This is a genomic window from Kitasatospora sp. NPDC051914 (assembly GCF_040680995.1).
GTDB lineage: Bacteria > Actinomycetota > Actinomycetes > Streptomycetales > Streptomycetaceae > Kitasatospora.
The window spans coordinates 1-110,507 of sequence record NZ_JBFAXX010000004.1 but is presented as its reverse complement, the minus strand read 5'-3'; the positions used below and the strand labels follow the sequence as shown (position 1 = coordinate 110,507).

Below are 110,507 nucleotides of genomic sequence, written 5' to 3'. Positions count from 1 at the left end.
AGAGGCCGACTTCGAGGCGCTCTGGTCGCTGCTCCTGGAGGGCCTGCGCGGCCGCTGACGGCGCCCGGCACCGCGTACCGCGGCCCGCCGCCCGCGGAAATCCGCTCGCCCGCCCGGCCCTCCGGCCGCGAGAATGCCGATCACGGTCATTCTCACCCGGAGGGCAACATGCGCGCACCGGCCCCCGCCCTGGACAGCCTGCAGGGCCTCGCCCTCGGCGACGCCTTCGGCGACCGCTGGTTCTCCCCGCGCGTCGACGAGGCCGCCGCCGAGCAGGCCGCCCGCATCCCCCGCCCCGGGCCGTGGAAGTGGACGGACGACACCGCCATGGCCCTGGTCCTCCTCCGGCACCTCGGCCGCCACGGCGGGGTCCACCAGGACGGGCTCGCCCGCGAGTTCGCCGCCGCCTACACCGCCGCGCCGCACCGCAAGTACGGGCCGTCGATGCACCAGGTGATGCGGGCCGTCCAGGCGGGCGCCGACTGGCGGTCCGTCACCACCGCGATGTTCGGCGGCCAGGGCTCGCACGGGAACGGCGCCGCGATGCGGGTCGCCCCGCTCGGCGCCTGGTTCGCGGCGGACCTCGCCGCCGTCGCCGAGCAGGCCGGGCTCTCGGCGCGGACCACCCACAGCCACCCGGAGGCGGAGGCCGGCGCGGTCGCGGTGGCGATCGCCGCCGCCCTCGCCGCCCGCAGCCGGGGCTCGGCCGCACCCGGCCGGGCCGAGTTCCTCCAGGAGGTCGCCGGGCACCTGCCGGAGAGCGACGTCCGGTCCGGCCTGCGCACGGCCGCCCGCTTCCCGGCCGGCACCACCGTCCGGCACGCGGCCGTCGTACTCGGCTCCGGCGCCGGGCTCTCCGCCCAGGACACCGTGCCGTTCGCCCTCTGGTCGGCCGCCGGCGCGCTCGACTCCCTCCCCGACGCCATCTGGGAGACCCTCGGCGGCTGGGGCGACATGGACACCACCTGCGCCATTGCCGCCGGCGTGGTCGCCGCCCGCACCGGCCTCGCCGACGTCCCCGCCACCTGGCTGGAGGCCCGCGAGGACCTCCCGGCCTGGGCAGCGCCGCAGCCCTGACGGCGGGTCGGCGGTCATGGCACCTGCCGGGCTGTGCCGGCGGGGCCAGGGCTTGTCTGCTGGCGGGCCCGAAGCGTCCGACCCATCGTGTCCGGCGGGCAGGTGATAGAGACCGGCGCCCAGAAAGGGGATAATCGGGCCATGGACTTCGCTTCGCCGATGGAGAGCCGACGGACGCAGCTGGCCGCCCGCCTTCCGGACGCGCTGGACGATCTGACCGGACCGGTAGCCGGTGAGGTCGAGCTGCCGCTGCACCTGGCCTGGTCCGGGTTGCGGCGGTTCGATCTGGGGCGGCCACGGCTGCGGATGGGCATGTACCGGATCGTGATCACGGAGGGCATGCAGGAGGACCTCGTCCGGTTCCTCAACGCCCAGGTGCTGGTCGAGCTGTGGCCGGTGCTGCGCACCCTGGTGGGTCCGGCGGTCCGGCAGGTCTGGGAGGCTTCCTTCCCCGACCTGGCAGTTGCCGCCGCACGATCCTCCGCCGCGTGAGGCTCACGCCACTGCACCGCCGACTGCTGACGGATGTCTTCGCGGTCGGCGCCCCGTATGCGCTGGTGCTCACGGGCGGGTACGCGGTGCAGGCGCACGGACTGGCGGACCGGCTCAGCCAAGATCTGGACGTGGCCACCGAGCACCCTGCCGACATGATTGAGATCGCCACCGCGCTGTCCGAGGGGCTCGTGGCACGCGGCTGGTTGGTGCGTGCGGTCGAAGTGGTCCCGCTGTCCGCCCGGTTGGTGGTGACGGACCCCTCGACCGGAGAGGCCTGCGAGGTCGACGTCCTCAAGGAAGTCCTGTGGCGGCCCGCCGTCCAGCTCGAACCAGGCCCGGTCCTGGCCATTGAGGACGTCGTCGGGACCAAGGTCCGGGCGCTTGCCGATCGCGGCTACGCCCGCGACCTCATCGACGTCCGGGCTGCAGCCCACCGGTTCGAACGCGACCAACTGGAGGCATTCGGCCGGCGGCACGCGCGCGACCACTTCGACCTCACCGAACTGCACTTCCGGTTGTCCGGCGCCGATTGGATCGACGACGAGGAGTTCTTGGCCTACGGCCTGGACGAGAACGACATCGCTGAGCTTCGGGAATGGGCGAAGGCGTGGGCCGACGACCTGGACCGCCGGCTGTCCGCACCGGACGACGACTCCGCCGACTGAGCCCGGCGTTCCTGTCCGGCCCCTTCCTGCCAGGGTGTCGGCGGCGGTGCATAGCCTGCCGGCATGGCAGACGACGACCGCATCCTCCCCGCCGCCCTCGCCGAGGTGGCCGGTATCGGCTTCGACTTCGACGAGGGCGAGGGGGTGGACTTCGAGCCCTACGACGCCTTCCTGGGTGCCGACGAAACCACGGACTGGTTGCGCGCCTGGACGGGCAACCCCGAGGTGGACGGGGACGCCTTCCGGGTCTTCGGGCAGGACGGCACCGGCGGCTACGGTGCGGTCTGGCTGGCGCACCCGGGCCGGCCGCTGGCCGAGCAGCCGGTGGTGTTCCTCGGTTCGGAGGGCGAGACCGGGGTGGTCGCCTGCGACCTGGCCTCGTACCTGTGGCTGCTCGCGAACGGCTCCGGCCCGCGCGAGGCGGTCGAGTACCCGGGGCTGGAGGCCCGCCCGAACGCGGAGTTGGCCGCCGTCGCGGAGCGCTGGGCGCCGGGCGCCCGCCGTCCGGCCGCCGAGGTGGTCGCGGAGGCCGCCCGGCGGCACCCGGACTTCGAGGAGACGGTCTTCGAGCTCTGCCGCTGAGCGGCTCCCGACGAACGGAAGCCGCCGACCGCTGTGGGGAAGCGGTCGGCGGCCGTCGGGTGCGGCGTGCTGCGGTGTCAGGCGACGGTGCAGGTGGAGCCGTTCAGGGTGAAGGCGGTCGGGGACGGGTTGGCGGAGCCGTAGGTGGCCTGGAAACCGAAGGCGGTGGAGGCGCCGGCGGCCAGCGAACCGTTGTAGCCGAGGTCGGTGGCGGTGACCGCGGTGCCGGTCTGCGTCACCTTGGCGTTCCAGGCGCTGGTGACCTTCTGGTCGCCGGAGAAGGTCCACTTGAGCGCCCAGCCGCCGATCGCGGCGGTGCCGGTGTTCTTGACCGACACGTCGGCCGTGAAGCCGCCCGTCCAGGAGTTGGCCCGGTAGGTGACCGCGCAGGAGGCCGTACCGGTCGGCGGCTGCGAGGTCGGGGGCTGCGACGTGGGCGGCTGGGAGGTCGGCGGGGTGCTCGGGTCGGCGGCGTTCTGCGCCAGCTGGTAGGCGATGTCGGGCACGAAGGTGCCGGCGGCGGCCGCGCAGCCGTCGGCCTCGCCCGGCGGCTTCACCCACAGGAAGGCGTCGATGGCGGCGTCGCCGGTGGCGGCCGTCGGGTAGTTGCCGATCTTCCGGCCGGAGGGGTCGCACCAGACTCCGCCCGCGGGCCCGTTGCCGTTGCGGCTGGTGTCGATCACGGCGTGCAGGTTGGCCGGGTTGCCGAGTGCGGAGAGCACGGACTTGGCGTAACCGACCTCGCCCGAGGTGGTGTTGAAGTTCGAGACGTTGGTGAAGAAGCCGTCCGCGTTGGCGATGCCGGCGCTGCGCAGCCGGTTGGCCTGCTCGGAGGCGCTGTTCCAGGTGGAGTGGCCGCCGTCGAGGTAGACCTTGGCGTTGGGCGCGGCCGCGTGGATGGCGGCGCCGGCCCGGGAGAGCGAGGCGAAGCGGTCGGCCTGCTGCTGGGCGGAGAGGCAGGTGGTCAGGGCGATCGAGTCGGGCTCCAGGACGACCACCGAGCGCCCGCTGCCCAGTCCGGCCGCGAACTTGGTGACCCAGGCGTCGTACGCGGCCAGGTCGGGCGCGCCGCCGGCGGAGGCGCCGCCGCAGTCGCGGTTGGGGATCTCGTAGACCACGAGCACCGGCACCTGGCCGGCCGAGGCGGCGGCGGAGGTGATCGCGCGGACGTCCGAGGTCACGGTGTCCGGCTTGTAGTCGGCGAACCAGATGCCCTGCGACTGACTGGCGATCCGCTTGGAGATCACCTGTGTCCGGGAGTCGTTGGGGTTGGCGGCGACCCACTTGACGACCTGGGAGGCCGGGTCCTTCCAGAACCGGGTGTCCGCCGGGAGGCTGCCCTGCACGGCGGCGCCTGCTCCGGTCTGGGTGCCGGCCAGGACGGCGGTGGCGACGGCGCCCGCGGCCAGGGCGAGGGCGGCGGCCCGTCGGTCACCGTGGGGGGTGCGCACTGTTGGTCCTCCGCGTGCTCTCGGGTGGGAGAGGATGGGACGGCCGACGGGTATGGGAGCGCTCCCGCACGGCCGCGGCCGATCGTAGCCGCGCGGGCGGCTGAGGGAAATCCCTTGTGCAGAAGGAAGTTTCGACACTGTTCGACGATTGCTACCAAGCCCATGGTGGGAGCGCTCCCGAAGCGAAGGAGAAGACTCCGGAATCGGCGGGCCCGGGGTCGGGCCCGCCGCGCGGCCGGTCAGTCCCGCGAGTTGCCGAACAGGAGGCGGTACGCGATCAGCAGCACCAGGGCGCCGCCGATCGCCGACACCCAGGTGGCCAGGTCGAAGAACTCCTTGGCCACCGGGCGGTGCAGCACGGTCGACGAGATCCAGCCGCCGACGAACGAGCCGGCTATGCCGATCAGTGTGGTCACGACGAGGCCGCCCGGGTCGCGCCCGGGCAGCAGGAACTTGGCGATGGCCCCGGCGATCAGGCCGAGGACGATCCAGCTGATGAAACCCATACCTGTCTCCTTGCCCTCCGGGGTCCAACGCCGAACCGCGGTGATCCGAGGGACGCCACGGGCGGCACCGCCGGTTCCCGTCCGCGCACCCCGCCCGGCCCGGCCGGCCGCCCGGCGCCCCACCGTGACCCGGCCCGCCGCGGTGTGGGAGAGTCGGCGGCCCGGGGCTCGCCGGGCCCGACCCGAGGAGGCGCCGATGACCGCAGGCCCGCAGGCCGGCCGGGTGCTGGTGGTGGACGACGACGCGGCGATCCGGCGCTCCCTGCAGCGGGGCCTGCGGCTGAGCGGCTTCACCGTGGCCGTCGCCGAGGACGGCGAGTCGGCCCTCCGACTGGCCTCCGCCGAACCCCCCGACGTGCTGGTCCTCGACGTGTCGATGCCCGGCCTCAGCGGCACCGACGTGTGCCGGGCGCTGCGCGCCCGCGGCGACGACACCCCCGTGCTGATGCTCTCCGCGATGGACGAACTCGCCGACCGCGTCGCCGGACTGCAGGCCGGCGCGGACGACTACCTGGTGAAGCCCTTCGCCCTGGAGGAGCTGGTGCTGCGGCTGCACGCCCTGCTCCGCCGCCGGCCCGCCCCGCCCTCCGACGTGCTGCGCGCCGGGCCGCTGACGGTCAGCCCCGCCACCCGCCAGGTGCACTGGGAGGGCGCCGAAGTCCAGCTCACCCGGCGCGAGTTCGAGCTCCTCGCGCAGCTCGTCCGGAACGCCGGCCTGGTGCTCACCCGGGACCAGCTCCTCGACCGGGTCTGGGGCTACGACTTCGACGTCCGCAGCGACGCCGTCGACACCTTCGTCAGCTACCTGCGCCGCAAGCTGGAGGACGGCGGGCGGCCGCGGCTGATCCACACCGTGCGCGGGGTCGGCTTCGTCCTGCGCGCACCGGCCGACGGGAGCGCCCGGTGAAGCTCTCCACCCGGATCGCGCTGTCGGTGACCGTGCTGGTGCCGCTGCTGGTGCTGGCGGCCGGGCTGCTGCTGCTCGGCCTCGTCCACCGCGACCTGCTGCGCCAGCAGGACGACCTGCTGCGGGCCCGGGCGGCGGCCGTCCTGCCCAGCGCCCGGACCCTGCTGGCCGCGGACGCGCGCAACCGGCCGAAGGCCGAACAGAACCAGCAGCGCAAGGTCCTCGACGGCGCACTGGACTCCGGTGTCCGGCTGACCGGCGCCGACGGCGCGGTACGGCTGGCGGTGGGCCCGCAGCCCGCCGAGTCGGTGCCGCTGCCGGCGGCCGGCGGCGGCCCGGCCACCGTCCGGGACGCCGGGCGGGCCTGGCGGGTGCTGGCCGTCCCGGTGAACGGCGCGAACCGGGGCACGCTGTGGCTGGTGGAACCGTCCACGGCGGTCGACCCGCAGGTGAAGGCCGTCCGCCGACGGGTGCTGCTGGTGGCCCTGCTGGCCGCCCCGGTCGCCGGGCTGCTGGCCTTCGGACTGGCCGGGCGGGCCACCGGCTCGCTGCGCCGGCTCAGCGGCAGGGCGGCCGCTCTCGACCCGCGCACCGGCGCCGGCTCGCTGGAGCACCACCGCAGCGGCGTCACCGAGGTCGACGAACTCGCCGCGGCCCTCTCGCTGCTGCTCGCCCGCTACGACGAACAGGCCGCCCGCACCGCCCAGGCGCTGGACACCGCGCGGTCGTTCTCCTCGGCCGCCTCGCACGAACTGCGCACCCCGCTGACCGCGATGCGCACCAACCTCGACGTGCTGGCCGCCCACCCCGGCCTGGACGCCGCCGAACGGGCCGAGATCGTCTCCGAACTGGCCGCCGACCACGCCCGGCTGGAGGACGTGCTGAGCGCCCTGCGGTCCCTCGCCGTCGGCGACCTGGTGGAGCTCTCCGCCTTCGCCGCCCTCGACCTGGGCGACCTGGTGGAGGCGGCCGCAGCGGAGGCCGTCCGGCGCCACCCGGAGGCCGCCGTCGAGGTCGAAGCCGCCTCCGGGGTCAGGGTGTTCGGCTGGGAGGCCGGGCTGCGCATCCTGCTGGCCAACCTCCTCGGCAATGCCGCGGTGCACGGCCGGACGGGCGGCGGACCGGCCCGGATCGCCGTCCGGCTGCGGGCCGGGCGCAGCGGCTCGGCGGTGCTCACCGTGGACGACTCCGGGCCGGGCGTGCCGCCGGCCGAGCGGACGGCGGTCTTCCAGCGCTTCCACCGCCGCCCGGGCAGCCCGGGCTCCGGCCTGGGGCTGACCCTGGTGGCGCAGCAGGTGGCGCTGCACCGCGGCACGGTGGCCGTCACCGAGGGCCCGGGCGGCGCCGGCAGCCGCTTCGAGGTGCGGCTGCCGCTGCTGCGCCCGGAGGCGCCGACCCTGGTGCTGCCGGCCCGCCGCGACTGGATCAGCGGCTGACCCGGACGGCGCCGCGGGGGCACCGGAGCGTCCCCGGACATGGGGATCCTGCGGTCACAGGGTTTCCACAAGAAGGCGTCCTACGCTCGCCGGCGTCCGATCCCACAGGTATCCGGAGGAGAGACCGCCATGCCCCTGAACCGCAAGGCCGCCGCGCTCGGGGCCCTCGCCCTGGCAGGTTCCGTGCTTGCGGGCGCCACCCCCGCGCAGGCCGCCGCCACGCCGAAGGGCGACGGCGCCAAGGTGATCTGCAAGCGCCTGCCGGCCGCCCAGGCCCGTATCGACAAAGCGCTGAAGCGGCTGAACGGCGACGCCACGGTCGCCGGCTCCGTGGCACGGCTGGAGAAGCGGGTGGCCGAGGCCAAGGCCGCCGGCCACACGGAGGTGTACACGTTCCTCAACGACCGTCTGGACTTCCGCAAGACCCTGGTGCCGACCCTGGTGCTGCGGCAGAACGACCTGAAGGCGGTCGCCGACTGGTGCGCCAAGCAGCCGTCGTCCTCGGCGGGGTCGAAGTGAGCCGCCGGGCCGGTGCCGCCGTCGCGGCGCTCGCCGCGGCCGCCGCCCTGCTGCTGACGGGCTGCGGGCCGCACGGGGACGGTGCCGGCAAGGCCGTGCAGTCCCAGCAGGACGACGGCACGCAGCAGATGCAGCAGAAGCTGGACGCCGCGGAGAGCGCCGCCGCCCAGGCCGACACGGATGCCACGCAGAACAACTGACGACGAGTCGTGGAAGCGGCCCGTCCCGGACGATCCCGGGGCGGGCCGCTCCCGTGTGCCCGCCGATCGGGGCACCCCTGCCTCCCGTCTGCCGGACGCGGCTTGACGCGGCCCGCTCGCGTCGTGAACGATCGGCGCATGAAGCCCGGCACCTCCCTGGTCTGCCGCCTGCACGTCGATCTGCGACGCCAGGCGAGCGACATGTGTGCCTGCTGACGGTTCCGTTCCGCCCCGTGCCGTTCTCCGGGGCGGGTGCCTGATCCGTTCGGCACCCGCCGGGACCGTCCGCTCCTGAAGCCCTCCATCCTTCGGCCTGTGCACCGCTGTGCCCGTGTGCGCCGGCCGCCCCTCCGGTCATCCGAGGACGTTCCATGAGCCTGGACTTCGCCGCACCCGCAGCCGTACCCGCAACCCCGACCGCACCCGCAGGCGATCCCGCCGGCGGGGTGTCCCGTCCGCTGTCGCCGAACGCCCTGCGGGCGATCGTCCGCGATCTCGCCGAGCAGCCCGACCGGTGGATCCACCGGGTGCGGCTCGCCACCGGGGAGCGCTGGTACGAGCGCCTGGAGAGCGCCGAGGACCACGAGGTCTGGCTGATCAGCTGGCTGCCCGGGCAGTCCACCGGGTTCCACGACCACGGCGGTTCGCGCGGTGCGTTCGCCGTGGCCCTGGGCGAGGTGGAGGAGCTGTCGCTGGGCGGCCCGCAGGACGGGCTGCTGATCCGCCGGGTGGCCTCGGGGGCGGTCCGGGCGTTCGGCGCGGAGTACCTGCACGACGTCCGCAACACCTCGTCCGGGCCGGCCGTGACGATCCATGCGTACTCGCCGCCGCTGAGCGGGATGACGCGCTACGAACTGCGGGCCGGCGGCCTGGTCCGCACCGCAGAGGAAGGGCCGGAGCAGTGGTGACGACGATCGAGGACCTGGTGGCCCGCTCCCGCGCCGGGGTGCACCGGCCCGGCCCGGCGGAGGCGTACGCGGCGGTGGCCGGGGGCGCGCTGCTGGTGGACATCCGGCCGGTGGCGCAGCGGGCCCGCGAGGGCGGCATCCCCGGTGCGCTGGTGATCGAGCGGAACGTGCTGGAGTGGCGGCTCGATCCGGCGGGCAGCCACCGCATCCCGGAGGCGTCGGACCACGGGGTGCACTGGATCGTGGTCTGCTCCGAGGGGTACGCCTCCAGCCTGGCGGCCGCGAGCCTGCGTGAACTCGGACTTCACCGGGCGACCGACCTGGACGGCGGCTTCGTCGCCTGGGCCGCCGCCGGCCTGCCCACCCTTTCGGCCGACGGGGGTTTGACCTGACGTTTCCCCGGGGACCCGATCAGGTGTTCGTTTGTCACATCCGCATCACCCGTTTCCACCTCACTACTCGTCAGGCTGCAGAGAACCACACGTGATCACATTCGAGGGCGCCGGCAAGCGCCATCCGGACGGCACCGTGGCCGTCGAGGGCCTGGACCTCGACGTCCCGGCCGGCCGAATAACCGTCCTGGTCGGCCCGTCCGGCTGCGGCAAGACCACCATCCTGCGGATGGTCAACCGGATGGTCGAGCCGACCGCCGGCCGGGTTCTGCTGGACGGCGCCGACGTGGCCGGGCTGAACGCCGCCCGGCTGCGCCGCGGCATCGGCTACGTCATCCAGCAGGCCGGGCTGTTCCCGCACCGCCGGGTGCTGGACAACATCGCCACCGTGCCCCGGCTGCTCGGCTGGGACCGCAGGAAGGCCCGGGCCCGCGCCGCCGAACTCCTGGAACTGGTGGGCCTGCCCCCGGAGACCGCCCGCCGCTACCCCTTCCAGCTCTCCGGCGGCCAGCAGCAGCGGGTCGGCGTCGCACGGGCGCTCGCCGCCGACCCGCCGGTGCTGCTGATGGACGAGCCGTTCAGCGCGGTCGACCCGGTCGTCCGGGCCGGGTTGCAGGAGGAACTGCTCAGGCTGCAGTCCGAGTTGAACAAGACCGTGCTCTTCGTGACGCACGACATCGAGGAGGCCGTCCGGCTCGGCGACCGGGTGGTGGTGCTCCGCGAGCACGGCCGGATCGCCCAGCACGCGGACCCGCACACCCTGCTGACCGCACCCGCGGACGACGGCGTGGCCGCCTTCCTCGGCCGGGACCGCGGCCTGCGCGGCCTCGGCCTGCGCCCGGCCGCCGGCGTGGCCCTGCTGCCCGCAGGCGGCGAACAGCACGGCTGGCGGCTCGCCCTGGACGGCCACGGCCGGCCGGAGGCCTGGGTGCGCGGGGGCGAACGGCGGCCCGCCCCGGTGTTCGCCCCCGCCACCGACAGCCTGCGCGCCGCACTGGACGCCGCCGTGCTCTCCCCCGCCGGCGCCGCCGTCGCGGTGGACGCCGCCGGCCGGGCCACCGGCCTGGCCACCCGGGCCGCCGTCCTCGCCGCTCTCGGCCCCCACAGCGAGGAGCCGTCCGGTGGACGGTGAACCGCTCGTCCGCAGGCAGTGGATCCTCGACCACCTCGGCTACCTGCGCGACCTGACGCTGGACCACGCGGTGATCTCGCTCGTCCCGGTGCTGATCGCGCTGGCCGCCGCCGTCCCGCTCGGCCTCGCCTGCGCCCGGCTGCCCAGGCTCTACCAGCCGCTCGCCGCGGTCTTCAACGTGGTCTACGCGCTGCCCGCGCTCGCCGTCTTCGTGGTGCTCATCCCGTACACCGGGCTGGCCACCCGGGCCACCGTCATGGTGCCGCTGACCTGCTACGCCCTGGCCGTCCTGCTGCCGGCCACGGTGGACGGGCTGCGGGCCGTACCGGAGGACGTCCGGCAGGCGGCCACCGCGCTCGGCTACGGACCGTGGCGCCGACTGGCCGCGGTCGAACTGCCCGCCGCCGTGCCGTACCTGGTGGCCGGCGTCCGGGTGGCCGCGGTCTCCTCCATCTCGCTGGCCGCGGTCGGTGCCCTGATCGGCCGCGGCGGCCTCGGCTACCTCTTCGTCGACGGCTTCCAGCGGACCTTCCCGACCCCGATCGTCGCCGGAATCGCCCTCGTCGCCCTGCTCGCGCTCGCCACCGACCTGCTGCTCGTGCTCGCCCGCAGGCTGCTCGCCCCCTGGGCCGCCGGAGGTGCCCGGTGAACTGGCTCGGCTGGCTCCAGACCTTCTTCACCGCCCCCGCCCGGCAGAGCGGCCCGGACGCGATCGGCCACCGGATCGCCGAACACCTGGTGTTCTGCGGGGAGGCCCTGCTGTGGGCCGCCGTGCTCGCCGTCCCGCTCGGGCTGCTGATCGGGTACACCGGCCGCGGGGCCTTCGTGGTCACCGCGCTCACCGGCACCGCCCGCGCCCTGCCCACCCTCGGCCTGGTGACGCTGGCCGTGCTGCTCGCCGGGGTCGGCGACACCGCCGTGCTCGTCCCGCTGGTGGCACTGGCCGCGCCGCCGCTGCTGGTGGCCGCCGCCGAGGGCGTCCGCGGCACCGACCCGACCGTCCGCGACGCCGCGCTCGGCATCGGGCTGACCCACCGCCAGGTGCTGTGGCAGGTCTGCCTGCCCGCCGCCCTCCCCACCCTGCTCGCCGGGCTGCGCACCGCCGCCGTGCAGACCATCGCCACCGCCACCGTCGCCGCCTACGTGGGCCTCGGCGGCCTCGGCCGGTACGTGGTCGACGGGCTGGCAACCCGTGACTACCCGGCCACCGTCGGCGGCGCCCTGCTGGTCGTCCTGCTGGCCGTCGCCGCGCAGCTGCTCTTCGCCCCGCTGATCCGCCGCTCGCTCCCGCCGGGGGCGCGCACCCGCCGTACCGTCCGACCGAAGGAAACCCCATGACGACCCGCCTGGTCCGAACCCTCGCCGCAGCCGCCCTCGTGCTGGGTGCGGCGGCCTGCTCCTCCTCCGGCGGCGACCCGCTCGCCGCGGACGGCGGCGCATCCAAGCCCGCCGGCTCGAAGACCGTGGTCGTCGGCTCCGCCAACTTCCCGGAGAACGTGCTGCTCGCCTCGATCTACTCGCAGGCCCTCAAGGCCAAGGGCGTCAAGGTCGAGGAGAAGTTCAACATCGGCAGCCGCGAGGTGCTGTACGGGCAGCTGAAGAGCGGCAGCCTGACCGTGCTGCCCGAGTACAACGGCGCCCTGCTCGGCTACCTCGATCCCAAGAGCACCGCCGCCGGCACCGAGGCCGTCGACGCCGAGCTGCAGCAGAAGCTGCCCGCCGAACTCGCCCTGCTGGACCCGGCCTCCGCCGAGGACAAGGACTCGCTGACGGTCAGCAAGGAGACCGCCGAGCGGCTGAAGCTCACCTCCGTGGCGGACCTGGCCGGCAAGGCCGGCGAGCTGGTGATCGGCGGACCGCCGGAGTTCAAGTCCCGCCGCGAGCAGCAGTTCAAGGACGTGTACGGGCTGACCTTCAAGGAGTGGAAGCCGACCGGCGACACCACCGCCAACGCGCTCAAGGACGGCACCGTGCAGGTCGGCAACGTCTTCACCACCGACCCGCGGATCGTCCAGCTCGGGCTCGTCCCGCTCGCAGACCCGAAGAACGTGTTCAGCGTGCAGAACGTCGTCCCGCTGGTGAACAAGGCCGGGGTGGACGCCACCGCCACGGCCGCCCTCAACGCCGTCTCCGCCAAGCTGGACACCGCCGGGCTCACCGCCCTGATGAAGCGCGTGGCCGTCGACAAGGAGGATCCGTCCGCCGTGGCCAAGGACTGGCTGAAGTCCAACGGTCTGGGCTGACCGCCCGCACCGCCGCCGCCGGAAATCCCGGTGACCGGCGCCCGGGCGGACGATCATGATGTTCGGCATGACCGACGACACCGTGACCGTCCGCCCGGAGATCCTCGACTACTACAACCGCGGCGCCGAGCAGGGCCGGCTGCGACGCGCCCACAACCGGCTGGAGTTCTGGCGCACCCAGGACGTGCTGCGCCGCCTGCTCGGACCGGCCCCGCAGCGGGTGCTGGACGTCGGCGGCGGCGCCGGCGTGCACGCCCAGTGGCTCGCCGCCGACGGCCACCGGGTCGACCTCGTCGACCCGGTACCGCTGCACGTCGAACAGGCCTCCGCGCTGCCCGGTGTCCGGGCCGCCCTGGGCGACGCCCGCGCGCTCGGGGCCGCCGACGGCTCGTACGACACCGTGCTGCTGCTCGGGCCGCTCTACCACCTCACCGAGCGGGCCGACCGGCTGCGGGCGCTCGCCGAGGCACGGCGGGTGTGCCGGCCCGGCGGCCTGGTGGTCGCCGCCACCATCAACCGGTTCGCCGGCCTGCACGACCAGCTGCGGGTGGAACGCTACTTCGAGCCCGGCCCGCGCGCCGCGACCGACGCCTGCGCGGCCACCGGCCTGCTCGCCTCCACCCCGGACGACCCGCTGTTCACCACCGCCTGGTTCCACCACCCGACCGACGTCCTCGACGAGTTCGCCGCCGCCGGCCTGGCGGGCGCGCGACAGTACGGGCTGGAGGGCGCCGTCTGGCTGATGGGCGGGGTCAACGACTGGCTGGACGACCCGGAGCGCCGCGCCACCGTGCTCGCCGCGCTGCGCACCACCGAGTCGGAGCCCTCGCTGCTCGGCGTCAGCGGCCACCTGCTGACCGCGGCGACCGTCCCGAGCTGACGGGTTGCACCGGTAGGACCGTCAGCTCATAGGATCGCGCGCATGACTGACGGGCGGGGCACGGTGCGGGAATGGGGCGGGCCGACGGGTGCGGGCGAGCCTGACTGGGCGGCCATGGCCGCCCAGCACGAACGGGAGGTCAAGCGCCGCAAGCAGCTGCAGATCATCGGCGGCATGGTCGCCGCCACCCTGGTGGTCGGCGGGATCACGGCCACCGCGGTCGGGCTCGCCGGCGACTCCGACAAGGGCGGTGCACCGGCCACCGCAGCCTCCGGCACCCCGTCCACCGGCGGCCCCGCAGCGGAACCGGTGGAGGTCCTGACGAGCAGCTCCACCGCACCCTCCCCGTCGCCGTCCGCCTCGGCCTCCGCCTCTGGCGGCGCCTCCGCCCGACCGAGCGGCAGCGCCGGTGGCCGCACCTCGGCAAGCGCATCCGCCCCGGCCGACCCGCTGACGCTCATCTCCTCGGCCGCCACCGACACCGCCCCGCTCGACCCGGCCAAGCTCTTCCCCGCGACCGCCACCGTCGACGGCCGCACCTGGACCAGGCTGGCCACCGCCGTCACCGACCCCTGCTGGAAGGCCACCACCGGCGGCCTCGGCGACGTCCTCGCCGCCCACGGCTGCCGCAGCATCCTCCGCGCCACCTACACCTCCGGCAGCAGCGCGGTGACCGTCGGCATCGCCGTCCACGACAGCAAGGCCGACGCCGACGCCGTGGCCGGCTCCCACCGCGGCCAGGTGCAGGGCCTCGTCCCGGCCGGCAACACCTCGTACTGCACCAGCGCGGGCTGCGCCAACACCCATGCGGCAGTGGGCCGGTACGGCATCTACACGGTGGCCGGCACGGTGAAGCCCGGCGGCAACGCCCAGGACGCGGTGGCAACCGCCGCCCAGCCCGACTTCGCAGCCCGCACCCGCACCACCCTCCTGGCCCGCGGCCGCCGCTGACGCCCCGGTCCGATTCAGGGCCAGGCAAACCCATAGGGCCAGCCCATAGGGGCGCGGGGAACTGCGCAATGTGAGTGCGGTCAACATGTCGAACAAGGGCACCACTGGTCAGCCCTGATCGCAACGTTGGCCACATCCCGATTGCGCAGTTCCCCGCACCCCTATGGGCTGGCCCTATGCAGTCGCTCCTGAAGGCTGGTCCCAGGGCCGGCAGAGCAGCACGAACGCCCCCAGCGACAGCACCGCGCAGGCCAGCACCACGCTGCCCAGCAGCACCGCGGAGGGCTGTCCGCCGGCACTGCTCAGCGGGGCCACCACTGCCCCGCAGAGGAAGCTGCCGAGGCCCAGCATCGCCGAGGCGGAGCCGGCCGCGTGCGGGGCCATGGTGAGGGCCTGCGCGGCCGAGTTGGGCCCGACCATGCCCATCGAGGCCATCAGCAGGCACATCGCCGGGCAGACCGCGGCCAGCCCGAGGTCCCACACCCCGGCGAAGAGGGTCAGGGCGAGGCCGGCCGTGACGGCGGCGAGCAGTCCGAGCAGCATCAGCGAGGTCGGCCGCAGCCGGGTGACCAGTACCCGGCCGTTGAGCTGGGTGGAGGCCATCAGGGCGATCGAGTTCACCGCGAACAGCAGGCTGTAGGTCTGCGGCGAGACCCGGTAGACCTCCTGCAGGACGGTGGAGGAGCCGCTGACGTAGGCGAAGAGGGCGCCGAAGGCGAAGGTGCTGGTGAGGACGTAGCCGAGGAAGCGGCGCTCGCGCAGCAGGCCGCCGATGGCGCGCAGCGTGGTGGCGAGGCCGCCGCGGTGGCGCCGTTCCGGGGGCAGCGACTCGTGCAGGACGGCGGCCGCGAGCAGGGTGAGCACGGCGCCGAGGCCGGCGAGCACGGCGAAGGTGCCGCGCCAGTCGGTGACGTGCAGCAGTTGGGCGCCGAGGACGGGTGCGACGATCGGGGCGAGGCCGGAGATCATCGCCAGCGAGGCCATGAAGCGGATCATCGCGACGCCCTCGTACCGGTCGCGGGCGATCGCGCGGGCGATCACCAGGCCGGCCGCCCCGGCCGCGCCCTGGGCGAAGCGAGCGGCCACCAGCACCGACACGCTGGGGGCGAGCGCGCAGACCAGGGTGGCCAGCGCGTACACCGCCATGCCGGCGAGCAGCGGGCGGCGGCGGCCGTGCCGGTCGCTCAGCGGACCGAACACCAGCTGGCCCGCGGCCATGCCGAACATCGATCCGGTGAGCGTGAGTTGGACGGCCGGCGCGGTGGAGTGCAGGTCCGCGGTGAGGGCGGGCAGGGCCGGCAGGTAGAGGTCGGTGGTGAAGGGCCCGAGCGCGACCAGGCCGCCCAGTGCGGCGACGGTGGCCCGGCCGGGCGGCGCGGCGGCGGCTGCGGTGCCGGCGGCAGCGGTGGTGGACCGCTCGCCGCCGGCGTCGACGCTCGGGCCTGCCATGGAGCTCCTCGGGGTCGTCGGACGCGGTCGGCCGCGGGTGCCGGGACTCGTACCGTAACCCGCGGTGCGGGGCTCAGGCTCGGGCACCGTCCGGCCGGTCGGCGGCACCGAAGGTGCGGACCACCTCGATGGTGCCGACGATGTGACGGTTGAACTCCTCCAGTTCCTCGGCGGGCACCCAGAGTTCGAGGATGGTCTCGCCACCGGCCTGCCGGACGGGGAAGCGCTCCAGGTAGGCGGTGTCGACCTCGAACCGGGTGACGTAGCCGGCGCCCGAGGCGGGCACGTTCCAGTCCCGTGCGATGCGGATCGCGTAGTCCTCGTTGAGCACGGGGTAGAAGATCGGCTGCTCGGGCAGCCGGGGCGGCCAGGCACGCCGTCCCGAGGCCTCGACGAGCGCGAGTTCCTCGGGCCCGGTCGGGCGCCAGAGGGTGGTGGTCGTTCGCATGGCGCACCACCCTAGGCGGGACGGCGCGGCGGCGGCGACGCCTTTTCGGCCGTCCGAAAGCGGGCTGCCCAGGGCGGGAACGGCGGACGGCCGGTGCCGGGGTGTCCCCGCGGCACCGGCCGTCCGGTTCGAGGTACGTCCTCGCGACTACGCCTGCGAGCGGCGGCGGGCCGCCAGCAGCGCGGCGCCGCCGAGCGGCGCCTCGGTGCCGGTCGACGCGAGCCGGTGGGTGGTCGAGCCGGTGCCGCCCGCGGTGGTGCCGTTCCCGGTGTCGGAGACGGGGGTGACGGTGGTACCGCCGGTGCCGGTCTGCGTCCCGCCGGTGCCGCCCTGGCCGGCCGCGGCCTTGTCCTTGGCCTCGGCCTCGGCCAGGCCCTTGGTCAGGAACTCGATGAGCGCCTCGTGGGTGCCGGCCGCCAGTGCGGCGAGGGCGGCCTTCTTCACCTCGGGGCCGCCGGACTCGGCCAGCTGGGAGACCTTGAGCCGGTCGTCGGCGTACCGGATCGAGGGCAGCTTGGCGAGGAACTCCTCGATGTCCGCGTCGCTGCCGTTCAGCGCCTTGAGGGCGGCCTCGCGCAGGTACTGGCTGTTCTTCGGGGCGGAGATCAGCTGGACGAGCTTGACCCGGTTGTCCTGCGCCCGAAGCCTGGGGAAGTCCACGGTGAGGAAGTGCCGGCGGTCCTCCGGGGTGCCGGCGAGGGCCTTGGTGGCGGCCTCGCGGACACCGCGGCCGGTGTTCGGGCCGGCCGGCAGGCCCTCGGCCATCGCCGGCGCGGCGCCGAATGCGGCGGGCGCGGACACCGCGGCCACGAAAACGGCAGCGGCCAGCGAACGACGGATGCTCACGAATACCGCCGGGGAGACGGTCTGACGTCGTGCCATCACTGCGGATCTTCACACGGTGAGGCGCGAGTGATCGTATAGCGATCATCCTGGGCGTTGGCGAACCGATTCTTCACAGCGGACCGGGCGGACCGCGGCGCGGCGGCGCCCTTTTCCGTCTTCAACTTCCCTTAAGGCACGCCCTCTTGATGTGCACACGGTCGCCTGCTTTGCTGGGCGCCCGCGGTTAGGAAACTTTCCTGATGATCTGCGGCATCCCGCCACGAACGGAGGACCATGCCCTCGCACGCCCTGAAGCGCGGCCCCGCCCGCCCCCTGCTCGCGCTCGCCACCGCCACCGCCCTGACCGCCGGGGCGTTCGCCCTGGCGCCGGCGGGCCAGGCGGCCGTCGCCGACCCGGTCGGCCTCAACGCCCCGTACGAGTACCTGGGTTGGGGCAGCCCGCAGAAGCCGACCGACGTCATGGCGGCCACCGGGGTCAAGCAGTTCACGCTGGCCTTCATGCTCAGCGACGGCGGCTGCAACCCCAAGTGGGACGGCACCCGCCCGCTCACCGGCGGCAGCGACCAGAGCGCGATCAACGCGATCCGGGCGGCCGGCGGCGACGTGGTGGTCTCGTTCGGCGGCTGGAGCGGCGCCAAGCTCGGCGAGAAGTGCAGCTCGGCGAGCGCCCTGGCCGCCGCGTACCAGAAGGTGATCGACGCCTACAAGCTGAAGGCGATCGACGTCGACATAGAGAACACCGAGGTCGCCAGTGCCGCCGTCCGACAGCGGGTGGTCTCGGCGCTGAAGACCGTCGAGAGCAGGAACCCGGGCATCCGCACCTACCTGACCTTCGGCACCACGCCGACCGGGCCGGACGCCAACGGCCTGGACCTGATCAAGCGGGGCGCCGCGAGCGGGCTGGCCCTGGACGGCTGGACGATCATGCCGTTCGACTTCGGCGGCCACAGCGGCTCGATGGGCAGCGTCTCCACCAAGGCCGCCGACGGCCTGCAGAAGGCGGTGGCGTCCGCGTACGGCTACGACAGCGCGACCGCGTACCGACACATCGGCATCTCCTCGATGAACGGGAAGACCGACGAGGCCGGCGAGACCGTCTCCACCGGCGACTTCACCACCATGCTGAACTACGCCAAGGCACACCACCTGGCACGGTTCACCTTCTGGGCCGTCAACCGGGACCGCCCCTGCCCGTCCGGCACCCCGGCGGGCGACTCGTGCAGCGGGATCGGCCAGTCCGCCTACGCCTTCACGAAGATCGTCGCCGGCTACCACGGCTGAGCCGGGCCGACCGGCCGCGGCGGCTCAGCGCGGTGCGATCAGGGCCGCCTCGGCGAAGTTGTCCCAGTGGGCGGCCGCACCGAGCGGGATGCAGGCCCAGTCCTTCATCGGCCGGCCGCCCACCGGGTCGAAGATGTGGGCGCCCGGGAGCCGCAGCGCCTCGGCGAGGGCGGGCGTGTCGCGGCCCAGCCGGCAGACCAGTTCGCTCTCGTGCAGGCCGGCGAAGGCCTTGCCCGCGGAGTCCCTGAGGCAGGGCATGCCGAACATCTTCGCCTGCACGGCGCCGCGCGGAGCGAGCTCGTCGGCGATCTCCGCGTACCGCGCGGCCGGGTCCGGTCGGTCCGTCATGGCGCCATGGTGGCACCGGGCCCGGTGCCCGGACGCGCGCCACGCGGACCGGTCCCGGCCCGGCGGGGCCTTGAGGTCGACACCCTCGCCATGTAAGGATTGTAGCCCGTGAGTACCCCTGTACACGCGCTTCCCGCTTCCCCGCTCCGCGTCGCCGTCGCACAGGCCCCCGTCGCCCCGCTGGACGTCGTCGCGAACACCGCCACCGCCGCCGGACTGGTCCGCCGGGCCGCCGCACGGGACGCCCGGCTGCTGCTGCTCTCCGAGCTGTTCCTGACCGGCTACGAGACCACCGGGATCGCCGCCGACCCGGACGCCCTCACCCTCGCCCCCGACGACCCCCGGCTCGCCCCGCTGGCCGCCGCCTGCGCCGAGACCGGCACCGCGGTGGTGGTCGGCGCCCCGGTGCGCGACGAAACGACCGGCGCGCTGCACATCGCGGCCCTCGCCCTGGACGGCACGGGCCGGCTCGCCGCCGTCTACCGCAAGCAGTTCGCCACCCCCAACGAGCGGGCCGCCGGCTTCTCCGCCGGCGACGGCGGCTGCACCCTGGAACTGGACGGCTGGCGGCTCGGCCTCGGCGTCTGCTGGGACTCCGGGTTCCCCGAGCACGCCCGCGCCGCCGCCCTGGACGGCGCGCACGCCTACCTGGTCGGCGCGCTCTTCGGCCACGGCCCCGGCGCCCACCAGCGCCGCACGGTCTTCCCCGCCCGGGCGCTCGACAACACCCTGTACGTGCTGCTGGCCAACCACGTCGGCCGCTCCGGCCCGTACACCGGCTGCGGCGGCAGCGCCGTCTGGGGCCCGGACGGACGCCTGCTCGCGGAGGCCCCCGAGGACGCCCCCGAACTGCTGACCGTGCTGCTCGACCCGCAGGAGCTGGCCCGCGCCCGCACGGAGGACCCGGTCCTCCTCCAGCCCGGCCTCACCACCACCCCGACCCGCACCACCGCCGCCCTTTCCTGAGCCCCTGAATCGCCGATCCGAGCGTCCCGGTGCGGAATTCCGCGGGCCGCGGCGCGTTGTGCTGTGCAGGAGGTGTCCCACCATGGGTGACGAGGAGCAGTTCCGCATCGAGCACGACTCGATGGGCGAGGTCCGGGTGCCGGCCGAGGCCAAGTGGCAGGCGCAGACGCAGCGGGCGGTGCAGAACTTCCCGGTGTCCGGCCAGCGGCTGGAGCGGGCGCACATCGCGGCGCTGGCCCGGATCAAGGCGGCCGCGGCGAAGGTCAATGCGGAGCTGGGGGTGCTGGACGGCGACGTCGCGGAGGCCGTCCGGCAGGCCGCCGAGGAGGTGGCGGAGGGCCGCTGGGACGACCAGTTCCCGGTGGACGTCTTCCAGACCGGCTCCGGCACCTCGTCCAACATGAACACCAACGAGGTGATCGCCACCCTGGCCTCGGAGCGGCTCGGCCGGCCGGTGCACCCCAACGACCACGTGAACGCCAGCCAGTCCTCCAACGACGTGTTCCCCTCGTCGATCCACATCGCGGCGACCGCCGCCGTGACCGGCGAGCTGGTGCCGGCGCTGGAGCACCTGGCGGCCGCGCTGGAGGGGAAGGCCGAGCAGTTCGCCGAGGTGGTCAAGTCCGGGCGCACGCACCTGATGGACGCCACCCCGGTCACCCTCGGCCAGGAGTTCGGCGGGTATGCGGCGCAGGTGCGGTACGGCGTGGAGCGGCTGCGCGCCGCGCTCCCCCGGGTGGCCGAACTCCCGCTCGGCGGCACCGCGGTGGGCACCGGCATCAACACCCCGAAGGGGTTCTCCACCGCGGTGATCGCCGAGGTCGCCCGGGCCACCGGGCTGCCGCTGACGGAGGCCCGCGACCACTTCGAGGCCCAGGGCGCCAGGGACGGACTGGTCGAGCTGAGCGGTCAGTTGCGCACGGTCGCGGTCGGCTTCACGAAGATCGCCAACGATCTGCGGTGGATGGGCTCGGGCCCGCGCACCGGCCTCGGCGAGCTCAACCTGCCGGACCTGCAGCCCGGTTCGTCGATCATGCCGGGCAAGGTGAACCCGGTGATCCCCGAGGTGGTCCTGATGGTGGCGGCCCAGGTGGTGGGCAACGACACCACCGTCACGGTGGCGGGCGCGAGCGGCAACTTCGAGCTGAACGTGATGCTTCCGGTGATCGCCCGGAACGTCCTGGAGTCGGTCCGGCTGCTGGCGGCCGCCGCCCGGCTGCTGGCCGACCGCACGGTGGACGGGCTGACCGCCAACGTCGAACGGGCCCGGGAGTACGCGGAGTCCTCGCCCTCGGTAGTCACCCCGCTGAACCGCTGGATCGGCTACGAGGAGGCGGCCAAGGTCGCCAAGCAGTCGCTGGCCGAGCGCAAGACGATCCGCCAGGTGGTGCTGGAGCGCGGCTACGTGGAGCGCGGGCTGCTGACGGAGGAGCAGTTGGACGAGGCGCTGGACGTGCTGCGGATGACCCGGCCCTGAGCCGGGCGCAGGCCGGCGCTCCGCGGGCACGGGTGCGGGTGCGGGCAACGGCGACGGGTGCGGACCGCGTGGTCCGCACCCGTCGGATCGTCCGTGTCGGTATCCGTCATCCGCGGCTCCTGCCCATCCTCGAGGACATGCCGGTCAGCGCCATGGCGATGGCCGCGCCCGCCAGGCAGGTCATCACACCGCCGGTCACGACGTTGGTCCAGATCGTCCGGTAGAAGGCCTGGTCTCCGACGGTCGCCCACGGGGCGATGATCGTCCAGACGCCGATCGCCAGCCCGGCGTAGGCGCGCGCGTGGGTGCGCTCGAAGGCGGTGGCGTAGCCGCCCATCAGGAAGGCGAAGGCGAGGCCGCAGATCAGGTTGCTCAGGGTCACGCCCTGGATGCCACCCGCGGCGGGGAAGAGGGCGAAGCCGACCACCCAGGGAGAGATCGCCAGGAAGAGTCCGGCGACGACGCAGAGCGCCTCCACGCCCTGCGCGAGCATCGTCGATGTGACGCGCTCGTAGTGTTCACGCATTGCAAGGATGTCCGGATGGCGCTCCATACCCGGAAGCTGGGTCGACACCGGGAACCACCTCCAAGGTCCGTGACAAGGCAGGCGACTGCCCTTTACCCGCTGTGTCCCTTATCTAACCTTTACGCCTGATTATCACCCTTTTGTCATCATCCGGCAGGTCGCTCGATCCTCAGCCCCGCGTCGGCCTGCAGGAACGCCGCCACCGCCGCGGCCTCCTCCGCGAGACCCTCCCGAACCGCCCCCGGCAACCGCTCGAAGGGCTCCACCACCAGCTCGCCCTTCTCCCTGCGCCAGGAGCCGAGCACCCGCCCGTCGACCACCAGCGCCGGCCGGACGATCCCGCCGCCCGCATTGATCCGCCGGGCGAACTCCGGCCGCAGCACGGCGTCCCGGTCCCGGTAGCCGAGCACGTAGTTGTCGAACGCGCCGAGCAGCCGCACCACCGGCGGCCCGGCCGGCAACTCCTCCGCACCGGCGGCGGCGAACAGGCCGGGCCGGACCTCCACCGCTCCGGACGCCGCCACGGCCTCCCTGGCCGTCCGCACCGGCAGGCCCGACCAGGCCGCGAAGTCGGCGGGCCCGGCCGGGCCGAAGGCCGCCAGGTAGCGGGCGGCGAGCTCGGCGGCCGGGTCGGCCGGGGCCGGGCCGCCCGCGGGCAGCGGCACGTGGCCCGGCTGCCGCGGGGCCACGTCGGCGCCCCGGCAGAGCACCCCGTGCGCCGTGGCGAAGCCGATCAGATGGGCCGGGGCCTGGCCCTCCGGGTCGATCCCGAGGCCCTGTTCGTTGAGCAGGCGGACCAGTTCGGCCCGGCTGCGCGGCACGTCCAGCAGGGCGGGCAGCAGTTCCAGCGCGCGTTCGCAGACCTCCTCGGTCAGGCCGAGTTCGCGCCGCCGCCGGGCGCCGGCGGCCAGGTTCCGCTCGGCGAACAGGCCGAGCAGCCAGCGCGCGTCCGCGGCCGGCACCAGGTGCAGGGTGCCACGCATCAGCGCCAGCACCACCGTCTCCCCCGCGGCGAGCGCCCGCCCCGGCTCGTCCGGGTCCGCCACCCCGCGCGCCCGCAGCGCCAGCCGGGCCGCCCCGGCGTCCTGGGCCTGCACGCCCCCCGACTCCCGGGCCACCGCCGCGGCCCGCCCGGCCGGCCGGCCGAACTGCGCCTGCATCCGCCGCCGCAGCAGCTCCTCCTCGTCCATCCGGCCATTCTCCCGCCGGGCCTCGGGGCAGCACGGGAAAATTCGCTGGTACCGCGGGTGCCACTGCTGCCGGCCTGGGCCGCAGGTTCGGATCCTGTCCCCGCGCCCATGAGCCCCTTCCCCTCCCGTGCCGGCGACGCCTGTCCGCGTGAGCTGTGTCTCACCCCGGCGCGCCCGCATTGCCTATGCAACTCGTTGCATAGCAGGATGCGGGCATGGCACTGGAGCACGCGATCCTCGTCTCCCTCCTGGAGCAGCCCGGGTCGGGCTACGAGCTGGCCCGCCGCTTCGACCGCTCCATCGGGCGCTTCTGGACCGCCACCCACCAGCAGATCTACCGGGTGCTGCGGCGGATGGAGGCGGACGGCTGGGTCGCCGCGGAGGAGGTCGCCCAGGACGGGCGGCCGGACAAGAAGGTGTACTCGGCCACCGCGGAGGGCCGCGGCGTCCTGGTCGGCTGGCTGCGCGAGCCGGTCGAACCGGAGACCGTCCGGCACGAGTTGGCGGTGAAGATCCGGGCTGCGGCCTTCGACGACCCGGCCGCGCTCGTCCCCGAGGTCGAGCGGCACCGCACCGAGCACGCCGCCCTGCTCGCCCGCTACCTCTCCGGCGAGCAGCGGGACTTCCCCGATCCGGACGCCCTCGACGCCCAGCAGCGCCTCCAGCACGTGGTGCTGCGCGGCGGCATCGAGTACGAGCGGATGATCCTCGCCTGGCTGGACGACGTGCTCGCCACCCTGCACCGCCTGCAAGCCCCGCCACCCTCGACCCCTGGGACCTGATGATGCAGCTGTTCAACCCGCGCACCTACGACCCCGCGCAGTTCGACGACACCACCCGCCGGCTGCTGCGCGCGACCGTCGACTGGTTCGAGTCGCGCGGCAAGAAGGCGCTGATCGACACCTACATCGACCGCACCTGGTACGCGGACTTCCTGGAGTTCGCCGCCAAGGAGGGCCTGTTCGCGGAGTTCCTGACGCCGTCCTCGGCCGACCCGGCGAAGCGCTGGGACACCGCCCGGATCGCCGAGCTCAACGAGATCCTCGGCTTCTACGGCCTCGGCTACTGGTACACCTGGCAGGTCACCATCCTCGGCCTCGGCCCGGTCTGGCAGAGCGAGAACGAGGCGGTCCGCGCCCGCGCGGCGCAGCTGCTCTCCGAGGGCCACGTGATGGCGTTCGGCCTGTCCGAGCGCAGCCACGGCGCGGACATCTACTCCACCGACATGGTGCTCACCCCGGACGGCGAGGGCGGCTTCACCGCCACCGGCTCCAAGTACTACATCGGCAACGGCAACGTGGCCGGCCTGGTGTCGGTCTTCGGCCGCCGCTCCGACGTGGAGGGCCCGGAGGGCTACGTCTTCTTCGCCGCCGACAGCCGGCACGAGGCGTACCACCTGGTCAAGAACGTGGTGAACGCGCAGATGTACGTCAGCGAGTTCCGCCTGGAGGAGTACCCGGTGCGCGCCGAGGACGTGCTGCACACCGGCAAGGCCGCCTTCGACGCCGCGCTGAACACCGTCAACGTCGGCAAGTTCAACCTGTGCACCGCCTCGATCGGCATCTGCGAGCACGCGATGTACGAGGCCGTGACGCACGCCCACAACCGGGTGCTGTACGGCAAGCGGGTCACCGAGTTCGCCCACGTGAAGCGCGAGCTGACCGACGCGTACGCCCGTCTGGTCGCGATGAAGCTGTTCAGCTCGCGGTCGGTGGACTACTTCCGCACCGCCTCCCCGGAGGACCGCCGCTACCTGCTCTTCAACCCGATGACCAAGATGAAGGTCACCACCGAGGGCGAGAAGGTCATCGACCTGATGTGGGACGTCATCGCGGCCAAGGGCTTCGAGGCGGACACCTACTTCGACAAGGCCGCCAAGGACATCCGCGGCCTGCCGAAGCTGGAGGGCACCGTCCACGTCAACCTGGCGCTGATCCTCAAGTTCATGGGCAACTACCTGTTCAACCCGGCCGAGTTCGCGCCGGTGCCGAGCCGGGTGGACACCGCGGACGACGAGTTCCTGTTCCGCCAGGGCCCGGCCCGGGGCCTGGGGGCGATCCGCTTCCACGACTGGCGCACCGCGTACGACGCGCACGCCGCCGTGCCGAACGTGGCCCGCTTCCGCGAGCAGGCGGACGGCCTGTGCGCGCTGCTGCTGGCCCACGCGCCGAGCGCCGAGCAGCAGCAGGACCTGGACTTCCTGCTGGAGATCGGCCAGCTCTTCGCGCTGGTCGTCTACGGCCAGCTGGTGCTGGAGCAGGCGGAGCTGACCGGCGTGGACGGCGACGTCCTGGACCAGATCTTCGACGCCCTGGTGCGGGACTTCTCCGCGCACGCCACCGAGCTGCACGGCAAGTCCTCCACCACCGAGGAGCAGGCCGCCTGGGCGCTGGCACACGTCCGCCGCCCGGTGGCCGACGCGGAGCGCGCCGCCCGGGTCTGGGCGCAGGTCGAGGCGCTGTCCGGCGCCTACGAGATGCAGCCGTAAACGCGAGGGAGGGGGTGCCGCCTCTCCGGCACCCCCTCCGCCCTTCCCGTCAGAAGGTCAGCTTCCAGCTGTCGATCTTGCCGGTGTCCTGCGCGGCCACGTCCTGCACCTTCAACTTCCAGGTGCCGTTGGCGACTTCGCTGGAGGCATTGACGGTGTAGGTGGTGATCACGTTGTCGGCCGAGTCGTTGGAGCTGGAGTTCTTCAGCCGGTAGGTGCTGCCGTCCGGCGCGACCAGGTCGACCACCAGGTCGCCGCGCCAGGTGTGCTTGATGTCCACGCCCACCTGCAGGGCGGCCGGGGCGTTGCCGGACACGCCGGAGACGGTGATCGAGGAGGTCACCGCCGCGCCCGCGTCCGGGATCGCCACGTCGGCGGTGTTCTCGAAGACCGTGCCGGGCGGCGGGGCGGTCTCGGTGCCGAGCGTCCAGATCGCGTGCGCGATGGCGTCGCTCATCCGGTCCAGCGCGGTGTCGTTGATGTTCGCGGCGGTGTCGCAGGACGAGTGGTAGCAGCGGTCGAAGGCCTGGCCCGCGGTGCCGCCCCACTTGCTCGCCTGGGCGCTGGTCTTGGTGTAGTCGGCGCCGCTGAACAGGCCGCCGACGGGGATGCCCGCGTTCTTGAACGGCGCGTGGTCGGAGCGGCCGTCGCCCTCGGTCTCGGGCTCGGTGGCCACCCCCAGACCGGAGAAGTACGTCTTGAACAGGTTGTCCAGCTTGGTGTCGTCGTCGTAGACGAAGTAGCCCGGGTTCGGCGAGCCGATCATGTCGAAGTTGAGGTACGCCTCGATGCTCGAACGATCGGCGCTGGACAGGCTGTTGACGTAGTTCTTGGAGCCGATCATGCCGTACTCCTCGGCGCCCCACCAACCGAACCGCAGGTGCTTGGTCGGCTGCAGGCCGGCCCGCGAGACGGCCAGGGCGACCTCGAGGATGCCGGCCGAGCCGGAGCCGTTGTCGTTGATGCCGGGGCCCCCGGTGACGGAGTCCAGGTGGGCGCCGGCCATCACCGTGTGCGCGGTGTCGCCGCCCGGCCAGTCGGCGATCAGGTTGTAGCCGGTGGCACCGTTGTAGCTGAAGGTCTTCAGCGACGTGGTGTAGCCGGCGGCGTCCAGCTTGGCCTTCACGTAGTCGATCGAGGCCTTGTAGCCGGCCCGGCCGTGCGCCCGGTTGCCGCCGTTGGCGGTGGCTATGGACTGCAGCTGGGCGAGGTGCGCCTTGACGTTGGCGACCGGGATGTCGGGGGCCGCGGCGACGGTCGGCGCAGCAGCGGGCCTGGCCATGGCGTTGGGCGCGAGGAGGGTGGCGGCCACGCTGGCGGCGGCCACGGCGAGGAGTGCGGCGGGAGGGCGCAGGCGGGATCGCCGCTGCGCACGCCGGTGGGCATGCAGGGACACGTAGGACTCCGAGTTCCGGTGGGGCAGAAACGGGACCTGACGGCACGCCGAACGGTGGGGTGGGGCGGTCGGCGCGCAATTGACGCGCTCATGATGATCGGGGTTCGGTAAAGCTACCGTCAAGGGGCGCGCCGGTAAAGGCTGTTCGCCTGACAAGCGGTCACCGCGGGCCCCGGACGGAGCAGCAGCGCGGGCCGCGACCACCCGATCCCGGCACAGTGGCCAGGAGTGCCCCCACAGTGAAAGGCCCGCCGGCATGCCGCCGAACCTCCGCCCGCCCCTCCTCCGCCACCTGCCCCTCCTCCGCCGCCTGCTGGCCGCCGCCGCGCTGGCCGCCGCCCTGCTCCCCGCCGCCCCGGCCACCGCCGCGTCCCAGGTGCGCACCGCCTACGGCCGCCCCGTCCCGTTCGGCGACGGCGCCGCACACACCTACGTCCGGCTGCGCGGGAACGAGCCCGTCGAGATCGGCGTCGCCCTCACCCGGGGCTCACTGGACGATCTGCCCACCGAACCCAACGACGGCCGGCACTGCTTCGACCGCAACGCCGACGGCACCGTCGACCCCGTGCACGAGTGCGCCGGCGGCCACGAGTACGAGCTCGCGCTGCCCCGGGCCCTGCGGGACGTCCCCGGGGTGCCGCTGACCTTCGCCATGCTCGACTGGGACCCGGCCGGCCACGGCCCGCCGCACGTCTACGACCGCCCCCACCTGGACGTCCACTTCTACCTGCAGTCCGACAGCGAGCGGCAGGCGATCCGCCCCGGCCCGTGCGGCGCCCTGGTGGACTGCACCGACTACGCCACCGCCACCCGGCCGCTGCCGCCCGAGTACCTGCCCGCCGACTACGTGGACAAGGGCATCGTCCAGGTCGCCATGGGCAACCACCTCACCGACCCCACGAGCGACGAGTGGCACGGGCACACGTTCACGCGCACCTTCGTCTACGGCACCTACGACGCCCGGATCACCTTCCTGGAGCCGATGATCACCCTCGACGCGCTGAAGGCCGCCGAGGGCGCCGACCCGGCGGACGCCTGCCGCCCGATCAAGCAGCCGCAGGCCTGGCAGGTGCCCGGCTGGTACCCGCAGGCCTACTGCCTGCGCCACTCCCCCCTCAGCGGCGAGTACACGGTGTCGCTGGAGGACTTCGCCCGGCACTCCTGAGCACGGCCGTCCCACCCGATCACACCTGGAGGTCCCCATGCCGCCCGTCGGACTGCTCGCCCGCATCGAGGCCAAGCCGGAGCACGCCGAGGAGGTCGCCGAACTGCTGATGGACGCCCTCCCGATGGCCGTCGAGGAGGTGGACACCCGGACCTGGTTCGCCTTCCGCGAGAGCGAGACGGTCTTCGGCATCTTCGACACCTTCGACGACGCCCAGGGCCGCGAGTACCACCTCCAGGGCCGGATCGCCGCCGCCCTGATGGAGGCCGCCCCCCGGCTGCTCACCGCCCCGCCCGACATCCGCTACGTCGACGTCCTGGCGGCGGCCCTGCCGTAGCCCTGGGGTGTGCCCCGCCTGCGGACGTACGGTGGACGTGGAGAGGCTCAGCCATGATCTACACCGACCGCGAGGAAGCGGGCCGCCGGCTGGCGGCCGAACTGCAGCGGTGGCGCAGGGCCGACCCGGTCGTGGTGGCCCTGCCCCGGGGCGGCGTCCCGGTGGCCGCACCGGTGGCCCGGGCGCTCCGCGCACCGCTCGACATCTGCGTGATCCGCAAGCTCGGCGTGCCCTTCCAGCCGGAGCTCGGCATGGGCGCGATCGGCGAGGGCGGTGCCCGGGTGGTCAACGAGGCGGTGGTGCGCGGCGCCCGGGTCAGCCACGAACAGCTCGCCGAGGTCGAGCGGCGCGAACGCGCCGAGCTGGAGCGCCGGGCCGAGCGCTACCGGCGGGGCCGCCCGCCGGTGCCGCTGGAGGGCCGGACCGTGATCGTGGTGGACGACGGCGTGGCGACCGGCTCGACCGCGCTGGCCGCCTGCCGGATCGTCCGTGCCAGGGGCGCGGCCCGGGTCGTCCTGGCGGTGCCGGTAGCGCCGCAGGACTGGGCGGCCAGGCTCGGCAAGGACGTGGACGAGCTGGTGTGCCCGCACACGCCGTCCAGGTTCTGGGCGATCGGCGAGTTCTACACGGACTTCTCGCAGACCTCCGACGCCGAGGTGATCGCCCTGCTGGACGAGGCGGCGGCGGACCGGCTCCGGCCGGAGGAGGCGCCGGAGATCGCGCTGGAGGTGGGCGGGGTGGAGCTGCAGGGCGTGCTGACGCTGCCGCAGGACGCCCTGGGGGTGGTGCTGTTCGCGCACGGCAGCGGCAGCAGCCGGCGCAGCCCGCGGAACCGGTACGTGGCCGGCGAGCTCAACCGGGCCGGTCTGGGCACCCTGCTGTTCGACCTGCTGACGCCGGCCGAGGAGATCGACCGGGCGAAGGTCTTCGACACCGGGCTGCTGGGGGCCCGGCTGGCCGCGGTGACCCGCGAGGTCACCGCCCGGCCGGACTGCGCCGGGCTGCCGGTCGGCTACTTCGGCGCCAGTACGGGTGCCGCGGCGGCGCTGTGGGCGGCCGCCGAGCCGGACCTGCGGGTGGCCGCGGTGGTCTCCCGCGGCGGCCGGCCCGACCTGGCCGGGCCCCGGCTGGCGGAGGTCGGCTCCCCCACCCTGCTGATCGTCGGCGGTGCCGACCGCACCGTGCTGGAACTGAACCGGAGGGCGAAGGAGCAGCTGCACTGCGAGAGTGCACTGGCGGTGGTGCCCGACGCCACCCACCTGTTCGAGGAGCCCGGGGCGCTGGAGGCGGTGGCCTCCCTCGCCGCGGAGTGGTTCGCGGAGCACCTTGCGCCGATACCCCGATGACTGGGCAATCCGTACAGCCCGGGCTGCCCCGACCTGCTCACCTTGTACACATTGATCAGTGGAATCTGCAGCTGTTGCCCAACCCTCCGGCCGGAGGCAAGCTCTGCGCAACCGCCACCGCCCGATCCTTCGCGGTGCGGAGAACCTCAACGTGGAGGAGCACCGATGACCGCCAACGCCGTGGAACTCACCCCCGCCGAGCTGGAGGCCGGCCTCGACGCCGAGCAGCTCCGCATGCTCGTCGGCCTGGTCGAGCACGACCCCGCGGGCGACCCGTTCCCGGTCACCGCGCAGGACGCGGTGGTCTTCGTCGTGGGCAACGCCACCCAGACGGCGCAGTTCTACCAGGCCGTTTTCGGCATGGAGCTGGTCGCCTACTCCGGCCCGGAGACCGGCCGCCGCGACCGCAAGGCGTTCGTGCTGCGCTCCGGCTCCTGCCGCTTCGTGATCAAGGGCGGTGTCTCCCCGGACAGCCCGCTGCTGGACCACCACCGCCGGCACGGCGACGGCGTGGTCGACCTGGCGCTGGAGGTGCCGGACGTCGACAAGTGCATCGCGCACGCCCGCGCCCAGGGCGCCACCGTCCTGGAGGAGCCGAACGACGTCTCCGACGAGAACGGCACCGTGCGCCGCGCCGCGATCGCCACCTACGGCGAGACCCGGCACACCCTGATCGACCGCTCCCGCTACAACGGCCCGTACCTGCCCGGCTACGTCGCCGCCGAGGGCAAGGTGCAGCGGCCCGAGGGCGCGCCGAAGCGGCTGTTCCAGGCGCTGGACCACGCGGTCGGCAACGTGGAGCTCGGCAAGATGGACGAGTGGGTCTCGTTCTACAACCGGGTCATGGGCTTCGTGAACATGGCCGAGTTCGTCGGCGACGACATCGCCACCGAGTACTCCGCGCTGATGTCCAAGGTCGTCGCCAGCGGCAACCACCGGGTGAAGTTCCCGCTGAACGAGCCGGCGATCGCCAAGAAGAAGTCGCAGATCGACGAGTACCTGGAGTTCTACACCGGCGCCGGCTGCCAGCACATGGCCCTCGCCACCAACGACATCCTCACCACCGTCGACGTGCTGCGTTCGCGCGGCGTGGAGTTCCTCAACACCCCGGACTCCTACTACGACGACCCGGCGCTGCGCGAGCGCATCGGCAAGGTCCGCGTGCCGATCGAGGAGCTGAAGAAGCGCGGCATCCTGGTCGACCGCGACGAGGACGGCTACCTGCTGCAGATCTTCACCAAGCCGATCGGCGACCGCCCGACCGTCTTCTACGAGTTCATCGAGCGGCACGGTTCGCTGGGCTTCGGCAAGGGCAACTTCAAGGCGCTCTTCGAGGCCATCGAGCGCGAGCAGGAGATGCGCGGAAACCTCTGACCGACCCCCTGACGAGGAGACCGGGACATGGCGCACTACCGGCAGCTGGGCGACATCCCGCCCAAGCGGCACACCCAGCACCGCACGCCCGAGGGCGGGCTGTACTACGAGGAGTTGATGGGCGAGGAGGGCTTCAGCTCGGACTCCTCGCTGCTCTACCACCGGGGCATCCCCTCGGCGATCGTGGACGCCCGGCCCTGGGAGCTGCCGAGCCAGGCCACCACGCCCAACCTTCCGCTGATCCCCCGCCACCTGAAGCTGCACCAGCTCTTCGGCGAGGAGTGGAAGGGCACCGACGTGGTGGCCGGGCGCCGCCTCGTCCTCGGCAACTCCGACGTGCGGATCTCGTACGTGGTCGCCGGGGCGCCCAGCGAGCTGTACCGCAACGGGCTCGGCGACGAGTGCGTGTACGTGGAGGACGGCGAGGCCACCGTCGAGACCGTCTTCGGCTCGCTGGAGGTCGGCCGCGGCGACTACGTGATCATCCCGCGGGCCACCACGCACCGCTGGGTGCCCACCGGCGACGGCCCGCTGCGCGCGTACTGCATCGAGGCCAACAGCCACATCACCCCGCCCAAGCGGTACCTGTCCCGGTTCGGTCAACTGCTGGAGCACGCGCCGTACTGCGAGCGGGACCTGCGCGGGCCGGTCGGGCCGCTGCTGGTCGAGGGCACCGACGTCGACGTGCTGGTCAAGCACCGCGGCGCGACCGGCGTGGTCGGCACCCGCTACACCGTGCCGCACCACCCGTTCGACGTGGTCGGCTGGGACGGCTGCCTGTACCCGTACGTCTTCAACATCGAGGACTACGAGCCGATCACCGGCCGGATCCACCAGCCGCCGCCGGTGCACCAGGTGTTCGAGGGCAACAACTTCGTCATCTGCAACTTCGTGCCGCGCAAGGTGGACTACCACCCGCTGTCGATCCCGGTGCCGTACTACCACTCCAACGTGGACAGCGACGAGGTCATGTTCTACTGCGGCGGCGACTACGAGGCCCGCAAGGGCTCCGGCATCGGCCAGGGCTCGATCTCGCTGCACCCCGGCGGCCACACCCACGGCCCGCAGCCGGGCGCGTACGAGCGCTCCATCGGCGTCGAGTTCTTCGACGAACTCGCCGTCATGGTCGACACCTTCAGGCCGCTGGAGCTCGGCGAGGGCGGCACCGCCGGCGAGGACCCGGGCTACGCCTGGACGTGGTCCGGGGGACGGGGGCCGGCCCGGTGAAGCCGCTCTTCGCAGGACTCTTCGACGACGCCGCGCTGTTCCCGCCCGGCGACCTGCCGCTGGCCGAGGCGGTGCCCGCCCACCGCGGGCACCGCACCGCCTGGTACGCCGGGGCGGTCGGCCCGTTCCTGTGCGGGTCCGGCCGGCTGGCCGAGCTGGTGCGCACCGCCGGCCCCGGCCCGCTGCCGGTCGGGCTGCTGCTACCGGGGGGCGGCGCGGGCCCGGCCGCGGCCCTCAAGGAGGCCGCCGGACTGGACGTGGTGAGCATCGAGATCGCCACCGCCGACGTCCCCGCCACCGTGGCGCAGCTGGCCGCCGAACTGCCCACCGGGGTCGCCGCGGCCGTCGAACTGCCGCGCGACGGCCGGACGGAGGACTCGCTGGACGCCCTGGCCGGCACCCCGTACCGGGCCAAGTACCGCACCGGCGGGCTGACGGCCGACGCCTTCCCGCCGGTCGGCGAGCTGGCGGCCTTCCTGGTCGGCTGCGCCGAGCGGGCCGTCCCGTACAAGTGCACCGCCGGGCTGCACCACGCCGTCCGGCACACCGACCCGGAGACCGGCTTCGAGCACCACGGCTTCCTCAACGTGCTGCTGGCCGCCGCCGCGGGCGACCGGGCGGGTGCCGTGGAGGCGCTGGGCGAGCGCTCGGCCGCCGTCCTCGTCTCCGCGCTCGACACCCTGACGGACGATCAGGTTTCCGCCGCGCGGCGTTCGTTCACCTCCTTCGGCACCTGCAGCATCGCCGAACCCCTCGCCGACCTGGCCGACCTCGGCCTGCTCCGCCCACCCACGCTGGAGGACCGTTGACCTGGCTCGACATCCCGCAGGACTCCCCCTACGGCATCCACAACCTGCCGTACGGCGTGTTCAGCGCGAACGACCAGCCCGGCCGCCGCCGGATCGGCGTCCGGATCGGCGACCACGTGCTGGACGCGGGCGCGGCCGCCCACGGCGTCGGCGCACCGTCGGTGCTGCTCGACGCCGACTCGCTCAACCCGCTGATGGCGGCCGGGCACCGCACCTGGCGCGAGGTGCGCGGCGCCCTCACCGAGTGGCTGACCGACGAGACCCACCGCCCGGCGGTCGGGCCCTGCCTGCTGCCGCTCGCCGAGGTCGAACTGCACCTGCCGTTCGAGGTCGCCGACTACGTCGACTTCTACGCCTCCGAGCACCACGCCACCAACCTGGGCCGCCTCTTCCGCCCCGGCTCGGAGCCGCTCACCCCCAACTGGAAGCACCTGCCGATCGGCTACCACGGCCGGGCCGGCACGGTGGTGGTCTCCGGCACCCCGGTCGTCCGCCCGAGCGGCCAGCGCAAGGCGCCCGCCGACGCGGCGCCGACCTTCGGCCCGTCCCGCCGGCTCGACATCGAGGCCGAGGTCGCCTTCGTGGTCGGCACCCCGAGCGAGCTCGGCACCGCCGTGCCGATGTCGGCCTTCCGCGAGCACGTCTTCGGCGTCTGCCTGCTCAACGACTGGTCCGCGCGCGACATCCAGGCCTGGGAGTACGTGCCGCTCGGCCCGTTCCTCGGCAAGTCCTTCGCCACCTCCGTCTCGCCGTGGGTCGTCCCGCTGGACGCCCTGGAGCACGCCCGGGTCGCCCCGCCGGCCCGCGACGTGGAGCCGCTCGGCTACCTGGACGACCGCGGCGGCGAGCCCTGGGGCCTGGACATCGCCCTGGAGGTCACGCTCAACGGCCACCAGGTCTCCCGGCCGCCGTTCGCCGCCATGTACTGGACGGCCGCCCAGCAGCTCGCCCACATGACGGTCAACGGCGCCTCGCTGCGCACCGGCGACCTGTACGCCTCCGGCACCGTCAGCGGCCCGGAGCCGGACACCCGCGGCGCGCTGATCGAGCTCACCTGGAACGGCGAGCACCCGATCAAGCTCCCCGACGGCACCACCCGCACCTTCCTGGAGGACGGCGACGAGGTGACCATCACCGCCACCGCACCCGGCGCCGAGGGCAGCCGGATCGGCTTCGGCGAGGTCACCGGCCGGATCCTGCCCTGACGGGCGGCCGCCGTTCCGCCCGGTCCGCCGCTCAGGTGTGGACCGGGCAGAACGGCGGCCGGAACGGCCGCTTCGGCCCGTTCACCGGCCGCAGGTCGGCGTGCCACCGGCCGTCGATCGTGCCTCTGCGCAGCTCCACCAGCCGGTTGACGCCCCCGACGACCTGACTCCGGTAGGCGGCGACCACCGGGGCCTCCGGTCCGACCAGCGCGTCCACCGTCTCCTCCACGAAGCAGAGCGGGCAGCCGTAGGTCAGCACCACGGCGCCGGGCCGGACGCCCTGGAGCATGACGGCTCCGGTCGGCGCGACCGCCAGCACCATCTGCTCCGGCGCCGCCGACTCCCGGCCCGCCAGGCCGAGGACCTCCGCGCGCAGCTCCTCCGGGTCGGCGGGCCGGATCCGACGGCCCACCGCGAAGGCCAGCGCCAGCTGCCCGACCGTCACCAGCAGCGCGACCACGGCCAGCGCCACCAGCCAGCCCGGCCCGGCACCCAGCCCCCGCCACAGGCCGAGCCCGGCCGCCGCCAGGCCGGCCAGCAGGCCGAGCGGCGTCGTCCCCCGCCCGGCCAGGCCCCGCAGCACCAGTCCCACCAGGACCACCGTCACAACGACGTCCAGCACCGTCCCCACCGCTCCCCCTCCGGGCCTCGACCGGCCCGCCACCGGTCACCCGTATCGTTTCCAGCGGCGCGGCATTCGAGACACGGGAGAAGAGCGCATGAGTGTGGAGTTCCGGCGGGACGGCACGGCCGGGCGGATCGTCCTGGACCGGCCGAAGGCGCTCAACGCGCTCACCCACGGGATGCTCCTGGAGATCAGGGACGTTCTGCTGGCCTGGGCCGACGACGAAGCCGTCCGCACCGTGGTGCTCACCGGCGCCGGGGAGCGCGGGTTGTGCGCGGGCGCCGACATCCGGGCGCTGCACGACGAGGCACGGGCCGGCGGGGCCGGCGCCCGCGTCTTCTTCGCCGACGAGTACCGGCTGAACCACCTCATCTCCCGCTACCCCAAGCCGTACGTCGCCGTGATGGACGGCATCACCATGGGCGGCGGTGTCGGCCTCTCCGCGCACGGCTCCGTCCGGGTCGTCACCGAGCGGTCGAACGTCGCCATGCCGGAGACCAGGATCGGCCTGGTGCCCGACGTCGGCGGCAGCCGGCTGCTCGCCCTCGCCCCCGGCGAACTCGGCACCCACCTGGCGCTCACCTCCGGCTCGATGGGCCCCGGCGACGCCCTGCTCTGCGGCTTCGCCGACCACTTCGTGCCCGGCACCGCCCTGGACTCCTTCACCGCGGCCCTCGCCGACACCTCCCCCGAGGAGGCGCTCGCCGCCCACACCGCCGAACCGCCCGCCGCCGCCCTCGCCGGCCGACGGGAGTGGATCGACCGCTGCTACGCCGCCGACACCGTCGAGGAGATCCTCGACCGGCTCGACACCGCCGGCGAGGCGGAGGCCGCGGCCGCCGCCGCGGAGATCCGCGGCAAGTCGCCGACCGCCCTCAAGGCCACCCTCGCCGCACTGCGCCGCGCCCGCGGCCACCGCAGCCTCGGCGAGACCCTGGAGCAGGAGTACCTGGTCTCCTGCGCCGCCCTGGACTCGCACGACCTGGTCGAGGGCATCCGCGCCCGGGTGGTGGACAAGGACCGCAACCCGCAGTGGAAGCCGGCCGCGCTCGCCGACGTCACGGAGGAGGACGTGGCACGCTACTTCGCGCCGGCCGGCGACCCGCTCGGCCTGGGGTGACGACCGTCTCGCCTGGCGAGACTGGCGCACCGACCGGCCGGTCGGAGATCGTATCCACCGTCAGGGTGCGCGCCGAGCCGCGGCGCCGCGAAGGGAGTCAACGACGATGACCGAGTACGAGACGATCCTGGTGGACCGCAAGGACCGCGTCGGGATCATCACGCTCAACCGGCCGAAGGCGCTCAACGCGCTGAACACCCAGGTGATGAACGAGGTCGTGGCAGCCGCCACCGCCTTCGACCGCGACCCGGGGATCGGCTGTCTGATCATCACCGGCTCGGAGAAGGCCTTCGCGGCCGGCGCCGACATCAAGGAGATGCAGGACAACCGCTTCCCCGACGTCTACCTGGACGACTGGCTGGGCCCCTGGGACCGCCTGGGCGACCTGCGCAAGCCGGTCGTGGCCGCCGTCGCCGGCTACGCCCTGGGCGGCGGCTGCGAGCTGGCGATGCTCTGCGACATCCTGCTCGCCGCCGACACCGCGAAGTTCGGCCAGCCCGAGATCAAGCTCGGCGTCATCCCCGGCATCGGCGGCTCCCAGCGCCTGACCCGCGCCGTCGGCAAGGCCAAGGCCATGGAGCTGTGCCTGACCGGCCGCATGATGGACGCCGAGGAGGCCGAGCGGGCCGGCCTGGTCTCCCGCATCGTCCCCGCCGCCGACCTGATGTCGGAGGCGATGGCCGTCGCCGAGACCGTCGCCGCCATGTCGACCCCGGCCGCCGTGATGATGAAGGAGAGCGTCAACCGCGCCTTCGAGACCACCCTCGCCGAGGGCGTCCGCTTCGAGCGCCGCATGTTCCACGCCGCCTTCGCCACCGCCGACCAGAAGGAAGGCATGGCCGCCTTCGCCGAGAAGCGCAAGCCGGACTTCCAGAACCGCTGACACCCCGCGGCCCGGCCCCGGAGCGCAGTCGTTGCGCCCGGGGCCGCTGCCTGCGACGATCGCACCCCGTACGAGACCAGGGGGGTCCGAGCATGTGGATGTTCTTCCGGCGGCGCAGGAACGACAAGGCGGCCCCGGCCGCGGCCCCCACGACTCCGGCGCCGACCTCGTCCGGGACGTCCGTCCGCGCGGGCACCGGGGCCGGACCGGCCATCAGCCTGACCGAGCTTCAGGCCACCGCCCCCGCCCTGGTCTCCCTCTACAAGACCGCCGGCGTCTCCCTGCGCAAGCAGGGCCTGGACGGCCGCCGGGCCGCCGTCTACCTGGTGCTCGACCACTCCGCCTCGATGAGCGGCCTCTACCGGGACGGCTCCGTGCAGCGCCTCGCCGAACAGTCGCTGGCGCTCTCCGCCAACCTCGACGACGACGGCACGGTGCCCGTGGTGCTCTTCAACGACCGCGCGTACGAGCCGCAGGAGGTCGTGATCGGCCGCCACGAGGGCGCGGTGCAGCAGGTCCGGACGGCGGTCGGGGCGAAGTTCGGCGGCACCCGCTACGCACCGGCCATGCGGGCCGTCCTCGCGCACTACCGCGCGTGCGGGGCCACCGACCCGGCCTTCGTCGTCTTCCAGACGGACGGCGCGGCCTTCGACAAGAAGGACGTCGCCGCGCTGCTCCGGGAGAGTTCCGAGCTGCCCGTCTTCTGGCAGTTCCTGGGCTTCGGCGAGTACGACGCCAAGCACTTCGCCTTCCTCCGCTCACTGGCCGCCCTGGACGGCCGGGCCACCCCGAACGCCGGGTTCTGCGCCACCGGCAAGAAGCCCCGCTCGCTGGCCGACGACGCCCTGTACGGGCGGCTGCTGGCCGCCTACCCGGCCTGGCTGGAGGCCGCGCGGGCGGCCGGCATCACGGGCTGAGCTGTTCCTCCGCGGGCGGTTCCGGCTGCCGCGGCAGACCGTTCTGGCCGCTCGGGCCGCTCGGGCCGTTCCGGCCGGGCGGACCCGGCGCGGGCTCGGGCGCCGACGGCGGGCCGAGGCGGGCCAAGCCGCTGCGGGTGGCGGCCACCACGATCCGGTCCCCGGCCTCCAGCCGCCGGCCCCGGTCGGCGAAGTTCCACTGCAGGTCGCCGGGGCGGCGGGCGAGGCGGAGGGCGATCACCCGCACGCCGTCCGGTGCCTCGATGCTCCGCAGGTCCCGGCCGACCAGCCCGGAGGCGTCGTCCGCGACCAGTTCGGCGATCAGCAGCACATGGCGGTAGACCGACAGCGTGCCCAGCACCTCCCGGCCCATCAGCGCCGCCGCGAAGGCCGGTGCGGAGAGGTAGGACACCGAGCGGGAGGCGACGTTGCCGAGCGTCGCGTACACGTGGTGGGCGAAGTCGTCGTCGAAGAGCCGGACGACGATCCGCACGTCCGGACGGACGGCCCGGGCCTCCAGTGCCGCCTCCAGGTTGGCCGCGTCGTCGCTGGTGACCGCCGCCAGGGCGCGGGCCCGGTGGATGCGGGCGCGGCGCAGCTGGCTCTCCAGCGGGGCGTCGCCGACCAGCACCGGGATGCCCAGGGCGCGGACGGCCGCGATGCCGCGGGCCTGCGGGTCGCTCTCCACGCAGACCACCGGCACCCCCGTCTCGTGCACCAGTGCGGCCACCCGGATGCCCACGCTGCCGAGGCCGACCACGACGACGTGCCCGCGGACACCGGCCCCCGGGGCGCGCGGCACCCCGCGCCGTCCGCTGGCCAGCGCCTCGACCACGATCGCGGTGGCCACCGGCATGAAGGTGATGCCGCAGAAGGTGATCACCACCTGCGCCAGCCTGGTCCACGGCCCGCCCTGCCCGGGGTCGTCCGGCTGGGCGGCCCCCGCGAGGTCGAGCAGGGCGAGGTAGAGCGTCCAGCCGAGGTCGCGGTGGGCCAGGTAGAGCACGGCGGTGCTCAGCAGGACGGCGGCCAGCGCGGTGCTCAGGACGAGCCGCATCCGGGCGCCGGTGACGTACCGCAGGGCGTCGAGCAGGGTCCAGCGCAGCCGGGAGGTCCAGGGGATGCGCAGCGGGGGTTCGGAGGCCAGCGCCTGCAGGGCGGCGAGGCCGCCCTGCTCCCCGGCCGGCGGGGGCGGGGCCGAGGGGTCCGCGCCGGGCGGGCCGTTGTCGCCGAACCTCCGGGCCAGCGCGATGAATTCGGCCGCCCGGCCGGCGGTCTCGGGCAGCAGGCGGAGCCGCGAGAGGTCCTGCCGGTCGATCCGGTCGGCGACCAGGCAGAGCCGCCCCTCGCCGATGTCCTCGTCGTACGCCACGTACAGGTAGCGCCCGCCGACGGGCACCGAGTTGGGGCGGCCGAGGACGCCGTTGGCGAAGGCGGGGGCGGCGGTCGCGGAGCCGGAGAGCGCCGCGCAGTTGGGCAGCAGCCGTTCGATGTGCTCGCCGAGCCGCTGGTTGAACATCCGCAGCACGATCCGGATGCCCGGGTTGGCACCCTGCGCGGTGAGCGCGGCATGGATGTTCTGCTGGTCGTCGCCGTCCACCAGCGCGATGCCGAGCGCCCCGGCCACCCCGGCGGCCCGCAGCGCCTCCTCGGTCACCGACCCGTGCTCCAGCACCGCCGCCACCCCGGGCAGCCGCCCGATCCGCGGCCCGTGGTCCCGCGCCAGGTCCGGCACCACCGCGACCACCGGCACCTCGTAGTGCTCGGCCAGCTCCAGCACCAGCCGGTGCGCCAGCGCATTCCCCCCGCACACGATGTAGTGCCCGCGGTGTCCGTCACCTGTCATACCGATGAAGCGTATGCGCCCCACCCGTCCACCGGGCGGCGGAAAGGTGTCTGACGCGTGATCAGTTGTGGCTCGCGCCAAGGGATGCCACGGGCACCCGGCCGTCGGACGCGCTCAGGCGGTGGCGGTGATGCCGGAGACCAGGAGAAGGAGGAGGGCGGAGACGGCGGTCATGCGGCGGGCGGCGGCGGGGGTGGAGCCGAGGGAGGTGCGGGCGCGGCCGGCGGCGAGGGCGACGGCGGTGTAGACGGCGGCGCAGGTGAGGACGTTGAGGGCGCCGAGGGCGAGGACCTGGCCGGCGACGGGGAGGGCGGCGTCGGGCTCGACGAACTGCGGGACGAGGGAGAGGTAGAGCAGCAGGCCCTTGGGGTTGAGCAGGGCGGTGAGCACGCTCTGCCGCAGGACGGCGCGGGCGGGCTGGGGCCGGGCCTCGGGGAGGCGGCCGCCGTCGCGGCGCAGCGAGATGAGCATGGTGACGGCGAGGACGGCGAGGTAGGCGGCGCCGGCCCAGCGGAGGGTGGGGAGGGCGGCGGGGACGGCGCGCAGGGCGGCGGCGAGGCCGGCGGCGGAGAGCAGGGTGTGGACGGCGTAGCCGGCGCAGACGCCGGCCACGGCGAGCAGGGCCGTGCGGCGGCCCTGGCCGAGCCCGCGGGCGGCGATGAGCAGCCAGTCGGGCCCGGGGGTGCAGACCAGGAGGAGGTCGACCCCCAGGAAGAGCAGCAGGGCGTGTGCGTCCATGGGTTTCGGTGTCTCCGCGGTGCCTGGGGTGGGAATGTCGCTGTCGCTGACGACGCTAGCGGCGGAGGCGAGGCAGCCGATGACCTGTTTGTGCAGTTCAGCGGGGTCCTTTGGCAGAATATTGCGCTATGGACCGCACTGACCGCAGAATCCTCCACGAGCTCCAGCAGGACGGCCGGCTGACCAATGCCGAGCTGGCCGGGCGGGTGGGCCTGACGCCGTCCCCGTGCCTGCGCCGGGTGCGGCAGCTGGAGCAGGACGGGGTGATCCGCGGCTACCGGGCGCTGCTGGACGGCGCGGCGGTCGGCCGGGGCTTCCAGCCGTTCGTGACGGTGGTGATGCGGCACGAGGACCGGGCGACGGTGGCGGAGTTCGAGGAGCGGGTCGCCGCGCTGCCGGAGGTGGTGGAGGCGCACCGGCTGTTCGGCGAGCCGGACTACCTGCTGCGGATCGCGGTCGCCGACATCGCCGCGTACGAGCGCTTCATCACCGACGTGCTGTCCGGTCTGCCGGGGATCGCGCAGGTCAACTCGCTGATGACGATGAAGCGGGTGAAGGGCGACGCGGGCCTGCCGGTGCTGCCCTCCGCACCGGGCCGCCCCTGACGCGCCGCCGTTCGGCAGCTCCCCGATTGCCGCCTCCGCGGACCGGCCGGACACTCGGAGAGCCCCGGGAACACGGACGACGGAACGAGGTGGAGATCATGGCGGTCTGCGTGGTGTGCAAGAACGACTACTGGCTGTCCTTCGAGATCAAGACGGTCAGCGGCGACACGTACACCTTCGACAGCTTCGAGTGCGCGATGGAGAAGCTGGCCCCGCGCTGCGAGCACTGCAGTGTGCGGATCGTCGGCCACGGTGTCGAGGTGGCCGGCATGTTCTTCTGCTGCGGCAACTGTGCGCGGGCCAACGGCGGGCTGGGCGACCAGATCCGCGACGCGGTCGGCGCCCACCCCGGCAGCTGAATCGCCGGACCCGGCCGCCGGCCGGCCAGTGCCGCGTCGGGCAACCTTCGCCCCGTCGCGACCCGATGCTCCCCCGGCCCCACGAGGGCCGGGAGGTGCCCCCATCGCCTGGACGCACCGCCGAAGCACCCGAGTACGTCCAGTACGAGGCTGCTCCGGCGGCACGCCCAGCCGGGCGCCTCGGGTCGCTCCTTGACGGGCGAAGGTTGCCTGACGCGGCACTGGGCCGCGGCGGCCGGGGTCAGGGCTCGACCCGGCGGTCAGACCCGGGCGTGCGAGCCGATGTCGGCCGTGAACTCCTCGCTCATCGCGGGGGTGACCGTCGGCCGGCACTGGGCGATCGCGGCGAGGTAGTCCTCCGTCCCCGCACCGGCCTGCCCGGGCCCCGTTGCTCCCCCGTCCTCGCCGAGATCACGTTCGAACGCCGTCTGGGCCGCGATCCGGGCGGCGTGTTCGATGTCTGCGGGCGTGAACAGTTCGCTGGCCGCGACGAGCGCGGCGAGGTCGACCCCGGGCCGGTGGGCCGCGTACCGGGACCAGATCGCGGTGCGGGCGGCGGCGTCCGGGGTGCCGATCGGGATGAGGTAGTCGAAGCGGCCGTGCCGCAGGAACGCCGGGTCGAGCGAGCGGATCGAGTTGGTGGCGCACACCAGCAGCCGTTCCTCGCCCTCGCGGAAGCCGGGGATCAGCTTCAGCAGCTCGTTGGTGACCCCGTGCATGCCGCCGGTCGCGCCCTCCCTGCGCACCGGCGCGATCTCCTCGACCTCGTCGACGAAGACCAGCACCCGCTCCAGCTCGGCGATCCGGGCGAAGGCGGTGCGCAGCGCGGCGGCGAGGTTCCCCTCGTCGGCGAGCCGGGAGGGCAGCAGTTCGACGAACGGCCAGCCCAGCCGGGAGGCGACGGCCCGGGCGAAGGTGGTCTTGCCGGTGCCGGGCGGGCCGAACAGGGCGACGGCCCGCGGCGGGCGGACGCCGTGCCGGGCGGCCCGCTCCGGTTCGGCGAGCGGCAGCACCACCCGCCGTTCGATCAGCGACTTCTCGGCCTCCATCCCGGCCACCTTCTGCCACAGGTCACCGGGCAGCACCCGCCCGCCGAGCTCCTCCAGCAGGCCGGCGGACGGCCCGTGCTGCGGTTCGGACTTCTCGAAGTACGCGACGGCCGGGCGGCGGCCGTACCCGGCGTTCTGCAGCCCCTCGCCGAGCTGCTCCTCCTCCGGCAGGACGTAGGCGATGCGGCGGACCCGCCGTTCCACCAGGCGGCGTTCGAGTTCGCGCAGCAGGGCGCTGGCCAGGCCGCGGCCGCGCCAGCCGGGGGCGATGGCGAGCCGCATCACCCAGGCCCGCTCCCCCGCGACGTGGGCGAGCGCGGCGCCGATCGGTGTGCCGCGGCTGACCGCGACGACCGCGGGCTGGCGGGAGGTCAGTGCGGTGATGCACTCGGCGATGGAGAACACCGACTCCTGGCCGAGCCCGGCGGTGGTGTCGATGAGGTGGACGACCGCCGCCAGGTCGTCCTCGCGGTAGTCGTGGATCAGCCAGTCGGTGGTGGAATGCTGCACGGTGCGCGCCTCTCGTCCGTCCCTGGTGGTGCCTGGACGGTAGGGGGCGGCCGCGGGCGGCGGCGTCCGCCGCGGCGGACAACCGGCGGGGCACGAACCGTACGGACTGCGGGTGGCGCGGGCGCCGGGAACGGGCGGGTCAGAACGTGAAGCGCAGCGAACGGACCCGGTGGTCGAAGCTGGACGGGATCAGCGCGGGCGCACCGGTCGAGCGCAGCTCGGGCAGGCGGGTGAACAGCTCGCGGTAGAGCACCTTCATCTCCTGCCGGGCGAGGTGGGCACCGAGGCAGAAGTGCGGGCCGCCGCCGCCGAACCCCAGGTGCGGATTGGGCGAGCGGGTGATGTCGAAGGCGTCCGGCTCGGTGAAGACGGCCTCGTCGCGGTTGGCGGAGGCGAAGAACAGCACCACCTTCTCGCCCTGGACGAGACGGGTGCCGCCCAGGTCGTGATCGGCGGCCACGGTGCGGCGGAACTGGATGATCGGCGTGGAGTGCCGGACGATCTCCTCCACCGCGCCGCCGATCCGTGCGTCGAAGTCGCCCATCAGCAGGGCGCGCTGGTCGGGGTGCCGGGTGAGCAGGTGCAGGCCGTGGGCGAGCGCGTTGCGGGTGGTCTCGACGCCGGCGACCAGCAGCAGCGAGAAGAAGGCGCCCAGCTCACGGGAGTTGAGGTGCCGGCCGTCGATGTCCGCGGTGACCAGGGCGGAGATCAGGTCGTCGGTCGGCCGGCGACGGCGCTCCCGGCCGAGGGCGGCGATCACCAACTGCATCCGGGCGAGCGCCCGCAGGCCGCGGCCGGGCACGCGGAGGCGGCTGCGGGCCACGCCGGTGTGCTCGGAGGCGTGGTTGACCTGGGCCAGGATCTGCCGGCGCTGCCGCTCGGGGACGCCCATCATGTTGCAGATCACCTGGTACGGCAGCTCCGCCGCGACCGCGGCGACGAAGTCCTCCGGCCGGCGGTCGACCACCTCGTCGACGATCCGCACGGCCACCCGGCGGATGTCCTGCTCGACCCGGGAGATCAGCCGCGGTGTGAAGGCGCGGGAGACGATCCGCCGCAGGTCGGCGTGGTGCGGGTCGTCCAGGTTGACCATCGAGTCGCCGAACAGCGTCCTCACCCAGCGGGCCGGTTCGGGCGTGGTGACGCCGGGGCCGCTGATGAACACCTCGGGGGTGCGGCTGGCGGCGACGACGTCGGTGTGCCGGACGAGCGCGAGGAAGCTGCGGCCGGTGGCCCGGTGGGTGAAGCGCACCGGGCCGTCCAGGCGGCGGAGTTCGGCGAAGGCGGCGGCACGGTCGGCCTCCGGCAGCCGCCAGAAGCCGGGGTCGCCGAGGTCGACGCCGGCCGGGGCCGGCGGGGTCGCGGTGGCCTGGGTGCCTGCCGGTGCGCTCATGACGGCTTTTATCTTCCACCCGGTGGCGGAAAGTCAAATCGCCGTCACTCCTTGTGGTTTCACTTGCCGAAGTCGATGGCGTGATCCGATCGGTACCCGGCCGCGGCGGCGTCCTCGGCGGCGTCGTCCTCGGCGTCCTCGTCGTCCTCCGCCTCGGCAGCAGGCTCCGTCGGGGCGAGGTCCCGGCCCAGCAGGGTCGCGCCGGCCACCGCGCCCGGCATGGCCAGCACCGTCACGAACGGCACCAGGAACAGCAGGACGAGCGGTGCGCCGAAGCCGAGCGCCAGACCGAGGCGGGAGCGCAGCAGGCGCAGCCGCTCCTTCTGCGGGATGCCGCGCCGCTGCAACGCGACGGCGGACAGCTCGACCGTGAGGAAGTATCCGGACACGCAGATGCCGATCGCCGGGACGACCGTCTGGCCGACCACCGGCAGGAACCCGCACAGGAACAGCACCAGGCCGATCGCGGCCACCCGCACCAGCACGTACAGGCTGTCCCGGGCGGAGATCCACAGTTCGCGCCAGAGCGGGACGTCGGGGCCGGCGGGTGCGCCGCCCTCGGTCTCGTCGACCTTCTCGCACAGCGACTCGTAGAACGGCTGGCCGACGAGCAGCGTCGCTGCGGTGAAGGTGATCACCGAGAGCAGGCCGCCGACGGCGACGGCGGCGACCGCCAGCGCACCGCGGAGCAGCCCCTGCCACGGGGAGCTCCAGTCGTCGGCGAACGGGGTCGCCCAGTCGGCGATGTCGCCGGACCAGACGATCAGTGCGGCCATCACCGCGACGTACCCGACCAGGGCGATGAGCGCCGGGATCATCCCGAAGAGCCACCAGCGCCCGTGCCGCGCCACCCAGCGCTGGCCCTTGAGGAGGTATCCGATCCCCGCCGCAAAATCTCGCATGGGCCAAGCCTACGGGTCGGCCCCGCACCATGATCGGCGCATGTGTTGTCGCCCGCTCGCCTCCGGGCCCTCTGAACCCGGCGCCGACGGTCCCTTCGGCTCGGGCGGGGAAACTGTGCGAGGCGCAGGGTGCGGCGCCCTTTCTATCGATTCGCGCGGTTCCACACGTCCCTATCGGATGTCCGACTGCCTCTGACGAGACATCTGTGCCGGTCCGCGCGGGGTGGTGCGGGGGGCCTGCAGCAGGCGGTGGGCGCAGGTGGCGATGAGCAGTTCGGCCTGGAGTTCGGGGTCCGCGACCTCGATGCCGAGCAGCCGCTCGATCCGTTCCAGCCGCTGGTAGAGCGACTGCCGGCCGATGTGCAGCAGGGCGGCGGTGCGGGTGGGCGAGCAGCCGTGCCGCAGGTGCACCTCCAGGGTGCGCACCAGGTCGCTGGCATGCCGGGACTCCCACTCCAGCACCGGGCCGAGCGCGTCCTCGGCCAGCCGGGTCCACCGTTCGCGGCCCCCGGAGCGGCTCAGCTCCCGTTCCAGGGTGAAGGCCCGCGCGGTGGCCACGTACGGCTGCGGCGGGCCGGGCCGGCGGGGCTCGGCGGGCGGCACGGTGGCGGCGAGTTCCAGGGTGGCGGCGGCCTCGCGCAGGCTCTCGCCGTACCGCTCCCAGCCGGCCTCGGCGGGCACGGCGGGCCCGAGCCCGACCAGCGCGGCCGCCGGGGCGGTCTCCTGCAGCACCGCCCGGACGGCGCGCACCGGGTCCGGGGCCGCCGGGACGGCCAGCAGGGCGAGGATCCCGCCGCGCATCGCGGCCGCCAGGGCGGTGCCGCTGAGCCGGCCGAGCAGCGGGGCGGTCATCCGGGCCGGCAGCGCCTCGGGCAGGCCGCGGGCCGCCAGGCCCAGCAGCCGGTGCCCCGGCGGGACCCGGAACCCGGCCGCCTCCGCGCGGGTGGCGGCCGCGGCGCGGCCCGTCCTCGCCCCGTCGCCCGTGCTGACGCCGTCCAGCAGGTCGCCGAGCAGCGCCCGGCCGTGGCCGGCGGGGTCGGACGGGGTCCGCGGGGCGTCCCGGGGTTCGCGGGCCGTCCGTCCGGCCGGTGCGAGGGAGGAGTTCGCGGCGTTCACCGCCTCGGCGACCCGCGCGAACGGCACGACCCGGCGCAGCACCACCAGCGGCAGGCCGAGCCGTTCGGCCTCGGCCGTCACGGCGGCCGGCATCCGCGGCAGTGCCCGGCCGACCTGCGCGAAGAGCGCGGCCGCGCCCCGGCCGGCGAGCTCCCGGACGAACGCCCGCTGCCGCTCCGGCGTGGAGCGGGCCAGGCCGCGGCCGTCGGTGAGCAGCAGCTCGCCGCCGTTCAGGAAGGACCAGCCGTCGTGCACCTCGCCGGCGTGCACCCGCCGGACGGGCCGGTCCAGCGCACCGCGGCCGGCCAGCAGCAGCGGGGCGGCGGGCCCCAGGACGTCGAGGGAGAGGACCTCGCGGACGGTGAGAGCGGGCACGGCGGCCTCCCGGCGGAGTCTGTACGGGGTGGGTCTCTGTGGTGGGCGCGGCTCGCTGCGGGTCGGGCGCGCGGCGGCGGGCGGGATGCCGCCGGGCGGGGAATCGGGCGGGCCGATCGGTCGGACAGGGCGCCAGGGAGGGTACGCACCCTTCGTTGCCACGGTGTTTCGGAAACGGGAGGTGGAGCCGGTGGATCTGCAGCGGATGCTCGCGGTCGCGGTCGAGGAGGCCAGGGCCGGGCTGGCGGAGGGAGGCATCCCGATCGGTGCGGCGCTCTTCGACGAACACGGCGAACTGCTCGGACGCGGCCGCAACCGCCGCGTCCAGGACGGCGATCCGTCCATGCACGCCGAGACCGCCGCCTTCCGGGCGGCGGGACGGATGCGCGGCTACGGCCGCACCACGATGGTCACCACGCTGTCGCCCTGCTGGTACTGCTCCGGCCTGGTACGCCAGTTCGGGATCGGCCGGGTGATCGTCGGCGAGGCCCGGACGTTCAGCGGAGGCCATGACTGGCTGGCCGAACACGGCGTCGGCATCACGGTGCTGGACGACCCCGAGTGCGTCCGGCTGATGACGGACTTCATCGCGGCCCGGCCCGAGCTGTGGTTCGAGGACATCGGCGAATGACGCGGACAGGAGCGAACGGCGTGGCAGAGGTACGGATTCCCACGGTCGACCTCGGTGCGTGGACCGGCGGCACGGCGGAGGAACGGGCCCGGATCGCCCGCAGCGTCGACGAGGCGCTCGGCCGGGCGGGCTTCCTGCTGCTCACCGGCCACGGGGTGACCGAACGGGAGCGGGCCGAGGTGCGGGCCGCCGCCCGCGGGTTCTTCGCCCTGCCGGAGGAGGTGAAGCAGCGGTACGCGGTGAAGGTCGGCGGCCGCGGCTGGCTCGGCCCCGGCGCCGAGGCCAACGGCTACGCGGAGGGCACCGAGACCCCGCCCGACCTCAAGGAGTCGTGGTCGGTCGGCGCCGACCGGGCCACCGGGGACCCCGGGTTGGACGACTTCTGGTTCCGGCCCAACGTCTGGCCGACCGCCGAGGCACCGCGCCTGCAGGGGCTGGTGGAGGCGTACATGGCGCGGATGCGCACCGCCGCCGACGAGACCCTGCGGCTGCTCGCGGCGGCCCTCGGACAGCCCGAGGACTTCTTCACCCGGCACACCGGGGCGCCCACCTACACCTGCAACATCAACTGGTACCCGTCCGTCGACACGGCCGGCCCGCCGCTGCCCGGCCAGTACCGGATCGGCCCGCACACCGACTTCGGCACCGTCACCCTGCTCGACCGGCAGCAGGGCCGCGGCGGACTCCAGGTGTGGACGGAGGAACAGGGCTGGGCGGACGCCCCCTGGGACCCGGCCGCGCTCACCGTCAACATCGGCGACCTGATGGCCCGCTGGACCGGCGACCGCTGGCGGTCCGGGCGGCACCGGGTTCTGCCGCCCTCCCCCGAGGCCCCCGACGAGGAACTCATGTCGCTGGTCTACTTCTACGAGTGCGACCCGCACACCACCGTCAGCCCGCTCCCGGCCCCCGTCGGGCGGGTGGCGCACCCACCGGTCGACTCCACCGCCTACCTGCGGGCCAAGCTGGACGCCATCACCGTCGGCTGACCGCCCCCGGACACACCCGTGCCCGCAGGCCCCGGACGGGGACCTGCGGGCACGGGCCCTGATCGGCGGGGCCGGGTCAGCCGCGGACCTCGGCCACGGCGGCGCCCAGCGCCTCCTTGATGCGCGGGCCGAGGCGGGTGAAGCCCAGCTCCTTCATGGCGGCGCGCAGCAGCTCGTCGTCGCTGCGCTCGGTGCCGTCCCCGTCCAGCCAGCCCACCAGGGCCGCCAGCTCGGCCGGGGTGTAGGCCGTGACGGCCTTGCCCGCGACGATCTCCGGCTTCTCCGGACGGCCGGCCGCAGCCGCAACGGGCTCCGGCTCGGGCTCGGCCACGGGCTCCTCCACCGCGACAGGCTCGGGCTCGACCTCGGCCACCGGCTCAACCTCGACGACGGGCTCGGGCTCCGCCTCGACGACCGACTCGACCTCGGCCACCGGCTCAACCTCGACGACAGGCTCGGGCTCGACCTCGGCGACCGGCTCCTCGACGGCGATGGGCTCGGGCTCGGGCTCAGCCTCGACAACCGGCTCGGCCTCGGCCACCGGCTCAACCTCGGCCACCGGCTCAGGCTCGACCTCAGCGACCGGCTCCTCGACGGCGACGGGCTCGGGCTCGGGCTCAGCCTCGACAACCGGCTCGGCCTCGGCCACCGGCTCAACCTCGGCAACGGGCTCAGCCTCGGCAACGGGCTCCGGCTCCTCGACGACAGCCTCGGGCTCGGCAGCCTCGACAACCGCAACGGGCTCCTCGGCAACCGGCTCCGCCTCGGCTTCCGCCACGACCTCGGCCTCGACCTCAGCCTCGACGTCCGTCTCGACGGGCTCCTCAGCAACCGCCTCGGTCTCCACCTCGGCCGCAACCTCGACCACGGCCTCCGCCGCGGGCTCGGCCTCAATCTCAGTCTCGGCCTCAGCCTCAGGCTCCGCCTCGACGGCAACCTCGGCCTCGGTCTCGACCTCGGCCACCACAGCGACCTCGACCGCGGCCTCGGCGGCCTCGGCCGCCTGCTCGCCGCCGTCCCGCGGACCGCCCGCCAGCGCCTGGCGGGCGGCCTCCTCCGCGTCGGTGCCGTCCTCGGCGGTGGAGGCGGTGTGCCGGTCGTACGCGGCGAGGGCGGCCTCGCGATCGGCCTGACGCTCGGCCAGTTCGGCGAGCAGTTCGTCCAGGCCCTGCGCGGCGAGAGCGGTGCGCAGGGAGGCGAGGACGGGCAGGCGGAAGAGGGTGCCCTCGTCGGCGGCCAGGCGGTCGACCAGGTCGGCGAGTTCGCCGAGCGGGAGGGACTCCGGGTCCTGGCCGGGCAGCAGGCGGCCGAGCGCGCGGACGGCGGTGCCGAGCGAGTCGATGGCCTGGGCGGTCTCGGCGAGGAGGGCGCCGTCGACCGGGACGGCGGGGGCGGCGCCGCCGGTGGCGAGCGCGGACCAGTCGGTGCGGGCGGTGGCGGCCGCGGCGAGGGCGGCGTGCAGGTCGGCGCGGCCGATCTTCTTGCCGCCGGTCAGACCGCGGGCCTGCGAGCGCAGCGCCCAGCGGCGGCCGAACGACAGCTTGACGTTCTGCTCCGTGCGCCAGGCCCGGGTGCCGGTGGCGGCCGCGAGGGCGTCGAGGTCGGCGGAGAAGGCGTCGGTGCTCAGCGTGGCGGTTGCGGACTGCACGCGCTGCAGGACGTCGAGGAGGGTGCCGAGGCCGAGCAGGGTGTCGGGGACGTCGAGTCCGGCCTTGGCGGCGATGCCGGTGACGGCGCCGCCGATGTCGCGGATGTTGAGGCTGCGCAGCTCCGCGAGGACGGTGGAGGCGGCGCGCGCCTCCTCGCCCTCGGTGACGGTGTCTGCCGCGGCCAGCCAGGGGTTGGCGTCGGGGGTCAGGGTGAAGCCGCCCTGTTCGGCGTAGCGGCCGAGTTCCTCGCGGGTGTCCGGCCCGGCTTCGCCGTCCGGAGTGGCAGCCGGGGCCGGCACCGAGGCGTCGGCGTCGTTCAGGTAGCGCACTGTCATGTGGAAGTCCGGTTCGTGGCGGGGTGACGGGAGGGGGTTGGCGGAGAAGGGCGCCGAGGTGCGGCTCGGCGGGTACGGCGCGAGGGCCAGAATACGGGTGCTCGTTCGACGGGTGCACCCACCTGGCGGGTTGTTGCGGGACTGTGCCGTGTCATGGCCCGGTCCGGGGTGCGAGGTGCCGGACGTCGCTGAGCGTGACGGGCGGCAGGAAGTCGCGCAGGGGTTCGCGGTGCCACCACTCGCCGGTCGTCCTGAGTCTGCGCCAACTGCTGTACCGGTAGCGGTAGAGACGCGCGCGGACGAAGGTGGGCGGGCTGTCCGGGAAGGGGTTGTGGCGCAGCAGCCGGAGGGTGTCGGGGTCGTTGACGAGCAGCCGCGCGACGAGCGGGGCGAACCAGGGCCTGGCGTAGGAGGGCGAGATGGCGGCGAACCACATCAGCCAGTCCAGCCGGAGGTGATAGGGGGCGATCTGTCGTGGCATTCGCCGGAGTTCGCCCGGTTTGCCCCGGAATCCATAGGCCTGCCAGCGGGTCCCGGGGCCGGGGAGTTCGGCGTCGGTGCCCTCCAGGACGATCTCGTGCCGGATGCGGGTGACGGAACCGAAGGCGCCGTAGGTGTTCACCAGGTGCAGTCGGTCGAAGGAGCGGTTCATCACCTGGTGGCGGGAGAGCAGGTTGCGGGCGGGCCGGTAGCTGAGGACGAGGACGCCGGCGGTGAGGGCGAGCACGAGGACCTCGTACCAGACGGGCGGGCCCGGGTAGTGCGGTGCGGCGGGCAGCGGGAGCAGCCGGTCGGCGGTGCCGGCGTCGACGACGGAGAGGGCGAGGGCGATGGTGATCCAGTTCAGCCAGGCGAAGTTGCCGGAGAGCACCAGCCAGAGCTGGGTGACGGTCATCAGGGCGGCGGCGGTGCTGGCGATCGGCTGCGGCAGGAAGAGTGCGAACGGTACGGCGAGTTGCACGAAGTGGTTGGCGCCCGCCTCGATCCGGTGCAGCGGGCGGGGCAGGTGGTGGAAGAACCAGCTGAGCGGGCCCGGCATCGGCTGGGTCTCGTGGTGGTAGTAGAGGCAGGTCAGGTCGCGCCAGCAGGCGTCGCCGCGCCACTTGATCAGGCCGGCGCCGAACTCGACGCGGAAGAGCAGCCAGCGCAGCAGCCACATCACGGTGACCGGCGGCGCGACGTCGCCGTTGCCGAGGAAGACGGCGAGCACGCCGGCCTCCAGCAGCAGCGACTCCCAGCCGAAGGCGTACCAGGTCTGGCCGACGTTGACGATGGAGAGGTAGAGCACCCAGAGCAGCGCCCACCAGAGCATGGCCGCCCAGAGCGGGACGAGGTCCCCGGCGCCGGCGGCGAGGGCGGCGGCGAGCGCGGCGCCCGTCCAGGCGGTCGCGGCGAAGGCCCGGTCGCTGTAGTGGAGGTGGAAGAGGCTGGGCGAGCGCCGCATCGGGACGCGGGCGGTGAACTGCGGGACGGGGAGGATGCCGCGCTCGCCGATCAGGGCCCGGAACTGGTTGGCGGCGGCGACGAATCCGACCGTGTAGAGCAGGGCGAGCAGCCGCTGGAAGACCTGGCGGGCGAACCAGTAGTCGGGTGCCGCGAACCACTCCACCTCGTGCGCTCTCCTCGGTCGTCCGCGCTCGGACCGTCCCATGCCTACCACTCCCGAGGGGGATCCGCTCGCGGGGCCGTCCGTCCGGGCCGCCGACTTCATCCGGAAGGCGCACCGGGCGCGGAGGCGGCGCGGGGGTGCGGCGCGACCGCGGGGTGGGACGGGTCTCCCGCGGGGCGGCCGGACTGTGATCTCATACCAGGTGTTCAGCACCGAAACCGGGAGACACCCATGACATCGGCTTCGCCGCAGCCTGCCGCCGACCCGTCCTGTCCAGATCCGTCCCGATCCGCCCCCGCCGACCGCATCGCGCCCCTCGATGCGGTCGACATCTCCGACGCCACCCCCGGGGCCGAAACCACCGGCCGGCGCGGCATCTCCGGTGCGGTGTGGGGTGCGCTCGGCATCGTCTACGTGGTGTGGGGTTCGACCTACCTGGCGATCCGGGTGGTGGTGGAGACCATGCCGCCGTTCCTGTCCGGATCGATGCGCTTCGTCGCGGCCGGCCTGGTGCTGGCGGCGCTGATCGCGGTACGGCAGGGGCCGGCCGCACTGCTGGTGCGGCCGCGCGAACTGGCCTCGGCGGCGGTGGTCGGCGTGCTGCTGCTGGTCGGCGGCAACGGTCTGGTGGTGCTGGCGGAGCAGTCGGTGCCGTCCGGGCTGACCGCGCTGATGGTGGCGAGCGTGCCGCTGTGGGTGGTGGTGCTGCGCCGGCTGACCGGCCACCGGACCCCGCTCTCCACCCTGGGCGGCGTACTGGTCGGCCTGCTCGGGCTGGCGGTGCTGAGCGCGCCCGGACTGACCGGCGAGGTGCGGCTGCTGGGCCTGGTCGCAGTGCTGGTCGCCGCGCTGCTGTGGGCCTGCGGCTCGGTGCTGGCCGGCCGGCTGCCGATGCCGGCCAACCCGCTGACGGCCAGCGTGTACGAGATGCTCGCGGGCGGCGTCGGCGCGCTGGTGCTGGCCTTCGTCCGGCACGAGCCGCAGGGGTTCCACCCGGCCTCGGTGTCGACCGCGTCCTGGGCCGGGCTGGCGTACCTGGTGGTCTTCGGCTCGCTGGTCGCGTTCAGCGCGTACGCCTGGCTGCTGCAGCGCGCGCCGCTGCCACTGGTGGCGACCTACGCGTACGTGAACCCGGTGGTGGCCGTGCTGCTCGGGTGGCTGGTGCTCTCCGAGGCGCTGACCTGGCCGATCGTCCTCGGCGGCGCCGTGGTGGTCGCCGGGGTGTGCCTGGTGGTGCGCACCGAGCGCCGATAGGACCTGCGCGGAGCATCGGGCGCCGGGGCGGCGTACATGAGTTGAGAAGTTGTCGGCTTTTCCGGCCCGCAAGCCCATCTGCGAGGATCATGTATTCAACAAGATAACAATGTGGTCGAGAAATCTTAGCGAACGTTTTACTTGTTGACGGGCCGCGGGGACGGCGGATTGACTGCCTCGTCGCCGCACTCCGCGGCGCTGTCAGGGAGGCACCACCCACCATGAACGCATTGACGCGTCGCATCCTCGCCGGCACGGCCGCTGTGTCGGCGGCGTTGTCGCTGGCCGCATGTGGCTCGGGTTCCGACGCGGGCTCCTCCTCCGGGACGAAGACCATCGGTCTGCTGCTCCCGGAGAAGTCCTCGTCCACGCGGTACGAGAGCTTCGACAAGCCGCTGATCGAGGCCTCGGTCGCCGCACTGTGCACCAAGTGCGAGGTCGACTACGCCAACGCGGACGGCGACGAGACCGTCCAGAAGCAGCAGTTCGACGACCTGCTGGCCAAGGGCGTCAAGGTCATCCTCCTCGACCCGGTGAACTCGGGCGCCACCGCACCCTGGGTGGACGCCGCCAACAAGAAGGGTGTCAAGGTCATCGCCTACGACCGGCTCGCCGCCGGCAAGGTGTCCGCCTACATCTCCTTCGACAACGAGCGCACCGGCGAGCTGCAGGGCCAGGCGCTGCTCGACGCGCTCGGCAGCAAGGCGTCGAACGCGAACGTCGTCATGATCAACGGTGCCGAGTCGGACCCGAACGCCGCCCAGTTCAAGAAGGGTGCGCACAAGATCCTCGACGACAAGGTCAAGAAGATCGTCTACGAGCAGTCGGGCGAATGGAAGCCCGAAGTCGCGGCGACCAAGGTCAACGAGGCGATCAGCCACTTCGGCAAGAACGGCATCCAGGCCGTGTACTCGGCCAACGACGGCATGGCCACCTCCATCATCGGCGCCCTCAAGGGTGCCGGGATGAACGTGCCCGTCGGCGGCCAGGACGCCTCCCTGGACGCGATCCAGCGCATCCTGGCCGGCGAGCAGACCTACACCATCTACAAGCCGTACAAGCCCGAGGCCGACGCCGCCGCCACCATGGCCGTCTACCTCGTGAAGGGCCTGGACATCACCTCGGTCGCCAGCGCCATGACCGAGAGCGGCGGCCTGCAGATCCCGTCGATGCTGCTCAGCCCGATCGTCGTCACCAAGGACAAGGTGGCCTCGACCGTCATCGCCGGCAACCTCTACAAGGCCTCCGAGGTCTGCACCCCGCAGTACGCCGAGGCCTGCAAGGCCGCCGGCGTCGAGGTGAACTGAGCCAAACCCCCGCCGCCGCCCGGCGGGCGCGTCAGCCGCGCGCCCGCCGGGTGGCCGCGATGCAGCCCAGCACCGCCAGCGCCGCCACCGGGGCACGGGTGTTCGTCCGCCAGCCGCTCTTCCAGAACCCGACCGGCGCGGTGCTCTCCGCCGCCCGGCGGCCGGAGGTGCTGCGGATCGCCCGGGAGGCCGGGGCGTTCGTGGTGGAGGACGACTTCGCCCGGCGGCTGGTGCACGCGGACGCCCCGCCGCCCGCCCCGCCGCTGGCCGCCGACGACCCGGACGGGGTGGTGGTGCACGTCCGCTCGCTGACCAGGCCGACCTCGCCCAACCTGCGGGTGGCGGCACTGACCGCACGCGGACCGGCCTTCGAACGGCTGCGCGCCGTCCAGGCGGTGGACGGTTCCTTCGTCCCGCGGCCGCTCCAGGACGCCGCACTCGAACTGGTCGGCGCACCGGCCTGGGGCCACCACCTGCGCACCCTCGCCGGACGGCTCCAGGAGCGCCGCAGGGCGCTGGCGGGCACCCTGCAGCGGCTGCGGCCGGACGTGCTCGCCCCGCGGCTGCCGGCCGGCGGCCACCACCTGTGGCTGCGGCTCCCCGAGGGCACCGATCCGCAGGAGACCACCGCCGCCGCACTGCGCGCCGGGGTCGCGGTCACCCCGGGAGGGGCGTACTTCACCGCCGAGCCGCCGGCCCCGTACCTGCGGGTCGGCTACGGCGCCGCGGAGAGCACCGAGCAGCTGGTGGCGGGGGCGGAGCGGCTGGCCGGGGTGCTGGGCGACACGGCCTGAGCCGCGCGGCACCCACTGCCCGGGCCGGGGCGCCGGACGGGCGCCCCGGCCGGAACGCGGGTCAGCCCGACAGCCCCGGGCGGCCCGGCTGGAACGGCGGCAGCATGTCGCCGGGGCCGCGCCCGGACTGCTGCAGGCGGTCCACCAGCAGCGCGGCCAGCGTGCCGAGCTCCTCCTCGGTGCGGGACTGCGCGGTGACGTCCATGCCGACCGTCAGCACGCCGTTGACCATGCCGGTGCGCGCATTGCGCAGTGGCGTGCAGGTGAAGGTGTACACCTGCTCCGCGCGCCGGGCCCCGGGCAGGTAGGACTGCACCCGGACGTCCTTGAGCACGGTGCCCCGGCCGGTGCGGTACGCCTCGGTGACGGCGAGCGGCAGCCCGGCGGCGGCCAGCTGCGGGTAGGCGTGGCCGAGGCCCACGAACGGGCCGGGGGCGCCGAAGATGCCGGCGTGCTCGGCGTTGGCGTAGCGGATCTCGTGCTCGGGCCCGTCGGTGAGCATGATCGGGAACGGCGAGCCGTCGAACGCGGCGAACATCTCCTGCTGCTGGGCGAGCAGGTTGTCGCGCAGGCGGATCTCGGAGAGCAGCGCCTCGGCCAGGTGCTGGATGTCCTTCAGCCGCTCGCGGCCCCACTGGCGGGGCTCGCGGTCGAGCACGCACACCGTGCCGATGACGGTGTTGGTGTCGTCCACCAGCGGCGCGCCCAGGTAGGCGCGGACGCCCAGCTCGTCGACGACCGGGTTACCGGCGAACCGGGGGTAGGCGAGGATGTCGTCCAGGGCGAGCGGCGAGCGCTGGGCGACGACGTGCGGGCAGAAGCCGTGGCTGAGCGGCATCTCCCGGGCCGGCAGGTCGAAGGCGATCCCGCGGTCCGCCCAGGCGTCGTCCTCGACCGGCTGGGCCTGTGCGGGATTTGGCGGAATGTAGAGCCCCCGGAACATCTGGCGCTCGTCGTTGATGAAGTTGACCATCGCAATCGGCGCGCGGGTGATGCTGGCGGCCAGGTGGGCGAATCGGTCGAAAGCCTCGTCCGGACTCGGGTCGTTGAGACCCAGGCTGCGGAGCCGGCGCGTCCGGTCGGACTCGCCCCCACCGCCCGGATAGGCGTTCTGAGCGCTCATCACATCAGTCATGGCCGACATGGTGTCAGACCCGGGCGGCCTCCGGACCGGCGGAGTCTCATCAGACGGACGAAATCCGAGGGTGAAGATCCATTCCCCGATGACGTCCGGTCAAATCCTGTCACGAAAAGGTCACATACAGATCTCGCCATTTCATGATCACGCTCTGGAGGTGCGCAGTGACGCATATGACAATGTTTCCTTGCCGAGGGCGGGAGACCGCCCATCCGCGCGCGGCCCTCAACGGCGCGGCGGCCGACTCGACCACCCCATCCCCTGCGGCGGCCCCTGCCCGGGGACGGGGCGGCGGCGAATCCGACCGACGAGAGGACGCCCCATGCTGGGCCAGGACTACTTCACCGACGAGCGGCACGAGCAGCTCCGTGCCGAGGTGCGCGAGTTCGCGGAGAAGGAGGTGCGGCCGCAGATCGCCAGGATGGAGGCGGAGCGCTCGATCGAGCACGACCTCGCCCGGGAGATCGCCCGGAGAGGATGGATCGGCGTCACCATCCCCAGGGTGTACGGCGGCATGGGGCTCGGCCACTTGGCCAAGACCGTCGTCATCGAGGAACTCTCCCGGGTCAGCGGCGCGATGGGCGCGATCGCCCAGGCCTCCCAGCTCGGCGTCGCCAAGGTGATCCACTTCGGCTCCGAGCAGCAGCGCCGCCAGTGGCTGCCGCAGTTCGCCGACGGGCGCGCACTGCCGACCATCGCGGTCACCGAGCCGGAGTCCGGCGGCCACGTCCTCGGCATGACCGGCACCGCCCGCAAGCGCGGCCGCGAGTACGTGCTCAACGGCCGGAAGTGGTTCGTCGGCAACTCGCACATCGGCGACGTGCACGGCGTGGTGTTCCGCACCGGCAAGGGCTCGCGCGGCCTGTCCGCCTTCCTGGTGCCCAGCGACGCGCCCGGCTTCCGGCTCGGCGACCCGGGCAGCCAGAGCGGCCTGCACGGCTTCAGCTTCGGCGAGCTGATATTCGAGAACTGCCGCATCCCGGTCGACAACCGGCTCGGCCCCGAGGGCGCCGGCCTGGACGTGGCGTACTCCTCCAGCATCCTCTACGGCCGGCCGAACCTCGCCGCCGTCGCCCTGGGCATCCACCGGGCGATCGTGGAGGACACCGTGCGCTTCGCCGAGGGCCGCTCGCTCTACGGCAAGCCGCTCACCGAACTCCCCAACATCAGCCTGAAGATCGGCGAGATGCAGTCCCGGCTGATGACCGCACGGCTGGCCGCCTACCACGCCGCGCACCTGCTCGACCTCGGCCGGCCCTGCGACGCCGAACTGATGAACTCCAAGCTGGTGAACACCGAGTACGCCCTGGACTCGGCCCGCAACGCCATGGAGATCCACGCGGCCCGGGGCCTGCAGGCAGACTTCGGGATCGAGCGCTACCTGCGCGACGCCACCCACGTCTACCCGCCCGCCGGCACCTCCGACGTGCAGCGGCTCCGGCTCGGCCAGGTCGCCGCCGGCAGCTACGGCGTGCAGTGGTCGGAGAAGCTCGCCGAGCTGGCCAAGCTCTCCAGCACGGCGTGGACGCCCCAGGCGCTCGCGGTCTGACGGACGCCCCTCGGCCGCCCGGCGCTCCGGCGCCGGGCGGATCGAACACGTATCGCACAACTCACTTTCAGTCAGATGATGTTGCTCATCGGGGTCTCGGGGCTGGTAGCGTTCAGCAGTCGACGGCACAGCCATGCGAATCCGCTTGATGACGGTCAGTCAACAAACGGATGTCCTTGCTGGTCAAAGCTTTTGACACCAAGTCTCCACCACACGGGCACACGCCGCTTGCACCCGCACGAGGACTCAGATGCCAGGCATACCGGCCCAGCGCCCCGGCCACCGCGCCGACCGCACCGGCTCGCTCCGAACCTCCCTCCTCCCCCTGGTGCTGGTCCCCTGCGCCGGCCTCGCCGTCGCCTGGGGCTACGCCGGGGTGCTGCTGCTCAACAGCGGCCACCGGCTCGCACTCGCCCTCGGCAGCGCCGCGGTCGCCGGGGTACTGGCCTGGAGCCTCGTCCAGGGCCGGCGCACCGCCCGGGTGCTCACCGCCCGCGTGGACGGGCTGCGGGAGATCACCCGCACCCTCGCCGAGACCGAACTGCCCGGCGTCGTCCGGCAGATCGAGGCGGGCGAGTCCGTCGCCCCGGTGGCCGACGGCCGTACCGCCGCCCGGCGCCCCGGCGGGGACGAGATCCAGCAGGTCGCCGAGGCGGTGGACGCCGTCCGGCGCACCGCCGTCGCCGCGATCGTCCAGCAGGCGCAGAGCCGCGAGGGCACCAAGAAGGTCTTCCTCAACATCGCGCGCCGCACCCAGGTCCTGATCCACCGCCAGATCACCATGCTGGACGAGCTGGAGCGCCAGCACGAGGAGCCGGAACTGCTCAAGGAGCTGTTCGCGGTCGACCACCTGGCGACCCGGATGCGGCGCAACGCCGAGAACCTGGTCATCCTCGGCGGTGCGCTGCCGGCCCGCCGCTGGCGCAACGCCGTGCCGATGGTCAACGTGCTGCGCTCGGCGGTCTCCGAGACCGAGAACTACGCCCGGGTCGCCGTCCAGGGCGTGCCGCGCACCGCGCTCAGCGGGCAGGCCGTCGCCGACGTCATCCACCTGGTCGCCGAGCTGATCGAGAACGGCACCACCTTCTCGCCCCCGTACACCCAGGTCCTGGTCTCGGCGCAGGAGGTCCCCAAGGGCCTCGCCGTCGAGGTCGAGGACCGCGGCCTCGGCATGTCCGAGGAGGAGTACGAGCGGCTGAACGCCTACCTCGCCGACCCGCCCGAGCTGGACGTCGCCGCGCTCGGCGACGACCTGCGGCTGGGCCTGTTCGTGGTCTCCCGGCTCGCCGCCCGGCACGACGTCCAGGTCACCCTGCGGCCCTCCCCGTACGGCGGCACCCGGGCCGTGGTGCTGCTGCCCGCCGCACTGATGGAGGCCGCACCGGCCCCGTCCGGCTTCCCGGGGCTGCCGTTCGGCGCCCGGGTGGCCGAGCAGGGCGCCGGGCAGTCCGACGGACAGGGCAGCGGGCTGACCGCCGGGGCGCCGATCCCCGGCCTGCCCGGCGCCGTGGTCTCCGCGACGCCCTTCCGCCGCCCGGCCGCGCCGGCCGCACCCGCACTGTTCGCCGAGCCGGCCGAGCGGCCCGTCCACGAGGCCGCATCCGAGCCGCTGCAGCTGCCGACCCGGCGGCCCGAGGCGCCCGCGCTGCCCGCCGCACCCGCCTTCCGGCCCGCGGCCCCCGCCGCCCCGGCCCCGCTGCAGGTGCCGGACGTCCAGGAGCTGCAGGACCCGCAGGAGCTCACGGCCGACGGCGAGCTGCGCACGCCGAAGATACTGCCCAAGCGGGTGCGCAACGCCAGCCTGGCCGACCAGCTCCGGGAGGCGGCCGCCGCCGAGCGCACCCCCGCCGCCGGCACGGCGATCCCCCGGCCGGCCCGCCCGGCACCCGACGACGACCCCTCGCCGCAGCGCTCGCGCGCCACCATGGCCGCCATCCAGCGCGGTACCCGCACCGCCCGCGACTCCGCACCGCAGCCGCAGCCCACCGCGGCCGCCGAACCCGACCACGCACCCGACCACGCCCCTGCTCGCGAGGACCAGCCCTGATGACGACCCAGCCCACCGAAACCCAGCGCGACCTCAACTGGCTGCTGGACGAGTTGGTCTCCCGGGTACCGGAGACCCGGCACGCCGTGGTGCTGTCCGAGGACGGCCTGCTGGTCGGCATGGACAAGAACCTCGACCGCGCCGACGGCGAGCACCTGTCCGCCGTCGCCTCCGGCCTCCAGAGCCTCGCCCGCGGCGCCGGCCAGCGCTTCGACGGCGGCCGCGTCCGGCAGACCGTGATCGAGATGGACCACCTGTTCCTCTTCGTCACCACCGCGGGCCAGGGCGCCCGTCTCGCCGTGCTCACCTCCGAGGCGGTCGACGCCGGCCTGATGGCGTACGAGATCAACATGCTGGTCAAGCAGGTCGGTGCGTACCTCACCGCCGCGCCGCGCAGCGATGCCGGCCGGGAGCGGGCGGGTGACCTTGCGTGACCCCCGAGGAGGCCTGGTTCGACCGGGAGGCGGGGCACCTCGTCCGCCCTTACGCGATCACCGGCGGGCGGACCGAGTCGGGCCGCACTGAGTATTCGCTGATCACCCTGGTGGTGACCACCGACCCGCGGGCCGACACCGCCCGGCTGGCCCCCGAGCCGGCCGCGATCCTGGCCATGTGCCGGGAACGTCCGCTCGCGGTGGCCGAGATCGCCGCCCAGCTCGACCTGCCGGTGAGCGTGGTCAAGGTGCTGCTGGGCGATCTCGCCGACGCCGCGCTGATCATCACGCGGGCGCCGGTACCGCTGGCCGAGGTGCCCGACCTGGCCCTCGTCCAGGCCGTCATAGACGGTGTGCGCAATCTCTGAGAACAGCTGAGGAGCAAGCACGATGACCCAGAGCCTGGTCCCCGGGGCGGTCAAGATCCTGGTGGCGGGCGGTTTCGGCGTGGGCAAGACCACCATGGTCGGCTCGGTCAGCGAGATCGAACCGCTGTCGACCGAGGAGCGGATCACCCAGGCCAGCGTCGGCGTGGACAGCCTGGACGGCATCCGCGACAAGGCCACCACCACGGTCGCCATGGACTTCGGCCGGATCACCATCCGCGACGACCTGGTGCTCTACCTCTTCGGCACGCCCGGGCAGTTCCGCTTCTGGTTCATGTGGGACGACCTGGCGCTGGGCGCGCTCGGCGCGATCGTCCTCGCGGACACCCGGCGGCTGGAGTCCAGCTTCGCCGCGGTGGACTACTTCGAGCAGCGCGGGGTGCCGTTCGCGGTCGGCGTCAACTGCTTCCACGGCCGCCGGGAGGCGACCGCCGAGGACGTCCGCGCCGCACTCGACCTGGACGAGTCGGTGCCGGTGGTGCTGTGCGACGTCCGCGAGCGGGCCTCCAGCAAGGAGGTGCTGCTGGCCCTGCTGGACCGCGTCCGCAGCGGAGCGCTGGCGGCAGCGGGGCAGTCGGCCTGACGCGAGGACAACCACTGAGGGGCGCGTGCCTTGAAGGACGTGCTCTAGAGCGGGGCGAGCTGGAGGACGGCGATGCCTGCCACCACCACTGCTCCGGCGGCCATCCGGGCTGCGCCGAGGCGCTCGCGGAAGACCAGCGCGCCGATCAGTGCGGCGATCAGGATGCTGGTCTCCCGCAGGGCGGCGATCGTCGCCAGGTCTCCGTGCGCCTGGGCCCACACCACCAGGCCGTAGGCGGTCAGCGAGAGCAGCCCGCCGGCCACCCCCTGCACCCAGCCGGGGCCCGGCTGGCAGAACAGCGAGGGGCCGCGCAGCACCACCGCGGTCAGCAGCATCCCGGCGCCCTGCAGGACGAACAGCCAGGCGATGTAGCCGAGAACGGTGTTGGAGGTGCGCACGCCCGTCCCGTCGACCACGGTGTACCCGGCGATCATGGCGCCGGTGCCGAGGGCCGCCGCGACGGCGGGCAGCTGCCCGCGGCCCGGCACGCCGTCGGCGAACGCCAGCCCGGCCAGGCCGACCGAGATCACCAGCACCCCGGCCCACTGCGCGGCGCCGAGCGGCCGGCCCAGCACCAGGACGGACAGCGCGGCCACCAGCCAGGGCGCGGTGCCCCTGGCCAGCGGGTACATCTGGCCGAAGTCGCCGAGCCGGTAGGCCTGCAGGAGCAGCAGCTGGTAGAGCACCTGGAGGACCGCCGAGGCGGCCAGGTAGGGCCAGGCGCGGGCGTCGGGCAGCGGGGCGAGGCAGGCCAGCAGGACGCCGCCGGCCAGGAAGGCCGCGTTGATCAGCGCGAAGCCGACCACCTTGTCGGGGAGGGCGTGGGCCAGCGCGTTCCACACCGCGTGCAATGCCGCCGCCACCAGCACGACCACCGGCACCATCGTCGCGTCCATGCCCGCTCCCGTCCCCTCGGAGACGTCCGAGGGTACCAACCAGTGCGAACGTGACGAATCATCAACGCGACTGCAGGAAGATCGCGTTACGGTCACGGTCTTGGCAGGATGGCGGCATGTCCACCACCCTCGGGCCCGTCCCCGCCCAGCCCTCCCCGCCCGCCGCGGCGGCGGCACCGGGCGCGCCGACCGAACAGACCGCCCCGGCCGAGCCCGCCCCGCGGGCGGAGGAGGGCGGGCACATGATCGTCTGCGGCCAGGACACCCTGGCCTTCCGGCTGGCCGTGGAACTCACCACCCTGTACGGACGGCGGGTCACCGTGGTGGTGCGCTCCCTGCAGGAGGGGCAGAGCCCGCAGATCGCCGCACTGGCCGCCGAACGGCGGCTGCCGGTACGGGTGGTGGAGGCCGCCGAGCCCAGCACCGCCGTGCTGGCCGAGGCCGGTGTCCGGGAGGCCGCGGCGCTCGCCCTGACCGGCTCGGACGACCAGGCCAATGTGCAGGCCGCACTGCGCGCCCGCCGGCTCAACCCCGGTGTCCGGCTGGTGCTGCGGGTCTACAACCGCCGGCTCGGCAAGCGGGTCGGCCAGCTGCTGGACCGGGCCGCCGCCGCCCGCACGGCGGAGGACGCGGCCGTGCCGGAGGCGTCCACCACCGTGCTGTCCACCTCGGCCACCGCCGCCCCCGCGCTGGTCTCCGCCGCCGTCGCCGGCCACCCGGCCGTGGTGCACGTGGACGGCCGGCTGCTGCGCGCCGCCGAACTCCCCGCGGGCGAACGACCCCAGGGCACCGAACTGGCCACCCTGGCACTGCTGCCGGGCGGCCTGCGGGGCCGTCCGCCGGTGCTGCTGCCCGGCCCGGAGGAGGCCCTGCCGGAGGGCGGCCGGCGGCTCGTCCTGGAACTCCTCGGGGTGCCCGAGGAGCACCGGGCGCGGCGGCGGCTGCCCGGCCTGTCCGCGCTGCCGATCGCCGCGCTGTTCTCCCGCCGGCTGCGGGTCGCCCTCGCCTCGCTGGCCGCTCTGCTCGCCCTGTTCGCCGGCCTCACCTCGGCCCTCACCGGCGAGAACCCGCTGCACACCGCCTACCTCGCGGTGCTGGACGTGATCGCGATCGCCGACCCGGCCACCGCCGACACCCCGGCCCGCAAGGTGTTGCAGATCCTCACCGCACTCAGCGGGCTGCTGCTGATGCCGCTGCTGACCGCGCTCACCCTGGAGGCGCTCGGCACCTTCCGGGCCGCCTCGGCGCTGCGGCGGCCGCCGCGCGGCATCTCCGGGCACGTGGTGCTGCTGGGGCTCGGCCGGGTCGGCAGCCGGGTGCTGGACCGGCTGCGCGAGCTGGACCTGCCGGTGGTATGCGTGGAGAGCGACCCGACCGCCCGCGGGGTGGCCAGGGCCCGCGCCTACGGGGTGCCGGTGGTGCTCGGCGACGCCACCCAGGAGGGCGTCCTGGAGGCCGCCCGCGTCGGCCGGGCCCGCGCCATGCTGGCGCTCACCAGCAACGACTCGACCAACCTGGAGGCGGCGCTCTCCGCCCGCGAGTGCAATCCGGCGCTGCGGGTGGTGATGGGCCTGTTCGACGACGACTTCGCCGGGGACGTCTACCGGGCGCTGCGCGACTCGTACCCGGACGCGGAGACCCGCAGCCACAGCGTGTCGTTCCTGTCCGCACCGGCGTTCGCCTCGGCGATGATGGGCCGCGAGGTGCTCGGCGCGATCGCGGTCGGCCGGCAGGTGCTGCTGGTCGCGGCGGTCGACGTGGGCGACCACCCGGACCTGGCCGGGCGGACGGTCGCCGCGGCGCACCGCCCCGGCGCCTGGCAGGTGCTCGCGCTGGACATCGCCGAGCCCTCCCGGCGCGCCCGCGACCTCGGCCTGGTCTACCGGGCCCGCCCGGAGCTCCGCTGGAACCCGCCCGCCGACCACGTGCTGGGCGCCGGCGACCTGGTGGTCGTCGCGGCGACCCGGGAGGGCCTGGGCCGGCTGCTGCGGGTGTGACGGAACGCCGCGGGCCCGGCCGCCGGGGTCGTCCCTCGGCGGCCGGGCCCGCGGCCGGCGGTCAGCCCTGCTGGATCGTCCAGAACTCGTCCCAGTTCAGGAGACCGTCCTTGCTGGTGTCGGCCTTGGCGATGACGGCCTGGGCCACCGGAACGGTCACGTACGGGTCGCCCATCTCGGCCATGACCTTGGAGTACTCCTCCGGCGAGATGAATCCGTCCCCGTTCACGTCGAAGCGCGCGAACGTCGTCTTGGCCTTCTCGATGTCCATCTCGGCAGGTGCTCCTTCTGGGTGATGCGATGACGCCCGTACGATACCGGCGCCGGGCTGCCGCGAGGAGCCCGGCCACCCCTGCGGGGGATGCGATGGCCGGGCGGGCCGGCCCCGGCCAGACTGGGGGCGTGCCCGAACTTCCGGAGGTGCAGGCGCTCGCGGAGCGCATGGCCGAGGCCTGCGCGGGTCGCTCGGTGGCCCGCGTCGACGTGCTGTCGGTGCAGGTCCTGAAGACCTTCGACCCGCCGCCGCAGGCCCTCCACGACCGCACGGTGGCCGGGGTCGGGCGGCACGGCAAGTTCCTCGACCTCACCGCCGACGGCGGGCCGCACCTGGTGCTGCACCTCGCCCGGGCCGGCTGGGTGCACCGCCGGGCGTCCTTCCCGGCGAAGCCGCCGAGCAGGCGCGGCCCGCTGGCACTGCGCCTGGTGCTCGACGACGGCTCCGGCTTCGACGTCACCGAGCAGGGCACCACCAAGCGGCTGGCCGCGTACGTGGTCGCCGACCCGGCCCTGGTGCCCGGCATCGCCCGGCTCGGGCCCGACGCCCTGGCCGTCACCGAGGAGGAGCTGGCCCGGCTGGCCTCCGGGGCCCGGCAGCGGCTGAAGACCTTCCTCACCGACCAGGCGGTGCTGGCCGGGGTCGGCAACGCCTACTCGGACGAGATCCTGCACCGGGCCGGGCTCTCGCCCTACGCACTGGCCGCCTCGCTGAAGCCGGGGCAGACGGCCGCCCTGCACGCGGCGCTGCGGGCGGTGCTCGGCGAGGCGCTGGAGCACGCCCGGGCGGTGCCCGCGGACGGCCTGAAGGCCGAGAAGAGGGCCGGCCTCGCGGTGCACGGCCGGGCCGGCGAGGCCTGCCCGGTCTGCGGGGACACCGTGCGGTCGGTCGATTTCGCGGACTCCTCGCTGCAGTACTGCCCCACCTGCCAGACCGGCGGCCGGATCCTGGCCGACCGCAGGCTCTCCCGCCTGCTCAAGTAGTGTGCTTGAATCTGCTCGACAGAAGCATGTTCCGAGCAGAATCATGCAAATCGGGGGGCACCGACCGTGCTACTGGTCGTCACACCCAATCCGGCCCTGGACATCACCTACAGCGTGCAGGCGCTGCGGCCGCACACCACCCACCGGGTCGGCACGGTCGCCTCCCGGGCCGGCGGCAAGGGCGTCAACGTGGCCCGGGTGCTCACCGCCCTGGGGCACCGGGCCGTCTCGGTGCTGCCGCTCGGCGGCCCCACCGGCGCCACCGTCGCGGCCGACCTGGCCGCCGCCGGGCTGCCCCACCGGGCGGTGCCGATCACCGGTGACACCCGGCGCACCGTCGCGGTCGCCGACCCGTCCGACGCCACCCTGTTCAACGAGCCGGGACCGCCGCTCACCCCCGTCGAATGGCGGCACCTGGTCTCCGCCGTCGACGAGGCGCTGCCCTCGGCCGGGGTACTGGTGCTCTCCGGCAGCCTCCCGCCGGGCTGCCCCGAGGACGCCTACGCCGAACTCGTCACCCTCGCCCGCCGCCGCGGCACACCGACCGTCCTGGACGCCGACGGGCCCGCACTGACCGCCGCCCTCGCGGCCGGGCCCACCGTGGTCAAGCCCAACGCCGCTGAGCTCCGCGCCGCCACCGGCAGCACCGACGTGCCCGCCGCCTCGGCCGAGCTGCGCCGCCGCGGCGCCGGCGCCGTGGTCGCCTCGCTCGGCCCGGACGGCCTGTACGCCCTCACCGGCACGGGCGCCTGGCGCTGCGCACCGCCCGAGGCCGCCACCGGGAACCCGACCGGCGCCGGCGACGCCGTGGTGGCCGCACTCGCGGCCGGGCTGCTCGCCGGCACCGACTGGCCCGGGATGCTCGCCGAGGCGGTCGCCCTCTCCGCCGCCACCGTCCTCGCACCGCTGGCCGGGGACTTCGACCGCGCCGCCCACCGACGCCTGCGGGCGGCCTCCGGCGCCCGGCCGATGCCCGCCTGACGGTACGTCAGCGCGCCGGGGCCTCGCCCAGCCACCCGAGGGCGGCGACCTGGATGCCGGCCTGGAAGCGGCTGCGGGCGTCCATCCGCACCATCAGGTCGGCCATCATCCGGCGCACCGTGCGCAGCGAGACGCCGAGGCGCTGGCCGGCCCGCTCGTCGGTGAGGCCCTCGGCGAGCAGCCGCAGCAGCTCGCGCTCCTGGGCGGTGAGGCCGTGCGGGTCCCGCTGGACGCTCTCGCCGAGCGGCCTGGCCTGCTCCCACATCTGCTCGAACAGGGCCCGCAGGGCCGCGATCACCCCGGGGCTGCGCAGCAGCACCGCACCCTTGCGCGGGTCCTCCGGGTCGATCGGGACGATGGCGGTGGCGTTGTCGACCAGGATCATCCGCAGCGGCAGCGTGGGCATCGTGCGGACGGCCCCGCCGAGGCCGTGCAGCCAGCGGGCGTACTGCACGGTGGCCGGGTCGTTGCGGACGCTGTCCTGGTAGACGGTGCGCATCCGCACCCCGCGCTCCAGGGTCTCCTGGTCGAGCACCCGGCTGGCCTCCATGACCTGCGGCGGCTGCGGGCCGCCCGGGGCGAAGGAGAGCACCTCGACGGCGGCGTCGGAGGCGAGCTGGACGAGGCGGTCGCGCACCTCGTCGAGACTGCTGATCAGTTCGATGCCGGGCTGGTTGGCCGGCGCGTGGACGCTGGCGTACTCGGCGATCAGGCCGGCCATCGCGGCACGGCTGCGTTCGATCTCCTGCTGGCGGCGGGCGGCCTCGGCCTCCTGCCGGGCGAGTAAGGTCGCCAGGCCGAGTTCGGGATTGACGGCGCGCCAGCGGTCCGAGGAGCCGGTGGGTCTGGTGAGGGCGAGGTCGGCCAGGCGGTCGAGTGCGGCCCGCACCTCGGACTCGTCGGACTCCAGGCGCTCCGCGATGCCCCGCGTGTCCAGCTCCGGGTGCAGGAGCATGGTGCGGTAGACCGCTTCGCCGAACGGGTCGAGGCCGATCGGCACAGCCCCGCTCAACAGCACGCCACCAGAAGTGCGAACACCATCACACCCTCCTGAGAGCGGGTCGACCGGCTGTTCCGACAGGGCGCGAGCATATCGCCACACGGAGGAACACAGAACACTCTTGCGAGCAATCCGGGCGGTCCGATGGATGAACTGTGAACGGGCCGGAACCCCCGTCGCGCATTCTCCACGGTAGCGGGGCCCGACCCGCGCCGAACCGGCCGTGGCATCTTGCTGCCTGGCGAAGATCTGACACCGGCCCGCACCGCCAAGACTGTTGTACATCCGTCAGGCTGGAGGCCGTGTATGCGATCCGCGTCCACCTGGAGGCGCGGGGCGGCCGGCCGCTCCGCGCACCGGTGGCACCCGCCGTGCGGGCCGGACTCGAGCGAGGGCTCCGGGCACCCGCCCGGCTGAGCCACGCCCGCATCCGGCAGTCCGCGGACTCGCTGGACGCGGTGGTGTTCGTCGCCGCCCGCTCGCTGCTCGAGGCCGAGGACCGGCTGCGCGACGCCTGCGGCGAACTCGTCGGCGAGGAAGGCGAACTGAGCGGCTGGGAGCTGCGCTCCTGCGAGGCCGACTCCTGGTTCGCACTGGGCCTGCACGGCCTGCCCAGCCACCCCTGAGCCCCCCGCACCCGCCGCCGGGCGGCCGGCCGAGCTGGCCTCAGGGTGTCACGGCACTCTGGTGCCAGCTCCGGCTGCTGACACGGACCGGCCGGAGCGGCCACTCTCATGGTGTCGGCGGAACGACGGACCGGCAGCCGGGACAGCAGCCCCCACGGGGCCGGCACCGGTCACCCGTCACCCGCCAGTGGACACCACACGGCCCCGGAGGCAGCCCGGGGTCCAGCCGAACGCGAGAGGATCGGGCATCCCCATGACGCAGAAGGTCCGTTTCATCACGATTGTCGCTCTGGGTCTCGGTGTTCTGACCGGCGTCGCCGCCACCGCACAGACCGACGGCAGCGGGTCGGCAGGCCTCCGGGCCGACGGCGGCACCTCGTCCGGGCCCACGTCCACCCCCACTCCGCTCCCCCCGCTGCCCACCGGCCACCAGGACACCTGGGGCTGGGGCTGAGCCGAACCCACCGGCCCCGCACCACGGCGCCGGCCCCCGCAACCCGGCCGGCCGGACGACCCCGCAGACCGAGACGTCGACGCCCACGAGGTAGCCGGATGACCACCCTCCTGGAAAGCCCGCTCCACCCGGCGGCCGCCACCGCCACCGGCGGCACCGCCGCCGTCCGCGTCCTGCTCGCCGACGGACACCACCTGTTCCGCAGCGGGCTCGGCGCCCTGCTCGACCGGGAGAGCGACCTCGCCGTGGTCGCCGAATCCCCCACCGCCGAAGAGGCCGCCGAGGAGGCCGCCAGGACCAGGCCCGCCGTCGCCGTCCTCGACCCCGACCTCCCCGGGCCCGGCGGCAGCGCCACCGCCGCCCTGATCCGCGACCGGGCGCCGGCCACCGCCGTCCTCCTGCTCACCGCCCAACCGCGCACCGCCGACCTGCAGCGCGCCGTCGCCGACGGGGTGGCCGGCGTCCTGCTCAAGGACGTGCCGCCGGCCGCACTGATCTCCGCCGTCCGCGAACTCGCCCGCGGCGGGCGGGTGTACGACCCGCGGCTGGTGGTCGACGCGGTCCGCGGGGGCGGCACGTCGCCGCTCACCCCGCGCGAGGTCACCGTGCTCGGGCACATCGCGGACGGCTCCACCATCAACGAGGTCGCCGCCGCACTCTCGCTCTCCCCCGGCACCGTCCGCAACTACGTCTCCGCAGCCATCGCCAAGACCCGGGCCCGCAACCGCTGCGACGCCATCCGCATCGCCCGCGAACGCGGCTGGCTCTGACACCCGCCGGCCGGCCAAAGGCTGCGGGGTAGCTCATCAGGGGCGCGGGGAACTGCGCAATTCGGAGAAGGTGCACCTGTCGAGTCGGGCCGACCCCGTTTCGGGCCGACGCGATTTCGGCAGGTGGGCCACATCCGGATTGCGCAGTTCCCCGCGCCCCTTGGGGTTGGCCCCATGCCCCTTGGGCTAGCCCCGGGCCTGGGGGACCATGTCGGCGAAGCCGTGGGCGGTGCGGGGGACGTCGGCGGGGCGGCTGCCGATCAGGAATTCGCCGACGGAGGACTCGGCCGTCCAGTCCAGGCCGAGGGCCCGGGCGGCTGCGTCGGTGTCGCCGGAGCCGAGCCCGCAGGGGGCCAGCCCCATGGCCGTCGCCACCAGGTACAGCGTCTGGTAGACCACGCCGACGTGCTTGAGCGTCAGCGCGTACGCGATCTGGCTGTACTTCCAGGAGAGCCGGCCGAATCGCGAGGTCACCGTCAGGAGGACCTGCGGGTCGACGCTGCAGCCGGTCGCCCGCCAGGCGGCGGTCATCAGTTCGCGGAAGGCCGCCTCGTCGCCCGGCCCGGAGAACGGCCGGGGCCGCAGCCGGTGCGCCGCCGCGTCGTACCGGTAGACACCCGGCACCAGGCCGTCGCACCGCACCACCGAGAGGTAGACCTCCAGTTCGCCGGTGGCGCCGCCGGCCGGGTAGGGGCGGTCGACGATGTCGTAGCCGTGCGGGTCGGCCGGGTCGCCGGGGATCACCCGCCGCACCCGGGCCACCCGGTAGAGCAGCTCGCCGAGCTGGTCGAGGGTGACCGGGGTCTCGGCGTACGTCCGCACCGAGCGCCGCCCCTCCAGCACCTCGGAGAGGGCCGGGTCGCGGGCCAGCACCTCGTCCCAGTCGGGGACGGGCAGGTCGATGCCGGTGCCCTCCTCGCGCGGGCCGGTGCCCGGGATCGCCGGCAGCTGGGCGACCTCGGGGTGGGCGAAGACGCCGCCGCTCGGGTAGTCGTGCCTGCCGGGGCGGCTGCGGGCGTGGAAGAGCAGGTCGTGGAAGTCCCAGAGCGGGGGCTCGCCCTGCGCGGTGTCGTCGAGGAAGCCCGCCCCGGCGAGCAGCCCGGCCAGTGAACGCCCGGCCGCCGGGGCGAGGCCGGCCAGCAGTGCCGCCTCCTCCACCGAGCGGGAGGCGGTGACCGCCGCCACGAAGGCGCCCGCGGCCGGGCGGTGCAGGGTGAGCCGGAACGGCGCCATCGGCGACTCGAGGACGCACGCCCCGGCGTGCTCCTCGGGCAGCCGACGCAGGTAGGCGAAGCGGGAGAGGACCGCGGTGTCGGCGGACCGGGTGAGCCCGGGCAGGCCGGCCGAGCGGGCGATCGGCACGGCGGTGGCCAGTGGCACGCCGAGCGGGTCGGCGAGGGTGGTGGTGACCAGGTACGGGAAGCGCCGCAGCAGGTGCAGCAGCCTGCCGCCGGCGGGGAGTTCGTCGAGGTCGACCTCGGTGCGGGTGAGTTCGGCGAGGCGTTCGACGGTGTCGGCGCCGAGGGCGTGCACCCGCTGACGGCCCCAGGGGTGGCTGAGTTCGAGGTCGTCGCCCTGGGCGGTGACGACGACCTCCGGGCGCAGCCGGAGCAGGGTGCGCAGGGGGCCGCCGCCGGCCGCGAGGTCGGGTGGCAGCTGTTCGGTCACGGTCATGCGGAGTACCTCCTCCGGGAGGGGCGGGCCGCCGAGCAGCACGGCGGCCCGGCACGTCGTCAGATGAAGATCGGGACGGGGTTGAGGTCCTCCTCCCGGGTCGGCCGGTCGAGCCAGCCGAGGGCGAGCGGCACGTCGTAGAGGCGGCCGGGGGCGAAGCGGGCCCAGAAGTGCCGCATGCCGGGGACGATCACCTTGGCGACCGGCAGGCCGACGTCGGGGCGGGTCTGGTCGAGCACCAGGAACTCCATGCCGCGCTCCTCGACCAGGCGTTGGGCGAGCGCGAGGTCGTCGGCGAGGTCGGTGCCGGCGAGCTTCGCCCAGCGGCCGGGGCCGGCGGCCCGGGCGGCGGGGTCGGGCAGCAGGTGGGGGTTGCCCGCGATGGTGGCCGTCGTCCACCAGGCCTTCTGCTCGGGGTCGGCGCCGGCGTAGTTGACCCGGCCCTCGGCGTCGCCCGCGACCGGGCCGAGGAACTGGTTCATCTCGGTGAGTGCTCGGGTGAGCGCGATGTGCGGGTCGAGGTGGGCGCCGAAGGCGATCAGGATGTCCTCGGCGGGCTTGTCCAGGCGCCGGGAGAAGGCGCCGACCACCGGGATGCCGAAGTCCGAGGTGAGGTCGAGCGCCCAGATCTCGCGGCGCAGCCCCCGGTAGATGCCGCGGAGTTCGGCGATGTACGGGTCGCCGAAGGCGTCCAGGTCGACGGCGGGCCGCTGCACCCGGTTGTACCACCAGAGGGCGACGGCGTCGCGTTCGACGAGCTCCAGGAAGCCCTGCAGGGCGGCGTCCTCGAAGGAGGTGCCTGCCGCGCAGCCGTTGGAGTCGCCGGCGGCGAAGAAGCCGTGGCGGTGCCGGTAGCCGTAGTAGAGCGACATGGTGGGCAGCCAGCGGGTGCGCTGTTCGGTGAGCGACCAGGCGGGCGACCATTCGATCGTGTCGTCCTCGCGGAACCGCTCGGGGACGGTGTTGAACATCGAGCGGCGGGCGTTCCAGCGGGCCCGCTCCTCGTACTGGCGGTCGCTGTAGAGCAGGGTGCGGGCGGGGTGGATCGCGGCGTCGCCGAGTTCGGTGAAGCTGGCGGTGCGGCGGGCTTCGTCGCCCTGGAAGACGCCGGAGTAGCGTTCCATCGCCTCGCCGAGCGCGCTGGCCCGGGCCTGGACGTCGGTGCGGCCCTTGCCGCAGCTCACCGAGCGCAGGCCGGTGCGCAGTTGGCGCAGGTCGCCGCTCTGCCGGGAGAGGTTCTGTCCGGAGACGTACACCCGTAGGCCGGTGGGGGTGCGGGCGGCGGGCATCAGGGAGGTCACCACGCCGGTCACCGGGGAGAGTTGGGGCCGGTAGCGGTCGAGCATGTCCTCCGGGGAGGCGGAGCGGTGGCCGCCGTCGGCGGTGAACGCCTTCGGCCGGGAGGTGAACTCCACCGGGGCGAGCTGGCGTTCGGCCATCAGGCCGGCCTCGCCGCAGGCCGGGCACTGCGGACGGCGCACCAGTCTGTGGCGTTCGGCCTCCAGCAGGACGGTGTCGAAGGTGAGCACCACCGGCTCCGGAGGGCGCACCCCGGCGAGCCACTTGGCCGCCTCCAGGGCGGCGAGTTGGGCGCCGGTGCCGAGGGTGGGTGCGAGGTGGGCGCCGGCGGTGGAGATCGGGGTGTCCTGGCCGAGCCGGTGCTGCAGGTAGCTGAGCGACTGGCGGTTGGCGGAGAGCCGGTGGGCGAGGCACTCCCAGCAGCCGGTGGCGTCCTGCGCGGTGTCCGGGGTGCCGGGGACGAAGACCGGGCCGACCCAGACGATGGAGCCGACCGGGCGGGCGAGCAGCCACGGGCGTCCGCTCTCCCGGGCGGCGCGGTCGCGGTCCGCGAGACCGGGGTGCAGATAGTCCTCGGTGAGGGCGACGGTGAACTCGGCGTCCTCGTCGACGGTGACGCCCGCGGCGGCGAGCGCGTCGAGGAAGGGCTGCGGGTCGAGGTCGCCGTACACCTCGACCCGGGCCCGGGAGGTGCGCAGCGCGGCGGAGGCGGCGGCGCCGTCCAGGCCGGCCATCTCCAGGTAGGCGGCGCCGGCCGGGTCGTCGACGGACCCGGCAGGTGCGAGGTAGCCGCGTTCGCGGAGCGTGCCGACGGCGCCGAGCACCTTGTCGGCGGGGACGGTGCCGTCCAGGGCGGCGCCGATCTGCTCGGCGCTGCGGGTGCCGTCCAGCAGCGGGGCGAGGCGCTGGGCGAGGGCGCCGTCGACCACGGAGACGCCGCGCTCGGAGACCAGGTAGACGGCCTCGCCGTCGACGACGTACGGGGTGTAGTGGCGTTTGAAGCCGATCGCGGTGGTGTCGGACATGGTGGTCCCTCGGGTCTCGGGCGGTCAGCGCAGGGTGGCGAGCGGGGCGGTGGCGGGGTCGAGCAGGCGCAGCAGCAGCAGGCCGACGGCGGCGGTGCCGTCCAGGGCTCCGGGGTTGATCCGGTCGGCGGCGGCCCGGTCGGCGTACCAGCGGCCGGTGGCCCCGTGCCGGGCGATCAGCTCGCCGACGAGCAGTCCGGCGGCCTCCCGGCCGTCGTAGAACGGGCCGGGCAGCAGCGCGTCGGCGCCGTCGGGGACGGTGTGCAGCAGGCCCGCCTCGGCGGCGGTGAGCGCCTCGCCGGCGGTGGCGACCAGGTCGCGGGTGGTGCGGCCGGCGATCTGCGCGACGCCCACCGGCGGGGTGAGGGCGCCGAGTTCGGCCGGGTCGACGCTGCCGGCGCCGAGCGAGACGGCGGTGTCCAGGCAGGCGAGCCGGCCGGCCCGGGTGGCGGTGGCGAAGCGGTGGCCGCGCAGCCGTTCCCGGACGGTCTCCGGGGCGGCGAGCAGGGCGGGCGCCTCGGCGAGGGTGCGGGCGAGGGCGGCGGCGACCGAGTCGGGGCCGGCCGGGACGAGGTCGAGGAAGCCGGGGTCGACCGGCTCCGCGGGCGGTTCGGCGGTCTCGGCGGCGAGGGCGTCCAGGGCGGCGGCGGCCAGGGTGCGGATGCCGTCCTCGGTCGGGGTGTGGCCGGGGCCGGCGGCGCGGCGCAGCCGCAGCAGGTTGAGCAGCAGGCCGGTGCTGCCCATCGGGGTGTCCGGGTGCGGGGTGCGGACGGGGCGTCCGGGGCGGGCCGGGGCGGGGGTGGCGACGGCGAGCGCGCCGGGCACCAGGGCCTGGGCCCTGGCGAGGAGTTCGGGTTCGCCGAGCAGGACGCCGGCCCGGGCGAGGGCGTGGATCAGCGAGCCGGGGCCGGCCAGTCCGCCGGGGACGGGGGCGCCGGCGGCGAGCCGGCTGTCGGCGGCGAAGGCGAAGCCGCGCGGGGAGTCGGGGTCGATGAGGCCGGCGGCCGCGGTGAGGGTGTGCAGGGCGGCCCGGTGGAAGCGGGGTTCGCCGGTGGCGGCCCAGAGTTCGGCGAGCAGCACGGCGATGCCGGGGGTGCCGGTGACCAGGTCGAGGCCGAGCACCTCGACCTGGCGCAGGCCGGTGCCGGGGTACCAGCTCTGGCCGAGCCAGCCCCGGCCGCGCCGGTCGGCGAGGATGCGGTCGCCGACGGCGACGGCGTGGCCGAGGAGTTCGCCGGATGAGGGGGCGGTGGTGCGGCGGGTGCGGGTGGCCGGGGCGGGCAGTTCGGTGCCGGCCCGGGCGGCGTCGATGCAGCCGGTGAGGACGGCGAGGTGGGCGTCCAGGTCGAAGCCGTCGAGTTCGGCGACGCGGTGCTGGAGGCGCTGCCAGCCGGTGCCCTGGAAGTGGCCGCGGATCTCCCGGCCGTCCGCGGTGAAGACCGAGGAGGAGGTGGTGAGCGAGCGGAAGAACGGGATGTCCAGGACGCGGTAGGAGTCGAGTTCGGCGAGGACGACGTCCAGCAGGTCGCCGCGGCCGGGGTCGCCGGCGCGGGCGGTGACGGCGCCGTGCAGGGCGCCGGCGATGACCGTTTCGCGGGTGGCGCCGTCGTCCAGGGCGAGCGGGCTGGTCGAGGCCCGGACGATCTTGTAGCCGTCCCAGGTGTGCCGCCAGATGTAGCGCACCCAGATGCCCCGGAAGGGTGCCAGCGGGCCCTCGGTGGAGGCGAGTTCGCCGCGCAGCGCGTACAGCACGGCGTGCATCTCGCGGTAGCCGGCGGTCAGCTCGTCGGTGTACTCCCACGGGTCGGCGGTCTCGCCGTCGTGGACGGGCCGGTACGGGGGCAGCGGCAGCGCGGGCACGCCCGGGGCGACCTCCAGGCCGCCGATCCGGGAGAGGCAGCCGATGTCCAGGGCGCCGGAGTGCCTGGCCGGCGTCCAGGCCTGGAAGGCCATCGCGGTGCGCACCACGGTGGACTCCAGCTCGTCCAGCAGGCCGTGCTGGTCGGCGCTGAGCACCGGCGGTGCCTGCACCCGCGGGTAGAGCAGGCACTCCAGGTCGATCAGCGCGGGATGCTCGCCGTCGGCGAGCAGGTTGTCGGCCCACAGGTCGCGGCCCTCCAGCAGCTGGACGAGCCGGATCGTCATGCCGAGCCGCCGGTAGAAGCGGGCGAAGCCGCCGCGGTCCGCGCAGGGACGGTGCGGGACGAGCTCCTCCCAGCCGTAGTCGCTCTCGCAGTCGGCGGCCAGCGAGGCGCCGTGGCCGTCGTCGCCGCGGTCGCTGCGCAGCAGCACGGTGCGGACCGGCAGGTCGAGCGGGAGCTCGCGGTTGAGCCGGCGCACCAGGCCCAGGTAGGCGGTGGCGTGCCGCATGTCCTTGGGCTTGTAGACCACGGCCCGGCCGTCGGCGAAGTGCAGCAGGGCGACCGAGCGGCCGCCGGCGTGCCGGTCGCCGGCGTCGCCGCGGACCTGGTCGAGCGGGCCCGGGTCCACGCCCTGCCACAGCTGCTCGACGAGCAGCGCCCGGTCGGCGGCGAGCCGGGCGAACAGCTCGGTCTGCACGTGCTGCCACTGCCGGCAGACCGTGCCGACCAGGTACGCGAGCGCGGGCAGCCGCTCCAGCCGGGCGAGCCAGCCCTCGGCGGAGGTGTCCAGGCCGCCGGCGGCGTCCCAGTCGGTGGCGCGGGGGCGGCCGGTGGCGGCCTGCAGTTCGTGGCAGAGCGACAGGTTGCAGGCCTCGGTGAGCCGGGCGGTCAGGGTGCCGGCCAGGTCGGCGCGGGCCCGGTCGGTGACGGGGACGCCGAGGATGCCGCCGGGGCCGTCGGGCAGCAGCGCCCCTGCGGCGTTCGCGAAGGCGGCGGTGAGCGCGCCGGGCGCGGCGGTCTCCGGGCCGGGTACGGCGGGCAGGGTGCGCAGGAAGGCGGCCAGGGCGAGCGCCCAGGGCGGCAGTTTGGCCGGGTCGGCGAGGACGACGGGGCGCAGGCCGTCGCCGAGCGGCCGGCCGGTCTCGGCGAGGTGGTCGAGCAGGACGCCGGCGCCGCCGTGCTCGCCGGCCGCGCGGCGCAGCCAGGTGTCGACGGCGGCGGCGCGGCGGCGCCGGTCCTCGTCCGGGTCGGGTACGAAGTACGCGGTGCCGTCGGGCCGGGCGGCGGCCCGGTCGTCGAAGGAGGCCGCGGCGGCCACCACGGCGAGCAGCCGCTCGTCGCCCCGGGCGGTGCCGGGGAGCAGCCGGGCGGGGCCGTCGTTCCCGGCGGTGTCGGCGGGGCGGAGCCAGGTCTGCAGGTCGAGCGACATCTCACATCTCCTGGAGTCGGGCGAGGCGGGTGAACAGCGGGTCGGTGCCGAGCAGTTCGTCGTACGTGCCGGTGGCGGTGACCCGCCCGCCGGAGAGCACGTGGATGCGGTCGGCGGTGCGGACGGTGCTGAGCCGGTGGGCGATGACGACGCGGGTGGTGTCGAGGCCGGCGACGGCCTCGGCGACCTTGCGCTGGGTTCGGTTGTCGAGGGCGGAGGTGGCCTCGTCCAGCAGCAGGACGGCGGGCCGGCGGACGAGGGCGCGGGCCAGCAGCAGCCGCTGGACCTGTCCGCCGGAGAAGCCCTGGGCGTCCTCGCCGATCCTGGTGCCGAGGCCGAGCGGCAGGCGGCGCAGGTCGTCGGCGATGCCGGCGAGTTCGGCGGCCTCCCAGACCCGGTCCTCGGTGACCTCGGTGTCGGTGCCGGCGAGGTTCTCCAGCAGTGAGCCGCGCAGCATCCGGCCGTGCTGGAGGACGGCGCCGATCCTGCGGCGGACCAGCCGGGCGTCGAGCGTCGCGAGGTCGCGGCCGTCGTAGCGGACCGTCCCGGACTCCGGCTGTTCGAAGCCGAGCAGCAGCCGCACCAGGGTGGACTTGCCGGCGCCGGACGGGCCGACCACGGCGACGAGTTCGCCGGGTGCGGCGTGCAGCGAGACGCCGTCCAGGGCGGGGGCCGCGGTGTCCGGGTAGCGGAACACCACGTCCTCCAGGGCGACTTCGCCGCGGAGCGGACCGGGGTCGGCAGTAGCGTCCGACCGCTCGCGCGGGCCGGTCTCGGCGAGGATCGGCCGGAGCCGGTCGAGGACGGGAGCGATGCCGTAGGCGCCGGCCGCGGCGTGGGTGACCTGGCCGAGTGCCATGGCGACCTGGCCGGCCGCGACACCGGCGGCCATCAGGTGCCCGGACGGGGTGTCCCCGGCGGCCGTCGCGCCGGCCAGCAGCACCGCCAGCAGCAGCGGTTGCAGGGCTGCGGTGAGGGCGCCGGCCGCGGCGTCGGCCCGCTGGGCGGCGGCGTCGGCGCGCTTCTGTGCGGCGAAGGGCACCGCCCAGCGGGCGAAGGCCTGGATCTCCCGGCCCGCGGTCTGGATCTTGTCGATGCCGAGCAGCAGCCCGTACAGCACGCCGTGCAGCCGGCCGTGCAGCTCGAACACCTCGCTCTCGTGCCGCTGCCGGCGGCGGCCGAGGGCCAGCAGCAGCCCGGTGGCCGCCAGCACGGCGAGCAGCAGCAGCCCGCCGAGCCACGGGTCGACCAGCAGCAGCACGGTCAGCCCCGAGGTGGCGAACACGGCGCCGAGCACCGCGCCGACCAGCACCTCGGACATCGCCTGCCGGGCCTGGGCGACCGCGTTCGCCCGGTGCACCAGGTCGCCGGTGCTGAAGTCGCGGAAGAACCGGGCGTCGTGGCCCAGCAGCCGGTCCCAGACGGCCGGTTCCAGTGCGCTCTGCACCCGCCCGGTGAGCCGGACGGCCGCGGTGTTGCGGACGAGCACCAGCAGCCAGGAGGCCGCCACCGCCGACCCCAGCAGCAGGGCCAGCCAGCGGACGGGGTGCCGGTCGGCCGCCAGCAGCTGCGGCAGCAGCACCCCGGTGCTCAGCGGGACGAGCAGGCCCAGCAGCGCCGCGCCCAGCCCGGCCGCGGTGAGCCGGGCGAGGTCCCGGCGGGCACCGGGGACGGCCAGCACGAACCGGGCGAGACCGGCCGGGCCCAACTCCCCCGGCGGCAGCGGCGGGTACAGCAGCAGGGCCTTCCGCTGCAACGCCACCCGGTGCCTGCGGCCGGCCCTCCCGGCGGCCGGGTCGTACGGGCGGTGCCCACCGGCCGGGCGGGACACCAGGGCGATCGGCCGGCCGTCGTCCGCGGCGAAGCCGACCATCGGACCGGCCAGCCCGGTGGCGTCGCCGTGCCCGTCCGGGCCGGCCGGCAGGGTGACCGGGCGGGACCGCACCCCGGCCGACCGCAGCAGCGCGGCCAGCGGGTCACGGGCGGTGCGCACGGCCGCCGGCAGCTCGGCCGACGGGCCGCCCGCCGGGCCGAGGCCGAGCGCGGCCAGCACGGCACGGGCCTGCCCGGCGGGGTCGTCCGCGGTGTGCCGCGGCGCGGCGGCCGGGCCGGCGGCGTGCAGCTCGCCGAGGGCGGCGGCGAGCGCGGCCCGGTTGGCGGCGGCAGTGGCGGCCGGGCGGTCCGGTGCGGTGCCGGCCGTATCGGCACCGGCCGTGTCGTGGACGGTGGCCGGGGTGGCGGTCATGCCTCCTCCTGGGTGCCGGTCGCCCGGTCGGCGAGCAGGTTGCGGTAGGGGCCGGGCACGGCGGCGAGTTCGGCCGGGGTGCCCTGCTGGACGATCCGGCCGCCGGAGAGCACCACCACCCGGTCGGCGGCCTGGATGGTGCTCAGCCGGTGGGCCAGCACCAGGCAGGTGGTGCCGCGGCGGCGCAGGTGCCCGTTGACGGCGGCCTCGGTGTGCGCGTCGAGCGCCGAGGTGGCCTCGTCCAGCACCAGCAGCGCCGGGTCGAGGGCGAGGGCGCGGGCGAGTTCCAGCCGCTGCCGCTCGCCGCCGGAGAGGTTGCGGGCGTCCTCCTCGATCCGGGCGCCGTCCATGCCGCCGCGGCGGCGCACCAGGTCGGCGGCCTCGGCGTCGGCGAGCGCCCGCTCCAGGGCGTCCTCGTCGGCGGCCGGGTCCCAGAGCGTCAGGTTCTCCCGGACGGTGCCCTCGAAGAGGCGCAACTGCTGCTCCACGTAGGCGACCTGGCCGGTGACCACGGCGCGGTGCCAGTCCTCGCGGGGGCGGCCGTCGAGCAGCACCCGGCCGCTCCACGGGCGGAGCACCCCGGCGGCGAGGCGGGCCACCGTCGACTTGCCGCTGCCGCTGGTGCCGACCACGGCGACCCACTCCCCCGGGCGGAGGTGCAGCGAGATGCCGGAGATCGCGGGCGGGCGGTTGGGGTCGTAGCCGAAGGAGACGTCCTGCAGCTCCAACTCGCCGCGGAGCCGGACGGGTTCGGCCGGCGCGTCGAGCACCGGCGCGAGGTACGGGTCGGGCTCGGTGGTCTCGACGTCCTCCAGCAGGGCGTTCTGTGCCCGGGCGACGGTGAACTCGGAACCGGTGCCGACCAGTTGGCCGACCGGCAGGAGGAAGCCGTTGAGCAGCAGCAGGAAGGCCACCAGGGTGCCGAGCGAGAGGGAGCCGCCGAGCAGCAGCGAGGTGCCGGCCACCACGACCGCGGCGGTGGCCGCCGAGTTGAGCGCGCCCGGCAGCGACATCGGGACGATCACCGCGGCCGTCACCTTCTGGCCGGTCTCCATCGCCCGGGCCTGCCAGCCCGCCCAGGAGCGGAAGAAGGAGTCCTCGGCACCCTCCGCCTTGACCGTCTCGATCGCCGACACCCCGGCGAAGGCCACGCCGTCACGCTTGTACTGCTCGGCGTGCAGCCGGTGCACCAGGCCGCCGCGCCGCCGGTCGGCGGTGCGCAGCGCCAGCACGTCCAGCACGGCCACCGCGACCGGCACCGCGACGAGCTTCGGCTCCAGCCAGGCCAGCGCGCCCAGGTGGACGGCGGCGGAGGCGGCCGCGGCGGCCGCGCCCGCGGCCCGGTGCGAGAGCAGGGCGGCCAGGCCGTCGTTCATCTGCACCCGCGTCACCAGGCCGCCGAGCTGGCGCCGGTGGAAGAAGGAGCCCGGCAGTCGCAGCATCCGCCACAGGAAGCCGGACGAGCCGCGGGCCGCCATCGCCTCCAGCACCCGGTTGACCAGGCTCTGCTGCAGCCAGGTGCCGAGCAGCACGGTGGCGGCGACGGCAGCGGCGGTGAGGGTCAGCGGCAGCGCCCAGGAGGCGCTGCCGGCCAGGGTGACCGAGGCGAGGTAGGCGCGCAGCAGGAAGGCCGCCGCCACGCCGGGCACCGCGAGCAGCACCGCCAGCAGGACGGCGAGCAGCAGCGGCCCGGCGAACGGGCGCATCCGGCCGCCGAGGGCCCGCAGCAGCGGGAAGCGGCGGCCGCCGCGCTCGAAGTCCGGGCCCGGTTCGAAGCCGACGGCGATTCCGGCGAAGGACTCCCAGAACTCCTCCGGGGTGGCCGAGTAGGAGCCCAGCGAGGGGTCGTTGACGTGGATGCGGCCGCGCCGCACGCCCTCGAAGACCGCGAAGTGCGGGCCGGTGACCAGCACCATGGACGGCACCGGCACCTTCTCCAGCCCCAGCAGCCTCCCCTCCCCGCGGACCACCCGGCGGCCGCGGGCGACCAGCCCGTAGCGGCCGGCGGCGCGGGCCACCGCGGCGGCGCTCACCCCGTCCCGGCTGACCCCGCAGGCCCTGGACGCCTCCTGCAGGGTCACCCGGCGGCCGAAGGCGCCGAGCACCACGGCCAGGCAGGCGGCGCCGCAGTCCTGCTCCTCCATCTGCGGGACGACGGGCGTGCGCAGGTGGCGGCGCGGCTTGGACTTCCGCCGCTGCGGCCCTGCGCCGGCACTCTTCGGGTCTGCGGTCTTCGGGTCTGCGGTCGTCGGGCCTGCAGCGGCCGCGACCTCCCGCACGTCGAGGCTCATGAGCCGCTCCCCTTCCCGAGCACCGCCTGGTAGGGGTGGCGGGCACCGAGGTCGATGTCGGCGGTCACCGGCAGCGGGCCGGGCAGTGCCGCCGCCGGCTGCTGTGCCTCCGGCGGGAGTTCGGCGTAGGCCGTCCAGACCGGGGCCGCCCCCGCGGGCAGGCCGGGCAGCGGGACGGGCAGGGTGCCGTCCAGCGAGTCGGCGCGGGCGGGCAGCGGGTCGACGGCGGTGATCACCGCGCGGACGGTGCCGGCCCCGGGGACGGGGACCAGGACGGTCCGGCCGGGCCGCAGCTCCCGCGCCTCTCCCGGATCGGTGGCGAACAGCCGGACGGTGAGCGGGAGTCCGGTGGAGTCCAGGGCGAGGACGGGTGCGCCGGGCGTCAGTTCGGCGCCGGGCTGGGCCAGCAGGGCGGTGACGGTGCCGGCCGACGCGGCCCGCAGCTCGGCCTGGCGGCCCTCCCCGGTGTGCAGCACGGCGAGCGGCTGTCCGGCCGTGACCCGTTCCCCCGGACGGACCAGGAGCCGGGCGAGCGTGCCGGGCCCGTCGGCCCGGACGGTCGCGGGGGCGGGGCCGTGGGCGACGACGGCGTCCACGGCGAGGGTGTGCGGGAGGGTGCCGAAGACCGTCCACGCCGTTCCTGCGCCGACCGCGAGCAGCAGCGCCCCGGCAGCGGCCGAGAGGCGGGCCCCGACCAGCCCGACGGGACGGTCGAGCCCGGGTTCGAGGACGGCTGCGGCTCGCCCGGCGGCGAGCGCGGTGGCCGCCCTGGAGGCGTTCTCCGGCTTCGGGGCCGTCTTCACCTCCTGCCCGGACTCCGGCGGCGCGCCCTCGGTCGGATCAACAGCTGCGGTCTGCTCGACGGCTTCGGCCTGCTCGACGGCTTCCGGCGGCGCGGCGGTTGCCGTCCCGCCGTTCCTGCGGCGGTCGTTGCGCTTCCTGGTGGCCGTTCCGCTCATGACCGCCCCACCCCCGCGAGGGCCGGGCCGTCGGCTGCGGCGGCCAGGGGCGGGCAGTGCAGCGGGAGTTCGCGCAGTCCGCCGAAGACGAACTGGGTGCTCCAGGGCGCGGTGTCCGCGGTCAGCGGGGTGCTCAGCTCCCGGTCCGCGCCGGCGGCGGCGAGGCCGCGCAGTACGGCGGCGCCGGCCATCAGCGAGAGCGGGGCGCCGAGGCAGTGGTGCGGACCGTGGCCGAACGCCAGGTGGCGCAGATCGGCCCGGTCCGGATCGAAGCGGTCCGGGTCGGTGAAGCGGCGCGGGTCGCGGTTGGCGGCGGCGTACAGCAGCAGGGCCACCCGGCCGGCCGGGACGACGGTGCCGCCGACCTCGACGTCGCGGGTGAGGGCGCGGGCGCTGGCGCGAACGGGGCTGCCGAGGCGCTGGGCCTCGTCGAAGACGGCTGCGGCGTCGGCGGGTGTGCTGCGCAGGCGTTCGGCGAGGCCGGGGGTGTGCAGCAACTGCCAGACGGCGACGGCTAGTCCGGAGGTGAGCGTCTCCAGGCCGTTGGCGAGCAGCATGACCACGAAGGCGAGCAGGTCCTCGTCGTCGAGCCGGCCGTCGGCGCGGGCGGCGGTGAGCCGGCTGATCAGGTCGTCGCCGGGATCGGCCGCCCGGGCGGCGCACAGCGTCTCCACATAGGCGCGGAACTCCTCGAACTCGGCGTCGAGTTCGGCGATGCGGGCGGCGGCGTCGGTACCACCGGCGCCGTCCTGGCCGCCGAAGTCGTCGAGCAGGGAGCGGGCGACCAGGCGGGCCCAGCCGGTGACGCGCTCCTGCTCGGAGTCGGGGATGTCGAGGATCGCGCAGGAGACGGCAACCGGCAGCGGCACCGCCAGGTCGGCGACGACGTCGAACGAGCCTGCGGCGAGCAGCGGTTCGAGCAGCCGCTCCGCGGTGGACTCGATGCGTCCGCGCATCTGCTCCAGCCGGCGGGCGCTGAAGGCGGTGGTGGCGAGCCGCTTGAGGCGGGTGTGGTCGGCGCCGTCGCGCATCGGCAGCATCCGGTCGACCACCCGCGAGAGTGCGGTGGCTCCGGCGCGGGGCAGGCCGACGGCGGCGGGGTCGACGGCGGTGCCGGGGTGCATCAGGACGGTGACGATCTCCTCGTAGCCGGAGACGACGTGCACCCGGCCGAGGTCGAGCACCGGGGCCTCGGCCAGCAGCCGGCGGTAGAGCGCGGGTGGGTCCTGCTGCGCGGCGGGCTGTTGGATGAACCGCGTCAGCTCGTGCCGGAGGCTGTCCATGCCCGGCTCTCCTCAACTGGGGTCGGTGGGGGCGGAGTTCGGTGCAGAAACAGGGGTGCCGCGGTGGAACCCGCCAGGCGGGCCCACCGCGGCACGGAACCCGTTACTCCGCGGCGGTCTCGGCGACCGAGTTGGACACGGAGCTGAAGCTGGAGACCGGGCAGGCGGCGCAGGCCAGCGAGCTGACGCTGATGCCACCGTTGACGGTGTCGAGCTCCTCGACCTCGATGTCGAACTGCTCGTTCTCGGTGATCTCGTTCTCGGCCATGGGGGTCTCCCTCCGATGTGCGGCGCCGTTCCCCGGCCGGGGCCCGGTCACCGTTCTCCGCCGTTCGTCCGCCGGCCTTTTCCCCGGCTCGCTCTCGGCGACGAGAAAAATATGCACCCGGGGCACGGACGTACGACAGTACGGGATGTCAGGAATTCCCCCATGGAAAATGACACACCCTCCCGCATGACATTTTGAATACCCTCTGACCTGCATTGATGCTGACTATTGCATTCAATGCCTGGCACCCCTCACGCTGTATTCCATGACATCCACCATCAGCTCCGGAATTCCCGGGACAGCGGCCGTGGAAGTGCGGGACCTGCACCGCCGCTACGGCGACTACGAGGCGGTGCGCGGTGTGTCCTTCACCGTCGCCCGCGGCGAACTCTTCGCCCTGCTCGGCACCAACGGTGCCGGCAAGACGACCACGCTCGAGGTGCTGGAGGGCTACAGCACGCCGAGCTCCGGCACCGTCCGGGTGTTCGGCCTGGACCCGTACGCGCAGGGGCGCGAGGTCCGCCGGCGCACCGGTGTGATGCTCCAGGAGGGTGGCTTCTTCAAGGAGTTGACCGTCCGGGAGACGGTCGACTCCTGGCGGTCCTTCATCACCGGGGCCCGCCCGACGGCGGAGGTGCTCGGCCGGGTCGGCCTCACCGAGCGGGCGGGCACCCGTGTCGCCCAGCTGTCCGGCGGCGAACGGCGCCGCCTCGACCTCGCCCTGGCCGTGCTGGGCGGCCCCGAACTGCTCTTCCTGGACGAGCCGACCACCGGCATGGACCCGGAGGCCCGCCGGATCACCTGGCGGATCGTCAAGGAACTGCAGGCGGCCGGCACCACCGTCCTGCTGACCACCCACTACCTGGAGGAGGCCCAGCAGTTGGCCGACCGGGTGGCCATCATGGACAAGGGCCGGCTGGCCGCCGTCGGCACGGTGGACGAGGTGCTGGCCGGACACGGCACCCGGATCAGCTTCCCGCTGCCCGATGGCATCAGCGCCCGGCAGCTCCCGGTGGTGCTGGGCGAGTCGGCCGCGGTCACCGACGGCGTCGCGGTCTACACGGCGGCCCGTACCGCGCCCGCGCTGGCCGCACTCCACAACTGGGCGGCCGAGTGGTCGGTGGAGCTGGACGGCATCGAGGTGCGGTCCGCCTCCCTGGAGGACGTCTTCCTGGAACTGGCGCACGAGGGCCGCCCCACCGGCGCGGCCCACGAAGGGGCGGGTGCACGATGACCACCACCGACACGACCGGCGCGCTCGTCGCCGCGGCCCCCGCGAGGGGCGGGGCGGAACCTGCGGCGCTCGGCTGGCTCAGCTGTGCGCGCGGCCAGTTCCTGCTCTCCTGGCGGGTGTTCTGGCGCAACCGGCGTTCCACCTTCATCGGCTTCCTGCTGCCGGTGCTGCTCAACCTGGTGGTCGCGGCGCCGCTGCGCACCAAGGAGATCGCCGGGGTGAACGCCGCCGGCTACACCACCGTCGGCTTCATCGGCCTGGCCCTGGTGACCTCCTTCATCAACCTGCTCAACGGCGTGGTCGCGCGCCGCGACGACCTGGTGCTCAAGCGGCTGCGCGGCACCGAGGTCCCCGCCACGGCCATCTTCGCCGGGCAGATCGGCGCCGGCGGCGCCGTGGTGCTGCTCCAGGTCCTGGTGCTGGGCGGGGTGTCGGTGGGCTGGTTCGGCACCCCGCTGCCCGCCGATCCGCTGCTGTTCCTGCTGGTCCTGGCCGGCGGGTACCTGTTGTTCGCGGTGCTGGCGGTCGCGCTGTCCGGGGTGACGCCGAGCGCGGAGGCCGCGCCGATGGTGGCCACGCCGGTGCTGCTGGTGTGCATGTTCGGCAGCGGGGTGGTCGCGCCGCTGGCGTCGATGCCCGAGTGGCTGCAGACGCCCGCGCACGTGCTGCCGCTGGCGCCGGTGGTGGAGAGCCTGCGGACGGCCTGGTTCGGCCGCGGATTCGGCCACGAGTCCTGGTCCGGTGCGCCGCTCGCCGAGCTCGACCTGCTGCACGGCTGGCTGCACGCGGCGCCGTCGCTGCTGATGATCGCCGCCTGGGTGGCGGCCGCGGCCGTGCTCGGCCGGCGGCTGTTCCGCTGGGAGCCCCGCCGGGGATGACCGGCGCGGCGCCGGAACCCGGTGCGCCGCCCCTCCGCCGCGCTGTGCCAGAGTGCGTGCAGAGGATCCTTGCGCGGGCGCAGGACCGGGCGGGAGAGGTGGGCGCGGTGGCGGGGCACGTTTCCACGGGCTCGGCGGGCTCCACGGGCTCGGCGGGCGCGGCCGGCCGGGTGGACGCCGTCGTGGTGGGCGCCGGCCCGAACGGGCTGGCCGCCGCACTGCTGCTGGCCGCGGCCGGCCTGGAGACCGTCGTGTACGAGGCGGCGGACACCGTCGGCGGCGGGATGCGGACCGCCGAGCCCACCCTCCCCGGCTTCCGGCACGACCTCTGCTCGGTGGCCCACCCGATGGCGCTGGCCTCGCCGTTCTTCCGGGCCTTCGGGCTCGCCGACCGGGTCGACCTGCTGCAGCCGCCGGCCCCGTACGCCCAGCCGCTGGACGGCGCCCCGGCCGGCATCGCCTACCGGGACCTCGACCGCACCGCCGAGCGGCTCGGCCGCGACGGACGGGCCTGGCGGGCGCTGTTCGGCCCGCTGGTGGAGCGCTGGCAGGGCATGGCCGAGGCCGCCCTGTCCGACCAGCGGCGATTCCCCTCGGACCTGCCGACCGCCGCCAGGCTCGGCCTGCGGGTCGCCGAGTTCGGCACCCCCGCCTGGGCCGCGCGGTTCCGCGAACCGGCCGCCCGGGCCATGCTCGCCGGCGTGGCCGCGCACGCGGTCGCCCCGCCGCGCGCCCTCGCGCCGGCCGGCGCCGGCATCCTCCTCGCCGCCCTCGCCCACGCCGTCGGCTGGCCGGTGCCGCGGGGCGGCAGCCAGGCGATCGCGGACGCCATGGCCGCCGAGCTGGTGCGCCGCGGCGGCCGCGTCCTCACCGGCCACCGGATCGAGTCCCTCGCCGAGCTCCCGGCCGCCCGCGCCGTGCTGCTGGACGTCACCCCCGCCGGCCTGCTCCACCTGGCCGGCCGGGCACTGCCCGATGGCTACGCCCGGCGGCTGCGGGCCTTCCGGTACGGCTCCGCCGCCTGCAAGGTCGACTTCGCCCTCTCCGGGCCGGTGCCCTGGGCGGACCCGGCCTGCGCGGAGGCCGGCACCCTGCACCTGTCCGGCACCCGTGAGGAGACCGTCGCCGTCGAACGCGAGGTCGCCGCGGGCCGCCACCCGGCCCGCCCGTACGTGCTCGCCGTGCAGCCCGGCGTCGTCGACCCCGGCCGGGCACCCGCCGGTAGGCACACCCTGTACAGCTACGCCCACGTGCCGCACGGCTCCACGGTGGACGTCGGCGACGCCGTGGAACGGCAGATCGAACGCTTCGCCCCGGGCTTCCGCGACCTCGTCCTGGCCCGTTCGGTCACCACCGCAGCCGACCAGCAACTGCACAACCCCAACTACGTGGGCGGCGACATCAGCGGCGGCGCGATGTCGCTGCGGCAGACCGCCTTCCGTCCGGTCCCCGCCCTGGACCCGTACGCCACCCCGCTCGACGGCGTCTACCTCTGCTCGTCCTCCACCCCGCCCGGCCCCGGCGTCCACGGGATGTCCGGCCTGCACGCCGCCCGCCGCGCCCTCCGCCACCGTTTCGGCCTCACCGGCGACCCCCTGGCGCGCCTGGCGTAGGGGCCGGGGCCCCGACCGGTCCTCTCAGCCCCAGGGCGGTTCGGCGACGACGACCTCGGCGGGCCGCAGCAGCTGGTCGCCGACGCGGTAGCCGGTGCGGACGACCTCGATGCAGACCGGGCCGGTGACGACGGCGGAGCGGGTGTAGGCGACGGCGAGGTGCAGAACGGGGTCGAAAGGTTCGCCGGGCTCCCCGAAGGAGATCAGGCCGAGTGCCCCGAGCTCGGCCTCCAGCAGGTCGGCGACGGCGCCGAAGCCGTCCACCACCTCGCCGGCGGCCCGTGCCTGGTCGAGGGCGTCGAGCACGGGCAGCAGCCGGCTGAGCACGTTGGAGACGGCGATCTCGCGGACGGCGAGGCGGTCCCGGTGGACGCGGCGGCGGTAGTTGTCGTACTCGGCCTTGAGTCGGCGCAGGTCCTCGTCGGGCCCGGTGTGCGGGCCCTCACCGTCGCCTGGCGAGTGCACCATGGACCGGACTCCCTCCGGACGGTATCCACGACCCCTGAAACCGGGATAATTCTGGATAAAGGGCTTGTCAAGGGCCGAGGCAGGGAGGTAGGCGCGATGATCACCGAACTGGCCGTGGAGCGGGTCGAATTCACCTGCGGACAGTGCTGGCACCACTGGTCCGTGGACTACGACGTCCAGCACTACCGCGACGACGACGGCACGGACTGGGAGTACTTCTCGCACGACGGCATCGGCGCCGCCTCCCCCTACACACCGGACGGCGGCGTGCCCTGCCCGGAGTGCGGGCGGCACTGGGTCGGCCACCTCGTCGCCCGGCGGCTGGTGCCGCTGGCCGGTGCGGGCGGGACGGCTCCGCGCCACCGCGTCACCGACCTGTCGAGCCACCGGCCGGAGCGGCACGACGCGCCGCTGCTGTCCGGTGTCGTCCGCCCCGAGCCGCACCCGACCGGCTCGGGCTGACCGCCTCAGGCCCGGGGAATCACCCGCGCGGCGGCCGCCGGGGACGCTGCCGCGCGGGAGTCCGACCGCTCCGCCGCACCCGCCCGGGAGTCCGCCGTGTCCTCGTCCGCCGCCGTCCCGCAGTCCGTCCCGGCCGAGCCGGGCACCGGGCCGGAGCTGGTCGCCGCCGTGGACATCGGCGGTACGAAGACCGCCGCGGCCCTGGTCGACGCGGCGGGCACCCTGGTCGCCCGTACGCAGCGGCCCACCCCGGCCACCGCGCCCGCCGAGGCGGTGCTGGGCGCGGTCCTGGACGCGGTGGAGGAGCTGGCCGCGCACCCGCGGTGGTCCGCGGCGGCGGCGCTCGGCATCGGCAGCGCGGGGCCGGTCGATGCGGCGGCGGGCACCGTCAGCCCGGTGAACATCGCCGCCTGGCGCGGCTTCCCGCTGGTGGAACGGGTGGCCGGCCACCCTGCCGTCGGGGTGCCGGTGGCGCTGCTCGGGGACGGGGTGGCGATCGCCGAGGCCGAGGCCTGGCGGGGCGCCGCGGCCGGGTACCGCAATGCGCTGTGCATGGTGGTCTCCACCGGCGTCGGCGGCGGTCTGGTCCTGGACGGCGCCGTGTACGCGGGGCCGTCCGGGAACGCCGGGCACATCGGCCACATCACCGTCGGGATGGACGGCCCGCCCTGCCCGTGCGGCAGCCGCGGCTGCGTGGAGGTCTACGCCAGCGGCACCGCGATCGCCCGGTACGCCGCCGAGCAGGGCCTGCGCCCGCCGGACGGCGACACCACGGCCGCCGCCGTCGCCACGGCCGCCCTGGCCGGGGACGGTGTCGCGCTCGCCGCCTACGACCGGGCGGCCCGGGCGCTGGCCGCGGGCATCGCCGCCACCGCGACCCTGGTCGAACTGGAGGCGGTGGTGATCGGCGGCGGCGTGGCGCAGTCCGGCCCGGTGCTGTTCGACCCGCTCGCCCGCCACCTGGCCTCGTACGCCGCGCTCCCGTTCACCCACGGCATCCGCCTGCACCACGCCCGGCTCGGCACCGACGCCGGCCTGGTCGGCGCAGCGGCCGCCGCCATGCGCCTGGCGGGCGCGCCCGGGCCGCGGACCGGGAAGTAGGTGTGGTGGAGCCGGACCGCGGCCACGGTGCGGCTGCCGGCGGCTCAGTGGTCGGCGGCGATGGTGGCGTCGATGCCGGCCAGGGCGATGTCGAGGCCGGTCTCGAACTGGAGGTCGCGGGAGGCGCGGATGCCGCCGTCCTCGGCGGGCGGCAGCAGGTCGGCGTTCTCGACGAAGCGGGCGTCCGCCTGCTGCGCGACGCCCCGGATGACCCGGTTGAGTTCGTCCTCGTGCAGGCCGGAGGCCTTGACCCGCTGCAGCCACTGCGACTCGGCCAGCGCGAAGCCGTAGACGAACTGCAGGACCAGGCCGAGGGCGCCGCCGAGCCGGTCGCCGGTGAGACCGGTGCGGCGGATCGCGCCTATCGCGCTGGTGGAGAAGAACAGCGAGTTGGGGCCCAGGGCGAGGAACTGCCCGGCGAGCTGGGCGGCCCAGGGATGGTCGTGGAGGCAGCGGCGGTACTCGTGGGCCAGCAGCCGCAGGTGCGCCCGCCAGTCGTCGCCGTCGCCGAGCGGCGGGATGCGCATGTCGCCGAAGGCCTCGTCCAGGGCGAGTTCGAGGAGTTCGTCCTTGTTGTCGACGTACCAGTAGACCGACATCGGGGTGACGTCCAGGGCGGCGGCGAGCTTGCGCATGGTGAAGGCCTGCACGCCCTCGGCGTCGAGCAGTTCCACCGCGGTGCGGACGATCCGCTCCCGGCTGAGGCCCGCGGGCGCGCTGCCGCGGCGCCGCTCCTTCGGCGGTGAGACCCAGATGCTGACACCGGGGTCGCGGGGCTTGTCCGCCATGCTCGTCCTTCGTGCTCGCCGCACGGCCGCCCGAACTGCGGCCGTGCAGCGATCGTAGAGGTCGGGTCAGCCCGCCTGGGCGACCGGCTCGGCGGGGGCGGAGGCCGCGGGCGGCTGCGCCGCGGCCCGGCCGAGCAGCCATGCGGCGACCAGGCCGCCGGCCAGCACCGCGGCCGCGCCGATCAGTTGGCCGGCGGTCAGGCTGTCCGCGAAGGCCGAGCGGATCTGCGCGGCCAGCGAGGTGCCGCCGGCGGCGAGCGCGTCGGGCAGCGAGCGGGCCGCGGACTCCGGCAGGCCGGACGGCAGCGCCCCCGCGAAGTTGGCGGCCAGCACCGCGCCCAGGACGGCGACGCCGAGCGAGTTGCCGAGCTCGCCGAGGGTGCCCATCAGGCCCGAGCCGACGCCGGCCTTCTCCGGCGGGATGGAGGTCATCACCGCACCGGCCATGGCGGGCTGTGCGCAGGCCACGCCGGCGCCCATCATCACCAGGCCGAGCAGGATGCCCGGGTAGGAGCCGCCGTGGCCGAAGAGGGCGATCGCGGCGAGGCCGCCGGCGAGCAGCGACAGGCCGGTGGCGATGGCGGTCGGCGGCGAGAGCTTCGCGGTGAGCCGCATTCCGGCGCCGGTGAGGTTGAGCGCGACCACGGTGAGCGCCATGGGGGCGGTGCGCAGGCCGGCGGCGAGCGGCCCGTAGTCGAGGACGAACTGCAGGTGCTGGGTGAGCAGGAAGAGCGAGCCGCCCATGCCGAAGCTGACCAGGACGCCGCCGGACACGGCGCCGCGGAACCGGGCGTTGCGGAAGAACGCGAGGTCGAGCAGCGGGTGCTCGATGCGGCGCTCCCACAGGCCGAAGGCCAGCAGGAAGAGCAGGCCGAGGCCGCCGGCGACGAGGGTGCGCGGGGCCGTCCAGCCGTAGCCGGGGCCCTGGATGACGGCGTAGACCAGGCCGGTGAGGCCGGCGGTGGAGAGGACGGCGCCGAGCAGGTCGGGGCGGTCGCCGCGCGGGTCCTTGGACTCGGGCACGAGCCTGCCGACGGCTATCAGGCCGAGCACGGCCACCGGCAGGTTGACCAGGAAGGTGGAACCCCACCAGAAGTGGGCGAGCAGCACGCCGCCGATGACCGGGCCGAGGGCGACGCCGAGCGAGGCGACGGCCGTCCAGGCGGCGATGGCCTTGGGCTGCTCGTCGGCGTCGAAGGTGCGGACGACGATGGCGAGGCTGGTGGCGAGCAGCAGGCTGCCGCCGACGCCCATGCCGGCCCGGGCGGCGATGAGCTGGCCGGGGTTCGAGGCGAGGGCGGCGACCAGCGAACCGGTGCCGAACAGGGCGAGGCCGATCATCTGCACCCGCTTGCGGCCGTACCGGTCGGCGAGCCCGCCGGCGGCGATCAGCAGGCCGGCCTGGGCGAGCGAGTAGGCGCCGATGACCCACTGGGTCTGCGCGGTGGTGGCGCCCAGCTCCTCGGTGAGGGAGGGGACGGCGACGTTGAGGATGGTGTTGTCGAGGATCACGACGAGCTGCGCGAGACAGATGACCGCGAGGATCACCCATCGGTCCGGTCGGCGCTGGGGCTGGGTCATACGGGCTCCGCTCTTGTACGGCGTAGAAGACTTGTACAACGTATAGGCGCAGCCGCGCGGGGCGCCATCGGTTTTTCCGGATGCGACGCGGCGCAGGTCAGAGACCGGAGCGGATCTCCTCCAGGGACTCCTGCATCAGCGCCCGGGCCCGCCCGAACCAGTCGGCCAGGACGGCGACCTCCTCCGGGCCGTAGTCGGCGAAGAGGGCGCCGAGCCGGGCGTAGAACGGGCCGTAGGCCTGCATGATCCGCTCCCGGGCGGAGGGGTCCATGGCGATCCTGACCTTGCGGCGGTCGGCCGGGTCGGGCCGCCGGAGCGCGTACCCGGCCCGCTCCAGCCGGTTCAGCACACCGGTCACGGCGCCGGTCGTGAGGTGCGCGCGTTCGGCGAGGTCGCCGGCGGCCAGCGACTCCCCCGCCAGTTCCGCCTCGACGAGGAAGCCGATGCAGGTCAGGTCGGTGGTGTTGAGGCCGAGCCGGGCCGCGAGGTCCTGCTGCCCGAAGTGGGCGGTGGCGATCATCCGGTCCATCGCGTGCAGGGCCTGCTCGGGGGTCGCTGCCGGGCGCGGCTTGCCTTCCACGGACAGTCTCCTTAGCATCTAAGTTACTTAGATCGTGAGATAAAAAGTCGTCGGACCGCGGGCCTGCGGCGACGGCACCATCACACCAAACGAGGAGACATGAGCGCACACGGCGACCACGACATGGGGCACACCGTCGCCGGCTGGACCGGCTCACTGCTCGCCATCGCCGGAACGGCGGTGGCCGGAACCGCCTTCGCGGCCGGATCCACCGGCTTCCTCCGGCTCGGCCTGGCAGCGCTGCCCGCCGCGGCCCTCACCACCTGGCTGCTGCACCTCGCCGGCTGGGGCAAGGCCACCGGCCCGCGGCCCCACGGACACCGCGACTGGCGCCGGCGCGACCCCGAAGCCGGGCGCGGGCACCCGGACTGCCTCGGCTGCCGGCTGGCCGGTCGGGGACGCCGCGCACCCGCTCCCGAACGGGCCTTCCCCACACCGGAGCAGGTGCACGCACAGGCGCCGCGGACCGGCACCCGGCAGGTCAGGGCAGCGTCCAGAACTGGACCGTGACCAGGTAGAAGACCACGACCCAGAACGCGGTCGCCGCGGCGACGATGCCGAGGCCGATGCGGTTGGTCCGCGCCACCGGCTCGTCGGGCCTCGGCCGCAGCCACCGTTTGAGCAGCCGGTTCACGTAGTACGGCATCGTGAGGAAGGTCATGATGAAGCTCGACAGCAGGTTGCCCACGAGCAGCCCGAGCCAGAGCGGCATGTGCAGCGGCGACAGGGCGAGCGTCAGCAGCACCACGGTGGGGTAGAGGCCGACCCAGACCGCGAGGGCGGTCTTGGCCTCCGAGGGCGGCGGCGCTTCCCTGCCGTTCTCCTCGAAGGCGAACCAGCTGCCGAACGAGTTGTCGATCGTGTGCAGTTCGAACTCGTTGAACTTCCTGCCCTCGGCGAGGATCTCCCGCCGTTCGGCCGACGTCAGCCAGGCGTCGAGGTGCTCGGCGTTGTCGAACCGGTACAGCGTGGTCCACTCCTCCTGCAGCCCCTCGATCGGGCGGAAGAGCTCGGTGCCGCGGTAGCCCTCGAAGGTGCTCTCCTCCTGGCTCATGCGGTGCTGCCAGGCGAGGAAGTCGTCGATGTGGTTCGGGTGGACGCGGTGGGTGACCACCATGGTCACCAGCGGATCCGCCGGCTCGGTGCCGCCGCTGACCACCTGCTGGGTGGCGGGACCGTCGAAGTTGCCGCGGCCGACGTCGAGCAGCGTCTGCCGGGTGGCACTGTTGATCCACGCCTGCAGGTGGGCGATCGAGTCGAACCGGTACACGACGACCCAGTCGGGCTGCAGGGACGTCGGCGGGGAGATCTCGGTGCCGAGGTACCCGGCGTAGTCGGCGGCGGCGCTGTTGACGTCCAGCTGCCACGTCACGTACTCCCGGTCCCGTCCGGGCCGGACCTTCTGGCCGATGATGGCCGTCGCCGTGGCGCCGTTGCGCTCCTCGGTGCTCATGTCGCCCGCCCCGTCGGCGCCGACCTGCTCCCGGCGAGCCGGCTGTAGATCCGTTCCGGGGTCAGCGGCAGCGCGCGGTGGCGGACGCCCGTGGCGTCGTGGAGCGCGTTCGCCAGCGCCGGGGCCACCGGGTTGATGCAGCACTCCGCCATCCCCTTGGACCTCATGGGCCCGAAGGAGTCCGACGACCCCACCAGGAGCACGTCGGTGCGCGGGACGTCGGCGTACGTGGGGATGCGGTAGTTGCGGAAGTTCGGGTTGACCATGACTCCGTCGGCGTCGACGTGGTGGTTCTCCGTCAGCGCGAAGCCGATCCCCTGGGCGACACCGCCCTCCACCTGCCCGCGGACCTGTGTGGGGTTGATCACCACGGCGGCATCGGTCGCCTGGACGCTGCGGAGGATCCGGATCTCGCCCGTCACCCGGTGAACGGCGATCCGGAACCCCTGCGTGTTGGAGGTGACGCTCCGGGGCGACCCGTAGGCCCTGCGGGCGGCGGTGAAGCGGATCCCGCGCGCCCGGGCCAGTGCGACGAGCTCGGCCAGCGACACCCGCCGGTCGCCGCAGACGACACCGTCCTCGTCCATCGAGCACAGGACGGGGTGGACGCCCGTGTGCGCGGCGGCGAACTCCAGGATGCGGTCGCGCACCGCGCCGGCCGCCCGCAGTACCGCGTTGCCCGCCACGAAGAGGCCGGCGCTCGCGAAGGCTCCGGTGTCGAAGCCCGTGCGGTCGGTGTCGGACTGGACCAGGCGGATCCGCGACGGCGTGGTGCCCAACTGGTCCGCCGCGATCTGCACATGGGCGGTCGAGGTGCCCTCGCCGAACTCGACCGTCCCGACGGACAACTCGTAGACGAGGTCGTCGCCGAGCGTGACCCAGGCCTCCGAGATGTGGTCGGTCGGGGGCGCGGTCTCGTGCAGCGAACTCGCCACGCCCGTCCCGACGAGCCACTCCGGACCGGGCGGCGGCTCGTCGGCCGTACGGGCCAGGGCCTCGTCCACCAGATCGATGCACTTCCCGAGTCCGTCCTCGGTGAACATCACGTCGTCGGGGCCGTCCTGCAGGGCGACGAGCGGATCGCCCGGGCGCACGATGTTGCGCCGCCGCAGTTCGAGTGGGTCCATGTGCAACGCGCGCGCCAGCTCGTCCATCGCCGACTCCACGGCGAACGCCGGCTGCGTCATCCCGTAGCCGCGCAGGGCCCCGCTCGGAACGGTGTTCGTGTAGACGGAGAAGGCGTCGTACTTCTTGTTGGGACAGCGGTAGATCATGACGGCCGCGCCGCCCGCGAACAGCGTCTCGCCGCCGTGGTTGCCGTAGGCGCCCGTGTTCGACACGTTGCGGACCTGGAACGCCGTGAGCGTTCCGTCCGCCTTCGCACCGAGCCTGACCGTCAGCGTCATCGGATGCCTGGGCGAGGCGGTGGTGAACTCCTCCTCGCGGGTGTACTCGAAGCAGACCGGCCGGCCGGTGTCCAGGGTGGCGAGCGCGACCAGGTCCTCCGAGATCACCTCCTGCTTGCCGCCGAAGCCGCCGCCGACGCGTTTGCAGAACACACGGAGCTGGTCCGGGCGCAGCGCGAAGAGGTAGGCGAGTTTGACCTTCGCGATGGACGGCGACTGCGAACTGGTGCGGACGTTCAGGCGGCCGTCCTCCATCCAGGCGATCGATCCGTGGGTCTCGAGGTGCGCGTGCTGCACCCGCGGTGAGGAGTACGTGCCTTCGTGGACCACGTCGGCCTCGGCGAACCCCGCGTCGACGTCACCGATGTGCGAATGGAGCTCGAGCAGGATGTTGTGGACGGGATCGCGGACGAAGGGATCCGCCGTGCCGTGCAGCTGCGGCGCACCCTCGGCCATGGCCTCCTCGGGGTCGAACACCGCCGGCAGGGGCTCGTAGTCGACGACGACCCTCCGGCAGCCCTCCTCCGCCGCCGCGACCGTGTCGGCCAGGACGGCGGCGACGCGCTGGCCGACGAAGCGCACCGTGTCGTCGAGGACGAAGGTGTCGTCCGGATCGACGAGGTGGTCGGTGTGGATGGCCGTGGTGAAGCGCTTGCGCGGCACGTCCTCCCAGGTGTAGACCCGCTGCACCCCGGGGACGGCGAGTGCGGCGGTCCTGTCGATCGAGACGATCCGGGCGTGCGCGTGCGGGGAGTGCAGGACCTTGAGGTGCAGCATGCCGTCGACGTGCGTGTCCATCGTGAACTCGGCGCGACCGGTCACCACGTCGTTGGCCGCCGGCGCACCGACGCTCGTCCCGACGGCCTTGCCGGGGGCGGCCGTCTCCACGCCGGCGACGCCCCGCACGGCGTCCTCGATCGCCCGGTAGCCCGTGCAGCGGCAGAGGTTGCCCTTCAACGCCCTCGGCAGGTCCTCCTTCTGGGCCTCGGTGAAGGTGGCGGACGTCATGATCATCCCCGCGGTGCAGAAACCGCACTGGAAGCCCGGGGCGTCACGGAACCGGCGCTGCATCGGATGCAGGTTCCCCGGTGATCCGAGGCCCTCGATCGTCGTCACCTCACGGCCCTCCGCACGGAAGGCGGGGGTGATGCAGCTGTGCACCGGACTTCCGTCCAGCCACACCGTGCAGGCGCCGCAATCACCCGCGTCACAGCCCTTCTTGACGCCGTGGTGGCCGAGTTGCCGGAGGAAGGTGCGAAGGCACTGGCCGGGGGCCGGTTCCTCGTCGAAGCCCCTGCCGTTCACGATGTAGGTCATGCCGGACCCCCGGCTGTGAGTTCGCGGCGAATCTCTTCGGCGAAGTGCTGTGTCAGGTGGCGGCGGTGGTCGGGGGTCCCGTTGGGATCCGCGAACCAGACGTCCTCGGGGATCGCGTCCACGCTGCGCCGCAGCGCGTCGGCGTCGGGCACGGTGTCGAAGGCCAGGCGCACGGGCCGCGTGGTGCCGGCGGTGACGGTGAGCAGCAGGTCGCCCGTTCCCGGCGTCCGGGTGCCGATGAGGAAGACCGTCGAACGGCCCAGGCGGGTCAGCGAGAAGCGGCGGTGCGCAGCCCGTTTCCTCAGGGCGCGCGCGGGAATGTCGATGCGCCGCAGGATCTCCCCGGGCTCCAGGACGTTCCGGTTGTTGCCGGTGACGAAGTCGTGGGCGTCGACGGTGCGCACCGACCCGTCGCGGGCCCACAGTTCGTACGTCGCCTCGAGTGCGACCGTCAGCGTGATCATCGGGCCGGCCGGCAGCGACATGCAGATGTTGCCGCCGACGGTCGCCGAGTTCCAGACCTTGAACGAGGACAGGAACGCCTCGCAGCTCGTCGCCAGGAGGGGGCCGGCCGTCCAGTCGCCGGGCGGCTCGAAGGCATGGAGGTCACGGACGGTGCACGTGGCGCCGACGGCGAGACCCGTGTCGCTCGGGACGAGCGGATCCCAGCGTAACGACGTCAGGTCGATCAGGCGGTCGAGGTGCGGCTGCTCCACGGAGTACAGCCATGTTCCGCCGGCGAGCCAGGCGTCGCCCTCGCGCCAGTCCGCGCCCGGGTGGTCGGCCGGTCGCCGCACGACTTCGGTGATGGTGTTGAGGTCCATGGGAATTGATCTCGGCTCACTGAACTCGTCGAATCCGACGGGTCGCGACATGCGCCGGGAGCGGTACGACCTCGAGCGACAGAGTCATGTTCCGGCCGTTGCGGTCGAGCTGTCCGAGGAAGGACCGGCGGGCGCTGGATTACCTTTCGAGCGTATCGCGGAACGGGCCGGCGGGTGCGGCCGGACGGCCCCGGCCGTCGCGGGCCCGGTCCGACCGTCGGCAGGCCTCCCCACAGGCTCCCCCTCCCGCCGGATCTCCTGTCACGGGGCCGTGGCAGGCTGGGGCGATGGACGGATTCCTGGGGTGGGTCGGCCGCCTGGGGGCGGGCGAGGTGGTGGCCGGGGCGCTGGTGTTCAACGTGGGGCTGCTGGTGGCGGCGCTGCTGGCGGGCGGATGGCTGGTCCGCCGCTACGGGTACCGCAGGGTCGCACCGGTGCCGGGCCCGGTGACCGCCGGTGAGGCGGCGCTGGTGGCGGTGGCCGTACTGCTCAACAGCGCTGTCGGGGTGGCCGGATGGGCGCTGTGGAAGGCCGGCTGGATCACGGTGTCCACCGCGACCGGGCCCGGGGCGCTGCTCGAACTGGCGGCGTTCACGCTGGTCATGGACGCACTGATGTACGCCGCGCACTGGATCGCCCACCGGCGGCGGCTGTACCGGCTGGCGCACGAGATGCACCACCGTTTCCCGGACCCGCGCCCGGCCACGCTGTTCGCCCTGCACCCGCTGGAGGTGGCGGGCTTCGGCGGTGCCTGGCTGGCCGTGCTCATGGTGTGGGAGCTGTCCGTGCCGGCCCTCGGCGGATACCTGGTGCTCAACCTGGTCTTCGGGCTGCTCGGCCACCTCGGGGTGGAGCCGCTGCCGGCCCGGGTGCGGCGGTGGCCGCTGTTCCGCTGGGTGGCGCTGCCGATGTTCCACGTCGGTCACCACCTCGACGCGAGCGTCAACTTCGGTTTCTACACGACCGTCTGGGACCGCCTGTTCGGCACGGTCGACCCGGCGTACGACCGGATGCGACACGCCGCCGACCCTGCGGCCGTCCGGCTGCCCGATGGCCTTCAATCACCGGCATGAGCTGCATCTTCTGCGAGGTCGTGGCCGGTGCTGCGGACACCCACCGGGTGTTCGAGGACGGGGCGGCGGTGGCCTTCCTGGACCACCGGCCGCTGTTCCCCGGCCATGTGCTGGTGGTGCCGCCGCGGCACGTACCCACCCTGACCGACCTGCTGCCGGAGGAGATCGGTCCGTACTTCGCACGCGTCCAACGGCTGGCCGGGGCGGTCGAGTCGGCGATGGCGGCGGCGGGCAGCTTCGTGGCCGCCAACAACCGGATCAGCCAGTCGGTGCCGCACCTGCACGTCCACGTGGTGCCGCGCAATCCCAAGGACGGCCTGCGCGGCTTCTTCTGGCCTCGGACGCGCTACCGCGACGACGCGCACGCCGCCGAGACCGCCGCCCTGATCCGCGCCGCCCTCGACGCCGGCTGAGCACCGTCCGCGGGAGCGCTCGTCCTGCACCGGGGCGTTGTCAGAGGCGTGCGGCATGCTCCGCGGCATGGACGAGCAGCAGTTCTGGGACCTGATCGAAGAAGCCCGCCGGCCCGCCCCGGAGGACGCCGAGGCCGTCGTCGAGCGCGCCACCGCTCTGCTCGCCGCCCGCCCTCGGCGGGACATCATCGCCGCCCAGCAGATCCTCTGGGACCTGATGGCCGACTCCTACCGCGGCGGGCTGTGGGGCGCCGCGTACGTGATCAACGGGGGTTGCTCGGACGACGGTTTCGACTACTTCCGCGGCTGGTTGATCACCTGCGGGCAGCAGGCCTTCGAGCAGGCCGTCGCCGCACCGGACACGCTCGCCGGGCTGCGGAGCGTGCGCGAGGCCGCCGAGCGGGACGAGGACCTGGAGTGCGAGAGCACCCTCGGCCTGGCCTGGGACGCCCATCTCGCCGCCACCGGTGAGCAGATGTCCGGCGACTGCTACTCGATCCGGTACCCGGAGATCGTCTTCGAATGGGACTTCGCCGACGACGACGCGACCGTACGGCGCCTTCCCCGGCTCGCGGCCCTGTACGGGGCGTGAAGCCCGCATCCGCGCCCAACACACCTGCCCGACACGCGCCTCGGCCACCGGCCGCCCGCGCCCGACCCCGCGCACAATGACGGTATGACAGTTCCCTTGAAGTTCAGCGGAGCCTCGAAGAACCTGACCTTCGACGAACTGGAGAAGTTCGTCCAGGCCGCCCGGAAGGCCGGGGTGACCGGCTCCCAGCAGGTCACCGCCGTCGTCTCCACCACCGGCAAGCTCAAGCAGCTCCAGGTCCTCCTCGAAGGGGAGTGACGCCCGCGGCGGGAAACGATTCGAGCCCGCCCCGGTCTTTCGGCGAGAATGTGCACGTCCAGAGCACCTCCGCACCGAGGAGACGACGCACGTTGTCCCGCCAGCAGCCCTCCCCCGTACCCGCCCCGGACGGCGCCGACCTGCGGTCCGACTGCTCGCGGTGCTTCGGCCTGTGCTGCGTCGCCCTCCCGTTCGCGGCCTCCGCCGACTTCGCCGCGAACAAGGACGCCAGCACCCCCTGCGGCAATCTGCAGGCCGACTTCCGCTGTGGCATCCACACGCAGCTGCGCGACCGGGGCTACCGCGGCTGCACCGTCTTCGAGTGCTTCGGCGCCGGCCAGAAGGTCTCGCAGATCACCTTCGGCGGCGACGACTGGCGCCGGCACCCGGGCTCCGCGCGGCAGATGTTCGCGGTCTTCCCGGTCGTGCGCCAGCTCCAGGAGCTGCTGCACTACCTCGCCGAGGGCCTGGCGCTGCCCGCCGCCCGGCCCGTCCACCCCGAACTCCGGCGCGCCTTCGACAGGACCGAGCGCCTCAGCCTGGGCAGCGCCGAGGACATCACCGCACTGGACGTCCCGGCCCTGCGCCACGAGGTCAACACACTGCTGCTGCGGGTCGGCGAACTCGTCCGCGCCGGCGTGCCCGGCCGCACCCGCAACCACCGCGGCGCCGACCTGATCGGCGCCAGGCTCAAGGGCGCGAACCTCCGCGGCGCCAACCTCCGCGGCGCGTACCTGATCGCCGCCGACCTGAGCCGGGCCGACCTGCGCAGCGCCGACCTCATCGGGGCCGACCTGCGGGACGCCGACCTGGCAGGGGCCGACCTGACCGGCGCGATCTTCCTCACCCAGTCCCAGCTCAACGCGGCCCGCGGCGACGCCGCCACCCGGCTCCCCGCCGGCCTCGACCGCCCCGCGCACTGGACCGCCGCCCGCTGATGGAGGACCCGATCGACGCCCTCTGCGCGCGGCTCCACCGCGCGCTGCGCGGCGAGCACCCGCTCGACCCGGCCGATGTCGCGACGCTGGCCTGCGAACTCCTCGACCGGGGCAACGACGGCCCGGCCGTCCGCGAGGCGGTCGAACGCCGGCCCGGCGACATCCCGCCCGCCGAGCTCGCCGGCCTGGTCCGGGAACTGCTGGCGGATAGCGGCTTCGAACCCGGCTTCGACCTGGCCCCGGAACTGCTGGAGACCCTCCGGCAGGCGCTGGTGCCCGTCCTCCGCGACCTGCGCGCCCACGGTCTCCGCGACGAGGCCCGGCTTATCGTCCAGAACGGGTGGTTCCCGCCGTCCGCGGGCGTCGTCCTGGGCGACGCCTGGCTGCACGGCGGCGACCTCCCCGCCTCCTGCGGCCGCGACCCGGCGACGGCCGCCGCCGCGGTCGCCGCCCACGTCCAGGAGAGCCTGATGGAGCGCGACCGCCGCGTCCGGCCCGTCTGCCCCGCCCACCGCCTCGGCCTGCACGCCGTCGTCGCCCCGTCCGGCACGGCCGTCTGGGCCTGCAGCGCGGACGGCGGCCACCATGTCGCCGCGATCGGCGACCTCTGACGGCCGCAGGCCCCGCCGCCCGACCGTGCCCCACCGATCCCTGGAGTCCGAGTGACCGACATACCGTTCCGCGGCGTCCGAGCCGTCCACGACGAGCGGACCCTGGTGGTCTACCAGGCCTACCCGCCGGAGATCGCCGAGGCGGCGCTCGCCGCGGGCACCTTCGTGCCGCCGTTCAAGCGGGAGCGGATGACCTGGATCAAGCCCTCGTTCCGGTGGATGATGTACCGCTCGGGCTGGGCCGGGAAGCCCGGCCAGGAGCGGGTGCTGGCCGTCCGGATCACCCGGGCGGGCTTCGAGTCCGCCCTGGCGCAGTCCTGCCTGAGCCACCAGGACCGCGACCGGCACGCCTCCCGCGCCGAGTGGCAGGCGGAGCTGGCGGCGAGCCCCGTCCGCGTGCAGTGGGACCCGGAACGCTCCACCACGCTCGCCCCGCTGGAGCACCGCGCGCTCCAACTCGGCCTCTCCGGGCCGGCGGTGCGGGGCTACGTGGACGAGTGGATCACCGGCATCGAGGACGTCACCGCACTGGCCCACGAGGTCCGCGCCCTGGCCAGGGACCGCCGCATCGACCAGGCCGACGCCCTGATCCCCGCCGAGACGCCCTACCCGCTCCCCGCCCGCATCGCAGCCCGCATCGGCGCCACGGTCTGACCGCCCCCGGTCAGGCGCCGCCGCCCTCCGGCAGCACCGCCCGTGCCTGCGCCTGCACGGGCGGCAGGGTCACCTGCGGGTCGGACGCGCTCCGCACCCGCGTCCAGGAGTCGTGGTCGGCCTGGGCGATCTCCTCGTACTCGGCGAGGAACCCGGCCACCTGCACCGGGTCGGGCTCCCCGTCGCCGAGCCCGGCCCGGTGGAAGGCGAGCCGCCGCTCCAGCGCGCCGAGGCGGTGCACGGTGTCGGCCCGCTGCAGCCACAGTGCGCGGTGCGAGAAGAACGTCTGCCAGGCGGCGAGCACGGTGATCGCCGCACCGAGCCCGAGCGCGACGTCCGCCAGCCACTGCCGGGCCGGCTCCCCCACCTGCACCCCGAGCAGCACGGTGATCACCGCCGACAGGCCCACCGTGGAGATCTGCAGGCCGAACGCCCGCTTGCGGTCCGCATTCCTGCGCCGGGTGCGGATCCGCAGCTGACTGCTCACCTCCTGCTCCACATACACGAGTTGACGCTGCGCCGGGCTGCCCGTCGCGCCACCGTCCCCCGCCATCGGCACTCCTCCCCCTCGGTTCGACCTGACAGTCTGCCAGCCCCCGCCGACACCCGGTCGCTGTAACGCAACGACTGCCCCACCGCGTTGGAAAGTCATGGACCGCACAACGACGACGCGCCCGGCGCCCACCGAACCGCCGGCCTTCATCGACTTCGCTGCGGCGAGGGGGCGCCACCTGATCAGAACGGCCTACCTGCTGACCGGCGGGGACGCGCACCTCGCCGAGGACCTCGCCCAGGAGGCGCTCGGCAGGCTGTTCGGGCAGTGGCGCAAGGTCTCTCGGATGGCCAACCCGGCCGGGTACGCGCAGACCGTCCTGGTCAACACCTTCCTGTCGTGGCGCCGCCGGCGCAGCAGCAGCGAGCACGTCACGGACACCTTCGCCGAGCCGGCGGTGGCCGCCCCGGACCATGCGCTGCGGGTGACGTTGCTGCGGGCGCTCGGCGAGCTGCCACCGCCGGACCGGGCGGTGCTGGTGCTGCGCTACTGGGAGGACCGCAGCGCGGAGGAGACCGCGGCGGTGCTGCGGCTGAGTCCGGGCGCGGTGCGCGTGCGCAGCAGCCGGGCGCTGGCCCGGTTGCGGACCGTGCTCGGCGAGGAGCTCGACGAGCTCGTCCACCCCTGACCGACGACCAGCAGTACGCAAGGATGCGGAGTACGAGGATGCCCGTCGAGGAGAACTTCACCGTCGCCCTGCGGTCGGCGGCCGAACTGGCCCCCGAGCCGAACGCCTTCGCCTTCGCCCAGGATGCGGCGGCACGCGGTGTGCGGCGCCGCAGGCGGCGCCGGGCCGCCGTGCTGACCGGGGCCGCGGCTGCCGTGGCGCTGCTGGCCGCCGGTTCCGTGCCGGCGCTGCGCAGTGACCGGGGGGTTGCGGCGCAGCCCTGGTCGACGGTCACTGCGGAGTACATGCGCGATTCCCTGGTCTCCCTGCTGCCCGGCGGCCGGATCACCAGTGCCCTCGGCTTCACAGGGGAGGAGAGCAGTGTCCGGGGAGGGCCGTCCGGCGTCGTCGAGATCGAAACGGCGCGCGGCGCAGGGCCGGTCAGCCTCTCGCTCGACCGGATCTCCACGCCGGTGACCGAGTTCTCCCGCGGTGCGCACTGTTTCGACCCGTCGGAGCGGGCGACCGAGAGCTGCAGCCGGACGGTGCAACCGGACGGTTCGGTGCTGATGGTCAATGTGCTGCTGCCGGAACTGCCCCAGATGGGCAAGACCATGATCGCGACGTACACCCACCCGGACGGGCGCCAGGTGCGGATCGACTCGTTCAACCGCAGCGCGCAGGGCGATCCCCCGATCACCGGCGAGCAGGCGGCCGCGGTGCTGCAGAGCAGCGCCTGGGACGTCGGCTTCGGCGGTGTGCAGGTAACCGACCCGCCGCAGCCCGGAGTCTCGACCCCACCGGCGTCCGCCCTGCACGGGACGGTGACCGGGTTGCTGCCGGCCGGTGCGGTGGCGGGGCCGGCGAACGGACCCGGGCGGCCCGGCACCGTCCGGCTGGAGGTCACCCTGGAGGGCCGGACGAGCTGGCTCACGGTCACCGTCGACCCGCACTGGCAGCAGGGCGGCCGGGACGACCCGCGGACGGTCTTCGAGTCGGGCCGCGGCCCGGAGCTGACGCACACCGCGGACGGCACCGCCGTGGTGGTCCGCGCCGAACGGGAGTCCGACGCGACGGACGGCCCGGAGGTGCAGTGGGGTGCCGAGGCGCTCCACCCGGACGGCACCCGGGTGACCGTCTCCGAGTGGAACGGCCCCAACGCCCGGACCTTCCTGCCCGGCACCCCCGCCCTGGACCTGGACCGGCTCAGGGCCCTGGCCGCCGCCCCCGCCTGGCGCGGCTGACCGGGGAGCCCGGGGCAGGGCGGTCAGTCGGCCGGCGCACCGAGGGCTTCGCGGACACGGGCCCGTGCGGTGGCCGCGTCGGGGGCGGTGCGGGCCAGGACGGCGAGCCGGCGGCAGTCGGCCAGGGTGCGGTCGGCGAGGGCTGCCCGCACTTCGGGCAGGCAGGCGGGTGCGGCGGAGAGGCCGGTGACGCCGAGGCCGACCAGCACCGGCGCGAGGTCCGGGTCGGCGGCGGCCTCCCCGCACACCCCGACCGGTACGCCCCGGGCCGCGGCACCCTCCGCGGTGGCGGCGACCAGGTCGAGCAGGGCGGGCTGCCAGGGGTCGAGCAGCTCGGCGAGCGCCCCGAGCGTACGGTCGGCGGCGAAGGCGTACTGGGCGAGGTCGTTGGTGCCGATGCTGAGGAAGTCGCAGGCCTCGGCGAGCCGTTCGGCGCGCAGTGCGGCGGCCGGCACCTCGACCATGGCCCCGGCGGCGGGGAGTCCGTGGGCGCGGACCCGGGCGGCGAAGGCGGCGGCCTCGGCGGGCAGCGACACCATCGGCGCCATCACCCTGACGTCGGCGCCGGTGCTGCGGGCGGCCTCGGCGATCGCGGCGAGCTGGGTCTCCAGCAGTTGCGGGTCGCGGACGGCGGTGCGCAGGCCGCGCACGCCGAGCGCGGGGTTCTCCTCGTCGGCGGCGGTGGCGAAGGGCAGCGGCTTGTCGGCGCCGGCGTCCAGGGTGCGGACGGTGATCCGGCGGCCGGCGAAGGCCTCGAAAACGGTGCGGTAGGCGGCGGTCTGCTCCTCGACGGTGGGGGCCTGCTCGCGGTCGAGGTAGAGGAACTCGGTGCGGAACAGGCCGACGCCCTCGGAGTCGGCGGCGGCCGCGCCGTCGAGTTCGTGCAGGGCGCCCAGGTTGACCAGCAGCGCGACGGGGTGCCCGTCGGCGGTGCGGCCGGGCCCGGTGGCGCCGGCGGCCCGTTCGCGGCGGCGCCGCTGCTCCTCGGCGGCACGGCGCACGTCCTCGGGGCCCGGGTCGGGGTGGACGGTGCCCTCGGCGGCGAGGACGAGCACCTGCCGGCCGTCGTGCAGTCCGGCTGCGCCGGCGCAGCCGACGACGGCGGGCAGGCCGAGGGCCTTGGCGAGGATGGCGGTGTGGCTGGTGGGGCCGCCGCGGACGGTGATCAGGGCGAGCACCCGCTCGGGGTCGAGCAGGGCGGTGTCGGCCGGTGCGAGGTCGTCGGCGACCAGGACGTACGGGTGCCCGGGGTCGGGCAGGCCGGGCATCGGCAGCCCGAGCAGCCGGGCCACCGCGCGGTCGCGCAGGTCGTCGAGGTCGGCGGCGCGTTCGGCGAAGTAGCCGCCGGCGGCGAGCAGGGCGGCGCGGAAGGCCGCGTACGCCCCGGTGACGGCGTGCGGGCCGTCGGTGCCGGTGGCGACGAGTTCGGCGGCCCGGTCGGCGAGGACGGGGTCGGCGGCGATCATCGCCTGGGCGGTGAGGACGTCGGCGGCCGTCCCGCCGGCCCGGGCGGCGCGTGCCTCGAGGTCGGCGACGACCTCGGCGAGCGCCGCGCGGACGGCGGCGGTCTCGGCGGCCGGGTCGGTGACCGGGCGGGGCGGCGGCAGCACGGGCGCCGGGGCGGCCTTGGCGACCGCTCCGGCGGCGCTGCCGCTGCCGACGCCGATCCCGGCGAGCGGTGCGGTGCTCACCGGACGGCGTCCAGGTCGTCGGCGAGCAGCGCGGCGAGTTCGCCGAGGGCGTCCTGGGCGCCGTCGCCGTCGGCGGTGAGTTCGAGGGTCTCGCCGTGGCCGGCGGCGAGGGCGAGCACCGACAGGAGGCTGCGGGCGTCCACGGGGGTCTGGCCAGGGCGACCGACGCCGACCTTGACGGTCTGCCGGGCGGCGGCCCGGACGAAGAGGGAGGCGGGGCGGGCGTGCAGGCCGCTCTGCGCGCCGACGATGACCTGGAGCTGGGGCACGGTGCTGTCCTTCGGTGGGGTGGGCGGTCGGCCGCCGGCCCGGTACCGGCGGTGGGGGCGTGCCGCGGGTACCGGGTGATCGGGGGTGACGCACCCGTTGCCGGGTGGGTTGCATTTGGTTTTACGCCCGGCTCATGCCGAGTGTCAACGTAATCGGGCAGAAATCCCACATGTTCGGACTCTTGATTTTCCGCGTCACGGGCGTATCGTCGGAGTCAACCAGGCGTAAACAGACATGAACGGACCCGATCCCACATGTACGCTCCAGAGCGTCAGCAGCAGATCCTGCAGCTCGCCCAGGCCCGGGGCCGAGTCGACGTCCCCTCGCTGGCGGAGGAGTTCAACGTCACGCAGGAGACCATCCGGCGCGACCTCAGTGCGCTCGACCGGGCCGGGCTGCTGCGCCGCGTGCACGGCGGCGCGCTGCCCGCCGGAGCGCTGCACCTGGAGCCCGGGCTCGCCGAGCGGGACTCCACCGCCGCGGACGAGAAGGAGCGGATCGCCCGCGCCGCGCTCGCCCTGCTGCCCGCCGAGGGCAGCCTGCTGCTGGACGCCGGCACCACCGTCTCCCGGCTGGCGGCGCTACTGCCGATCGAGAGCACCCTGACCGTGGTCACCAACGCGCTGCCGGTCGCGGCACGGCTGGCCGACCACCCCTCGCTCGCGCTCCACCTGATCGGCGGCCGGCTGCGGCACCGCACCCACGCCGCCGTGGACGACTGGGCGCTGCGGGCCCTCGCCGACATCCACGCCGACGTGGCGGTGGTCGCGACCAACGGCTTCTCGCCGGAGGGCGGGCTCTCCACGCCCGACCTCGCCGAGGCGGCCGTCAAGCGGGCGATGGTCACCGGGGCGCGCCGGATCGTGCTGGTGGCCGACTCCTCCAAGTACGGTGCCCGGCACTTCGCCCGGTTCGGCTCGCTGGAGCAGGTCGACGTCCTGGTCACCGACACCGGGCTGACCGCCAAGCAGGCCGCAGAGATCGAAAAACTCGGACCGGAAGTGATCCGCGCATGATCGTCACCGTCACCCCCAACCCCAGCCTCGACCGTACCTACGAGCTGCCCGAGCTGGCCCGCGGCGAGGTCAACCGGGCGACCGGGGACCGGCTCGACCCGGGCGGCAAGGGCGTCAACGTGGCCCGCGCGCTCACCGCGGCCGGCCACCGCACCGCCGCCGTGCTGCCACTGGGCGGCGCCCCCGGCCGGCTGCTCGCCGAGCTGCTGCACCGGCAGGACATCGACGTGGCGGCCGTCCCGGTCTCCGGCGACACCCGGATCAACGTCTCGATCGTCGAGCGCGGCGGCCCGCTCACCAAGGTCAACGCACCGGGCCCGCGGCTGACCCCCGAGGAGTCGGCCGCGCTGCTCGCCGCGGTGCGGCGGCAGGCCGCCGGCGCGGACGTGGACTGGCTGGCCTGCTGCGGCAGCCTCCCCCGCGGCCTGGCGCCCGAATGGTACGCCGACCTGGTCGCCGAGGCCCACCTGGGCGGCGCCCGGATCGCCGTGGACGCCTCCGGACCGGCCCTGCTGGCCGCCCTGGCGGCCGGCCCGGACGTGGTCAAGCCCAACCGGGAGGAGCTCTCGGAGGCCGTCGGGCAGCCGATCGCCACCCTCGGCGAGGCCCTCGACGCGGCCCACCGGCTGCGCGAGCTCGGCGCCCAGCAGGTGCTGGCCAGCCTGGGCGCGGACGGCATGCTGCTGGTCGCCGAGGAGGGCGCCTGGTACGGCACCGCCCCGGTGGACGAGGTGCGCAGTGACGTCGGTGCCGGCGACGCCTCGCTGGCGGGGTTCCTGAGCGCCGGCGGCATCGGCCCGAAGGCGCTGGCCTCCGCGCTGGCGCACGGCGCGGCCGCCGTCCGGCTGCCGGGCAGTGTGATGCCGATCCCGGCCGACCTGGAACCGGACACCGTCGTGGTGACCGCAGACGTTCCGAGGGAGCTGCCACTGGGCCGCTGAACCACGCGCGGCCGAGGGCCGCAGCTGCGCACCGGCCGTCCCGGACGGCCGACCGGAAGGACCTGGGGGCAACAGGAACCGACCACGCACCTGTGCACGACTGGTGAAGGACCGACACGATGAGCGACAACGGCAGACTGATCACACCTGCGCTCGTGGATCTCTACCTCGCCCCCGACGACAAGGCTGAGGCCCTCCGCGCCCTGGCCCAGCGGCTCGCCGCCGAGGGCAGGGTCACCGACCTCGACGGCTTCCTCGCCGACGTGGCCGCCCGCGAGGCGCAGGCGCCGACCGGCCTGGGCGACGGGATCGGCATCCCGCACTGCCGCTCGGCCCACGTCACCCGGCCGAGCCTGGCCTTCGGGCGCAGCTCCCGCGGCCTGGACTTCGACGCCCCGGACGGCCGTCCGGCCGACCTGGTGTTCATGATCGCCGCCCCGGACGGCGCGGACGACGCCCACCTGCAGATCCTGGCCTCGCTGGCCCGCCGGCTGATGGACCCGGACTTCACCGGTGCGCTGCGCTCGGCGACCGACCCGAGTGCGGTCGCCGCCCTGGTCAACGACGAGGAGCCGGCCCCCTCGCCGGAGCCCGCGGCGACCGCCGCACCGGCGCCCGCACCGGCCCCCGTGTCCTCGGCGGGCGGCCCGGTGCTGGTCGCGGTGACCTCCTGCCCGACCGGCATCGCGCACACCTACATGGCGGCGCAGGCACTGGAGCAGGCCGCGGCCCGGGCCGGTGCCACCATCCACGTGGAGACGCAGGGATCGGCGGGCTCGACCCCGCTGGACCCGGCGGTGATCGCCGCCGCGGACGCGGTGATCCTGGCGCACGACGTGGAGGTCCGCGACCGGGCCCGGTTCGCCGGCCTGCCGACGGTGGACGTCGGGGTGAAGGCGGGTGTGAACCGCGCGGACGAGCTGGTCGCCGAGGCGGTGGCGCTGGCCGCCGCGGGCCCGGCACGCACGGAGCGGCCGGCGGCCGCCCCGGCGCCGAAGCAGCGGCAGGAGCACTGGGCGAAGCGGCTGCGCGGCTACCTGATGACCGGCGTCAGCTACATGATCCCGTTCGTCGCGGCGGGCGGTCTGCTGATCGCGCTGGGCTTCGCGCTCGGCGGGTACAAGATCTCCTCGGCGCCGTCGGTGGTCGGCCACTTCGACTGGGCGTCCCAGCAGAGCTGGGCGGCGCTGCTCTTCCAGACCGGCGCGGCGGCCTTCGCCTTCCTGGTGCCGATCCTGTCCGGGTACATCGCGTACGCGATCGCGGACCGGGCGGCGCTGGCGGCCGGCATCGTGGGCGGCGCGGTCTCGGTGACGGTCGGGGCGGGCTTCCTCGGCGGCATCGCCTCGGGTCTGATCGCCGGCCTGCTGGTGCGCTGGATGGTCGGCTGGAAGGTGCCGCGGGCGATCGCCGGGATCATGCCGGTGGTGGTGATACCGCTGCTGTCGGTGGCCGCGGTGGGCTTCCTGATGTTCGTGGTGCTGGGTTCGCCGATCGCCACCGCGATGAAGGGCCTGACGGACTGGCTGAACAGCCTGTCGGGCACCAATGCGATCCTGCTCGGCCTGCTGCTGGGCGCGATGATGGCCTTCGACATGGGCGGCCCGCTGAACAAGGTGGCGTACACCTTCGCGGCCGGCGCGCTCACCACCGCGGGCTCGGTGCCGGACGCCGGCAGCCTCAAGGTGATGGCCGCGGTGATGGCGGCCGGCATGACCCCGCCGCTGGGCCTGGCGCTGGCGACGACCGTGCGGCGGCGGCTGTTCACCCGCGAGGAACGGGAGAACGGCAAGGCGGCCTGGGTGCTCGGGGCCTCGTTCATCACCGAGGGCGCGATCCCGTTCGCGGCGGCCGATCCGCTGCGGGTCATCCCCTCGGCGATGGCGGGCAGCATGGTCGCGGGCGGCCTGACCATGGCCTTCGGCTCGACGCTGCGGGCCCCGCACGGCGGCATCTGGGTGCTGCCGCTGATCGGCAGCCCGGTGCTGTACCTGATCGCGATCGGGGCCGGCACGGTGGTCACGGCGGGCCTGGTGATCCTGCTGAAGGGCCTGCGGCGGCCCGTCCCGGCGGCTGCGGGGTCGGAGCCCGACCCGGCGGGCAAGGTACTGGCCGGCACGGCCGCCTGACGGTCGGCGCAGCGGCGAAGGGGTGCGGTGCGCGGAGAGCGCACCCACAACCCCAGGCCCACCACGAACCCCGGAACGACGACCCCGGAAACGGCGCCCCCGGTGGACGAAAGGAACGGCGAGGAGTGGTG

Annotated in this window: 107 protein-coding genes and 1 pseudogene (1 of these 108 running past the window's edge); 68 read left to right on the top strand and 40 right to left on the bottom strand. The window is 74.4% G+C overall.

Annotated elements, in window-relative coordinates:
• The 5 genes from AB0M03_RS04755 to AB0M03_RS04735 form a co-directional block, all read left to right on the top strand.
• Positions 1-58 carry the 3' portion of a TetR family transcriptional regulator gene (locus AB0M03_RS04755; RefSeq protein WP_363488408.1) on the top strand. It extends 530 nt beyond the left edge of the window, so the window shows 58 of its 588 coding nt (coding positions 531-588); its start codon lies beyond the left edge, outside the window; the stop codon is at positions 56-58.
• Between the two features lie 110 nt (positions 59-168).
• Complete coding sequence (locus AB0M03_RS04750) at positions 169-1,077, top strand: ADP-ribosylglycohydrolase family protein (RefSeq protein WP_363488406.1); 909 nt, start codon at positions 169-171, stop codon at positions 1,075-1,077.
• Between the two features lie 141 nt (positions 1,078-1,218).
• Positions 1,219-1,569 carry a transcriptional regulator gene (locus AB0M03_RS04745; RefSeq protein ID WP_363488403.1) on the top strand — a complete coding sequence of 117 codons (351 nt, stop codon included), beginning with the start codon at positions 1,219-1,221 and terminating at the stop codon, positions 1,567-1,569.
• On the top strand, positions 1,566-2,237 hold the full coding sequence (locus AB0M03_RS04740) for a nucleotidyl transferase AbiEii/AbiGii toxin family protein (protein ID WP_363488401.1): 672 nt from the start codon (positions 1,566-1,568) through the stop codon (positions 2,235-2,237). The genes AB0M03_RS04745 and AB0M03_RS04740 overlap by 4 nt, the downstream gene beginning before the upstream one ends.
• A 63-nt stretch (positions 2,238-2,300) precedes the next feature.
• A complete protein-coding gene (locus AB0M03_RS04735) occupies positions 2,301-2,819 on the top strand; it encodes an SMI1/KNR4 family protein (RefSeq protein ID WP_363488398.1) in 519 nt (172 codons plus the stop codon).
• Positions 2,820-2,896: 77 nt separating this feature from the next.
• Here AB0M03_RS04735 and AB0M03_RS04730 read toward each other — a convergent pair whose 3' ends face one another.
• Positions 2,897-4,270, bottom strand: coding sequence for a glycoside hydrolase family 6 protein (locus AB0M03_RS04730; protein WP_363488396.1), 1,374 nt, complete (start codon positions 4,268-4,270; stop codon positions 2,897-2,899).
• A 239-nt stretch (positions 4,271-4,509) separates the two neighbouring features.
• Positions 4,510-4,776 carry a GlsB/YeaQ/YmgE family stress response membrane protein gene (locus AB0M03_RS04725; RefSeq protein ID WP_363488394.1) on the bottom strand — a complete coding sequence of 89 codons (267 nt, stop codon included), beginning with the start codon at positions 4,774-4,776 and terminating at the stop codon, positions 4,510-4,512.
• Between the two features lie 196 nt (positions 4,777-4,972).
• On the opposite strand from AB0M03_RS04725, the gene AB0M03_RS04720 reads away from it, so the two are divergent.
• The 12 genes from AB0M03_RS04720 to AB0M03_RS04665 all read left to right on the top strand — a co-directional run bounded on the left by AB0M03_RS04720 (position 4,973) and on the right by AB0M03_RS04665 (position 14,344).
• Entirely contained in the window at positions 4,973-5,683 is a 711-nt protein-coding gene (locus AB0M03_RS04720) for a response regulator transcription factor (protein ID WP_363488392.1), read from the top strand.
• Entirely contained in the window at positions 5,680-7,119 is a 1,440-nt protein-coding gene (locus tag AB0M03_RS04715) for a HAMP domain-containing sensor histidine kinase (RefSeq protein WP_363488390.1), read from the top strand. Before AB0M03_RS04720 ends, AB0M03_RS04715 begins: the two co-directional genes overlap by 4 nt.
• Positions 7,120-7,248: 129 nt before the next feature.
• Positions 7,249-7,638: a hypothetical protein gene (locus AB0M03_RS04710; RefSeq protein ID WP_363488388.1), complete on the top strand. Its 390-nt coding sequence runs from the start codon at positions 7,249-7,251 to the stop codon at positions 7,636-7,638.
• Complete coding sequence (locus tag AB0M03_RS04705; protein WP_363488386.1) at positions 7,599-7,838, top strand: hypothetical protein; 240 nt, start codon at positions 7,599-7,601, stop codon at positions 7,836-7,838. The genes AB0M03_RS04710 and AB0M03_RS04705 overlap by 40 nt, the downstream gene beginning before the upstream one ends.
• Positions 7,839-8,209: 371 nt before the next feature.
• Entirely contained in the window at positions 8,210-8,746 is a 537-nt protein-coding gene (locus AB0M03_RS04700; protein WP_363488384.1) for a cysteine dioxygenase family protein, read from the top strand.
• Positions 8,740-9,138, top strand: coding sequence for a rhodanese-like domain-containing protein (locus AB0M03_RS04695; RefSeq protein ID WP_363488382.1), 399 nt, complete (start codon positions 8,740-8,742; stop codon positions 9,136-9,138). The genes AB0M03_RS04700 and AB0M03_RS04695 overlap by 7 nt, the downstream gene beginning before the upstream one ends.
• A 91-nt stretch (positions 9,139-9,229) precedes the next feature.
• Positions 9,230-10,270: an ATP-binding cassette domain-containing protein gene (locus AB0M03_RS04690; RefSeq protein WP_363488380.1), complete on the top strand. Its 1,041-nt coding sequence runs from the start codon at positions 9,230-9,232 to the stop codon at positions 10,268-10,270.
• Positions 10,260-10,919, top strand: a complete 660-nt coding sequence (locus AB0M03_RS04685) for an ABC transporter permease (protein WP_363488378.1) — start codon at positions 10,260-10,262, stop codon at positions 10,917-10,919. Before AB0M03_RS04690 ends, AB0M03_RS04685 begins: the two co-directional genes overlap by 11 nt.
• Complete coding sequence (locus tag AB0M03_RS04680) at positions 10,916-11,608, top strand: ABC transporter permease subunit (RefSeq protein ID WP_363488376.1); 693 nt, start codon at positions 10,916-10,918, stop codon at positions 11,606-11,608. Before AB0M03_RS04685 ends, AB0M03_RS04680 begins: the two co-directional genes overlap by 4 nt.
• Positions 11,605-12,513 (top strand): ABC transporter substrate-binding protein, encoded by a 909-nt coding sequence (locus AB0M03_RS04675; protein WP_363488374.1) that lies wholly within the window; start codon positions 11,605-11,607, stop codon positions 12,511-12,513. The genes AB0M03_RS04680 and AB0M03_RS04675 overlap by 4 nt, the downstream gene beginning before the upstream one ends.
• 67 nt (positions 12,514-12,580) lie before the next feature.
• Positions 12,581-13,393 (top strand): methyltransferase domain-containing protein, encoded by an 813-nt coding sequence (locus AB0M03_RS04670; protein ID WP_363488372.1) that lies wholly within the window; start codon positions 12,581-12,583, stop codon positions 13,391-13,393.
• A gap of 42 nt (positions 13,394-13,435) precedes the next feature.
• A complete protein-coding gene (locus AB0M03_RS04665) occupies positions 13,436-14,344 on the top strand; it encodes a hypothetical protein (RefSeq protein ID WP_363488370.1) in 909 nt (302 codons plus the stop codon).
• A gap of 174 nt (positions 14,345-14,518) precedes the next feature.
• Here AB0M03_RS04665 and AB0M03_RS04660 read toward each other — a convergent pair whose 3' ends face one another.
• The 3 genes from AB0M03_RS04660 to AB0M03_RS04650 form a co-directional block, all read right to left on the bottom strand.
• A complete protein-coding gene (locus AB0M03_RS04660; protein ID WP_363488368.1) occupies positions 14,519-15,793 on the bottom strand; it encodes a multidrug effflux MFS transporter in 1,275 nt (424 codons plus the stop codon).
• Positions 15,794-15,866: 73 nt separating this feature from the next.
• On the bottom strand, positions 15,867-16,241 hold the full coding sequence (locus tag AB0M03_RS04655) for an ADP-ribosylation/crystallin J1 (protein ID WP_363488366.1): 375 nt from the start codon (positions 16,239-16,241) through the stop codon (positions 15,867-15,869).
• A 147-nt stretch (positions 16,242-16,388) separates the two neighbouring features.
• On the bottom strand, positions 16,389-17,123 hold the full coding sequence (locus tag AB0M03_RS04650; protein ID WP_363488364.1) for an ALF repeat-containing protein: 735 nt from the start codon (positions 17,121-17,123) through the stop codon (positions 16,389-16,391).
• 237 nt (positions 17,124-17,360) lie between these two features.
• Between AB0M03_RS04650 and AB0M03_RS04645 the strand changes: the two genes are divergently transcribed.
• Positions 17,361-18,368: a chitinase gene (locus AB0M03_RS04645; RefSeq protein ID WP_363488362.1), complete on the top strand. Its 1,008-nt coding sequence runs from the start codon at positions 17,361-17,363 to the stop codon at positions 18,366-18,368.
• 24 nt (positions 18,369-18,392) lie between these two features.
• Here AB0M03_RS04645 and AB0M03_RS04640 read toward each other — a convergent pair whose 3' ends face one another.
• Complete coding sequence (locus tag AB0M03_RS04640) at positions 18,393-18,716, bottom strand: hypothetical protein (protein ID WP_363488360.1); 324 nt, start codon at positions 18,714-18,716, stop codon at positions 18,393-18,395.
• Positions 18,717-18,824: 108 nt separating this feature from the next.
• Here AB0M03_RS04640 and AB0M03_RS04635 point away from each other — a divergent pair, with 108 nt between their 5' ends.
• Both AB0M03_RS04635 and AB0M03_RS04630 read left to right on the top strand, forming a co-directional pair.
• Entirely contained in the window at positions 18,825-19,682 is an 858-nt protein-coding gene (locus AB0M03_RS04635) for a carbon-nitrogen hydrolase family protein (protein ID WP_363488358.1), read from the top strand.
• A gap of 82 nt (positions 19,683-19,764) precedes the next feature.
• On the top strand, positions 19,765-21,159 hold the full coding sequence (locus AB0M03_RS04630; protein ID WP_363488356.1) for a class II fumarate hydratase: 1,395 nt from the start codon (positions 19,765-19,767) through the stop codon (positions 21,157-21,159).
• A gap of 106 nt (positions 21,160-21,265) precedes the next feature.
• Here AB0M03_RS04630 and AB0M03_RS04625 read toward each other — a convergent pair whose 3' ends face one another.
• Positions 21,266-21,685 carry an SPW repeat protein gene (locus tag AB0M03_RS04625; protein WP_363488354.1) on the bottom strand — a complete coding sequence of 140 codons (420 nt, stop codon included), beginning with the start codon at positions 21,683-21,685 and terminating at the stop codon, positions 21,266-21,268.
• Positions 21,686-21,831: 146 nt separating this feature from the next.
• Positions 21,832-22,875 carry a winged helix DNA-binding domain-containing protein gene (locus AB0M03_RS04620; protein WP_363488352.1) on the bottom strand — a complete coding sequence of 348 codons (1,044 nt, stop codon included), beginning with the start codon at positions 22,873-22,875 and terminating at the stop codon, positions 21,832-21,834.
• A 215-nt stretch (positions 22,876-23,090) separates the two neighbouring features.
• Here AB0M03_RS04620 and AB0M03_RS04615 point away from each other — a divergent pair, with 215 nt between their 5' ends.
• Both AB0M03_RS04615 and AB0M03_RS04610 read left to right on the top strand, forming a co-directional pair.
• On the top strand, positions 23,091-23,657 hold the full coding sequence (locus AB0M03_RS04615) for a PadR family transcriptional regulator (protein WP_363488350.1): 567 nt from the start codon (positions 23,091-23,093) through the stop codon (positions 23,655-23,657).
• A complete protein-coding gene (locus AB0M03_RS04610) occupies positions 23,657-25,363 on the top strand; it encodes an acyl-CoA dehydrogenase family protein (RefSeq protein WP_363488348.1) in 1,707 nt (568 codons plus the stop codon). Before AB0M03_RS04615 ends, AB0M03_RS04610 begins: the two co-directional genes overlap by 1 nt.
• 49 nt (positions 25,364-25,412) lie before the next feature.
• Here the strand turns inward: AB0M03_RS04610 and AB0M03_RS04605 are convergent, their stop codons facing one another.
• Positions 25,413-26,645 carry a M28 family metallopeptidase gene (locus AB0M03_RS04605; RefSeq protein WP_363488550.1) on the bottom strand — a complete coding sequence of 411 codons (1,233 nt, stop codon included), beginning with the start codon at positions 26,643-26,645 and terminating at the stop codon, positions 25,413-25,415.
• 370 nt (positions 26,646-27,015) lie between these two features.
• On the opposite strand from AB0M03_RS04605, the gene AB0M03_RS04600 reads away from it, so the two are divergent.
• The 7 genes from AB0M03_RS04600 (at position 27,016) to fahA (ending at position 34,222) form a co-directional block, all read left to right on the top strand.
• On the top strand, positions 27,016-27,924 hold the full coding sequence (locus AB0M03_RS04600) for a hypothetical protein (protein ID WP_363488346.1): 909 nt from the start codon (positions 27,016-27,018) through the stop codon (positions 27,922-27,924).
• Between the two features lie 37 nt (positions 27,925-27,961).
• Complete coding sequence (locus tag AB0M03_RS04595) at positions 27,962-28,261, top strand: antibiotic biosynthesis monooxygenase (protein ID WP_363488344.1); 300 nt, start codon at positions 27,962-27,964, stop codon at positions 28,259-28,261.
• A 53-nt stretch (positions 28,262-28,314) separates the two neighbouring features.
• The gene (locus AB0M03_RS04590) at positions 28,315-29,607 is read left to right on the top strand and encodes a phosphoribosyltransferase family protein (protein WP_363488342.1); all 1,293 of its coding nucleotides are present in this window, start codon (positions 28,315-28,317) and stop codon (positions 29,605-29,607) included.
• 234 nt (positions 29,608-29,841) lie between these two features.
• Positions 29,842-30,981 (top strand): 4-hydroxyphenylpyruvate dioxygenase, encoded by a 1,140-nt coding sequence (gene hppD / locus AB0M03_RS04585; RefSeq protein WP_363488548.1) that lies wholly within the window; start codon positions 29,842-29,844, stop codon positions 30,979-30,981.
• Positions 30,982-31,008: 27 nt separating this feature from the next.
• Positions 31,009-32,208 carry a cupin domain-containing protein gene (locus tag AB0M03_RS04580; protein ID WP_363488340.1) on the top strand — a complete coding sequence of 400 codons (1,200 nt, stop codon included), beginning with the start codon at positions 31,009-31,011 and terminating at the stop codon, positions 32,206-32,208.
• Entirely contained in the window at positions 32,205-33,017 is an 813-nt protein-coding gene (locus AB0M03_RS04575; protein WP_363488338.1) for a hypothetical protein, read from the top strand. The genes AB0M03_RS04580 and AB0M03_RS04575 overlap by 4 nt, the downstream gene beginning before the upstream one ends.
• Complete coding sequence (fahA, locus tag AB0M03_RS04570; protein ID WP_363488336.1) at positions 33,014-34,222, top strand: fumarylacetoacetase; 1,209 nt, start codon at positions 33,014-33,016, stop codon at positions 34,220-34,222. The genes AB0M03_RS04575 and fahA overlap by 4 nt, the downstream gene beginning before the upstream one ends.
• Before the next feature lie 31 nt (positions 34,223-34,253).
• On the opposite strand, the gene AB0M03_RS04565 is transcribed toward fahA, so the two are convergent.
• Positions 34,254-34,844: a hypothetical protein gene (locus AB0M03_RS04565; protein WP_363488334.1), complete on the bottom strand. Its 591-nt coding sequence runs from the start codon at positions 34,842-34,844 to the stop codon at positions 34,254-34,256.
• Positions 34,845-34,941: 97 nt separating this feature from the next.
• Between AB0M03_RS04565 and AB0M03_RS04560 the strand changes: the two genes are divergently transcribed.
• The 3 genes from AB0M03_RS04560 to AB0M03_RS04550 all read left to right on the top strand — a co-directional run bounded on the left by AB0M03_RS04560 (position 34,942) and on the right by AB0M03_RS04550 (position 37,767).
• Positions 34,942-35,967, top strand: a complete 1,026-nt coding sequence (locus AB0M03_RS04560) for an enoyl-CoA hydratase/isomerase family protein (RefSeq protein WP_363488332.1) — start codon at positions 34,942-34,944, stop codon at positions 35,965-35,967.
• 106 nt (positions 35,968-36,073) lie between these two features.
• Complete coding sequence (locus AB0M03_RS04555) at positions 36,074-36,850, top strand: enoyl-CoA hydratase (RefSeq protein WP_363488330.1); 777 nt, start codon at positions 36,074-36,076, stop codon at positions 36,848-36,850.
• Between the two features lie 92 nt (positions 36,851-36,942).
• Entirely contained in the window at positions 36,943-37,767 is an 825-nt protein-coding gene (locus AB0M03_RS04550; protein WP_363488328.1) for a VWA domain-containing protein, read from the top strand.
• Here the strand turns inward: AB0M03_RS04550 and AB0M03_RS04545 are convergent.
• Together AB0M03_RS04545 and AB0M03_RS04540 are read right to left on the bottom strand one after the other, a co-directional pair.
• Complete coding sequence (locus AB0M03_RS04545) at positions 37,757-39,613, bottom strand: NAD-binding protein (protein WP_363488326.1); 1,857 nt, start codon at positions 39,611-39,613, stop codon at positions 37,757-37,759. The two genes, AB0M03_RS04550 and AB0M03_RS04545, sit on opposite strands and share 11 nt — an antisense overlap.
• 114 nt (positions 39,614-39,727) lie before the next feature.
• The gene (locus tag AB0M03_RS04540; protein ID WP_363488324.1) at positions 39,728-40,351 is read right to left on the bottom strand and encodes a LysE family translocator; all 624 of its coding nucleotides are present in this window, start codon (positions 40,349-40,351) and stop codon (positions 39,728-39,730) included.
• Positions 40,352-40,479: 128 nt separating this feature from the next.
• Between AB0M03_RS04540 and AB0M03_RS04535 the strand changes: the two genes are divergently transcribed.
• Positions 40,480-40,956, top strand: a complete 477-nt coding sequence (locus AB0M03_RS04535; RefSeq protein ID WP_363488322.1) for an Lrp/AsnC family transcriptional regulator — start codon at positions 40,480-40,482, stop codon at positions 40,954-40,956.
• 98 nt (positions 40,957-41,054) lie between these two features.
• Positions 41,055-41,315 (top strand): hypothetical protein, encoded by a 261-nt coding sequence (locus tag AB0M03_RS04530; RefSeq protein ID WP_030265899.1) that lies wholly within the window; start codon positions 41,055-41,057, stop codon positions 41,313-41,315.
• Positions 41,316-41,575: 260 nt separating this feature from the next.
• Here AB0M03_RS04530 and AB0M03_RS04525 read toward each other — a convergent pair whose 3' ends face one another.
• The 4 genes from AB0M03_RS04525 to AB0M03_RS04510 form a co-directional block, all read right to left on the bottom strand.
• Positions 41,576-42,874, bottom strand: a complete 1,299-nt coding sequence (locus tag AB0M03_RS04525) for a bifunctional GNAT family N-acetyltransferase/ATP-binding protein (RefSeq protein ID WP_363488320.1) — start codon at positions 42,872-42,874, stop codon at positions 41,576-41,578.
• A gap of 139 nt (positions 42,875-43,013) precedes the next feature.
• Entirely contained in the window at positions 43,014-44,267 is a 1,254-nt protein-coding gene (locus AB0M03_RS04520; RefSeq protein ID WP_363488318.1) for a cytochrome P450, read from the bottom strand.
• A 59-nt stretch (positions 44,268-44,326) separates the two neighbouring features.
• Positions 44,327-45,169 carry an EI24 domain-containing protein gene (locus AB0M03_RS04515; RefSeq protein ID WP_363488316.1) on the bottom strand — a complete coding sequence of 281 codons (843 nt, stop codon included), beginning with the start codon at positions 45,167-45,169 and terminating at the stop codon, positions 44,327-44,329.
• A gap of 171 nt (positions 45,170-45,340) precedes the next feature.
• Complete coding sequence (locus AB0M03_RS04510; protein WP_363488314.1) at positions 45,341-46,660, bottom strand: PucR family transcriptional regulator; 1,320 nt, start codon at positions 46,658-46,660, stop codon at positions 45,341-45,343.
• 205 nt (positions 46,661-46,865) lie between these two features.
• Here AB0M03_RS04510 and AB0M03_RS04505 point away from each other — a divergent pair, with 205 nt between their 5' ends.
• Positions 46,866-47,291, top strand: coding sequence for a nucleoside deaminase (locus AB0M03_RS04505; RefSeq protein ID WP_363488546.1), 426 nt, complete (start codon positions 46,866-46,868; stop codon positions 47,289-47,291).
• Positions 47,292-47,311: 20 nt separating this feature from the next.
• Positions 47,312-48,280 carry a 2-oxoglutarate and iron-dependent oxygenase domain-containing protein gene (locus AB0M03_RS04500; protein ID WP_363488312.1) on the top strand — a complete coding sequence of 323 codons (969 nt, stop codon included), beginning with the start codon at positions 47,312-47,314 and terminating at the stop codon, positions 48,278-48,280.
• A gap of 76 nt (positions 48,281-48,356) precedes the next feature.
• On the opposite strand, the gene AB0M03_RS04495 is transcribed toward AB0M03_RS04500, so the two are convergent.
• Both AB0M03_RS04495 and AB0M03_RS04490 read right to left on the bottom strand, forming a co-directional pair.
• Positions 48,357-50,264: a hypothetical protein gene (locus AB0M03_RS04495; protein ID WP_363488310.1), complete on the bottom strand. Its 1,908-nt coding sequence runs from the start codon at positions 50,262-50,264 to the stop codon at positions 48,357-48,359.
• A 151-nt stretch (positions 50,265-50,415) separates the two neighbouring features.
• A complete protein-coding gene (locus AB0M03_RS04490) occupies positions 50,416-51,873 on the bottom strand; it encodes a lipase maturation factor family protein (RefSeq protein ID WP_363488308.1) in 1,458 nt (485 codons plus the stop codon).
• 231 nt (positions 51,874-52,104) lie between these two features.
• Between AB0M03_RS04490 and AB0M03_RS04485 the strand changes: the two genes are divergently transcribed.
• The 3 genes and pseudogenes from AB0M03_RS04485 to AB0M03_RS04475 all read left to right on the top strand — a co-directional run.
• Positions 52,105-53,127 carry an EamA family transporter gene (locus AB0M03_RS04485; protein ID WP_363488306.1) on the top strand — a complete coding sequence of 341 codons (1,023 nt, stop codon included), beginning with the start codon at positions 52,105-52,107 and terminating at the stop codon, positions 53,125-53,127.
• 221 nt (positions 53,128-53,348) lie between these two features.
• A complete protein-coding gene (locus AB0M03_RS04480) occupies positions 53,349-54,434 on the top strand; it encodes a substrate-binding domain-containing protein (RefSeq protein WP_363488304.1) in 1,086 nt (361 codons plus the stop codon).
• Positions 54,435-54,517: 83 nt separating this feature from the next.
• A pseudogene (locus tag AB0M03_RS04475) lies at positions 54,518-55,228 on the top strand (aminotransferase class I/II-fold pyridoxal phosphate-dependent enzyme); the annotation flags it as partial.
• Between the two features lie 61 nt (positions 55,229-55,289).
• Here AB0M03_RS04475 and AB0M03_RS04470 read toward each other — a convergent pair.
• Positions 55,290-56,363, bottom strand: coding sequence for a GAF domain-containing protein (locus AB0M03_RS04470; protein WP_363488302.1), 1,074 nt, complete (start codon positions 56,361-56,363; stop codon positions 55,290-55,292).
• A 325-nt stretch (positions 56,364-56,688) separates the two neighbouring features.
• Here AB0M03_RS04470 and AB0M03_RS04465 point away from each other — a divergent pair, with 325 nt between their 5' ends.
• The 5 genes from AB0M03_RS04465 (at position 56,689) to AB0M03_RS04445 (ending at position 61,365) form a co-directional block, all read left to right on the top strand.
• A complete protein-coding gene (locus AB0M03_RS04465) occupies positions 56,689-57,915 on the top strand; it encodes an acyl-CoA dehydrogenase family protein (RefSeq protein ID WP_363488300.1) in 1,227 nt (408 codons plus the stop codon).
• A gap of 250 nt (positions 57,916-58,165) precedes the next feature.
• Positions 58,166-59,962: an ATP-binding protein gene (locus AB0M03_RS04460; RefSeq protein ID WP_363488298.1), complete on the top strand. Its 1,797-nt coding sequence runs from the start codon at positions 58,166-58,168 to the stop codon at positions 59,960-59,962.
• Positions 59,962-60,396: a roadblock/LC7 domain-containing protein gene (locus AB0M03_RS04455; RefSeq protein WP_363488296.1), complete on the top strand. Its 435-nt coding sequence runs from the start codon at positions 59,962-59,964 to the stop codon at positions 60,394-60,396. Before AB0M03_RS04460 ends, AB0M03_RS04455 begins: the two co-directional genes overlap by 1 nt.
• Complete coding sequence (locus tag AB0M03_RS04450; protein ID WP_363488294.1) at positions 60,393-60,764, top strand: DUF742 domain-containing protein; 372 nt, start codon at positions 60,393-60,395, stop codon at positions 60,762-60,764. Before AB0M03_RS04455 ends, AB0M03_RS04450 begins: the two co-directional genes overlap by 4 nt.
• A 22-nt stretch (positions 60,765-60,786) precedes the next feature.
• Positions 60,787-61,365 carry an ATP/GTP-binding protein gene (locus AB0M03_RS04445; RefSeq protein ID WP_363488292.1) on the top strand — a complete coding sequence of 193 codons (579 nt, stop codon included), beginning with the start codon at positions 60,787-60,789 and terminating at the stop codon, positions 61,363-61,365.
• Positions 61,366-61,409: 44 nt separating this feature from the next.
• On the opposite strand, the gene AB0M03_RS04440 is transcribed toward AB0M03_RS04445, so the two are convergent.
• The gene (locus AB0M03_RS04440) at positions 61,410-62,261 is read right to left on the bottom strand and encodes an EamA family transporter (protein WP_363488290.1); all 852 of its coding nucleotides are present in this window, start codon (positions 62,259-62,261) and stop codon (positions 61,410-61,412) included.
• A gap of 116 nt (positions 62,262-62,377) precedes the next feature.
• Between AB0M03_RS04440 and AB0M03_RS04435 the strand changes: the two genes are divergently transcribed.
• Positions 62,378-64,258: an NAD-binding protein gene (locus AB0M03_RS04435; RefSeq protein ID WP_363488288.1), complete on the top strand. Its 1,881-nt coding sequence runs from the start codon at positions 62,378-62,380 to the stop codon at positions 64,256-64,258.
• Between the two features lie 61 nt (positions 64,259-64,319).
• Here AB0M03_RS04435 and AB0M03_RS04430 read toward each other — a convergent pair whose 3' ends face one another.
• Positions 64,320-64,529 carry an EF-hand domain-containing protein gene (locus AB0M03_RS04430; protein WP_363488286.1) on the bottom strand — a complete coding sequence of 70 codons (210 nt, stop codon included), beginning with the start codon at positions 64,527-64,529 and terminating at the stop codon, positions 64,320-64,322.
• Positions 64,530-64,660: 131 nt separating this feature from the next.
• On the opposite strand from AB0M03_RS04430, the gene AB0M03_RS04425 reads away from it, so the two are divergent.
• Positions 64,661-65,515 carry a DNA-formamidopyrimidine glycosylase family protein gene (locus tag AB0M03_RS04425; RefSeq protein WP_363488284.1) on the top strand — a complete coding sequence of 285 codons (855 nt, stop codon included), beginning with the start codon at positions 64,661-64,663 and terminating at the stop codon, positions 65,513-65,515.
• 66 nt (positions 65,516-65,581) lie between these two features.
• Complete coding sequence (locus AB0M03_RS04420; RefSeq protein WP_363488282.1) at positions 65,582-66,496, top strand: hexose kinase; 915 nt, start codon at positions 65,582-65,584, stop codon at positions 66,494-66,496.
• Between the two features lie 7 nt (positions 66,497-66,503).
• Here the strand turns inward: AB0M03_RS04420 and AB0M03_RS04415 are convergent, their stop codons facing one another.
• Positions 66,504-67,508 (bottom strand): LuxR C-terminal-related transcriptional regulator, encoded by a 1,005-nt coding sequence (locus AB0M03_RS04415; RefSeq protein WP_363488280.1) that lies wholly within the window; start codon positions 67,506-67,508, stop codon positions 66,504-66,506.
• A 290-nt stretch (positions 67,509-67,798) separates the two neighbouring features.
• Here AB0M03_RS04415 and AB0M03_RS04410 point away from each other — a divergent pair, with 290 nt between their 5' ends.
• From AB0M03_RS04410 to AB0M03_RS04400, 3 genes are all read left to right on the top strand, one after another.
• Positions 67,799-68,122, top strand: a complete 324-nt coding sequence (locus tag AB0M03_RS04410) for a hypothetical protein (RefSeq protein ID WP_363488278.1) — start codon at positions 67,799-67,801, stop codon at positions 68,120-68,122.
• Between the two features lie 253 nt (positions 68,123-68,375).
• Positions 68,376-68,576 carry a hypothetical protein gene (locus AB0M03_RS04405; RefSeq protein WP_363488276.1) on the top strand — a complete coding sequence of 67 codons (201 nt, stop codon included), beginning with the start codon at positions 68,376-68,378 and terminating at the stop codon, positions 68,574-68,576.
• A 98-nt stretch (positions 68,577-68,674) separates the two neighbouring features.
• A complete protein-coding gene (locus AB0M03_RS04400) occupies positions 68,675-69,346 on the top strand; it encodes a response regulator transcription factor (protein WP_363488274.1) in 672 nt (223 codons plus the stop codon).
• 186 nt (positions 69,347-69,532) lie between these two features.
• Here the strand turns inward: AB0M03_RS04400 and AB0M03_RS04395 are convergent, their stop codons facing one another.
• The 8 genes from AB0M03_RS04395 to AB0M03_RS04360 all read right to left on the bottom strand — a co-directional run bounded on the left by AB0M03_RS04395 (position 69,533) and on the right by AB0M03_RS04360 (position 83,681).
• Entirely contained in the window at positions 69,533-71,020 is a 1,488-nt protein-coding gene (locus AB0M03_RS04395) for a SagB family peptide dehydrogenase (protein WP_363488272.1), read from the bottom strand.
• A 59-nt stretch (positions 71,021-71,079) separates the two neighbouring features.
• Positions 71,080-73,344, bottom strand: coding sequence for a TOMM precursor leader peptide-binding protein (locus AB0M03_RS04390; RefSeq protein ID WP_363488270.1), 2,265 nt, complete (start codon positions 73,342-73,344; stop codon positions 71,080-71,082).
• 24 nt (positions 73,345-73,368) lie between these two features.
• Positions 73,369-76,635: a type 2 lanthipeptide synthetase LanM gene (locus AB0M03_RS04385; protein ID WP_363488268.1), complete on the bottom strand. Its 3,267-nt coding sequence runs from the start codon at positions 76,633-76,635 to the stop codon at positions 73,369-73,371.
• 1 nt (position 76,636) lies between these two features.
• A complete protein-coding gene (locus AB0M03_RS04380) occupies positions 76,637-78,880 on the bottom strand; it encodes an ATP-binding cassette domain-containing protein (protein WP_363488266.1) in 2,244 nt (747 codons plus the stop codon).
• On the bottom strand, positions 78,877-81,171 hold the full coding sequence (locus AB0M03_RS04375; protein WP_363488264.1) for an ATP-binding cassette domain-containing protein: 2,295 nt from the start codon (positions 81,169-81,171) through the stop codon (positions 78,877-78,879). The genes AB0M03_RS04380 and AB0M03_RS04375 overlap by 4 nt, the downstream gene beginning before the upstream one ends.
• A complete protein-coding gene (locus AB0M03_RS04370) occupies positions 81,168-82,130 on the bottom strand; it encodes an acetyl-CoA carboxylase biotin carboxyl carrier protein subunit (protein ID WP_363488262.1) in 963 nt (320 codons plus the stop codon). Before AB0M03_RS04370 ends, AB0M03_RS04375 begins: the two co-directional genes overlap by 4 nt.
• A complete protein-coding gene (locus AB0M03_RS04365; protein ID WP_363488260.1) occupies positions 82,127-83,413 on the bottom strand; it encodes a cytochrome P450 in 1,287 nt (428 codons plus the stop codon). Before AB0M03_RS04365 ends, AB0M03_RS04370 begins: the two co-directional genes overlap by 4 nt.
• Positions 83,414-83,516: 103 nt before the next feature.
• Complete coding sequence (locus AB0M03_RS04360) at positions 83,517-83,681, bottom strand: hypothetical protein (RefSeq protein ID WP_179419324.1); 165 nt, start codon at positions 83,679-83,681, stop codon at positions 83,517-83,519.
• 265 nt (positions 83,682-83,946) lie between these two features.
• Here AB0M03_RS04360 and AB0M03_RS04355 point away from each other — a divergent pair, with 265 nt between their 5' ends.
• From AB0M03_RS04355 to AB0M03_RS04345, 3 genes are all read left to right on the top strand, one after another.
• Positions 83,947-84,915, top strand: coding sequence for an ABC transporter ATP-binding protein (locus AB0M03_RS04355; protein WP_363488258.1), 969 nt, complete (start codon positions 83,947-83,949; stop codon positions 84,913-84,915).
• Positions 84,912-85,793 (top strand): ABC transporter permease, encoded by an 882-nt coding sequence (locus tag AB0M03_RS04350; protein WP_363488256.1) that lies wholly within the window; start codon positions 84,912-84,914, stop codon positions 85,791-85,793. Before AB0M03_RS04355 ends, AB0M03_RS04350 begins: the two co-directional genes overlap by 4 nt.
• Positions 85,794-85,900: 107 nt before the next feature.
• Complete coding sequence (locus AB0M03_RS04345) at positions 85,901-87,406, top strand: NAD(P)/FAD-dependent oxidoreductase (RefSeq protein ID WP_363488254.1); 1,506 nt, start codon at positions 85,901-85,903, stop codon at positions 87,404-87,406.
• A 24-nt stretch (positions 87,407-87,430) separates the two neighbouring features.
• Here AB0M03_RS04345 and grpE read toward each other — a convergent pair whose 3' ends face one another.
• On the bottom strand, positions 87,431-87,874 hold the full coding sequence (gene grpE, locus AB0M03_RS04340) for a nucleotide exchange factor GrpE (RefSeq protein WP_363488252.1): 444 nt from the start codon (positions 87,872-87,874) through the stop codon (positions 87,431-87,433).
• 96 nt (positions 87,875-87,970) lie between these two features.
• On the opposite strand from grpE, the gene AB0M03_RS04335 reads away from it, so the two are divergent.
• Together AB0M03_RS04335 and AB0M03_RS04330 are read left to right on the top strand one after the other, a co-directional pair.
• A complete protein-coding gene (locus AB0M03_RS04335; protein ID WP_363488250.1) occupies positions 87,971-88,336 on the top strand; it encodes a hypothetical protein in 366 nt (121 codons plus the stop codon).
• Positions 88,337-88,432: 96 nt separating this feature from the next.
• Positions 88,433-89,437 carry an ROK family protein gene (locus tag AB0M03_RS04330; RefSeq protein ID WP_363488248.1) on the top strand — a complete coding sequence of 335 codons (1,005 nt, stop codon included), beginning with the start codon at positions 88,433-88,435 and terminating at the stop codon, positions 89,435-89,437.
• A 44-nt stretch (positions 89,438-89,481) separates the two neighbouring features.
• Here the strand turns inward: AB0M03_RS04330 and AB0M03_RS04325 are convergent, their stop codons facing one another.
• From AB0M03_RS04325 to AB0M03_RS04315, 3 genes are all read right to left on the bottom strand, one after another.
• The gene (locus tag AB0M03_RS04325) at positions 89,482-90,225 is read right to left on the bottom strand and encodes a TetR/AcrR family transcriptional regulator (protein ID WP_363488246.1); all 744 of its coding nucleotides are present in this window, start codon (positions 90,223-90,225) and stop codon (positions 89,482-89,484) included.
• Between the two features lie 66 nt (positions 90,226-90,291).
• The gene (locus AB0M03_RS04320) at positions 90,292-91,806 is read right to left on the bottom strand and encodes an MFS transporter (protein WP_363488244.1); all 1,515 of its coding nucleotides are present in this window, start codon (positions 91,804-91,806) and stop codon (positions 90,292-90,294) included.
• A 97-nt stretch (positions 91,807-91,903) separates the two neighbouring features.
• Entirely contained in the window at positions 91,904-92,386 is a 483-nt protein-coding gene (locus tag AB0M03_RS04315) for a MarR family transcriptional regulator (protein ID WP_363488242.1), read from the bottom strand.
• A 99-nt stretch (positions 92,387-92,485) separates the two neighbouring features.
• Here AB0M03_RS04315 and AB0M03_RS04310 point away from each other — a divergent pair, with 99 nt between their 5' ends.
• Positions 92,486-92,896 (top strand): HGxxPAAW family protein, encoded by a 411-nt coding sequence (locus AB0M03_RS04310; protein ID WP_363488240.1) that lies wholly within the window; start codon positions 92,486-92,488, stop codon positions 92,894-92,896.
• Here AB0M03_RS04310 and AB0M03_RS04305 read toward each other — a convergent pair.
• The 3 genes from AB0M03_RS04305 to AB0M03_RS04295 are packed head-to-tail and all read right to left on the bottom strand — an operon-like array spanning position 92,868 to position 97,386.
• Positions 92,868-93,839, bottom strand: coding sequence for an antibiotic biosynthesis monooxygenase (locus tag AB0M03_RS04305; protein ID WP_363488238.1), 972 nt, complete (start codon positions 93,837-93,839; stop codon positions 92,868-92,870). The genes AB0M03_RS04310 and AB0M03_RS04305 overlap by 29 nt on opposite strands.
• Complete coding sequence (locus AB0M03_RS04300; protein ID WP_363488236.1) at positions 93,836-96,562, bottom strand: molybdopterin cofactor-binding domain-containing protein; 2,727 nt, start codon at positions 96,560-96,562, stop codon at positions 93,836-93,838. Before AB0M03_RS04300 ends, AB0M03_RS04305 begins: the two co-directional genes overlap by 4 nt.
• Positions 96,559-97,386: an FAD binding domain-containing protein gene (locus AB0M03_RS04295; RefSeq protein ID WP_363488234.1), complete on the bottom strand. Its 828-nt coding sequence runs from the start codon at positions 97,384-97,386 to the stop codon at positions 96,559-96,561. Before AB0M03_RS04295 ends, AB0M03_RS04300 begins: the two co-directional genes overlap by 4 nt.
• Before the next feature lie 287 nt (positions 97,387-97,673).
• Here AB0M03_RS04295 and AB0M03_RS04290 point away from each other — a divergent pair, with 287 nt between their 5' ends.
• From AB0M03_RS04290 to AB0M03_RS04260, 7 genes are all read left to right on the top strand, one after another.
• Positions 97,674-98,459, top strand: a complete 786-nt coding sequence (locus AB0M03_RS04290; RefSeq protein ID WP_363488232.1) for a sterol desaturase family protein — start codon at positions 97,674-97,676, stop codon at positions 98,457-98,459.
• Positions 98,456-98,872, top strand: a complete 417-nt coding sequence (locus AB0M03_RS04285; RefSeq protein ID WP_363488230.1) for an HIT family protein — start codon at positions 98,456-98,458, stop codon at positions 98,870-98,872. Before AB0M03_RS04290 ends, AB0M03_RS04285 begins: the two co-directional genes overlap by 4 nt.
• A gap of 67 nt (positions 98,873-98,939) precedes the next feature.
• Entirely contained in the window at positions 98,940-99,464 is a 525-nt protein-coding gene (locus AB0M03_RS04280) for a DUF4240 domain-containing protein (RefSeq protein ID WP_363488228.1), read from the top strand.
• A gap of 84 nt (positions 99,465-99,548) precedes the next feature.
• Entirely contained in the window at positions 99,549-99,722 is a 174-nt protein-coding gene (locus AB0M03_RS04275) for a hypothetical protein (RefSeq protein WP_363488226.1), read from the top strand.
• 92 nt (positions 99,723-99,814) lie between these two features.
• Positions 99,815-100,660 carry a pentapeptide repeat-containing protein gene (locus tag AB0M03_RS04270; protein ID WP_363488224.1) on the top strand — a complete coding sequence of 282 codons (846 nt, stop codon included), beginning with the start codon at positions 99,815-99,817 and terminating at the stop codon, positions 100,658-100,660.
• Positions 100,660-101,271 carry a hypothetical protein gene (locus AB0M03_RS04265; RefSeq protein ID WP_363488222.1) on the top strand — a complete coding sequence of 204 codons (612 nt, stop codon included), beginning with the start codon at positions 100,660-100,662 and terminating at the stop codon, positions 101,269-101,271. Before AB0M03_RS04270 ends, AB0M03_RS04265 begins: the two co-directional genes overlap by 1 nt.
• 51 nt (positions 101,272-101,322) lie before the next feature.
• Positions 101,323-101,925 (top strand): DUF4291 domain-containing protein, encoded by a 603-nt coding sequence (locus tag AB0M03_RS04260; RefSeq protein WP_363488220.1) that lies wholly within the window; start codon positions 101,323-101,325, stop codon positions 101,923-101,925.
• A gap of 10 nt (positions 101,926-101,935) precedes the next feature.
• Here AB0M03_RS04260 and AB0M03_RS04255 read toward each other — a convergent pair whose 3' ends face one another.
• Positions 101,936-102,478, bottom strand: coding sequence for an SLATT domain-containing protein (locus tag AB0M03_RS04255; protein ID WP_363488218.1), 543 nt, complete (start codon positions 102,476-102,478; stop codon positions 101,936-101,938).
• A 97-nt stretch (positions 102,479-102,575) separates the two neighbouring features.
• On the opposite strand from AB0M03_RS04255, the gene AB0M03_RS04250 reads away from it, so the two are divergent.
• Both AB0M03_RS04250 and AB0M03_RS04245 read left to right on the top strand, forming a co-directional pair.
• Positions 102,576-103,106: a SigE family RNA polymerase sigma factor gene (locus tag AB0M03_RS04250; RefSeq protein ID WP_363488216.1), complete on the top strand. Its 531-nt coding sequence runs from the start codon at positions 102,576-102,578 to the stop codon at positions 103,104-103,106.
• Between the two features lie 38 nt (positions 103,107-103,144).
• Positions 103,145-104,329 carry a hypothetical protein gene (locus AB0M03_RS04245; RefSeq protein WP_363488214.1) on the top strand — a complete coding sequence of 395 codons (1,185 nt, stop codon included), beginning with the start codon at positions 103,145-103,147 and terminating at the stop codon, positions 104,327-104,329.
• Between the two features lie 23 nt (positions 104,330-104,352).
• On the opposite strand, the gene ptsP is transcribed toward AB0M03_RS04245, so the two are convergent.
• Positions 104,353-106,020: a phosphoenolpyruvate--protein phosphotransferase gene (gene ptsP, locus AB0M03_RS04240; RefSeq protein ID WP_363488212.1), complete on the bottom strand. Its 1,668-nt coding sequence runs from the start codon at positions 106,018-106,020 to the stop codon at positions 104,353-104,355.
• A complete protein-coding gene (locus AB0M03_RS04235; RefSeq protein ID WP_363488210.1) occupies positions 106,017-106,289 on the bottom strand; it encodes an HPr family phosphocarrier protein in 273 nt (90 codons plus the stop codon). Before AB0M03_RS04235 ends, ptsP begins: the two co-directional genes overlap by 4 nt.
• Positions 106,290-106,544: 255 nt before the next feature.
• Between AB0M03_RS04235 and AB0M03_RS04230 the strand changes: the two genes are divergently transcribed.
• The 3 genes from AB0M03_RS04230 (at position 106,545) to AB0M03_RS04220 (ending at position 110,376) form a co-directional block, all read left to right on the top strand.
• Positions 106,545-107,306: a DeoR/GlpR family DNA-binding transcription regulator gene (locus tag AB0M03_RS04230; RefSeq protein ID WP_363488208.1), complete on the top strand. Its 762-nt coding sequence runs from the start codon at positions 106,545-106,547 to the stop codon at positions 107,304-107,306.
• Positions 107,303-108,247: a 1-phosphofructokinase gene (pfkB, locus tag AB0M03_RS04225; protein ID WP_363488206.1), complete on the top strand. Its 945-nt coding sequence runs from the start codon at positions 107,303-107,305 to the stop codon at positions 108,245-108,247. The genes AB0M03_RS04230 and pfkB overlap by 4 nt, the downstream gene beginning before the upstream one ends.
• Before the next feature lie 119 nt (positions 108,248-108,366).
• Complete coding sequence (locus tag AB0M03_RS04220; protein WP_363488204.1) at positions 108,367-110,376, top strand: fructose-specific PTS transporter subunit EIIC; 2,010 nt, start codon at positions 108,367-108,369, stop codon at positions 110,374-110,376.
• The last annotated feature ends 131 nt before the right edge of the window (positions 110,377-110,507 follow it).

What these genes read in the sequence shown, in the direction of transcription:
- AB0M03_RS04750 (WP_363488406.1), top strand. Translation starts at nt 169, where the DNA reads ATGCGCGCACCGGCCCCCGCCCTGGACAGCCTGCAGGGCCTCGCCCTC.
- AB0M03_RS04745 (WP_363488403.1), top strand. Translation starts at nt 1,219, where the DNA reads ATGGACTTCGCTTCGCCGATGGAGAGCCGACGGACGCAGCTGGCCGCC.
- AB0M03_RS04735 (WP_363488398.1), top strand. Translation starts at nt 2,301, where the DNA reads ATGGCAGACGACGACCGCATCCTCCCCGCCGCCCTCGCCGAGGTGGCC.
- AB0M03_RS04725 (WP_363488394.1), bottom strand. Translation starts at nt 4,776, where the DNA reads ATGGGTTTCATCAGCTGGATCGTCCTCGGCCTGATCGCCGGGGCCATC.
- AB0M03_RS04720 (WP_363488392.1), top strand. Translation starts at nt 4,973, where the DNA reads ATGACCGCAGGCCCGCAGGCCGGCCGGGTGCTGGTGGTGGACGACGAC.
- AB0M03_RS04710 (WP_363488388.1), top strand. Translation starts at nt 7,249, where the DNA reads ATGCCCCTGAACCGCAAGGCCGCCGCGCTCGGGGCCCTCGCCCTGGCA.
- AB0M03_RS04700 (WP_363488384.1), top strand. Translation starts at nt 8,210, where the DNA reads ATGAGCCTGGACTTCGCCGCACCCGCAGCCGTACCCGCAACCCCGACC.
- AB0M03_RS04675 (WP_363488374.1), top strand. Translation starts at nt 11,605, where the DNA reads ATGACGACCCGCCTGGTCCGAACCCTCGCCGCAGCCGCCCTCGTGCTG.
- AB0M03_RS04670 (WP_363488372.1), top strand. Translation starts at nt 12,581, where the DNA reads ATGACCGACGACACCGTGACCGTCCGCCCGGAGATCCTCGACTACTAC.
- AB0M03_RS04665 (WP_363488370.1), top strand. Translation starts at nt 13,436, where the DNA reads ATGACTGACGGGCGGGGCACGGTGCGGGAATGGGGCGGGCCGACGGGT.
- AB0M03_RS04660 (WP_363488368.1), bottom strand. Translation starts at nt 15,793, where the DNA reads ATGGCAGGCCCGAGCGTCGACGCCGGCGGCGAGCGGTCCACCACCGCT.
- AB0M03_RS04655 (WP_363488366.1), bottom strand. Translation starts at nt 16,241, where the DNA reads ATGCGAACGACCACCACCCTCTGGCGCCCGACCGGGCCCGAGGAACTC.
- AB0M03_RS04650 (WP_363488364.1), bottom strand. Translation starts at nt 17,123, where the DNA reads ATGGCACGACGTCAGACCGTCTCCCCGGCGGTATTCGTGAGCATCCGT.
- AB0M03_RS04645 (WP_363488362.1), top strand. Translation starts at nt 17,361, where the DNA reads ATGCCCTCGCACGCCCTGAAGCGCGGCCCCGCCCGCCCCCTGCTCGCG.
- AB0M03_RS04640 (WP_363488360.1), bottom strand. Translation starts at nt 18,716, where the DNA reads ATGACGGACCGACCGGACCCGGCCGCGCGGTACGCGGAGATCGCCGAC.
- AB0M03_RS04630 (WP_363488356.1), top strand. Translation starts at nt 19,765, where the DNA reads ATGGGTGACGAGGAGCAGTTCCGCATCGAGCACGACTCGATGGGCGAG.
- AB0M03_RS04625 (WP_363488354.1), bottom strand. Translation starts at nt 21,685, where the DNA reads ATGCGTGAACACTACGAGCGCGTCACATCGACGATGCTCGCGCAGGGC.
- AB0M03_RS04620 (WP_363488352.1), bottom strand. Translation starts at nt 22,875, where the DNA reads ATGGACGAGGAGGAGCTGCTGCGGCGGCGGATGCAGGCGCAGTTCGGC.
- AB0M03_RS04615 (WP_363488350.1), top strand. Translation starts at nt 23,091, where the DNA reads ATGGCACTGGAGCACGCGATCCTCGTCTCCCTCCTGGAGCAGCCCGGG.
- AB0M03_RS04610 (WP_363488348.1), top strand. Translation starts at nt 23,657, where the DNA reads ATGATGCAGCTGTTCAACCCGCGCACCTACGACCCCGCGCAGTTCGAC.
- AB0M03_RS04605 (WP_363488550.1), bottom strand. Translation starts at nt 26,645, where the DNA reads ATGGCCAGGCCCGCTGCTGCGCCGACCGTCGCCGCGGCCCCCGACATC.
- AB0M03_RS04600 (WP_363488346.1), top strand. Translation starts at nt 27,016, where the DNA reads ATGCCGCCGAACCTCCGCCCGCCCCTCCTCCGCCACCTGCCCCTCCTC.
- AB0M03_RS04595 (WP_363488344.1), top strand. Translation starts at nt 27,962, where the DNA reads ATGCCGCCCGTCGGACTGCTCGCCCGCATCGAGGCCAAGCCGGAGCAC.
- AB0M03_RS04590 (WP_363488342.1), top strand. Translation starts at nt 28,315, where the DNA reads ATGATCTACACCGACCGCGAGGAAGCGGGCCGCCGGCTGGCGGCCGAA.
- hppD (WP_363488548.1), top strand. Translation starts at nt 29,842, where the DNA reads ATGCTCGTCGGCCTGGTCGAGCACGACCCCGCGGGCGACCCGTTCCCG.
- AB0M03_RS04580 (WP_363488340.1), top strand. Translation starts at nt 31,009, where the DNA reads ATGGCGCACTACCGGCAGCTGGGCGACATCCCGCCCAAGCGGCACACC.
- AB0M03_RS04560 (WP_363488332.1), top strand. Translation starts at nt 34,942, where the DNA reads ATGAGTGTGGAGTTCCGGCGGGACGGCACGGCCGGGCGGATCGTCCTG.
- AB0M03_RS04555 (WP_363488330.1), top strand. Translation starts at nt 36,074, where the DNA reads ATGACCGAGTACGAGACGATCCTGGTGGACCGCAAGGACCGCGTCGGG.
- AB0M03_RS04550 (WP_363488328.1), top strand. Translation starts at nt 36,943, where the DNA reads ATGTGGATGTTCTTCCGGCGGCGCAGGAACGACAAGGCGGCCCCGGCC.
- AB0M03_RS04545 (WP_363488326.1), bottom strand. Translation starts at nt 39,613, where the DNA reads ATGACAGGTGACGGACACCGCGGGCACTACATCGTGTGCGGGGGGAAT.
- AB0M03_RS04540 (WP_363488324.1), bottom strand. Translation starts at nt 40,351, where the DNA reads ATGGACGCACACGCCCTGCTGCTCTTCCTGGGGGTCGACCTCCTCCTG.
- AB0M03_RS04535 (WP_363488322.1), top strand. Translation starts at nt 40,480, where the DNA reads ATGGACCGCACTGACCGCAGAATCCTCCACGAGCTCCAGCAGGACGGC.
- AB0M03_RS04530 (WP_030265899.1), top strand. Translation starts at nt 41,055, where the DNA reads ATGGCGGTCTGCGTGGTGTGCAAGAACGACTACTGGCTGTCCTTCGAG.
- AB0M03_RS04520 (WP_363488318.1), bottom strand. Translation starts at nt 44,267, where the DNA reads ATGAGCGCACCGGCAGGCACCCAGGCCACCGCGACCCCGCCGGCCCCG.
- AB0M03_RS04515 (WP_363488316.1), bottom strand. Translation starts at nt 45,169, where the DNA reads ATGCGAGATTTTGCGGCGGGGATCGGATACCTCCTCAAGGGCCAGCGC.
- AB0M03_RS04505 (WP_363488546.1), top strand. Translation starts at nt 46,866, where the DNA reads ATGCTCGCGGTCGCGGTCGAGGAGGCCAGGGCCGGGCTGGCGGAGGGA.
- AB0M03_RS04495 (WP_363488310.1), bottom strand. Translation starts at nt 50,264, where the DNA reads ATGACAGTGCGCTACCTGAACGACGCCGACGCCTCGGTGCCGGCCCCG.
- AB0M03_RS04485 (WP_363488306.1), top strand. Translation starts at nt 52,105, where the DNA reads ATGACATCGGCTTCGCCGCAGCCTGCCGCCGACCCGTCCTGTCCAGAT.
- AB0M03_RS04480 (WP_363488304.1), top strand. Translation starts at nt 53,349, where the DNA reads ATGAACGCATTGACGCGTCGCATCCTCGCCGGCACGGCCGCTGTGTCG.
- AB0M03_RS04470 (WP_363488302.1), bottom strand. Translation starts at nt 56,363, where the DNA reads ATGACTGATGTGATGAGCGCTCAGAACGCCTATCCGGGCGGTGGGGGC.
- AB0M03_RS04465 (WP_363488300.1), top strand. Translation starts at nt 56,689, where the DNA reads ATGCTGGGCCAGGACTACTTCACCGACGAGCGGCACGAGCAGCTCCGT.
- AB0M03_RS04460 (WP_363488298.1), top strand. Translation starts at nt 58,166, where the DNA reads ATGCCAGGCATACCGGCCCAGCGCCCCGGCCACCGCGCCGACCGCACC.
- AB0M03_RS04455 (WP_363488296.1), top strand. Translation starts at nt 59,962, where the DNA reads ATGACGACCCAGCCCACCGAAACCCAGCGCGACCTCAACTGGCTGCTG.
- AB0M03_RS04445 (WP_363488292.1), top strand. Translation starts at nt 60,787, where the DNA reads ATGACCCAGAGCCTGGTCCCCGGGGCGGTCAAGATCCTGGTGGCGGGC.
- AB0M03_RS04440 (WP_363488290.1), bottom strand. Translation starts at nt 62,261, where the DNA reads ATGGACGCGACGATGGTGCCGGTGGTCGTGCTGGTGGCGGCGGCATTG.
- AB0M03_RS04435 (WP_363488288.1), top strand. Translation starts at nt 62,378, where the DNA reads ATGTCCACCACCCTCGGGCCCGTCCCCGCCCAGCCCTCCCCGCCCGCC.
- AB0M03_RS04430 (WP_363488286.1), bottom strand. Translation starts at nt 64,529, where the DNA reads ATGGACATCGAGAAGGCCAAGACGACGTTCGCGCGCTTCGACGTGAAC.
- AB0M03_RS04405 (WP_363488276.1), top strand. Translation starts at nt 68,376, where the DNA reads ATGACGCAGAAGGTCCGTTTCATCACGATTGTCGCTCTGGGTCTCGGT.
- AB0M03_RS04400 (WP_363488274.1), top strand. Translation starts at nt 68,675, where the DNA reads ATGACCACCCTCCTGGAAAGCCCGCTCCACCCGGCGGCCGCCACCGCC.
- AB0M03_RS04395 (WP_363488272.1), bottom strand. Translation starts at nt 71,020, where the DNA reads ATGACCGTGACCGAACAGCTGCCACCCGACCTCGCGGCCGGCGGCGGC.
- AB0M03_RS04390 (WP_363488270.1), bottom strand. Translation starts at nt 73,344, where the DNA reads ATGTCCGACACCACCGCGATCGGCTTCAAACGCCACTACACCCCGTAC.
- AB0M03_RS04385 (WP_363488268.1), bottom strand. Translation starts at nt 76,635, where the DNA reads ATGTCGCTCGACCTGCAGACCTGGCTCCGCCCCGCCGACACCGCCGGG.
- AB0M03_RS04380 (WP_363488266.1), bottom strand. Translation starts at nt 78,880, where the DNA reads ATGACCGCCACCCCGGCCACCGTCCACGACACGGCCGGTGCCGATACG.
- AB0M03_RS04375 (WP_363488264.1), bottom strand. Translation starts at nt 81,171, where the DNA reads ATGAGCCTCGACGTGCGGGAGGTCGCGGCCGCTGCAGGCCCGACGACC.
- AB0M03_RS04370 (WP_363488262.1), bottom strand. Translation starts at nt 82,130, where the DNA reads ATGAGCGGAACGGCCACCAGGAAGCGCAACGACCGCCGCAGGAACGGC.
- AB0M03_RS04365 (WP_363488260.1), bottom strand. Translation starts at nt 83,413, where the DNA reads ATGGACAGCCTCCGGCACGAGCTGACGCGGTTCATCCAACAGCCCGCC.
- AB0M03_RS04360 (WP_179419324.1), bottom strand. Translation starts at nt 83,681, where the DNA reads ATGGCCGAGAACGAGATCACCGAGAACGAGCAGTTCGACATCGAGGTC.
- AB0M03_RS04355 (WP_363488258.1), top strand. Translation starts at nt 83,947, where the DNA reads ATGACATCCACCATCAGCTCCGGAATTCCCGGGACAGCGGCCGTGGAA.
- AB0M03_RS04350 (WP_363488256.1), top strand. Translation starts at nt 84,912, where the DNA reads ATGACCACCACCGACACGACCGGCGCGCTCGTCGCCGCGGCCCCCGCG.
- grpE (WP_363488252.1), bottom strand. Translation starts at nt 87,874, where the DNA reads ATGGTGCACTCGCCAGGCGACGGTGAGGGCCCGCACACCGGGCCCGAC.
- AB0M03_RS04335 (WP_363488250.1), top strand. Translation starts at nt 87,971, where the DNA reads ATGATCACCGAACTGGCCGTGGAGCGGGTCGAATTCACCTGCGGACAG.
- AB0M03_RS04325 (WP_363488246.1), bottom strand. Translation starts at nt 90,225, where the DNA reads ATGGCGGACAAGCCCCGCGACCCCGGTGTCAGCATCTGGGTCTCACCG.
- AB0M03_RS04320 (WP_363488244.1), bottom strand. Translation starts at nt 91,806, where the DNA reads ATGACCCAGCCCCAGCGCCGACCGGACCGATGGGTGATCCTCGCGGTC.
- AB0M03_RS04310 (WP_363488240.1), top strand. Translation starts at nt 92,486, where the DNA reads ATGAGCGCACACGGCGACCACGACATGGGGCACACCGTCGCCGGCTGG.
- AB0M03_RS04305 (WP_363488238.1), bottom strand. Translation starts at nt 93,839, where the DNA reads ATGAGCACCGAGGAGCGCAACGGCGCCACGGCGACGGCCATCATCGGC.
- AB0M03_RS04300 (WP_363488236.1), bottom strand. Translation starts at nt 96,562, where the DNA reads ATGACCTACATCGTGAACGGCAGGGGCTTCGACGAGGAACCGGCCCCC.
- AB0M03_RS04295 (WP_363488234.1), bottom strand. Translation starts at nt 97,386, where the DNA reads ATGGACCTCAACACCATCACCGAAGTCGTGCGGCGACCGGCCGACCAC.
- AB0M03_RS04290 (WP_363488232.1), top strand. Translation starts at nt 97,674, where the DNA reads ATGGACGGATTCCTGGGGTGGGTCGGCCGCCTGGGGGCGGGCGAGGTG.
- AB0M03_RS04285 (WP_363488230.1), top strand. Translation starts at nt 98,456, where the DNA reads ATGAGCTGCATCTTCTGCGAGGTCGTGGCCGGTGCTGCGGACACCCAC.
- AB0M03_RS04280 (WP_363488228.1), top strand. Translation starts at nt 98,940, where the DNA reads ATGGACGAGCAGCAGTTCTGGGACCTGATCGAAGAAGCCCGCCGGCCC.
- AB0M03_RS04275 (WP_363488226.1), top strand. Translation starts at nt 99,549, where the DNA reads ATGACAGTTCCCTTGAAGTTCAGCGGAGCCTCGAAGAACCTGACCTTC.
- AB0M03_RS04265 (WP_363488222.1), top strand. Translation starts at nt 100,660, where the DNA reads ATGGAGGACCCGATCGACGCCCTCTGCGCGCGGCTCCACCGCGCGCTG.
- AB0M03_RS04255 (WP_363488218.1), bottom strand. Translation starts at nt 102,478, where the DNA reads ATGGCGGGGGACGGTGGCGCGACGGGCAGCCCGGCGCAGCGTCAACTC.
- AB0M03_RS04250 (WP_363488216.1), top strand. Translation starts at nt 102,576, where the DNA reads ATGGACCGCACAACGACGACGCGCCCGGCGCCCACCGAACCGCCGGCC.
- AB0M03_RS04245 (WP_363488214.1), top strand. Translation starts at nt 103,145, where the DNA reads ATGCCCGTCGAGGAGAACTTCACCGTCGCCCTGCGGTCGGCGGCCGAA.
- AB0M03_RS04230 (WP_363488208.1), top strand. Translation starts at nt 106,545, where the DNA reads ATGTACGCTCCAGAGCGTCAGCAGCAGATCCTGCAGCTCGCCCAGGCC.
- pfkB (WP_363488206.1), top strand. Translation starts at nt 107,303, where the DNA reads ATGATCGTCACCGTCACCCCCAACCCCAGCCTCGACCGTACCTACGAG.
- AB0M03_RS04220 (WP_363488204.1), top strand. Translation starts at nt 108,367, where the DNA reads ATGAGCGACAACGGCAGACTGATCACACCTGCGCTCGTGGATCTCTAC.